The organism is Sporosarcina sp. GW1-11 (genome assembly GCF_033088395.1).
Classification (GTDB): domain Bacteria; phylum Bacillota; class Bacilli; order Bacillales_A; family Planococcaceae; genus Sporosarcina.
In genome coordinates this window covers 38,759-137,774 of record NZ_JAPMIW010000002.1, presented here as the reverse complement: position 1 = coordinate 137,774, position 99,016 = coordinate 38,759, and the positions used below count along the sequence as shown (strand labels likewise).

Annotated in this window: 95 protein-coding genes and 3 pseudogenes (1 of these 98 only partly in view); 68 read left to right on the top strand and 30 right to left on the bottom strand. The window is 40.2% G+C overall.

Translation table 11 applies throughout. From position 1 onward, the window contains the following. A partial coding sequence (locus tag ORD22_RS02720; RefSeq protein WP_317644334.1) for a methyl-accepting chemotaxis protein occupies positions 1-1,350 on the top strand: 1,350 nt, incomplete at its 5' end. Between the two features lie 180 nt (positions 1,351-1,530). Then, complete coding sequence (locus ORD22_RS02715) at positions 1,531-1,881, top strand: YolD-like family protein (RefSeq protein ID WP_317644333.1); 351 nt, start codon at positions 1,531-1,533, stop codon at positions 1,879-1,881. 36 nt (positions 1,882-1,917) lie between these two features. Here ORD22_RS02715 and ORD22_RS02710 read toward each other — a convergent pair whose 3' ends face one another. Beyond that, positions 1,918-2,295 carry a nucleotide excision repair endonuclease gene (locus ORD22_RS02710; protein ID WP_317644332.1) on the bottom strand — a complete coding sequence of 126 codons (378 nt, stop codon included), beginning with the start codon at positions 2,293-2,295 and terminating at the stop codon, positions 1,918-1,920. Positions 2,296-2,392: 97 nt separating this feature from the next. On the opposite strand from ORD22_RS02710, the gene ORD22_RS02705 reads away from it, so the two are divergent. From ORD22_RS02705 to ORD22_RS02665, 9 genes are all read left to right on the top strand, one after another. Beyond that, positions 2,393-3,031, top strand: coding sequence for a DUF3298 and DUF4163 domain-containing protein (locus ORD22_RS02705; RefSeq protein WP_317644331.1), 639 nt, complete (start codon positions 2,393-2,395; stop codon positions 3,029-3,031). Positions 3,032-3,111: 80 nt separating this feature from the next. Continuing rightward, positions 3,112-4,086, top strand: coding sequence for a proline dehydrogenase family protein (locus ORD22_RS02700; protein WP_317644330.1), 975 nt, complete (start codon positions 3,112-3,114; stop codon positions 4,084-4,086). Positions 4,087-4,288: 202 nt separating this feature from the next. Then, the gene (locus tag ORD22_RS02695) at positions 4,289-5,284 is read left to right on the top strand and encodes a LacI family DNA-binding transcriptional regulator (protein ID WP_317644329.1); all 996 of its coding nucleotides are present in this window, start codon (positions 4,289-4,291) and stop codon (positions 5,282-5,284) included. Between the two features lie 134 nt (positions 5,285-5,418). Beyond that, positions 5,419-6,696, top strand: coding sequence for a histidinol dehydrogenase (gene hisD / locus ORD22_RS02690; protein ID WP_317644328.1), 1,278 nt, complete (start codon positions 5,419-5,421; stop codon positions 6,694-6,696). Positions 6,697-6,737: 41 nt separating this feature from the next. Further along, on the top strand, positions 6,738-8,054 hold the full coding sequence (locus tag ORD22_RS02685) for a GntP family permease (protein ID WP_317644327.1): 1,317 nt from the start codon (positions 6,738-6,740) through the stop codon (positions 8,052-8,054). A 156-nt stretch (positions 8,055-8,210) separates the two neighbouring features. Further along, positions 8,211-8,681, top strand: coding sequence for a GNAT family N-acetyltransferase (locus ORD22_RS02680; protein ID WP_317644325.1), 471 nt, complete (start codon positions 8,211-8,213; stop codon positions 8,679-8,681). 42 nt (positions 8,682-8,723) lie between these two features. After that, positions 8,724-8,888 carry a hypothetical protein gene (locus ORD22_RS02675; protein ID WP_317644324.1) on the top strand — a complete coding sequence of 55 codons (165 nt, stop codon included), beginning with the start codon at positions 8,724-8,726 and terminating at the stop codon, positions 8,886-8,888. A gap of 187 nt (positions 8,889-9,075) precedes the next feature. Further along, the gene (locus ORD22_RS02670) at positions 9,076-9,504 is read left to right on the top strand and encodes a hypothetical protein (RefSeq protein ID WP_317644323.1); all 429 of its coding nucleotides are present in this window, start codon (positions 9,076-9,078) and stop codon (positions 9,502-9,504) included. Positions 9,505-9,800: 296 nt separating this feature from the next. Next, complete coding sequence (locus tag ORD22_RS02665) at positions 9,801-10,121, top strand: hypothetical protein (protein ID WP_317644322.1); 321 nt, start codon at positions 9,801-9,803, stop codon at positions 10,119-10,121. Positions 10,122-10,422: 301 nt separating this feature from the next. Here the strand turns inward: ORD22_RS02665 and ORD22_RS02660 are convergent, their stop codons facing one another. Then, complete coding sequence (locus ORD22_RS02660) at positions 10,423-11,121, bottom strand: pseudouridine synthase (protein WP_317644321.1); 699 nt, start codon at positions 11,119-11,121, stop codon at positions 10,423-10,425. Between the two features lie 153 nt (positions 11,122-11,274). Next, positions 11,275-12,291 carry a DUF1646 family protein gene (locus ORD22_RS02655; protein WP_317644320.1) on the bottom strand — a complete coding sequence of 339 codons (1,017 nt, stop codon included), beginning with the start codon at positions 12,289-12,291 and terminating at the stop codon, positions 11,275-11,277. A gap of 101 nt (positions 12,292-12,392) precedes the next feature. Between ORD22_RS02655 and ORD22_RS02650 the strand changes: the two genes are divergently transcribed. Continuing rightward, on the top strand, positions 12,393-12,656 hold the full coding sequence (locus ORD22_RS02650) for a hypothetical protein (protein WP_317644319.1): 264 nt from the start codon (positions 12,393-12,395) through the stop codon (positions 12,654-12,656). A gap of 25 nt (positions 12,657-12,681) precedes the next feature. On the opposite strand, the gene ORD22_RS02645 is transcribed toward ORD22_RS02650, so the two are convergent. Beyond that, positions 12,682-12,915 carry a hypothetical protein gene (locus ORD22_RS02645; protein ID WP_317644318.1) on the bottom strand — a complete coding sequence of 78 codons (234 nt, stop codon included), beginning with the start codon at positions 12,913-12,915 and terminating at the stop codon, positions 12,682-12,684. Positions 12,916-13,357: 442 nt separating this feature from the next. Between ORD22_RS02645 and ORD22_RS02640 the strand changes: the two genes are divergently transcribed. Continuing rightward, positions 13,358-14,575, top strand: coding sequence for a Fic family protein (locus tag ORD22_RS02640; protein WP_317644317.1), 1,218 nt, complete (start codon positions 13,358-13,360; stop codon positions 14,573-14,575). 777 nt (positions 14,576-15,352) lie between these two features. Here the strand turns inward: ORD22_RS02640 and ORD22_RS02635 are convergent. The 3 genes and pseudogenes from ORD22_RS02635 to ORD22_RS02625 all read right to left on the bottom strand — a co-directional run bounded on the left by ORD22_RS02635 (position 15,353) and on the right by ORD22_RS02625 (position 17,337). Beyond that, the gene (locus tag ORD22_RS02635; RefSeq protein ID WP_317644315.1) at positions 15,353-16,159 is read right to left on the bottom strand and encodes a metal-dependent hydrolase; all 807 of its coding nucleotides are present in this window, start codon (positions 16,157-16,159) and stop codon (positions 15,353-15,355) included. A 207-nt stretch (positions 16,160-16,366) separates the two neighbouring features. Continuing rightward, a pseudogene (locus ORD22_RS02630) lies at positions 16,367-16,746 on the bottom strand (aldo/keto reductase); the annotation flags it as partial. Positions 16,747-16,896: 150 nt separating this feature from the next. Next, a complete protein-coding gene (locus tag ORD22_RS02625; protein WP_317644313.1) occupies positions 16,897-17,337 on the bottom strand; it encodes a cell wall hydrolase in 441 nt (146 codons plus the stop codon). Positions 17,338-17,547: 210 nt separating this feature from the next. Here ORD22_RS02625 and ORD22_RS02620 point away from each other — a divergent pair, with 210 nt between their 5' ends. Continuing rightward, positions 17,548-17,973 (top strand): hypothetical protein, encoded by a 426-nt coding sequence (locus ORD22_RS02620; protein ID WP_317644312.1) that lies wholly within the window; start codon positions 17,548-17,550, stop codon positions 17,971-17,973. A 221-nt stretch (positions 17,974-18,194) separates the two neighbouring features. Here the strand turns inward: ORD22_RS02620 and ORD22_RS02615 are convergent, their stop codons facing one another. Beyond that, positions 18,195-18,932 (bottom strand): cyclase family protein, encoded by a 738-nt coding sequence (locus tag ORD22_RS02615; protein ID WP_317644311.1) that lies wholly within the window; start codon positions 18,930-18,932, stop codon positions 18,195-18,197. A gap of 209 nt (positions 18,933-19,141) precedes the next feature. Here ORD22_RS02615 and ORD22_RS02610 point away from each other — a divergent pair, with 209 nt between their 5' ends. From ORD22_RS02610 to ORD22_RS02600, 3 genes are all read left to right on the top strand, one after another. Then, on the top strand, positions 19,142-20,026 hold the full coding sequence (locus tag ORD22_RS02610) for a D-alanyl-D-alanine carboxypeptidase family protein (protein ID WP_317644310.1): 885 nt from the start codon (positions 19,142-19,144) through the stop codon (positions 20,024-20,026). A gap of 402 nt (positions 20,027-20,428) precedes the next feature. Further along, the gene (locus ORD22_RS02605) at positions 20,429-20,986 is read left to right on the top strand and encodes a M20/M25/M40 family metallo-hydrolase (protein WP_317644309.1); all 558 of its coding nucleotides are present in this window, start codon (positions 20,429-20,431) and stop codon (positions 20,984-20,986) included. Between the two features lie 281 nt (positions 20,987-21,267). Continuing rightward, positions 21,268-22,764: a carotenoid oxygenase family protein gene (locus tag ORD22_RS02600; RefSeq protein ID WP_317644308.1), complete on the top strand. Its 1,497-nt coding sequence runs from the start codon at positions 21,268-21,270 to the stop codon at positions 22,762-22,764. A gap of 878 nt (positions 22,765-23,642) precedes the next feature. On the opposite strand, the gene ORD22_RS02595 is transcribed toward ORD22_RS02600, so the two are convergent. Further along, positions 23,643-23,891 (bottom strand): hexameric tyrosine-coordinated heme protein, encoded by a 249-nt coding sequence (locus ORD22_RS02595; protein WP_317644307.1) that lies wholly within the window; start codon positions 23,889-23,891, stop codon positions 23,643-23,645. Between the two features lie 324 nt (positions 23,892-24,215). On the opposite strand from ORD22_RS02595, the gene ORD22_RS02590 reads away from it, so the two are divergent. The 10 genes from ORD22_RS02590 to ORD22_RS02545 all read left to right on the top strand — a co-directional run bounded on the left by ORD22_RS02590 (position 24,216) and on the right by ORD22_RS02545 (position 35,914). After that, on the top strand, positions 24,216-25,055 hold the full coding sequence (locus tag ORD22_RS02590) for a DUF5067 domain-containing protein (RefSeq protein ID WP_317644306.1): 840 nt from the start codon (positions 24,216-24,218) through the stop codon (positions 25,053-25,055). A 287-nt stretch (positions 25,056-25,342) separates the two neighbouring features. Then, positions 25,343-25,519, top strand: a complete 177-nt coding sequence (locus tag ORD22_RS02585) for a hypothetical protein (protein ID WP_317644305.1) — start codon at positions 25,343-25,345, stop codon at positions 25,517-25,519. 44 nt (positions 25,520-25,563) lie between these two features. Further along, a complete protein-coding gene (locus tag ORD22_RS02580; RefSeq protein WP_317644304.1) occupies positions 25,564-27,774 on the top strand; it encodes a hypothetical protein in 2,211 nt (736 codons plus the stop codon). A gap of 147 nt (positions 27,775-27,921) precedes the next feature. Then, the gene (locus ORD22_RS02575) at positions 27,922-28,221 is read left to right on the top strand and encodes a hypothetical protein (RefSeq protein WP_317644303.1); all 300 of its coding nucleotides are present in this window, start codon (positions 27,922-27,924) and stop codon (positions 28,219-28,221) included. Between the two features lie 99 nt (positions 28,222-28,320). Next, positions 28,321-28,473, top strand: a complete 153-nt coding sequence (locus ORD22_RS02570; protein WP_317644302.1) for a hypothetical protein — start codon at positions 28,321-28,323, stop codon at positions 28,471-28,473. 718 nt (positions 28,474-29,191) lie between these two features. Continuing rightward, positions 29,192-30,841, top strand: coding sequence for a site-specific DNA-methyltransferase (locus tag ORD22_RS02565; RefSeq protein WP_317644301.1), 1,650 nt, complete (start codon positions 29,192-29,194; stop codon positions 30,839-30,841). Positions 30,842-30,847: 6 nt separating this feature from the next. After that, complete coding sequence (locus tag ORD22_RS02560; RefSeq protein ID WP_317644300.1) at positions 30,848-33,376, top strand: DEAD/DEAH box helicase; 2,529 nt, start codon at positions 30,848-30,850, stop codon at positions 33,374-33,376. A gap of 97 nt (positions 33,377-33,473) precedes the next feature. Further along, complete coding sequence (locus ORD22_RS02555) at positions 33,474-33,905, top strand: hypothetical protein (RefSeq protein WP_317644299.1); 432 nt, start codon at positions 33,474-33,476, stop codon at positions 33,903-33,905. Between the two features lie 801 nt (positions 33,906-34,706). Next, positions 34,707-35,138 carry a BrxA/BrxB family bacilliredoxin gene (locus tag ORD22_RS02550; RefSeq protein WP_317644298.1) on the top strand — a complete coding sequence of 144 codons (432 nt, stop codon included), beginning with the start codon at positions 34,707-34,709 and terminating at the stop codon, positions 35,136-35,138. 2 nt (positions 35,139-35,140) lie between these two features. Further along, positions 35,141-35,914, top strand: coding sequence for a class I SAM-dependent methyltransferase (locus tag ORD22_RS02545; RefSeq protein ID WP_317644297.1), 774 nt, complete (start codon positions 35,141-35,143; stop codon positions 35,912-35,914). Between the two features lie 132 nt (positions 35,915-36,046). Here ORD22_RS02545 and ORD22_RS02540 read toward each other — a convergent pair whose 3' ends face one another. Beyond that, a complete protein-coding gene (locus ORD22_RS02540) occupies positions 36,047-36,595 on the bottom strand; it encodes an LPXTG cell wall anchor domain-containing protein (protein WP_317644296.1) in 549 nt (182 codons plus the stop codon). A gap of 291 nt (positions 36,596-36,886) precedes the next feature. On the opposite strand from ORD22_RS02540, the gene ORD22_RS02535 reads away from it, so the two are divergent. The 15 genes from ORD22_RS02535 (at position 36,887) to ORD22_RS02465 (ending at position 49,716) form a co-directional block, all read left to right on the top strand. Continuing rightward, the gene (locus tag ORD22_RS02535; protein ID WP_317644295.1) at positions 36,887-37,384 is read left to right on the top strand and encodes a hypothetical protein; all 498 of its coding nucleotides are present in this window, start codon (positions 36,887-36,889) and stop codon (positions 37,382-37,384) included. Between the two features lie 116 nt (positions 37,385-37,500). Next, positions 37,501-37,710: a hypothetical protein gene (locus ORD22_RS02530; protein WP_317644294.1), complete on the top strand. Its 210-nt coding sequence runs from the start codon at positions 37,501-37,503 to the stop codon at positions 37,708-37,710. 363 nt (positions 37,711-38,073) lie between these two features. Beyond that, on the top strand, positions 38,074-38,547 hold the full coding sequence (locus ORD22_RS02525) for an RNA polymerase sigma factor (protein ID WP_411567609.1): 474 nt from the start codon (positions 38,074-38,076) through the stop codon (positions 38,545-38,547). Beyond that, the gene (locus tag ORD22_RS02520) at positions 38,537-39,304 is read left to right on the top strand and encodes a hypothetical protein (RefSeq protein WP_317644293.1); all 768 of its coding nucleotides are present in this window, start codon (positions 38,537-38,539) and stop codon (positions 39,302-39,304) included. Before ORD22_RS02525 ends, ORD22_RS02520 begins: the two co-directional genes overlap by 11 nt. Positions 39,305-39,400: 96 nt before the next feature. Beyond that, positions 39,401-40,084 (top strand): hypothetical protein, encoded by a 684-nt coding sequence (locus ORD22_RS02515; protein ID WP_317644292.1) that lies wholly within the window; start codon positions 39,401-39,403, stop codon positions 40,082-40,084. Positions 40,085-40,796: 712 nt separating this feature from the next. Beyond that, positions 40,797-41,360 carry a YpjP family protein gene (locus ORD22_RS02510; protein ID WP_317644415.1) on the top strand — a complete coding sequence of 188 codons (564 nt, stop codon included), beginning with the start codon at positions 40,797-40,799 and terminating at the stop codon, positions 41,358-41,360. Positions 41,361-41,457: 97 nt separating this feature from the next. Beyond that, a complete protein-coding gene (locus ORD22_RS02505; protein WP_317644291.1) occupies positions 41,458-42,141 on the top strand; it encodes a response regulator transcription factor in 684 nt (227 codons plus the stop codon). 94 nt (positions 42,142-42,235) lie between these two features. Next, entirely contained in the window at positions 42,236-43,153 is a 918-nt protein-coding gene (locus ORD22_RS02500) for an ATP-binding cassette domain-containing protein (RefSeq protein WP_317644290.1), read from the top strand. Then, positions 43,146-43,895 (top strand): ABC transporter permease, encoded by a 750-nt coding sequence (locus ORD22_RS02495; RefSeq protein ID WP_317644289.1) that lies wholly within the window; start codon positions 43,146-43,148, stop codon positions 43,893-43,895. The genes ORD22_RS02500 and ORD22_RS02495 overlap by 8 nt, the downstream gene beginning before the upstream one ends. Positions 43,896-43,911: 16 nt before the next feature. After that, positions 43,912-44,820: a sensor histidine kinase gene (locus tag ORD22_RS02490; RefSeq protein WP_317644288.1), complete on the top strand. Its 909-nt coding sequence runs from the start codon at positions 43,912-43,914 to the stop codon at positions 44,818-44,820. A gap of 334 nt (positions 44,821-45,154) precedes the next feature. Next, positions 45,155-45,289 (top strand): hypothetical protein, encoded by a 135-nt coding sequence (locus tag ORD22_RS02485; protein ID WP_317644287.1) that lies wholly within the window; start codon positions 45,155-45,157, stop codon positions 45,287-45,289. Positions 45,290-45,458: 169 nt separating this feature from the next. After that, positions 45,459-45,863 (top strand): hypothetical protein, encoded by a 405-nt coding sequence (locus ORD22_RS02480; RefSeq protein ID WP_317644286.1) that lies wholly within the window; start codon positions 45,459-45,461, stop codon positions 45,861-45,863. A 179-nt stretch (positions 45,864-46,042) separates the two neighbouring features. Next, positions 46,043-48,154, top strand: a complete 2,112-nt coding sequence (locus ORD22_RS02475) for an SEC-C domain-containing protein (RefSeq protein WP_317644285.1) — start codon at positions 46,043-46,045, stop codon at positions 48,152-48,154. Positions 48,155-48,227: 73 nt separating this feature from the next. Further along, positions 48,228-49,208 (top strand): thymidylate synthase, encoded by a 981-nt coding sequence (locus ORD22_RS02470; protein ID WP_317644284.1) that lies wholly within the window; start codon positions 48,228-48,230, stop codon positions 49,206-49,208. A gap of 13 nt (positions 49,209-49,221) precedes the next feature. Then, positions 49,222-49,716, top strand: coding sequence for a dihydrofolate reductase (locus ORD22_RS02465; protein ID WP_317644283.1), 495 nt, complete (start codon positions 49,222-49,224; stop codon positions 49,714-49,716). Here ORD22_RS02465 and trhA read toward each other — a convergent pair. Next, a complete protein-coding gene (gene trhA, locus ORD22_RS02460; protein ID WP_317644282.1) occupies positions 49,713-50,348 on the bottom strand; it encodes a PAQR family membrane homeostasis protein TrhA in 636 nt (211 codons plus the stop codon). The two genes, ORD22_RS02465 and trhA, sit on opposite strands and share 4 nt — an antisense overlap. A 79-nt stretch (positions 50,349-50,427) precedes the next feature. Between trhA and ORD22_RS02455 the strand changes: the two genes are divergently transcribed. The 10 genes and pseudogenes from ORD22_RS02455 (at position 50,428) to ORD22_RS02410 (ending at position 58,061) form a co-directional block, all read left to right on the top strand. After that, positions 50,428-51,264 (top strand): DegV family protein, encoded by an 837-nt coding sequence (locus ORD22_RS02455; protein WP_317644281.1) that lies wholly within the window; start codon positions 50,428-50,430, stop codon positions 51,262-51,264. 31 nt (positions 51,265-51,295) lie between these two features. Beyond that, complete coding sequence (locus ORD22_RS02450; protein WP_317644280.1) at positions 51,296-52,105, top strand: SGNH/GDSL hydrolase family protein; 810 nt, start codon at positions 51,296-51,298, stop codon at positions 52,103-52,105. Between the two features lie 8 nt (positions 52,106-52,113). Continuing rightward, positions 52,114-52,686, top strand: a complete 573-nt coding sequence (locus ORD22_RS02445) for a YpmS family protein (protein WP_317644279.1) — start codon at positions 52,114-52,116, stop codon at positions 52,684-52,686. 11 nt (positions 52,687-52,697) lie between these two features. After that, a complete protein-coding gene (gene msrA, locus ORD22_RS02440) occupies positions 52,698-53,228 on the top strand; it encodes a peptide-methionine (S)-S-oxide reductase MsrA (RefSeq protein ID WP_317644278.1) in 531 nt (176 codons plus the stop codon). Next, positions 53,225-53,650 carry a peptide-methionine (R)-S-oxide reductase MsrB gene (gene msrB, locus ORD22_RS02435; RefSeq protein WP_317644277.1) on the top strand — a complete coding sequence of 142 codons (426 nt, stop codon included), beginning with the start codon at positions 53,225-53,227 and terminating at the stop codon, positions 53,648-53,650. The genes msrA and msrB overlap by 4 nt, the downstream gene beginning before the upstream one ends. Before the next feature lie 15 nt (positions 53,651-53,665). After that, complete coding sequence (locus ORD22_RS02430) at positions 53,666-53,890, top strand: YozE family protein (RefSeq protein WP_317644276.1); 225 nt, start codon at positions 53,666-53,668, stop codon at positions 53,888-53,890. 78 nt (positions 53,891-53,968) lie between these two features. Beyond that, positions 53,969-54,653, top strand: a pseudogene (gene deoD / locus ORD22_RS02425) (purine-nucleoside phosphorylase). 79 nt (positions 54,654-54,732) lie between these two features. After that, the gene (locus ORD22_RS02420) at positions 54,733-56,223 is read left to right on the top strand and encodes a lmo1851 family serine protease (protein ID WP_317644414.1); all 1,491 of its coding nucleotides are present in this window, start codon (positions 54,733-54,735) and stop codon (positions 56,221-56,223) included. A gap of 63 nt (positions 56,224-56,286) precedes the next feature. Continuing rightward, entirely contained in the window at positions 56,287-57,189 is a 903-nt protein-coding gene (locus ORD22_RS02415) for a CobW family GTP-binding protein (protein WP_317644275.1), read from the top strand. Between the two features lie 179 nt (positions 57,190-57,368). Next, positions 57,369-58,061 carry a CAP domain-containing protein gene (locus tag ORD22_RS02410; protein WP_317644274.1) on the top strand — a complete coding sequence of 231 codons (693 nt, stop codon included), beginning with the start codon at positions 57,369-57,371 and terminating at the stop codon, positions 58,059-58,061. 710 nt (positions 58,062-58,771) lie between these two features. On the opposite strand, the gene ORD22_RS02405 is transcribed toward ORD22_RS02410, so the two are convergent. After that, positions 58,772-60,130 carry an MATE family efflux transporter gene (locus ORD22_RS02405; protein ID WP_317644273.1) on the bottom strand — a complete coding sequence of 453 codons (1,359 nt, stop codon included), beginning with the start codon at positions 60,128-60,130 and terminating at the stop codon, positions 58,772-58,774. Between the two features lie 107 nt (positions 60,131-60,237). Between ORD22_RS02405 and ORD22_RS02400 the strand changes: the two genes are divergently transcribed. The 4 genes from ORD22_RS02400 to ORD22_RS02385 all read left to right on the top strand — a co-directional run bounded on the left by ORD22_RS02400 (position 60,238) and on the right by ORD22_RS02385 (position 65,880). Continuing rightward, positions 60,238-61,314 (top strand): undecaprenyldiphospho-muramoylpentapeptide beta-N-acetylglucosaminyltransferase, encoded by a 1,077-nt coding sequence (locus tag ORD22_RS02400; protein WP_317644272.1) that lies wholly within the window; start codon positions 60,238-60,240, stop codon positions 61,312-61,314. Between the two features lie 186 nt (positions 61,315-61,500). After that, on the top strand, positions 61,501-64,296 hold the full coding sequence (locus ORD22_RS02395; protein WP_317644271.1) for a 2-oxoglutarate dehydrogenase E1 component: 2,796 nt from the start codon (positions 61,501-61,503) through the stop codon (positions 64,294-64,296). Between the two features lie 95 nt (positions 64,297-64,391). Next, the gene (odhB, locus tag ORD22_RS02390; protein ID WP_317644270.1) at positions 64,392-65,612 is read left to right on the top strand and encodes a 2-oxoglutarate dehydrogenase complex dihydrolipoyllysine-residue succinyltransferase; all 1,221 of its coding nucleotides are present in this window, start codon (positions 64,392-64,394) and stop codon (positions 65,610-65,612) included. 70 nt (positions 65,613-65,682) lie between these two features. Continuing rightward, the gene (locus ORD22_RS02385) at positions 65,683-65,880 is read left to right on the top strand and encodes a DUF6501 family protein (protein ID WP_317644269.1); all 198 of its coding nucleotides are present in this window, start codon (positions 65,683-65,685) and stop codon (positions 65,878-65,880) included. A 560-nt stretch (positions 65,881-66,440) separates the two neighbouring features. On the opposite strand, the gene ORD22_RS02380 is transcribed toward ORD22_RS02385, so the two are convergent. Then, a complete protein-coding gene (locus ORD22_RS02380; RefSeq protein ID WP_317644268.1) occupies positions 66,441-67,619 on the bottom strand; it encodes a toxic anion resistance protein in 1,179 nt (392 codons plus the stop codon). Next, positions 67,609-68,268 (bottom strand): 5-bromo-4-chloroindolyl phosphate hydrolysis family protein, encoded by a 660-nt coding sequence (locus tag ORD22_RS02375; protein ID WP_317644267.1) that lies wholly within the window; start codon positions 68,266-68,268, stop codon positions 67,609-67,611. The genes ORD22_RS02380 and ORD22_RS02375 overlap by 11 nt, the downstream gene beginning before the upstream one ends. 250 nt (positions 68,269-68,518) lie before the next feature. Here ORD22_RS02375 and ORD22_RS02370 point away from each other — a divergent pair, with 250 nt between their 5' ends. Continuing rightward, on the top strand, positions 68,519-68,812 hold the full coding sequence (locus tag ORD22_RS02370) for a DUF1033 family protein (RefSeq protein WP_317644266.1): 294 nt from the start codon (positions 68,519-68,521) through the stop codon (positions 68,810-68,812). Between the two features lie 210 nt (positions 68,813-69,022). Continuing rightward, complete coding sequence (locus tag ORD22_RS02365; RefSeq protein WP_085130730.1) at positions 69,023-69,223, top strand: cold-shock protein; 201 nt, start codon at positions 69,023-69,025, stop codon at positions 69,221-69,223. A 52-nt stretch (positions 69,224-69,275) separates the two neighbouring features. Here the strand turns inward: ORD22_RS02365 and ORD22_RS02360 are convergent, their stop codons facing one another. Further along, entirely contained in the window at positions 69,276-69,986 is a 711-nt protein-coding gene (locus ORD22_RS02360; RefSeq protein ID WP_317644265.1) for a hypothetical protein, read from the bottom strand. Positions 69,987-70,507: 521 nt separating this feature from the next. Beyond that, positions 70,508-72,106, bottom strand: coding sequence for an ABC-F family ATP-binding cassette domain-containing protein (locus tag ORD22_RS02355; protein WP_317644264.1), 1,599 nt, complete (start codon positions 72,104-72,106; stop codon positions 70,508-70,510). A 148-nt stretch (positions 72,107-72,254) separates the two neighbouring features. Between ORD22_RS02355 and ORD22_RS02350 the strand changes: the two genes are divergently transcribed. The 3 genes from ORD22_RS02350 to ORD22_RS02340 all read left to right on the top strand — a co-directional run bounded on the left by ORD22_RS02350 (position 72,255) and on the right by ORD22_RS02340 (position 75,728). Then, positions 72,255-73,460 (top strand): MFS transporter, encoded by a 1,206-nt coding sequence (locus tag ORD22_RS02350; protein WP_317644263.1) that lies wholly within the window; start codon positions 72,255-72,257, stop codon positions 73,458-73,460. Between the two features lie 41 nt (positions 73,461-73,501). Then, entirely contained in the window at positions 73,502-74,458 is a 957-nt protein-coding gene (locus ORD22_RS02345) for an LCP family protein (protein ID WP_317644262.1), read from the top strand. A gap of 64 nt (positions 74,459-74,522) precedes the next feature. After that, positions 74,523-75,728, top strand: coding sequence for an AI-2E family transporter (locus ORD22_RS02340; protein WP_317644413.1), 1,206 nt, complete (start codon positions 74,523-74,525; stop codon positions 75,726-75,728). A 1,147-nt stretch (positions 75,729-76,875) separates the two neighbouring features. On the opposite strand, the gene ORD22_RS02335 is transcribed toward ORD22_RS02340, so the two are convergent. Beyond that, positions 76,876-77,823 carry a substrate-binding domain-containing protein gene (locus ORD22_RS02335; protein ID WP_317644261.1) on the bottom strand — a complete coding sequence of 316 codons (948 nt, stop codon included), beginning with the start codon at positions 77,821-77,823 and terminating at the stop codon, positions 76,876-76,878. 160 nt (positions 77,824-77,983) lie between these two features. Between ORD22_RS02335 and modA the strand changes: the two genes are divergently transcribed. The 6 genes from modA (at position 77,984) to ORD22_RS02305 (ending at position 82,293) form a co-directional block, all read left to right on the top strand. Then, entirely contained in the window at positions 77,984-78,757 is a 774-nt protein-coding gene (modA, locus tag ORD22_RS02330) for a molybdate ABC transporter substrate-binding protein (RefSeq protein ID WP_317644260.1), read from the top strand. Positions 78,758-78,782: 25 nt separating this feature from the next. Then, positions 78,783-79,457 carry a molybdate ABC transporter permease subunit gene (gene modB / locus ORD22_RS02325; protein WP_411567612.1) on the top strand — a complete coding sequence of 225 codons (675 nt, stop codon included), beginning with the start codon at positions 78,783-78,785 and terminating at the stop codon, positions 79,455-79,457. A gap of 19 nt (positions 79,458-79,476) precedes the next feature. Then, positions 79,477-80,145, top strand: coding sequence for an ATP-binding cassette domain-containing protein (locus ORD22_RS02320; RefSeq protein ID WP_317644257.1), 669 nt, complete (start codon positions 79,477-79,479; stop codon positions 80,143-80,145). Positions 80,146-80,258: 113 nt separating this feature from the next. Continuing rightward, a complete protein-coding gene (locus ORD22_RS02315) occupies positions 80,259-80,819 on the top strand; it encodes a hypothetical protein (protein WP_317644256.1) in 561 nt (186 codons plus the stop codon). A 24-nt stretch (positions 80,820-80,843) separates the two neighbouring features. After that, on the top strand, positions 80,844-81,875 hold the full coding sequence (gene fni / locus ORD22_RS02310; protein WP_317644255.1) for a type 2 isopentenyl-diphosphate Delta-isomerase: 1,032 nt from the start codon (positions 80,844-80,846) through the stop codon (positions 81,873-81,875). A gap of 43 nt (positions 81,876-81,918) precedes the next feature. Next, on the top strand, positions 81,919-82,293 hold the full coding sequence (locus ORD22_RS02305) for an rRNA methyltransferase (protein ID WP_317644254.1): 375 nt from the start codon (positions 81,919-81,921) through the stop codon (positions 82,291-82,293). 281 nt (positions 82,294-82,574) lie between these two features. On the opposite strand, the gene ORD22_RS02300 is transcribed toward ORD22_RS02305, so the two are convergent. From ORD22_RS02300 to ORD22_RS02245, 12 genes are all read right to left on the bottom strand, one after another. Next, the gene (locus ORD22_RS02300) at positions 82,575-84,575 is read right to left on the bottom strand and encodes a helix-turn-helix domain-containing protein (RefSeq protein ID WP_317644253.1); all 2,001 of its coding nucleotides are present in this window, start codon (positions 84,573-84,575) and stop codon (positions 82,575-82,577) included. Between the two features lie 196 nt (positions 84,576-84,771). Beyond that, a complete protein-coding gene (locus ORD22_RS02295) occupies positions 84,772-85,758 on the bottom strand; it encodes an electron transfer flavoprotein subunit alpha/FixB family protein (protein WP_317644252.1) in 987 nt (328 codons plus the stop codon). A gap of 29 nt (positions 85,759-85,787) precedes the next feature. After that, complete coding sequence (locus ORD22_RS02290; protein WP_317644251.1) at positions 85,788-86,561, bottom strand: electron transfer flavoprotein subunit beta/FixA family protein; 774 nt, start codon at positions 86,559-86,561, stop codon at positions 85,788-85,790. A 34-nt stretch (positions 86,562-86,595) separates the two neighbouring features. After that, entirely contained in the window at positions 86,596-88,035 is a 1,440-nt protein-coding gene (locus tag ORD22_RS02285; protein ID WP_317644250.1) for an MFS transporter, read from the bottom strand. Positions 88,036-88,159: 124 nt separating this feature from the next. Further along, a complete protein-coding gene (locus ORD22_RS02280; protein ID WP_317644249.1) occupies positions 88,160-89,641 on the bottom strand; it encodes an aldehyde dehydrogenase family protein in 1,482 nt (493 codons plus the stop codon). Positions 89,642-89,659: 18 nt separating this feature from the next. After that, positions 89,660-90,790: an acyl-CoA dehydrogenase family protein gene (locus ORD22_RS02275; RefSeq protein ID WP_317644248.1), complete on the bottom strand. Its 1,131-nt coding sequence runs from the start codon at positions 90,788-90,790 to the stop codon at positions 89,660-89,662. A gap of 21 nt (positions 90,791-90,811) precedes the next feature. After that, complete coding sequence (locus ORD22_RS02270; RefSeq protein ID WP_317644247.1) at positions 90,812-92,008, bottom strand: acyl-CoA dehydrogenase family protein; 1,197 nt, start codon at positions 92,006-92,008, stop codon at positions 90,812-90,814. 31 nt (positions 92,009-92,039) lie between these two features. After that, positions 92,040-92,477, bottom strand: coding sequence for a Zn-ribbon domain-containing OB-fold protein (locus ORD22_RS02265; RefSeq protein ID WP_317644246.1), 438 nt, complete (start codon positions 92,475-92,477; stop codon positions 92,040-92,042). A 10-nt stretch (positions 92,478-92,487) separates the two neighbouring features. Further along, positions 92,488-93,648, bottom strand: a complete 1,161-nt coding sequence (locus tag ORD22_RS02260) for a thiolase C-terminal domain-containing protein (RefSeq protein ID WP_317644245.1) — start codon at positions 93,646-93,648, stop codon at positions 92,488-92,490. A gap of 97 nt (positions 93,649-93,745) precedes the next feature. After that, positions 93,746-94,081 (bottom strand): MaoC/PaaZ C-terminal domain-containing protein, encoded by a 336-nt coding sequence (locus ORD22_RS02255; protein WP_317644244.1) that lies wholly within the window; start codon positions 94,079-94,081, stop codon positions 93,746-93,748. Positions 94,082-94,096: 15 nt separating this feature from the next. Beyond that, entirely contained in the window at positions 94,097-94,540 is a 444-nt protein-coding gene (locus ORD22_RS02250) for a MaoC family dehydratase N-terminal domain-containing protein (RefSeq protein ID WP_317644243.1), read from the bottom strand. Positions 94,541-94,552: 12 nt separating this feature from the next. Further along, positions 94,553-96,703, bottom strand: a complete 2,151-nt coding sequence (locus ORD22_RS02245) for an acetate--CoA ligase family protein (RefSeq protein WP_317644242.1) — start codon at positions 96,701-96,703, stop codon at positions 94,553-94,555. 274 nt (positions 96,704-96,977) lie between these two features. Between ORD22_RS02245 and ORD22_RS02240 the strand changes: the two genes are divergently transcribed. Next, positions 96,978-97,592: a hypothetical protein gene (locus ORD22_RS02240; protein ID WP_317644241.1), complete on the top strand. Its 615-nt coding sequence runs from the start codon at positions 96,978-96,980 to the stop codon at positions 97,590-97,592. 44 nt (positions 97,593-97,636) lie between these two features. Here the strand turns inward: ORD22_RS02240 and parC are convergent. Next, positions 97,637-99,016: pseudogene (gene parC / locus ORD22_RS02235) on the bottom strand (DNA topoisomerase IV subunit A) (it continues 1,015 nt past the right edge of the window).

Here is a 99,016-nt window from a genome sequence, read left to right as displayed (position 1 = left end):
CGAGAAGCGGTAGACGATTTATTGGCGCATAATCATCCGACCTACTCACAACCCTATGAATTCGGTGGCATGAAACGTTTATCCGGCTACGCACCTATTCACAAAGACCATGATACGAGTAAAGAAGTAGTCGCGATCAGCGTCATTGATTTTGATGCTTCTATCGTCAAAAACCGAACATGGGATGTTGTGCGTGATGGAATTTTGATCAGTATTATTCCAATGCTTCTTGCTTCTATCGGCACAGGCTTCCTGATTCGCCGTAAAACGAAGCCAATTTCTAGCTTGATTGAACAGGCGAAGAAAATTGCGGATGGTGATTTAGCCGTGAAAGCGACTGAAGTGACATCACAGGATGAAGTAGGCGACTTGGCTCGCACATTGAATCGTATGACGGTGAATTTGCAAGAAATGATTTCTACTATGAATACGACGTCGCATAATTTATCCGAAAATGCGGGGGAGACCTCTTCTTCTTTAGAGGAAATGCGTGAAGCCGTTTCTATGGTCGCAAATAGCATAGAAGAAGTCGCTACCGCTGTAACAGATGGCACAACAACTGCTGAAAGCGCATCGGGCATTCTGTCCACATTAGCCCATGATTTGCGCAATACAAAGCTGGATGCCGATGCAATGCTCATAAATTCTAATGAAACGATGAAGATTGCATTAGAAGGTGCGAATCGTGCGGATGAAATTAGTCACGATATGGAGTTAATCCAAAACGGTTCACAAGAAGTTAGCGATACGATACAAAATTTAGTCGAATCGATGACGAAGATTCAGAATATCACAGGCTCGATCGCAGGTATTGCTGCTCAGACGAATTTGCTGGCACTGAATGCATCCATCGAAGCCGCACGTGCAGGCGAACATGGGAAAGGATTTGCGGTCGTAGCCGAAGAAGTACGGAACTTGGCGGAGCAATCCAATCAAGAGGTATTGGAAGTAGAAAAGTTGGTGCAAGATATTTCTGAACGTATCCAGCAAGTGATTTCATCTACTTCAGAAAATACGAAATATATTACAAAAGGTACCGAAACTGTCCGACTTACTTCCCAGTCATTGAGTAATATTTCTACAGCTGTTGGAGAAACAGTGAAGGAAATTAAGAATATCTCGAATTTGATGACATCAGAGGCAGAAAAATCAACAGAAGTTGTAAAATTGATTGAGAACTTAACATATTCTGTACGAGAAATTGAAGATATGACAAATAATATTGCGGCAGCTGCTGAGCAAACAGCAGCGAGTATCGAAGAAATTTCTGAACGCTCGACGCAAACGAATTCTATGGCGCATGACCTTGAAGTGTTTGTAGGATCGTTCAAATTGCCGAAAGACGTGTAATTGTAAAGTGCTGAAAACTCAAATGAGTTCTCAGCACTTTTTGTGTTGTATGATCGCCTAACTATATCTTATGACTACGCTGGATGTATTTTCTCCGAGTGGTTCTTATTTACGTTGTAATTAGAATGTATGTTCTGTATACTAACGAACATACATACGTAAATTAGAGGAGAGGTTTTTATGGATAGAAATCGAGACCGTGGATCGATTAAATGGACTTCATTGATGTTGCCTGAGCACTTGGAGAGACTGCGTGAATGGCAGCAGGCGGATGACTACATTGAACGACCAGTATTAACGGATTGGGAACTTCAGGCGATGCAGGAGACGTTAGACGTAGCTTCTCGACGTCGCTGCGAAGTATATCTGAAAACATGGCATGACGGGGAAGTACGTTATCATCAAGGGGTCATTGAAGCACTGAATCTACAATCTGCTGTCATCATCCTACGTGATCCGTTTGGCACGGAAAAGATTCAAGTGGCTAATATCATTGACGTACAACTAGCTAAAAACGTCGACGGGACATAGAGGTAAAATAAAAAGCCGTCTGCGGGTGCAGACAGCTTAGTCTCTGTAAAAAGCTTTTTCGGTATTATACTTCGCAAATTGCGTATTAATAATATACGTCTCGTAGATTTCACGCTCCATTGCATCATCGACAAAAATAGCGGAAATCTTAGCTACTTCTTCACGGTGATTGCGCAGTGGAGACACTTGATCATCAAAATGCTTTTTCAAACGTGGGCGCAATTTTCTTGCTTTCCCTACAAATAAAAGCTCGTCACTTTGATTGAAGAACAACAAAAGGCCGCCCTTATCACGAGGGATCTCATGAAAGTCAATAAAACCGTAGATTGGCTTGATCGGTGTTACGTCCGGTCCTAATTCTTGCTTTCTGCGAACGATCGTTACATCTGGTTTTGGTATTTGAATAGTAATCATTTTGCTTCACATCCTCATTCTATTAAGAATTTATCCTACCATAGGACGACTAAAAAAGCGAGAAACTTTCCTTTCAGGAGTTGCATATAGTAGACAAATGTTTCGAAAGGATGAATCCATGAAATCGCCTGCCATGATCCAGACGCATCATGTATCAAACGCAAGACCGAAAGTGGATATTTATTATCCTATCATCACTCAGTTGGATGACTCCAACATGCAGCGACAACTTAATCAAATTCTTTTCAAAGAAATGAATAAATTACTCATTGATAATAGTTATTATGAACCGAGTCTTGTGGAATTATTGGCCACTTATGAAATCAAAAATAATCAGCGAGGGATTTTGAGTATAAACTTAATCGTCTATTCCTTTACAGGTGGAGCGCACGGCATGACCGTTGTGAAATCACTGACGCTCGACACGCGTACTGGAAGGATGTATAACTTGCCCGATCTATTCAAGCCGGGGAGTCCTTATGTGCAACATATTTCAGAATATGTTCGAAGGCATATTCAGCAATGGAAAACCCCTATACTTGAGCCATTTAAGCAAATTAGCCCAAATCAAGATTTCTACATCGCAGATACATCGCTCGTTGTCTATTTCCAGCTATACGAAATATCACCATACGCCGCAGGATTCCCTTATTTTCCAATCCCACTACTTGATTTGCAGGATTTTATTAAACTAGGAAGTCCAGCTGATCGCATGATGGCGTTTACTGGTAGTTAGAGATACAGCAAATGATAGGAATAGTGGGAAGAATCGTGATATAATTTCAGTATACGAATCATACAAATGAGGTGGAACTTATGCTGCGAGATTTCTTTATCGGTTTATCAGAAAATCAATTATTGAACAGTGCCGCCCAAAAATACGGCCTCCGTTTAGGAGCTCAACAAGTAGTGGCGGGAACTACTATCGAAGAAATGATAGAAAGCGTTAAAGAACTGAATCAAGCAGGTATTTCTTGTACGATTGATAACTTAGGTGAATTTGTTTTTGAAAAGAGCGAGGCCATCAAAGCAAAAGAGCAAATCCTAGCGGTCATAGACGCGATCCGTGAACAACAAGTGGACGCGCACATCTCTTTAAAACCTTCCCAGCTCGGTCTCGATATTGACTACGATTTCTGTAAACAACAAATTAAGGAAATCGTCGACAAAGCAAGAAAAGATGATATTTTCGTCAATATGGACATGGAAAACTATCCGCGACTCGAACCGACATTGCGTTTGCTAGATGAACTCAAAGAAGGCGGTTACACAAATGTTGGTACAGTACTCCAAGCGTACTTCCATCGTGCCTTAGATGATACGAAAAAATATCATGACGCACGAATCCGTCTAGTAAAAGGTGCATACAAAGAGTCTTCAGACGTCGCGTATCAGGACAAACAGGCAATTGATGCAAACTATATCCAAATTATCGAAGAACATTTACTTCACGGTACGTATACGTCGATTGCGACGCATGATGATAAAATTATCGATCACGTCAAACAGTTCGTGAAAACATATGATATTCCACTGGATCAGTTCGAGTTCCAGATGTTGTACGGCTTCCGTAAAGATTTACAACTGGCGTTAGCAAACGAAGGCTATCGTTTCTGTACATACGTACCGTTTGGTGAGGATTGGTACGGGTACTTCATGCGTAGATTAGCTGAACGCCCGCAAAATATTAATTTGATGCTTAAGCAAGTGTTCAATAAAAAGACCAATACGATGATTGGATTGGCAACTGGCGCATTTGTGCTGGGGCGTTTGACGAAGCGGAGAAAGTGAGTAAAAGCACTGCCACTGGCGGTGCTTTTATTTATTATCAGAATATGAAAATGTTACGGGTCGTTTAACAACAGTAGAGTTTTCAATTCGCAATTTGCTATACTTACAGTTATGGATTTATCATGGGATAGGCTGGAAGACTATATAGTAAGGACACATAGACAAAGAATTACTACTAGGAATCGAAAACGTTTGTAAAGGAATGGATGAAATGAAAGAAATGGTAACTGCGAAGGACGTTGCTAAGCTGGCGGGAGTTTCACAATCTTCAGTTTCAAGAGTGTACTTTCAAGGGGCTACCGTCTCTGAAAAAACGAAGAAACGGGTTCTTGAAGCAGCTGCAGAACTCGGTTATCGGCCGAACGTATACGCGAGAAGTCTCATAACAAACCAGTCGAAAATTATTGGATTGGTTATGAAAGGTGTACAAAATCCATTTTATGCACATGTATTGAAACGCTTCAGTTCGATTTTTAAAGAACAAGGATACAGTATCTTATTTGTTTATACAAATAATGATGAAATTCAAGATGAGGACATTGAAACATTACTTACCTATAATGTGGCGGGTGTTATTGTGACTGATGCTACTATGTCGCAAGAAGTGGGAGAGGAATTTAAAAAGAATCATATTCCACTCGTTTTCTTTAATAGAAAGCTACGAACTGGCACGTTTCATTCCGTATGTTGCAATAATTTAGAAGCTGGTCGCTCGATTGCACAGTTTTTACTATCTAAAGGGGCGACTGATTTAGTATTGGTAACAGGAGATGAAAAAACGTCTACAAGTATTGAGCGTAAAAAAGGTTTTTGTGAAGTTCTTGATCAACAAAAAGTGGCCTATCGTACATATAATTCGGACTACACCTATGAAGGTGGTTATGACATAGCGATGACTGTACTAAAAGAAAATCAATTACCTTCTGCATTTTTTGTCGCGAATGACATTATGGCACTTGGTTTAATGGATGGGCTACGTAAGTATAATATTTTGATTCCGGAACATACTAAAGTCGTTGGATTTGATAATATCGATCTCGCTTCTTGGCCGGCGTATGAACTGACTACATGGGAACAGCCAATTGAAGAAATGATTGAAGCGACCGTAACGTATTTGATGGAAGAAGTTACGTCTTACACAGGGGTTGTGCGTACAATCGAAGTCGATGGGAAATTAGTTGAAAGAAAAACTACGTAAAGGTATTGACTTCAACGGAAAATTAGAATAGTATTTTCCGTAGAGAAATTTGCATACGTATGCAAAAGAAGGTATGCTCTAAGTAAATAAGTTGTAAGTAGTTTAAAAAGCGGGACAAAATAGGAGGCGTAATGATGGTAAAAGTAATTAAAGCAGGTAAATCACAAGAAGAAGTGGTAGCTAACGACACAAAGGTTGCTGAAATTGTTTCGGGAGCGCTAAAAGATGTGGAAACTCGCGGAGACCAAGCGGTAAGAGAGCTCTCTGAGAAATTTGATAAGTGGTCGCCAGAATCATTTAAATTAAGTGAATCTGAAATTAAAGAAATAGTCGCACAAGTGCCTGACCATGTGATTGAAGACATTAAATTTGCACAAACGAATATTAAAGCATTCGCTGAAGCACAACTGGCTTCATTGCACGATGTGGAAGTTGAAAATATTCCTGGCGTTATTCTTGGACATAAAAATATTCCAGTAGATAGTGTAGGTTGTTATATCCCTGGTGGACGTTATCCAATGGTAGCTTCAGCACATATGAGTGTGTTGACTGCAAAGGTAGCAGGAGTGAAGCGAGTAATCGCGTGTACACCACCTATCAATGGTGAAATTCCGAAAGCGACAATTGCTGCAATGTATTTAGCAGGAGCAGACGAAATTTACTTATTAGGTGGCATTCAAGCAATGGGGGCAATGGCAATTGGGACAGAAACGATTGAATCTGTCGATATGATTGTCGGACCTGGTAATGCATTCGTCGCTGAAGCGAAGCGTCAATTGTATGGCCGCGTAGGTATTGATCTTTTTGCAGGACCTACAGAAACATTAGTCGTTGCAGATCATACAGCAGATGCGGAAATGATTGCTACGGATCTGTTGGGGCAAGGCGAACACGGCCCAACATCTCCAGGAGCATTAATCACGACTTCTGAAGAACTTGCACACGAAACGATTAAAGAAATCGCTCGTCAGTTGGAAACTCTTCCGACAGCAGACGTAGCAAGTGTTTCATGGGAAGACTACGGTCAAGTATTAGTTGTAGATTCTATTGAAGAAGCACGCGTAGAAGCGGATCGCATGGCATACGAACACGTAGAAATTTTGACGGAGAATCCTGACTATTTCCTTGAAAATATGACAAACTACGGTTGCTTATTCTTAGGACCAGAGACGAATGTTGCGTACGGAGATAAAGTAATTGGTACAAACCATACGCTACCGACTAAAGGAGCCGCTCGTTACACAGGTGGATTATGGGTTGGTAAATTTATCAAAACGGTTACATATCAAAAAGTAACGCCTGAAGCTACAGCGTACATCGGTGAGTATGCGGCACGCCTTTGTCGATTAGAAAACTTTGAAGGACATGCTAGACAAGCAGATCTTCGCGTTTCACGATACGGCAAAAACTAACTTAAGATTTCGGGGTGTTAAGGTATTTAGGAGGAATGATTATGTTAGGAATGATCGGCTTGTTTGCTGGACTAGCGATCTTAATCTATTTAACAATGAGGGGGATGAACCTTCTCATTGCGGCACCAATCACAGCACTGTTTATCGCAATTCTGAATGGCATTCCTCTTTTTCCACAATTAGTAGAAGAAGGCGCGGTTAACTTCTTAACGAACTATATGGGTGGATTTACTGGATTCATCGCCTCTTGGTATTTGATGTTTCTGACGGGTGCAATCTTCGGTAAAGTCATGGAAGATAGCGGTGGTGCCGATAGTATTTCACAATGGATCGTTAGTAAAATTGGTATGAAGCGGGCAGCATTGGCCGTTGTAATTGCCTGTGCCGTGTTAACGTATGGCGGTGTCAGTTTGTTTGTTGTTGCGTTCTCGGTGTACCCGATGGCGTTAAGTCTTTTTAAGCAAGCTGATCTTCCAAGAAGATTCATACCGGCTGCATTAGCGTTTGGTTCAACAACATTCACGATGACGTCTGCAGGATCTCCTGAAATTCAAAACTGGATTCCAATTGAGTTTTTAGGAACGACTCCATATGCAGGATGGCAAGTCAGCTTTTTCGTAGCCATCTTCATGTTCTTATTTGGATATTGGTGGTTGAAGCGCATGATTTCAAAAGCTGTTGCTAAAGGGGAAAAATTTGTTGCTAGAGATACGGATAAGGAAGTAGATATGGAAAGAGACCTTCCAAATCCATTACTTAGCATGATTCCTTTAGTAGTTGTTCTTGGCATTACATTAGTTTTCCACAACTCACTTGGAACATCTGCGCTAATTATCTCCCTAAGTGGCGGTATATTAGCCACATTTCTACTCAATAAAAAGTATTTCCAAAACTTTGGACATGCCGTTGGAGAAGGTGCAATGGGCGCTGTAATTGCAATCGCCAATACAGCAGCAGTCGTTGGTTTTGGTGGGGTAGTTAAAGCGACACCTGCTTTTGAATCAGCAGTAAACGTGATGACGGATATACCAGGTAGCCCACTAATTGGTGGAGCACTTGCAGTAGCAGTCATTGCCGGATTAACTGGATCATCTTCAGGTGGACAAGCAATTGCGCTACCATTACTAGCACCACATTATTTAGATTTAGGTGTAAATGCAGACGCATTACACCGTACAGTAGCTATATCTTCGGGGTCATTGGATTCACTGCCACAAGGTGGATATGTTGTAACGACTATCCGATCGATTGCCGGGGAAACGCATAAAGACGCGTATCCAGCGTTTGGCGCATTGTCTGTCGTTGTACCTTTACTAGGTGCTGCGCTTGCAGTCATCCTATTCTCACTAGGTCTATAAGAAGGAATACAAAAAAACATCGCCTGTACTGGTGATGTTTTTTTGTATCCAGTAATGGAGAGTTATTGTACTATGTTATAATTAAAGAAACATTCACTCTTTAAGTTACTGTAGAAAGTCTACTAAAAAAACAAACTAAACGAAATGAGGACTGTTATGAAAATTGTAGTAGCTGAAATTACAGATACACCTATCATCCACGACTTAATGATTCGAGCATTCCAGGAATATAAAAATGCAACACCGCCCACTAGCGCTCTGCAAGAAACCGTGCAAAGTATAACAGCAGCTATGAAAGATGGTGAAGAAGCGCTCATCGGCTATATGGACGATGAGCCAGTCGCAATGATTCGTTTTCGCCAGCAAGACCACGGTATATATTTTTCAAGGTTTTCTGTCATTCCTGAGAGACAAGGGCGAGGACTCGCGAAAAAGATCCTGCGATTTTTAGAGGACTATGCGAGACAACATAACAAGTCTACATTACTATGCAAAGTTCGTGCAGATGTAACGAAAAATATTATGTTGTATCAATCAATGGGCTATGCGATTTACGATGAAGAAATATTACATAGACCAGATGGTACAAGTCTGGCTGTTGTCTCTATGAAAAAATCACTCGACTAATTGTGTGCGTTTAATAAGTCGATAGGAAAGGAAGTAGTAACTATGAGTGGAGATATAATTTTTGCGCTTCTTCCGATTGCAGGTGTATTCATTTATTTGATCCCGATTGTGTTTATTGTCTGGTTTTTGATTAAATTCATTCGAATACAAGAGCGGAAAAATGAAATCCTTCAGTCGATAGCTGAGAAGATGAATAAAAACGATTGACGAGTAGAGAGGAATAACGGACGGAAAGTTATGTAAACGAAGATCTTCAAGGAATTAGTAAGTTGTTGACGAATTTCACTCCTGCATTAGCAATACGTGTCAAATTCAAAATAAGAACAGAAAAATCCAAGATTATTTTGAACTATCGAAGTAATGTTGGAAATCTATACGTCGAGGTGAATGTCTCATGTACAAGAAACTATTCTTATTTATGTTAGTAGCAGTTGTACTAGTAGGGTGTACCGCGAATAAAAATAGTACAGCCAACACACCGAAAGAAGCATTAGAACTGCTTCATTCAGAAGAAGGTTATGCGGAAGTTGTGAAAGTGTACAAAATACAAGAAGTTAGTAAAGATCGAGTGATTAGCGTCTACAAGGGGATCACGGATAATAAAGAAGAGTTCTTTGTAGCGAATATCGAAAACACCGATGATGCGTGGGTCGTTACGGATGCGATTGGACTTGGCATACCTTCAGAAGAAACCCTTGATCAACGTTCGGAAACGTCTACATTCGAAGCTGGTTTCGTACGGAAAAACCGGGCCCCGAATCCAAATACGAAAATCGTGGAAATAGACGACTCGAAATATAAAGTGTGGATTAAAGAGCGATAAGTAACAGAAGAAACTTAAGTAGGGACATTAATTGACATCTGAGTTTAGTAAACTTTTAGTAAATCTACCATATCATACATTTAACTTCTGTTAAGGGGAGTAGCTACTACAGTTAAGGTCATTAATACAGGATGGGGATCATCGACTTTATTGGTAACTAACGTTGTTTGCGACAGCCCCGTCTTTTGTTCTTTTTTGTATTTAGTACGAGTGAACTGAAGGGGTTACACTTACAATTTGTATTCAGGAGTGTATAAATGATATTATAATTCTACTATAATAAAGGAGTAATTCGTATGGCATTGGGAATTTTGATGATTGTATTTATCGTTTTACTCGTCACAGCTGTAATTATTCAAATCTTATTATATAGAAGTAAAAATGAGTCAAACAACTATGTATTTTTTATGAACATGTTATTTGGTGTGCTTTTGTCTTACATGGCCTTTTCAGCTTTACCTATGAACTTTACTGGACAAAGAGTATTAGCAATCGCTTGGGGTGTTGTAGCTGTATTGGCGGTGGTAGTGAAGTTAACAAGCGGAAAATTTATTATGATAAGTAAGATTATGCTTTCCGTAGCAATCATTGGCGGTTTGGTGCAATTATTTTTATGAATCAAGATGTCTCGATATTTATATCCAGTAGTATAAAGTAAGTTTCTAAACAATCAGGTGCGGATTCTAGAATGAAAAATTCACAGTAGAACATATTGTGTATATTTTTTATAGTGACAAAAAAGAGGTCGAAACCATTCCGGATTCGCCTCCTTTTTCATATACGTACTACCATTTTGTACTCCACAAAAGAACCCGTTAGCTATTGTGGCTACTCTTTATACATATCATTCAGTACTAACTAACAAAAGATGTTTACACTCAATCAACTAAATTTATTCACACTTTCAGAATGAAACGCCTACCTATTCAGCCCTGCTATTTCCTCTGTAGTCAAATAGCGCCATTGACCGCGGTCTAATGAGCCGAGCTGAATATGTTTAATTCGAACCCTTTGTAAGTGTGTAACGGTATATTGAAAACGTCTGCACATTCTGCGGATTTGTCGATTCAACCCTTGTGAAAGCGTCATGCGAAAAGAATATTCATCCAACTGAGTGACAGGGCAAGGATTTGTTCGTGTATAGCCCTTTTTTCTTGGATTATAAATATCTACACCGTTTGATAAACCGTCCAAAAATGTATCTGTGATTTTTTTATCGACGGTTACAATGTATTCTTTTTCATGGTTGTTTTCTTCTTTCATTAACTCATTTACAATGCTTCCGTCATTTGTTAATAAAATAAGACCTTCAGTTTCTTTATCTAGACGTCCCACTGGAAAAATACGTTCAGGATAGGATACAAAGTCAATAATATTATTAGCAATGGTAGGAGAGGCTGTACAAGTAATCCCACTTGGTTTATTAAGCATTATATAAACCTCTTGTGAAGTGTGCTTAATTTTATGACCATCTACTTCGACCTGATCATGATCTTCAACAAAATACACATGAGGCGCAATCTCGCCATTTACTAGAACTTTTTCCGCAGTAATATACCGCTCCGCTTGTCTTCTAGAACAGAATCCCGAAGAACTAATATATTGATTCAACCTCAAAGTTTCCGCTCCTGTTCTGTCTATTACTTTTCTAACTACTAGTATACCATGTGCCCTAGCGATAGTAGCAAAACCTTTCCATAAATGTTGTTGCAGTCATTTGCCCAAGTATCCGCTTCGTGGATCTGTTCTACCTGTTGTTACTATTCACTTTTATTGTCTCCCAAACAAAATCACAAAATACACAACCATCGCAAGCAATCCTAACGGCACACCTACTCGAGCCCATTCGCCACTGCGAATATTCAACTTACCTGCCGCAATAATATTCGGTATATTACCAGGAATCAGCATCCCACCACTAATTAGCAAACCGAGCAACAGCGCCTGAATTGTCGACTCATCCATCGCAGGACTAATCTCCGCCGCAGCGAGTGTCGCATTGTCGAGCACCGCAGAAATCATATTAATCCAGTACAGTGTTAGCGGATGAAGATCGAGCAAGTACAAACTAATTAGCGGCTCGAACCCCGCGCCAAGAAGCGTCAAGGCGAGAACGAAGACATATACCTTCAATCCACGTCCTAGAATACTTATGTACGATTCTGCCGTCTGTTTGGATGGACGCAACAACGAACGATTGCGTGGGCGGATTAACAAAATCGCCAGAACACCAAAGGCAAAAATACCCGCCACAATATCGGCTCCAAGCAAATTCATCAGATAATAGAAATCCTCATTCAATTTATTCGTCGCAATTGTAGAAAGTGGCTCTCCAATCGGCGTCAGCACCGCCCCCAAGCCAATCGAATAACACGCAAGAATTACAAAACAAATTTCCGATTGTCTGTCCATCTGTAATACCGAAGCAATCGCCACAAGCACTAATGCCGCAATGATGGCGGTAATCATACTTGATATCAATCCTAATGCCATAATCACGAGCGCAAGAAACAATCGGAACGGAATAATCCGACTACCCGATAGCACAGTCTTCTCAAACGGCTTGCGTAACCAGCGAAATAATATCCCCGCCACAATTACCGCTAACGTAATATGCAATGGATCACGCACGGCTTGCATCCATAACTCGGGATCCAGCACACCACTAACAAACGCTGCACCACAACCCATCACAAATAAAAACAGCTCCAAATTGCGTTCGATGGGTGAAACCGTAAAAGGCAAAAATAGCACCAATACTAAAATAATGAGCAATCCAACGACCATAATAATCTCCTTTCGCTAAAGTTTCTTCTACACTCTATGCAAAGCGCCGATTCATCTTGCATAGAGTGTGAATAGAATAGAAGAAAAGGGAGGGACACGCGTTGGAAATTACAGATATCGTACTTATCCCGGTCATTATTGGTTTGATCGAGGTCATGAAAGCCTATGGATTGCCGAAGAAACTCATGCCAGTCTTTGCACTTATTTTTGGTATTGGTGGCGGCATCTTCTATCTGTTTCCGCAAGATTGGAAGTCTGGCATACTAAGTGGAATTATTATGGGATTGTCTGCTAGTGGGTTGTATTCTGGTAGTAAGACGATTGTTCGAAAGCCACCGTGTGATGTGGACGAGGATACGAAATAGATTGTGAGGTTGAGTAAGCGAGTTTTTAGTGAACCCTTGTTTGTGCCGAATATTGGCATGGATGGGGGTTGTTTTTTGGATACTGCGAACTATTTGAAGATAGTATGCACGATACATCTTCTTGTTGCTGTGCGTTTAGTGGATCAGGATTTTCTAACTCTCTAAGCGCAATTGCCGCTCTGAACAATGTGATTTTCGCAGCATATAATTCAGGCGACATCGTTTGCTGCCTCGCTTGACTTGTATACCCAGACTCCATAATTTACACTTCCTTCAACGTACTATTGTCTCTCTAGTGTATGCGATTAGCAAAAAAATGTTATGAACATGTAGCTTTATGCAAACTGAATAAATCGACAGTCCACTATGGGGTATTGTATTTACCCAAGTTGGTAAGAACCATCAACTCATTATGGGTAAGCCTATTACTTAAGAACTTAAAAACATAAAGAATAAAGATAATGTCGAGATGAATCTCGACGTTGTGTATTTTTATAGATTTTACAAATTCACACTGTCCACTTTTTGCATGTTGCTGTCTATATAAGGAGCAAAAGGAGTGTGAATAATTGTCGAAATTACTCACAAAAAACGTATTCATGATGACAATGCGGTAAAATTCATTGATTTTACCATTAGGAATGGACTAGGAAGGCTTTATATGTGAAAATGATATAAAACGATTAAAGAGAGTGATACTAATGAAGCATCTATACAAAGTGTTTAATGAATCTTCTTCCAGCGATTTCTCTGAAGTCTACAAACAAAGGATACACAATGAAAATGTAGAAATTCTTCCCATGGCTGTGAAGCCGCTACACCATAACTTTGAGTACCCTATCTATTACTTGCCTACATCAAAGATTATTGATGAAATTAGTAATATCTATAAGTTGAATCAACAGATCATGAGAATATTTGGAGTCCTTCCGGGGATTGCTCAAAATAGTTACATTTTCGATTGTTTAGTTGCGGAAATGCAAAATACGAATGAAATCGAAGGGGTTAGAAGTTCTAGAGAAGAACTGGCTAGAAGTGTTAGGGAATTAAATAAAGGTTCTAAAAAAAAGTTGCGATTTTCTAGTATGGTAAACTCTTACACAAAATTACTCAGTAATGATCTCGATTTATTAGAATCCGCTGAGGATATTAGAAAAATATATGACTATGTAGTACTCGAAGAAATAAGTGCTGAAGATCGGCCAGATGGAAAGATTTTCAGAAAAGATGCAACATGTATATTGAAAAAGAGTGGAACAGGTAAGGAAATACACAGAGGCATCACACCTGAAAGTAAAATTATTGATCACATAACAACTATGATTAACTTTTTAAAATCAAATGATTATCATGAACTAATTAAAATTGCGATTGCACATTATTACTTTGGCTATATTCATCCGTTCTATGATGGCAATGGAAGGACTTCAAGATTTATCAGCAGTATGTATTTAAACGATTCACTATCTGAATTAGCAGCCATCTCCTTGTCAAGAGGTTGTAATAAATATAATAAAAAGTATCTAGAAGCATTTGAAAATACAAACAAAGTAGGAAATCGCGGTGAAATGAATAATTTTATCGACACCTTTTTAGAAATACTCTCCAATTCTTTACAAGATATGATTGCTGAATTAAAAGAAAAACTGGAACTCCTCAATAGTTTTAATGATAAAATCATTTCTGATTCTCGCTTAGATCAGTTAGATGAAAAATATAGAGATATGTTATTCATCTTGGCGCAAAACTTCTATTTTTCGGAAGACAAAGGGCTATCGATTTTAGAATTAAAAGATATTACGAATAAGTCAGAGAAAACAATACGAACGATTTTGAAGACATTAATAGAATTAGAAATTGTTGATTGTGGAGGAAATAGACCAAAAGTATATTCAGTTAGCGATCTATTTTTCGATTAGTTTCAAGGTCCTTGACGAATGGATGGATAACATTTGATGGCAACCATACGTTGCTTCATTTGCTGTCCACTTTTTATTTTATGAATTATTGACTGTATTATTCAAAAATCATTAAAACTCTCCACGAAAATCCCTGTTTGTAAACTAAATACTAGCGGAAAAACGGAGGTATACCATGTTAATATACAAATACATCTAATCGCAACTAGTCAAAACAAATTAGAAGAACGATGAAAAATATGCCCTTACGAGAATTTGATGCAGGCTATCATCAGCCAGAAGACTAAGCTACAGAGTTCGCATTAGGGAAATGATATTATTTCCATGGCGGGTCATAGGGGAAAAGAAATGATGCATCAATAGACTAAATGACAGTGAATGAGAAAAGGGATGAAGTCGCTCATTATATTAATAAAAAAGTAAAGAGTTTGGGAACTGCGTTTATTGCTTGGGAAATAGAAAGGGGTTTTTAACCAGAAATTACTAGTTAAAAGGGAAGCATTCAATTGAAAGACTATGTGGCGCTTAGACCTTGTGCAGATATGGAAAAAGCGATCAGGGATTTAAATGAGGTAGTACAAGACATCCATAGTACGACAATGTGATTAACTGGTTTCCGTAGTTAGTAAATGGGATAATACGATTTCTCCTGATGGAAAAACGATTCAAGAAAGAACTGTGATTTAGTTGAGGATTTCAGAGCTAGTGAAGACTTTTCCACCTGCTGCTACTGAAATAATAAAAACCTCCTTACAGTATCGTAGGGAGGTATCGATACTAATTAGGAGATGTAGAATCTTTGTTTGAACGGAATTCATATTGTTCCCCAAATCCCAACGCAATAACTTCTGTCCGGTCATAATCTTTTAGCAATTCTTCTAATTCATGATCTCGATCCACCATGAATTTTACAACTGGGAATGCACCGATTAATTGTTCATATATTTCGGTTGAGGTTGCTGTTTCTGCGGTAGGGAAAGTGTGGCTTGGAATGACAATATCAACGTCCAAGAAATTGCGAACTGCATAGGCTGCTTCTCTTGGTCCCATTGTAAATTGACCTGAAGAAGATAGAATAGCGATAGTTGGTTTATATAGCTCATTAATTAGTTGAATATCGTAGCTAAGTGCGGTATCTCCTGAATGATACAATGTGGGACCATCCGTGAATTCAAATACATAACCAGAAGCTTCGCCTGCATAGATAGGAGGACCTTCCGTTTCTCCGAATGAAGAACTATGTTTTGCAGGAACCATAGTTACATGCACATCTTCCAATTCAATCGAGCCACCTAAATTCAATGGGAAAACATGTTGGATGCCTTTTTGCAGAAGAATCATCGCAAGTTCATAAGGTGCAACAACTAAAAGTTGCGGCTGTACGTCTATCATTTTTTGAAGCCCGCTTGTATGATCAAAATGACCATGTGTTAGAAAAACGGCATCGACTGTGCTGAAAAATTCTTCAGTATTGTATTCTTGTGGACAACCAGGGTTTAAATCAAAGAACGGATCAATTAAATAGTTCTTACCCATTGGACTAGTTAGTAAGTACATTGCATGACCGAGTCTTGTAATTTTCACTTTTGTCACCTCTCTTGTTATCTGAATATACAGATAGTTTAATGTTTACTGTAATAGAAGTCAATAGTGAGATAGAGAGAAGCGTTCGTAACACGATAGTATTGGAGTTTAGAAATTTACTTTATAAAGCTAAGACTAAGGCTTCCACATATATATAGTAATTTTAATTCGAAATAAAGCCCTATAGAAAAATCAGGGCTTTTCTTATCAAAAATCAAAATTGTCAGGATCGGGTCCGACGCGTAGGTTTTTATTTAACGCATCGATTCGTTTCATATCCTCAGGAGCTAGTTCGAAGTTAAATATGTCTGCATTTTCAGCGATACGGTGAGGGGTCGTTGATTTCGGTATCGTAATTACACCGTTTTGTAAATCCCAGCGTAGAATCACTTGGGCGACTGATTTGTTATGACGGTCTGCTAGTTCTTGTAACTCCTTATTTTCTAGCAACGCACCTTGCATGAGTGGTGACCAAGGCCATGTTGTTGGCAAAATGCTTGTAGTTCTTTTTGTGATAAAAGGGGATGATCTTCTACTTGATTAACCATTGGTTTGATTTTTGCGTCTTTCATCAACTCTTCTAAGTGTGATTATTCGTCAAGAGGTTCGCTTAATCCTTCAAAGGAATTGTGGCGCTTGGCAGCTAGAGCGGCTTCAATTTATACGCGCATAATGCAACATAAAAAGCCATGCCCCCTAGATGATGAATCTAGAAGGTATGACTTTAGTAAAATTACTTATCCCATATAAACACTTTCACAAGTCCCCGCTATAGGTTCATAAAAACAATGGCTTTTATATTGACCGGTAAAAGGTTGGTTATACCATGTGGGTGGACATGGTGCATAGGGATTGAAGTACCACAGCGCGTAGTTTGCTGGATGCTGTCTCCAATATTTTAAATTCTGTTCGGCTAATCTCTTTTCTGAAGCGCGGGCTCGTTGATAAAACAAATTTCCTTTTTGAACCGCTTCGAACGAATAGTTTCCACCTTGAATCTGAAAAAGTACATCATTAATGGTTCGTACATCGTTAAAATCTAAACAATCTGCAACTGCGCGATTGACAATTACATTTCCAACATACAACATCCCCTGATTTCCTTCACCCTCAGCTTCCGCTCGCATCATCCGTGCCATTAAATCAACGTCGGTCTCTCGATATTTAATTCTTGGCATCTATTCACCTCATGTTAGTATATGTGAAACGCTCTAAATGATGTCATCCATTTGTGTAGATAGTCGTATGGGCAGAAAGTTTGGTCATCGTCCTGTTTGCCGGGTACAATTCTTAACCTTCAAGGAAATGAACACATTCAAATAGTATGAACGTAGGAATAGTTGAACAATGGTATGATGTACTTAATCTATAAAAAGTGGGGGGATTTTATGAAAGTAAAAGTGGGTCTCATTCTATTGGTCATACTGGTAATTCTATTTGGTAGTACTACATTTGTGTTTTATAATAAAATGTCCGTCTATGAAGAAGGAATGGAAAATGGCATACAAGATATGCTAAGAGATAGTGCACTCTTTTTTGAAAACGAGGAGTACAACACAGATTATGTAGAGCCATTATTTACACTGTATGGATATGCGGAAATGCAGTATAACTACATGCAAATGACGATAGATTCTGAGATTTACACTGTAGCACGCATTATGAAGAAATTCGTTGATCCTGATGTATATGCGCGATTAACAACTGAACAAAAGTCGAAAACCGCACACTATTTACGTCAATTGGCTAATGATGAATGGATCGATTTTGAAAAAGAATTATTACCGTTTTTGAACGAGTTGTTGGTGGAGTAGTTTACCCGAATGCAAAATAGTTGCTCTAGTGTGTAGTTTTACTCTACGAATTACTTAGTAGTTGGAAGTCAACTTTCGTGAAAATAAACGAAAAACACATTTTCTTTAGTAGCTATGAGAAAACATCATGAATGTTTCTTGTAGAGGTACTTTTATGATGAATATAAACAATACTTGCGCAAGAAACAAACATGAAATTTACTACTCAAGCATATTCAAACTTATGGCAACACCGCAAAACTTCTAACTGGGAAACCAGATGCTTTCTCTGGCTTCGGCATAATATTGAAAATCACCGCACCTTTTGCAGGCAACTGATCCAAGTTTGTCAGTAGTTCGACTTGGTATGTATCTTGCTCCAATACATAATATTCCCCGCGCAATGCTTGATGCTTTTGGAAATCAATCGCTGAATCTGTATCGAATGTTTCATGCCCAACTGCTTGAATATTGCGTTCAGTGAATAAAAACTCTAACGCCTCCAAGCCCCAGCCGGGTATTCGGTTATTTCCTTCCGCATCCTTATTACAGAAAGCTTCATTGTCGGGCCAGCGTTTACTCCAATCTGTCCGCAACGCAACAAATGTACCTGCCTCAATCTGTCCATGCTGTTCCTCAAATGATTTGATGTCCTCAATACTTACCGTGAAATCATGATCTTTTTGTGCTTCTTTGGAGAAGTCCATAACGACTAAAGGTAGTACCAATTCTTTCAAGTCGAGCTCGTCTAGAAACCGCGTATCACGCACAAAGTGAATCGGTGCGTCGATATGCGTTCCGTACTGGCCTGCCATTTTGAAACTTTGAGCGAAGAACCCGTCGTCATGTGTGAATAATGTCTCAAATTCAGCTGCATCAAATGCGGAAAAATGCGGCGAATCAGGTCCGAATGTATGCGTCAAATCCACCCACTTTTTACTTTTAAGAAGTTGAATTGCTTGTTGAAGTTCGTTTGTCATATATATGGCCTCCTAAATGCATTGTATTATTTAAATGTTATGATTATTTAGCCGGGAAGTCAATGTATGGCGATAGGGAAAGTGTGGTATGCGATCCATGCAGAGTTGATCCATACAAACGTATCCTATCCTTCATACATTCTTCAGAAACACCCACTACTATTCTTAATCCATCTCCCTCATAATGAATAATATAGGAAGGTGTATGAATGAAAAAGTTCGTGTTTATTTTACTTTTGTGCTTCGGAATTTATATTTGGGTTACAGAGTGGGACGACTTTAAAGTAAAGCAAGAAAACTGGAATGTATCAGCAAAGGCGATGATGCTGCTTAACGCGGAGACGGGGAAGGTTGTCTATGAAAAAAATAGCAAGAAGCCGTTACCGATTGCTAGTATGACGAAAATTATGACGCAATATATTGTCTTGAATGCGATTAAAAACGGTTCACTCACATGGGACACCGTCTATCATCCGAGTGCAACGGTAGTGAACCTAGCCCAGTTTGCGAGCGCATCGAAGCTCGGGATGCAAGCCAATCAAAGCTATACCGTACATGAACTATTCATCGCGATGACCGTCATCTCCGCGAACGATGCCGCCCTTGCTCTCGCTGAACTTGTAGCTGGCAGTGAAGAAGAATTTGTCTCGATTATGAATGAACAAGCGCGTGCGTTTAAGCTAAAGCATACAACGTTCTACAATCCGCACGGGTTAGATGGCAGTTATTTGGGGAGAGGAGAGAATAAAAACAATCTGGCATCTGCTTATGATGTCGCTATCATCGCGGATCGGCTAATTAAAAAACATCCCGACGTGCTGGAATTCACCAAGCTGCCTAGCTTTAAGTCAAGACAAGGAATGACGATGTGGAATACCAATTTACTTCTACCGGGTATGCGCATGCAGATGGCGGGTCTGGATGGATTAAAGACTGGATATACAGATGCGGCGGGACCTTGTTTTACAGGGACTGGAGTATTTAATGGGCAGCGGGTCATTTCTGTTTTAATCGGAGTAGAGGAAATAGATGGGAATCGATCGGAACCACGGTTTCATTTGACACGGGAATTGATTGAACGGTTTGCTAAGTAGGTACATTTATACAAGATAGTTTACTCCCTAACCAAATTTTGGTTAGGGAGTTTTTCGTATGAACGCATTGCTTCGACGAGATTCGTCCGATAAGTGTGCCAACTACGAATAATCTATAGTACTACGCAATAAGACTAGACTATCTGTGAAATTTTTCATGTAATCACTTTACAGTTTGTATAACAAGGATTGACAGAATTAGCTATACACTTACTAGTAGAATAGTAAAGAAATAGAGTAGAGGAGTGTTCAAATGAAAGCGTTGTCAAGAGCTATTCATGCAGTTAGGTTAAATAACAATCTACAAAACTTAGCACAGATAGGGAAAATCGGTTCTACAGGGTATCGAGACTAGCCCATTCATCTGAAGATAAGCAAGCTGTACTTCATGTTAAAAAATATATGGACACCATTGGTTTACAGACGAAAATTGACCATTTCGGTAACGTAATTGGAAGAATGGCCGGCGTAGAAAACGATGCACCAGCTTTAGTGATTGGCTCACATATTGATTCGCAGCCTTACGGTGGAAGATATGATGGGGCACTCGGTGTAATCGGAGCACTTGAAGTTCTAGAGTCTCTTTATGAACAAGGAATTACACCGAATATTCCTATTGTAGTTATAGCGTTTGCGGACGAAGAAGGTTCACGTTTCAATAAAGGTTTATTTGGTGTGAGAGGCATGTTAGATCTATTGGAAGAAGGTGAATTGGAACGCCAGGACAAGACAGGGATGACGAGACGCAAGGCGCTCATTGAATTTGGCTGTGATCCATCAAAGTTTGAAGAATGTTTGATTGACACTTCCAAGATAGCAGCATTTTTAGAACTTCATATTGAACAAGGACCTGTGCTCGAAGCGAAGGAAGAACCGATTGGTATAGTGACAGGTTTGTGGATGACAGTTGAAATGGAAGGACCTGGATCTGTTCCTATGGCTATGATTTTGTTTATTTAGCTTATTTTAATGGTCTACAAGTGGATTTGCGTTACACAACTAGTGGAAAAGGGAGGAGGACGTCAAGTTTCTAATTATTTAACCATCTAAGTCAGACTATTTTAAATAATTTGTTGACTTTGATAGTTAGGTAGGTTTACAATGTAAATAACACCAGAGAAACACGTTGCTATATACGCAAAGTATATGTAAGCGTTAACATCACGTAGATAAATTAATCTTAGCTATTTATTGAAAAAACGACGGATTGAAAAAATGTAAATGCAGAAAGGGAGTAAAACATGATTAAAATTGAGAACGAAGTTAAATTAACCATTGCGGAAGATGAAACAAGTCCATTTTTAACGGAACACTTTTCACCTATGAGTAAAGAGTACACAGCGACAACGGATAGTTTAGAAGTTATTGGGGAGATTCCAAAAGATTTGCATGGAATTTACGTTCGTAATGGTCATAACCAAGTTCATGCTCCTATGGGTGTTTATCACCCATTTGATGGAGACGGCATGCTTCACGCGGTTCATTTTGAAGATGGGAAAGCGACTTATCGCAACCGCTTCGTTCGTACTACTGGATTTTTAGCAGAAGAAGCTGCTGGGAAGTCACTCTGGTCTGGAATTTTAGAACCCCATTTGAACACGCGTCAAGGGTGGGGAAGCATGGGGACAATGAAAGACAACGCGGGTACAGATGTCATTGCGCATGCTGGTAGATTAATAGCGACGATGTCACAATGTAGTGAAGTCAATCGTTTGGATCCGATTACGCTAGAGATGCTTGAGCCGGATTCATGGAATACTACGGTTGCTCCGCAAGGTATTTGTTCACACTATAAAGTAGATAACGATACTGGAGAGTTGATGTTCTTTAACTTCAGCGAAACATACCCATATATGAATTATGGCGTTGTAGGCCCAGATAGCCAATTGAAACATTATGTTCCAATTGACTTGCCAGGTGTACGTTGGCCACATGATCTCGGTATAACGAAAAACTATTCGATTCTTCATGATTTGCCATTTATATTTGACCCTGAACTATTAGAAAAAGGGGAAAGGAAAGTAACATTTTTTGATAATATGCCTTCCCGATTTGGAATTATTCCACGTCACGGATCAAATGAAGACATTAAATGGTTTGAAGCAAAACCTTGTTTCATCTTACATCTATCAAACTGTTACGAAGATGGAGATAATGTCGTAATGGAAGGTTGCGTATCATTTAATCCAGGTAAACCTGAAGTAGGTAAACAAGCCGCTAATGCAAATGATAGAATTACGGAAGCATTTAATAAGACAGCAACTCAATATAAGATGTATCGTTGGACGTTTAATATGAAGACAGGTAAAACGACAGAAGGGTTCCTAGGTGATGAATATACGGAATACCCAGTTGTTAGTAATGATTATGTAGGTAAAAAATATCGTTACAGTTATAATTCGATATTTAGCCCAGATCCAAGTAAAGCTTGGTACTTAACTGGACTTATAAAATATGATTTAAAAGAAGGCACAACACAAACGTATGACTATGGTGAAGGGCGTATGGGAAGTGAACCACATATCGCACGACCTGCTAATGCAGTGGAAGAAGACGATGGCTACTTAATCACTCTAGTAACAGATATGAATGAAAAACGTTCAGAGTGTCTCATCATGGATGCAAGCGATCTCACACTAGGACCAATAGCAAGAATTATATTGCCGGATCAAATTGCGGTTGGTGCACACGCTGCCTGGGTTGAAGGAGCGCGAATTAAAGGAGAATTAGTTAAATAAAGCAGATCAACCCTCACTTTTTTAGAGAGTGGAAAAATAAGGGAAATGTTGGTGGATTACTAGGCGCAATGGTTAACGCAGAGTACTACGACGGCGAGTTCCTTTTTGAAGTGTATAAGATAAAGCAACAGCGATTTTTGCTTCATAGAATCCAGCAGCAATATAAAATAGTACCAAGTTCTTGAGCGATTTTGAATGTCTTGTGAACGGGTATCTTTAATGAAATTCAGAAAACAGCCTATCCCCTTGGTAGTAAAGGGGGGAGGCTGTTTTTTTAAATTCTTATTTTTTGGCAAACGGAATCTATGTCCACGTGATCTATCGTAGTTTTTACATTGCTATTTACAGTTTCTGCATAGCTAGTAATCTGTTGAATTTGAGAGATTCACTTGTTTAGTGTAGATGAACCATACAGTGGCACTACTAATTAATAATAAGAAAAATGCATGAATCAATAACAAAGAAAAACGATCACCTGATGTCCCGCATAGTAATTCAGGTAGTATAAAATATTCGGCCAAGTGTTGGGCGCTGTTTTGCGTGCTAACGATTTGGGGCCTTTTTTGTTACATTCTTCGATCTTAGGTTTAGCCGAAGTGATGAATTTCCCTTCAATTCTAGGTGCGGAATCAGATATGTTAGACAAACTTCTAATGGCGCAGGGAGGCTAACGTTAAAGTTGACGGCTACCGGTTTATTTGACGTTACTGAGTTCCGACATATTCCGATTCAGGCGAACTCTATAGATTGAAGGAGGTGCTAGGAGTGGTGTGAGAAAAGGTGCCAGGATCCGGAACGATTTAGAATTGTCTTGGGAACTTGGTATCTTTTACTAACATTGCATAGTTGCCTTAATTAAACTCAGATTTCTTACTATTTTACTGGAAATAACGCGGCCATGTACGCCAATAGTTATTTGCAGCAGCTATCGTTTGAAAATGAATTGAAATGACTTGAGAAGCTGCTATTAAACTATTCGCGTCTCTTGAGTAGATGGGACGCAGTACTTTTCTGATTTCTTCCGAAGGTTGTGTAATCCCTACACCTTTTTGAGCGAGTGTAACGGCTAATGCATAGCCTTCTTCTGGATTTTGAGTTAGAAGGGTTTGCAACGGCTGATTTGGCATGCAGTTCACTTCCTTTTATGAATTACTCTCTCTATACATATGCGGTTTTATTAAGTGTGTGCAAATAGTCCATGTGCACGCGATGCAGAAGTAGCGGAGTCATTTTGACTTAAAAAGGTACCAGGTCCCGAAACAATTATTGTCCTCGTGAAATATTTATTTAATGCCTGTGTATCCTATTGGTTCACATCAATTATGTAGTGAGAAATATGATTGATTAGTATAAAATCTCATTAAATACGAATCATAGTAAAAATATACTGTTTTTACTTGGGTAATATTGTATAATTATGTATGATTTTAACTTATTAGGGGGATGATTAAATGTTTTTAAATAAGTGGTTATCGGGGAGTGCTTTAATCGTTTTATTGTTAGCTGGTTGCGGTGATGATTCTAGTACCGACATCAAAGGAAAGTCAGTAGATGTTGAAGAAGTGGATTCAAAGGAAAAAGTTTTAGCGTCAGAAGATTTTGATAAAATGTACACAAATCCAAAGAAGTATAAAAAATATGAAGTAACTTACGTGGGTAAGGTTTTGCAATCTCCGGAAGTGGATGATGACGGGATTTATCTTCAGGTATATGCTAAACCAGAAAAGTATGAGCAAAATACCATTGTCTATTATCCCGATGCAACGTTTAAAGTTTCTGAAAGTAACTATGTTGAAATTGTTGGAATTGTAAAAGATGAATTTGTTGGTGAAAACATGATGGGTGCTGAATTAAAAATGCCTTTGATTGAGGCAAAGGAAATGAAAGTCATCAGTTATACAGATGCAGTTGCACCGACACTTCAAGCAATTGATGTTCAGGAAGCTAAAGATCAACACGGCTATCAGTTAACATTGGAGAAGGTAGAATTAGCTGATTCACAAACACGTGTATATTTCACAGTTACTAATAATTCAAAGCATAAAATCAATTTCTACGATTTTAATTCAAAGCTTATTGCTAATGGAAAACAACTTGAAAAAGAAGAAATCTATGAGTCAGATTTAAAAAGTGTTCAAAGTGATATACTTCCAGGAGCTAGTTCCTCTGGTGTAGTTATTTATCCAGCGTTGGAAGAGGGGACAACTAAAATTCAAGTTTATGCAGAAGGATCAAGTGACAATTATGAGTTATCTATAGAGCCATTCATGTTTGACGTAAAAATTGATTAATCGTTTTATGAAAATATAAATAAAAAGGTCCCCACTAGCGTTGGATTCAACGATTTATCTTAGGCAGCTCTCAATTATCATATTTAAACCTTTGCAACACATCTACTATGACAAACTTAGCTATGGAGCATCCAATCGGGTGCTTTTTTTATACATGAATAAAAGGATACGATTGGAAATTTTGTCGATTACTATACAAAAGAAATCTGGATGGAGGTATAATAGAACTATGAACGAATGACCTATTACAGTTTTAAAATGCATAGTTCTGTATAGGTGAAGGTTTTATGAGGCTATTAACTACGAATATTTTGTCTGATTTATTCCACTCAATAAATCAGTGTGAAGAAAAGCTTGTATTATCATTCGTTGCTTGCGGTACGATTCAATTAATTAAAGAAAATCTAGTACATGCCCATCTGCTATCGTCAGGCTATAATAATTCGCCTATTAATTACATATAGCGTTATTTCGTTGATTATTATTTTTTTGGAGGGAGAAATTTCAATTGGATAAGATAAAGGTTGAGATAAAAAATTGCTACGGTATAGACAGTTTAGAGAATGAATTTGACTTTACAAAAGGGAAATCAACTCAGGTCATTTATGCTCCAAATGGCGTAATGAAAACCTCTTTTGCAAATGTATTCGATGATTATAGTAAGGGTGTAGAATCACAAGATTTAATATTTCCTATGAAAGAATCAGTTAGAAATATTAAGGATAGCGTTGGTGATGATATTTCTCCAGAATCAATCTTTGTTATTAGACCATATGATAAATCTTTTCAGTCGGACAAAATGTCAACGCTACTGGTCAAGGATGACTTAAGAAAACGATACGAAAAAGTATATGAACAAATAGATATAACTAAAAATATATTGCTGGCTTCTTTAAAATCAGTTACGGGATTGCGACAAGGAATTTCTGAAACATTTTGCAAGTCTTTCGGCTTTAATTCAAATGATTTTTTTAAAGCGCTAGAAAGTATTTCCAATGAGGTTAACAATGGAAATGGACCAGAATATCCACAAGTTATGTATAATAAAATATTTGATGATAAGGTAGTGAGTTTTCTCGAAACAGGCGACTTTAGAGTACAGATTAAAGATTATATTGAAAAGTACGATGAATTGATAAGTAAATCTCAATTTCTAAAAAAAGAGTTTAACCATTATCATGCAACTACGGTTCATAAAAATTTGAACGAGAATGGATTTTTTAAAGCTGAGCACTCTATCAATTTAAATATTGATGGAGAAAAGCTAGAAGTATCGAACCAAAAAGACTTTTTGAAATTAATTAACTCTGAAAAAGAAGAAATCCTTAAGGATAGTGATTTACAAAGGATTTTTAATGAAATTGATAAAAAAATATCCAACGCCCAATTAAGGGAATTTAGGGAGTACTTATTTGAAAATCAGTATATTTTGATAGAGTTATCAGATTTAAGTGCCCTTAAGCGAAAGCTTTGGATTTCATACATGAAGCAGAATAGTGAGAATTACAATAACCTTTTAAGTGAATACAATATCGGACAAGAAGAATTAAAAGAAATTATGGGAAAAGCTAAAAGTGAACAAACAGATTGGGAGAATGTAATTGAAATCTTTAATGCGAGATTTTATGTTCCTTATAGATTATCAGTGAAAAACAAAGAAGATTCAGTATTAAAAGATACAGCACCTAGTATTAATTACTTTTATGAGGAACGAGAAGAACAGGTTGAAATGGATTTATTAATGCGAGTACTAAGCCAGGGGGAGAAAAGAACACTATATCTGCTAAATATAATATTTGAAATTGAATCACGAAAAAAGCAAGGTTTGAGGACCTTATTTATAGTAGACGATATAGCAGATTCATTTGATTATAAAAATAAATATGCAATTATTGAATACTTAAAAGAAATATCAGAATATGAAGGTTTTTCTTCAATAATATTAACTCATAACTTTGACTTTTTTAGAACGGTGCAAGAAAGGATAAGTGGAGATAGTAAATATAAAGGTTCATACATGGCAATCAAGGAAAATGATTGTATTTTACTAGAGGAACTCGGCTATAGATATATTAGTAACCCACTTAAAGCATGGAAGAAAGATTTGCATGATGGTGCTAATTTAATCGCATCTGTAACATTTGCAAGAAACATCGCTGAGTATATTGGAGATAAAGAAAGTTATAATAAATTGACTTCGGTTTTGCATTTAAAAGAAGAAACAAAAAAAATCACAGTAAAAGATTTATTGGCTATTTATAAAGGAATTTTTCGAGATTTGGATGAACTAGAATTAGAAAATAGCGAAAAAAAAATATATGAAATTATTTTTGAGGCAGCAGAAAGAATAGTACAATCTAATACGGAATCAGTAGCAAATCTTGAAAATAAAGTGGTTTTATCCATTGCAATTAGATTGAATGCTGAATCCTATATGATTAAAAGTATGAATTATACAGAGAAAATAAAGAATAATCAAACTGGTTATTTGTTCGGAAAATTCAAGGAAAGATTTCCAGGTGATGTAGATAGTATTAAGATTCTTGAAAAAGTTAATATAATGACCCCTGAAAATATTCATCTTAATTCGTTTATGTTTGAGCCTATATTAGATATATCCGACTATCATTTAAAGCAATTATATAATGAGGTATTGCAATTATCTGAAGAAAGCGTGCTAGGTGTAGCAGAAAAGCAAGTAACAGTCACAAATGAGTGATATGGTAATTTACTCAGAAATTGGTGAATGGTACCTGCGCGAAAAACAATCAGGTTCCGAAGTAATTAAATTATCAGAATTTTGAAGGATACTCTATAAATATGTCGAATAAAGTCTGTATCACATATTTAGAAGGAGAGCTAGCCATTGGATTTTAAGACACTGTTAGATTTAGAGGGTAGTGAGTTCTTAACACATTTTTACAATCAATCAGATCCATCATTCATGATAGTTGCTACAGGAGAAAACATGGACAGTTTGAAAGAAGGTCCAGCAGTAATTCATTTGTATATGTTTGTTGATGGCGAAGTCAATCACGGTATAGAATCATTTGTTTTCCCAAACCCGAAAAGAGCATGGGAGTTTTTAAACAAGTTACCTCAAATGTCAGCAATTGATTTTATGGTAGATTCTGTAGGTTTCCCACCTAAGATTCAACATAGGTAATAGCGATTCATCTGAAAGAAGTAAGGGCTGTCCTTGATAAGCCCTTTTTGTTTTAGGTCAGTGTCAAATAGTGAACCCATTGTATTTTATAAGTGAATTATGCCATTCCGAACTGCTATCCATCATTTAAGGGGGCTATATATACTGCAACTGACTGACGAGATATTGAAAGTTATAGAAGAGATCAGTCAAGAAGATGAAAAGTATAAAGATTTCAAGGTATTGGCAGAAGAGGAATTAACATATTATTAGTTTCTTTGATATAGGCAGTCAATTTCCGTACCACCTTTTTCCCTCAACGCAAAATAATACAAGACTTTTTAATAGAGTGAAGACGTTTTTTATTTTTGAGGCGCTAATCCATTTCGTTTCTGCAGGTACGTTTAAATGAAGTTCAAAAAATGAACTACTTATAAATTTTGCGTGAATTTTAAAAAATCTTTTGAAAACACAAAAAAGCACAACATTAGTTATCCTTTACTTCGTACTTACCCCAGTTTATAAGCAAGATATGCAAAAGTCGTCTTTAGTGCACTCAGTTTGACTGTAGCCAAAATTTTTCTTATTAGTACAATTAGTCCACCTAGTATAATTATAAGCTGTATGGAATCATATTCAGGTGTTTCTTCTGTTAAAGAATACTTACGAAATTTTACGAATTACTTTACTGTTTCGTCTACGGTAGTGTGTTCACTTAATTGCATTGTAGGGCGTTTATAGGAAAGGGGTGGTTAAGTTTTTTGCTATAACTGAATAGCCATTTCATATAAAAATATTTTAGGGGTGGCCACTGCATTGTCTGATGTGTGAAAATCTCTTGTGTCAGTTGATACTTTGGGCTTACGCAATAACAGAACAATAAATTTACAGGTTTTCGCAGATTCTCTATGGAAATATCGGATTTGATGTTTCCTTGCTCGATAAATGCTATAATAATAGAAGTTACTTTTAGTTAAGTGGAGGGAATAAGGTGGCAATAATTCAATTTAAAGGAAAGAGTCAAGTTAAAAACCATCATGTAACGGTTGAATATCATGACTTAATTCCTAATAAAGAGTTAAGCGTTACAGAAGATGTTACTTTAAATGACAATAATTTAATTATTCAAGGAGATAACTTAAAAGCGTTAAAAGCATTACTTCCAACATACGCAGGGAAAGTCGATTGTATCTATATTGATCCTCCATATAATACAGGAAACGAACGTTGGGTTTACAATGACAATGTAAACTCTCCTATGATTAATGATTGGCTTGGAAAAGTAGTGGATAAAGAAGATTTATGTAGACATGATAAATGGCTATGTATGATGATGCCTCGATTAAATTTGTTAAAGGATTTACTTCACGAAGATGGAGTTATTTTTATTAGTATAGATTACAACGAAGAACATCATTTGAGAAGCCTAATGAATGAGATTTTTGGAGAAGAAAATTATCGAGATTCAATTAGTATCAGAAGAGGGGTAAAGAACGTTCAAGCCCAATTTGAAACTATTGATTCTTTATCAAGTGGATATGAGTCAATTTTAGTTTACACAAAAAATCCTAACCGCAGATTCAATAAGGTTTATGAAGAATTAAATGATGTTAAGGACGGAACTTGGAATAACCATTGGAGAGGAACAGACCGCCCAACTATGCGTTATGAATTGTTTGGAATTAAACCTGAAACTGGACAATGGCGTTGGGGTGAACCAAGAAGTATTGAAGCTATGGAAAATTATGAGAATCTAGTGAAAGAATTTAATGAAAAAGGTCTTGAACTAACTCTGGAAAATATAGATATGTGGTACTTAAAATATTTAGAAGATACAGGAGAAGAAATTGACTTATTAAGATTATCTGCAAACGATAAACCTGAACACTACGTACCTCCTCAAGATAAAAAACTGTGTAGTAATCTTTGGTATGACTTAAAACCAAATGGTCAAAACCAGTTAAAGGCAATCTTTGGTGAAAAGGTTTTTGATACTCCGAAATCGACTGACTTAATAAAACGGTTGATTGAATTTGCAATAATGAAGGATGACGCTTTAATTCTCGATTCATTTGCGGGTTCGGGCACAACTGGACATGCTGTTTTAGAGTACAACAGAGAAGAAGGTACGAATCATAAGTTTATTTTGATTGAAATGGAAGGTTACGCAAATGAACTAACTGCAGAAAGAGTAAGGAGAGTAATAAACGGTGTTCCGAATGCAAGAAGCAGGGTACTTAAAGAAGGATTAGGTGGAAGCTTTTCTTATTTTGAATTAGGTGAGGCTATCGAGTTTGATAAGATTTTAAGTGGTGAAAATTTACCTTCATATGAAAGCTTGGCTAGATATTTGTTCTATATTGCTACAGGGGAAGAGTTCAAGCCAGAACTATTAAATTTAGAGAACAATTTTATTGGATCTACCAGTAAATACGATTTGTTTTTACTTTATCAGCCGGATTTAGAGTATTTGAAAACCACTGCACTCAATATGGATAAGGCTGAAGAGATAGTTTCGTATAGCCCAAATAAGAGTAGAATCGTGTTTGCACCTATGAAGTTCCTTGATGAAGAATATTTGGATAAATATCGAATTAGATTTGCCAAGTTACCTTATGAAATATACAGTATTAGGGATTGATAAGCTATGGAATTAAAGGAATATCAGTTAAATGCAATTAGGACAGTAAAAAACTATTTGAATATACTCAAAGCAGAAGTAGATGATTTTCTAGAACTAAAAGAAGTGAAACCGAAAATAGCTAGTAAAATAAACTTCGCAAATGAGGCATGGGACAGTCTAAAGTTAAAAAAATATAATAATAAACATAATGGATTAGGTGAAATTGTTCCTAGTTTTTGCCTGAAAGTACCTACTGGGGGGGGGAAAACTTTATTAGCTACCTATTCCATCGACTTAATAAACACTCATTATCTTAGGAAGCAAACAGGTTTTGTTTTATGGATAGTACCTACTAGTCAAATATATAATCAAACGATAGAATCACTAAAAAATCGGAATCATCCATATAGGCAAAAGTTAGATATGTCGAGTGGTGGCAGAACCCTGATAATAGAGAAAACAGATCGGTTTACACCTCAAGATATAAATGAAAATCTAGTGGTAATGGTTTTAATGTTACAATCGTCTAATCGAAGGACAAAAGAAGCACTAAAAATGTTTCAAGATTCGGGTGGCTATACAGAATTTTTCCCGCCAGAGGATAACATATACGAACACCAAAAGCTTATTGAAGATTGTCCAAACCTTGATTATTTTGATGAAATCCATTCTTTATTTCCATCAAGACAAGTTAAAACGTCTTTAGGAAATGTTTTAAGAGTGTTAAACCCAATCATTATCATAGATGAAGGGCATAAGGCGTATTCAACGGGTGCACAAAACACGATATTAGGTTTTAATCCGAAAATCATAGTAGAACTCTCAGCAACACCAAAAAAGGAAAGTAACATATTAGTTAACGTAAGTGGATTGGATTTAGATCGTGAAGAAATGATTAAACTTGATTTAAACATTATTAACAAATCAAGTGGTGATTGGAAAGACACAGTTCTAGCAACGGTTCAAAAGAGAGATGAATTAGAAGCACAAGCTAATAAATATCGCAAATCAACTGGTAAATATATTAGACCAATTTCACTTATACAGGTAGAACGTACAGGAAGCAATCAACGGGACGGAAATCATATTCATTCAGAAGACGTGAAAGAATTCTTATTAAAACAATGTAATATTTCACCTGATGAAATTGCTATAAAGTCGAGTGAAAAGGATGACATAGAAGGCATTGATCTTCTTTCGGAAGATTCATCAATTAGGTATATAATTACTAAACAGGCTTTACAAGAAGGCTGGGACTGCTCTTTTGCTTACACACTGACAATTCTAGCCAAATCAAGTTCTGAAACGGCTCTCACACAATTAGTAGGAAGAATTTTAAGACAACCTTATGCAAAGAAAACTGGCGTTCAAGATTTAGATGAAAGTTATGTATATTGTTATCAACAAGAGTCAGGGAAAGTTTTAGAAAGTATCCGTAATGGTTTGAAAATGGAAGGAATGGGTGATTTATCAAATCGTGTAACGGGCTTATCAGAGGGTAATGATGATGCAAATAATGAAGTACAGCAGAAAATAAAAATTCGAGATCAGTTTAAAGAAGAGAAAGGAAAAATATTCTTACCTAAGTTTTTCTATGAACAAGAAAATCGTGGGTGGCGTCCAGTGAATTATGAAATTGATATTTTAAGTCGAATTGATTGGGATGAAATTCGTCTTGATAAATTGAAGGAATTGAAACTGGCTATAAATGAAAAGATGAAAGATGAAGTTTTTAAGGTAGGAATCACTGATGAAAGTGACTTAGTCAATAGGTATGACTACCAAGAAGAAATAATAAATAATACTGAAATTGACTTATCCCTAATGAGCAGACAAATATCAGATATAGTTCCAAATCCTTGGATTGCGTTTGAGATAAGTAAGAATGTCACTAATATGCTTATAGAAATTTATGATAATAATGTTATAAATGCAAATATATCATACGTTCTTGAGGAACTTAAAAATCTTTTAGAAAAAGAAAAAAATCGTCTTGCTCAGATTATTTTTTACGAACTTATTGATAGCAACCGGATAAAATTTATTCTAGAGGAAAGAAAAGCTTCAATCCCTAACTTTAATCACAGGGTTGGTAAAAATGAAAAGCGTTTAGTCCGATCTAATGGAGAACCAATTGAAAAAAGTTTAGTCGAACCAGTAGTCGACAGTGAATTTAACACATTAGAAAAATCCTTTGCACTTTGTCTAGATACCCATGAAAAGTTACTGTGGTGGTATAGAAATATTGAACGTGTAGATTATTCAATACAAGGTTGGCGTAAGCAAAAGATATATCCAGACTTTATATTCACTGATATTAAGCCTAAAAAAGATATAGATTTTTCGACAGTTTACGTTATGGAAACCAAAGGTGATCATTTATTAGGGAATGAAGATACAATATACAAAGAAGATATTTTTAAGCTTTGTAATGAATTAGGTAAAAAGACTTCATGGAATGCCTTGGGATTAGAGTTTAAAGATAAAGAATTTGTATTCCATCTTGTTTCGCAGGAAGAATGGAAAAAAAGACTGCATAGTTTACTTAATTAGATTCTGCCTCCGATTTGGGGGCTTTTTTTATTCTCTCATTAGTCTGTAAACAATGGTATGATGGACATGTATGGAAAAAATACCAAGGGGGATTATTATGTCGAAAAGTAAAATACTTACACATGATGATAGTAGTGGGTTTGAATTTGCGAAAGAAATGTTAGCGGGGGAGGTTACAGCTGCAATCAACTTTGACAGGATTCAAAAGAACTCAGCAACAGGTGAATATATTATTTTTGAGTATCTGTTATGTGAAGAAGCACAAACTGTTAACCCGCACACTAGTCATCCAAATAGATATTGGCATAAAAACAAACGGAAGTTTCTAAGTCTTTGGGAAATTTCCTGTGACTTAGAAGCCACATTGTTTTTAGTTAATTACGCTAAAAAAGGAACAACACACGAAGAGAAGATATTAGTTATGAAAGTCTTAGCTGCTGATATCAATGGAATTGAGACGGAAAATTGGCAGACTAGTAGAGATCAGTTTAGTAAGTGGTTTAGAGAACAAAATGCAAAATGTTTATAATAAGGGTAAATTAAGTGTAGACGTGTACTAATTTATTTTCCCATTTGTTAGGTACCAGATCCTGATACAATTCAGAATAGTGTCGGGACCTAGTACCCTTATACGAAAGTTATAATAAGCGACATTATGCACGATTTGCTTTAGAGCAGTATTTCCGTAGTTTGCACCCTAATATTCAAGTTGAGATGTATGAAAAGTGGATTGAAATTGTATCGACAAGACTTAATGAGAAAGGCCTGATTGATGAAAGGTATGAGCCTATTAAGATAGCGGCCAATAAAGTGGTATTTGTAAGTAGGGAATTAAACTGTTAGGGTGGTCTTTGTAGTTTTTCACCGTTACAATGGAAAGAGAATCTTTTTTCAAGGAATCAATTAATAAATCATGTCTTCGTAAGCGATTATTATAAACATAGTCAAAGATTTTTTAAAGGGAAAAAAGCCCTTCAAAATCTTGATACGACAGCATTCCTAAAACATGTAGGTTAAAGTCCCGCCATCTCCATAGAAAGAACTACCATGAGTGCATTAGCATGGATAAAAAAGCACCTTAAAAACAGGTAATCATAATCTGTAACATTTGTTACTCAAAAAAATCATCAACATCCATTATCAATATCCATCAAACATTTAATAACTTTCTTAACATTTCTCCACTCTACAACCTAAGAACGTCCACCCCAGGACGTTCTTTTCCCTTTCCCCATCTCAATCACGTGAAATAATCCCCCCAATCCATTACTATTAAACATGAGCACCAATAACAAAACTAGTAACCCCATGAAAGGCGGAGAGTTTCAAAATGAACGCATACGATGAATACATGCGCGGGATCGTAACTCCCATGCGCGAAGAATTAACAAATGCAGGTTTCACCGAACTAACAACGGCTGAATCCGTAGAAGAAACACTTAAAGACTTAAAAGGCTCAGCACTTATCGTGATCAACTCAGTGTGTGGTTGTGCAGCAGGACTAGCACGCCCAGCCGTACGTGAAGCAGTGGAGCAAGTGAAGCCGGATCATTTATTAACGGTATTCGCTGGACAAGATAAGGAAGCGACGGAGGCGTTGCGTGCGCATTTCCCGGAGATTCCACCGAGTTCACCTTCAGTGGCGATTTGGAATGATGGGAAGTTAGTATACTTTGTTCCGCGTGAGCAGATCGAGAACTACCAAAAGGATCAAATTAAAGATCACCTCGTTGATGTATTGACGAATGTTGTAGGTCAGTGAAGGTGATTGTGACGACGGCAGGACGGCCTGATGCGCAGTCTGTGGCTTTGGTAGAAGAAGCTGCAGAGCGCTTGCAGGTGCCTGTTGTGGAACGAAAGAAGCGGTCTATTCCGAAGTTGCAGGACATCTATCAATCGGATGTCTTAGTGGCGGGGAAGGACCGCTATTCGTTTTATAAGAGAGGTAGCGAGGAGCCGTTCTTTTTTCATCCGAATTCTGCGACGTATCGATTGAAGCGGATTGTTAAAGGTGAAGTGGATCCTTTAGTGGCGGCAGCGGGTCTTGTGCCTGGTGATTCGTTTTTGGATTGTACGCTTGGTCTAGGTTCGGATGCGATTATTGCGGCGAGTTGTGTAGGTGCGGATGGTCGCGTAGAAGGAATCGAGGCGGATGCGGTAGTGGCGTTTTTGACGGAGACGGGTTTGCGTCGTTTTCCGATTGAGTTTCCACTATTGCAGGAAGCGATGGAGCGCATTGAGGTGATTCATTCGGAGGCTGTGGAGTTTTTGAAGAGTTGTCCGAGTGATTCGCGGGATGTGGTGTTTTTGGATCCGATGTTTACGACGCCGATTGAGGAGTCTTCAAATTTTGAGACGTTGCGTGAAATTGGCGCGTCTTACCGTTTGACGGATGAATGGGTGGCGGAGGCGTTGCGGGTGTGTAGGCGACGTGTGGTGTTGAAGGATCATTATGAGTCTCCGATGTTTGAACGTTTTGGTTTCGTTCAACAGATTCGTCCGTATACGAAGGTGCATTATGGTGTGTTGGAGAAGTAGAAAAAGTTCTTCAAAAGCTGAATTCATTCGAAAATTGATTATAGTCAATAAAACAAGATACATGTAATGCTCCAACAGACCGTTTTTGGCTTGTTGGAGCATTTTGTTTTAAAGGATATTCGATTTTCTCACTTAGCTTTTCTTAGAACGTTTCCATAGGAATAGTCCAATCGATCCTACAACAACCGCCAGTATTCCAGCGTATACGTAATACTGGTTAGTTGAATCGGTCGTTTGTTCCGTTTGGTCTGGGATTTGCCCTTCACCAATTAATGTAAGGTCATCAGCAGCATTCGCTAGCTCAGCCGTTCTGTCGCAAAGTGTAGTAGATAAGATGCTTTTTCCACTTGAATCCATTGTGTGAGCGTATACTAAATACTCTTTTCCAACTGTAAAATCAATACCACATGACGCTGAATCATTGCCCGTAAAAACTGAAACAGTTGCGCTGTCGATCCCTTTCCATATCTCGCGCACGTTGAAATGAATGGTTTTTCCGTTGTCCTTATTATTTTTTTCAACTTTCACAACTTCCCCACTAAAAACAGCAGTCGCTACGGATAGGGCTATATCTGCTGATGGGGGCATCATACATGAACAAGCCGCTGTAGGGATCGGTTTAAAATTCATGACTACAAGAACCATAAGCAAGAATGGAATGACACGTACTCTCTTTTTCATAAGAACTCCTCATTTCATTTGATTAATGATTCGTTCGTTTGGTGAGGGAAATAGTTTCGGTGTTTTAAAAATAAATACGATGGTTGTGCATCAATTTCCATTTCATACCTTTTGGATAATTAAAGACAGTCAATATACCTTTCTGAACTAGAAATGCTATAGTTGTTGTAAATAATCGGCTAGTTTGTCATGTAATCTTTATGCTGTAAACGGGCCATTTAGTGCAATAAAGAGATGATGGTTTATGGTAATATCAAGGAAATAATTGATTCTTTGATTGGGGGAATCTTCGTGTCAAATGAGATTATTGAAAAAGTGAAAAAAGGACTCGAGGGAATCGAAATCGGCTATTTCGATACAGGTCAAAGTTTTGAAAAAGAAGCATATTACAATTATTTTGGTGTTTCAGATAAGGAAACACGTCGCTATGCGATTGCTGTATTTACAGTGTATTTAGGAAATTGGTATAGCCTCTGTAGTTTTCCATTTTTAGATAGAGAATCTTATTTGGAAGAATTTATTAAGGCATTTATAGAGCATCACCAGCAAATTGAAAGTGATTTCCCTAGTATGTATGAATATATCATTTCATTTTTAATTCGGATTGAAGAGGAAAATAGTGAGAAATATGCTTACTCAACTTTTAAAATTGATAAGGAACTACACGAGCGTTTGAAAAGAGAAGTGTTAATTCCTAAACGAGAATACTTAAATAAACATACATCAATAAAATACTTTTTAAGGGAAATTAGAGTTAATCCTTTTTTTGAATCTGATTACTTCGAATAATAGCAACGACAGGGTAATCTTACAAAAAACAAACCTTTAGCTAACGGGGCGATTGTCGCACAAATTTTATGCTATTAACGGGCCATTATGCAGATCAAGAAAGGGGATTACTTGTTATGTTATCTAATAAAGAACATCCGTGGCGTTGGGCTATCGGAGGTTGGGGAGCGTTTATTGTGGGAGCTATTTTGTTCCTAATATTTGATTTTACTATTTTAAATATATATTGGGTACTTGGTTTATTAACAGCAGCTATAATTCTAACAATTGGAAACGCCGTTTATGTTATTTATATAAAGCGAAAATCCAAGGAAGATAAAAAGTGAAATCTTAGTTTTTAGTTAAAAATATATGGATTTGTTTGGAGTAATTCAAGATAGTACTTTTCGCAATCGGGGGCTATAAACGAATAAGATCAGTGCTGGAATTGGGCAAGGTAAGGGTGATATTGTGGATAGAATTAAGGTTGGTCGCTATTTAATTGAGGTAGATGTTAACCAAACAAAGAGTTTTTATAGTGTAATCGTCCTTAATTCGGACGATTATTTTTTTGAAAAAATATTCTTTTTGAAAAAGTTTAAGCCAAATTAAGCTTTCGTTTGTCTAATACATATAAGAAACAATAGAAAGGGTGAATTCACATTATAAGATTCGTAAAAAAAGCTCAAAAAGGAAATGACAAAGCCTTTTTGAAGCTTTTCCAGCAATATGAAGAAGATATTTATCGAATGGCATATGTCTATGTAAAAAACGAAGACGATGCTTTAGATATCGTTCAGGAAGTAGCCTATCAATCATTTAAAAACATAAATACATTGAAATCACCAGCGTATTTCAAAACATGGCTAATGAAAATCACGATGAACTGCGCAACGAATGTCATAAGAAAAAATCAAAAAGTGATTCATCTAAAACCACAATATGAGGAATTTATAGGAATGGAGAATGAAGACATTTCACTATCTATCTCTTTAAGAACGCTGATAGAAGAATTAGATGAGGATGAAAAGAGTATTGTTTTACTAAAGTTTTATCAAGAGTATACATTTAAAGAAATATCCGAAATACTAGAAATACCACTTGGAACGGCAAAATCCATTCTTTATCGTGCACTAAATAAACTTCGTAAACAATGTCAGGAGGTTGATATTTGTGGACAATAAAATTAAAAAAGAGTTACAAAAAATAGAAATACCACAAGCGTTACATGATAGGACTAAACTAGGTGTGAATAAAGCTAAAACTGAACAGCAAAAAAGAAGATTTGAAAATGCTACTCAATTAAATGATAAAAAGTGGATTTCAGTAGCAAGTGTCTTTGGAATACTAGTAGCAATTATGATCAGCGCTTCATTTTTTACAACTGACGGAAAGTTGCAAGGTGCAAATTTTGCGATCACAGCTTATGCATTGAGTGATGATGGACAAGAGTTTCATACAACTATTACATCAGAAAAAGCCACTATTGAATTAGCAACTGAAGATAGAATAGGTCTTTTAAGTATAAGTGGTAGTGGAGCTAATTTAATGTTTACAGATGTTAGACTCAATATAACTGGAGAACAGATCGACGCAATCACTTATACGTTAAGCGAAGGCATGTTTATTGAGGATGTAACATTTACATCTAAAGAGTATGTAGACAAAGAATGGTTAAGATCAGAAAAGATAAATTTCATTACGAGTGAGCCTGGTTCGGGTGTATATCAGGGCATAAAGGAAGTAGGGAATACGTACACAGTTAACTATACTGAACAGGAAAAACATAACTATACGCTTGCAATTCCCCATGACGGCAATGAAGTAATAGGTGATGACGTGATCATTAAAGTACATGTAAACTATACAGATGGAAGTTCTGAACAACAACATATCGTGGTAACTCAAGAATCAAATGCTATTTCATTAAAGCTTAAATAACATAATCAGGATGATGGTACGACAAGTTCTTAGTAGAAAAAAGCTACATGGTTTAGGAGATGAAGGTATAATAAAATGTTAAGAGGTGTTTAAAAATTGGCTAATGAAAAATTATTTAAAGCTATTTATATTCCAGAGACACCATTTGTCAATGGAGTATTAAAGCTTAGCAAGGCAAAGAAACATAACTTTGAATTACTCGATAGTGAAAAAATGGTAGATAATCTTTATCATTTTATTTATAAAAGAGATGAAAAACAAATTCACTGTTATTATTTCGAGGATTTAGAAGATGAGTTGGAAAGATATTTGTTTGTGGAAAACAATGATTTATATGATGACTTCGTTTCGCAGTTTTGGGGTGGAGGACAAAGGTATTGGGAATGTGGCATGGATGTTTATTTAGATGTAGATAGTCCTGGAGAGGTAATCGAATATGTAAACCATGTATATAACGATAGGTTTTATGATGAAGATGAACCTATGCCCACGTGCCATATTTTTGGGCAACAAATGTGGCATGGCAACGCTTATCTTATTGCCAATAGGACAGCTTTATTGGAACTGAAAGAGGCAATTGATGTTGCCTTGAAGCATGATGAAACAAGATTAGGTTTAATGCCTTCTGATGGCGAGGGATATGATTTATTCATCAAATGCGTTGACGATGATTTTGAATGGGAAGAGTTAGAAATGCCGTATCATGATAGAGAATGTTATATGCCTGATGAATCAGTAGGTCTTCCGCCAAATAAAACTTTTGAAAAATATAAACTGTAAAGAAAGGGTAGGAATGTTTAAGATCATAAGACTAATCCCTCGTTCAGTACGAATGGTTAGGCTCTTATCTTTAAAGTCCTTAACATGTTATATTTTCACCTAGTAGCAAGACATTTGATAAGCTTTTAGATAGTAAACGTCAAACAGCGCCCCCTAAAAGATAGGTGGGCGCTGTTTGACGTTTACTTTTTCGATTGCGACTAGCTGCAGACACCAGACTCTCGGGACGTTTCAGACTAGCAGTAAAGGCAAAGTGCGCCTTTATTGCTAGCCCTCCAGTGCCTGTCGAGTCTAAGCGGCGTCTTCCGCTTTTGGTTTCATCCAGCTGCAGACGCCAGACTCTCGGGACACTTCGGTCTTGCCGATAAGGTGCAAAGAACGCACCTTTTCGGCAAGCCCTCCAGTGCCTGTCGAGTCTAAGCGGCGTCTTTCGCTTTTGGTGTTAGCCGTTCGTGACACATAATGAGGCCAAGTATAAAGTTAGAACGAGCATAAAGATTCCTAGTAGGAAGTTAACATCCATTGTTGCGACCCCCTTTTATGTAGCGTGTTGATTACATTTGTTTAACTTGCAATCAAAGAACATTTTGTGAAAAGCATGATTGAAGTTTGATTATATTGTACAATGAATTATAGAAAGATGAAACCTTTTGTCGTGTTTTTCGTATGAGATAGTAGGATGTATGACGATTTATTGAAGGAAGTGATGAAGATGAAGCAGTGGTTGCAGCGATTGATGATTGCATCGGTGGCTGTGTTGACGCTTGGAGCGATTACGCCGAGTCATGAGATCTGGCATAGTTTTCAAGAGAAGGACGAGTCGAATGAGACGGATGCCAGAAGCGGTGATACGCAGTATTCGCTGACGTTAGATGAACCGACGTATTTGGAAGATCAGCAGTTAGTAGAGCATGCGAGATTGCTTGCGTATGAAAAGTTTGGCACACGCATTGGGCCGAAGATACAAGATGAATTTGATACAGAGATTTTCCCGAGAATTGAAGCGGTGATTCAGACGACTCTACATAATGCTGCAGACCGCCGTCTTGCGATCACGGAACAACCTTCAGGCGATTATGCAGAAAAGATTTTCCACGTCTATGATAAAACGGCTGAGCAAGACTTGATCCGTTTCCATGTGCGTACGGAAAAGCGCCCGATCGATGGCTATTTCTATAATTTCCATTACCATACCGCGGAAGATGGCTTTGTTGCGCATCATACGGTTGGGGATATTTATTGGTCTAAGAATACGCCACCGAAATGGCTTTCATAAAAGAATGGAAACACTCGTTGTGATGGCGAGTGTTTTTTCTTTTGCGCTGGATTGGGTATACTCAATAGAAACACTATACATATAAAGATAGGTGATCATGATGATTGAAGGCAAAAGAATTTTAATTATTGAAGACGATCAAGAAATTAGTAAGTTGCTACGTGTCATGTTAACAACAGCAGGTGCACATACGGTGTTAGCTTATTCGGGAACGGAAGGTTTGCTGCAGCTGCAAAACACTAGTTTCGACTTAATTTTATTAGACTTAATGTTGCCTGGAAAAAGTGGTGAAGAATTGATAGAAGAGATTCGAGAAGAAAGTTTCATTCCGATCATTGTTATTTCAGCTAAAGTGGATATCGAAAATAAAGTGAACGTATTGAAGATGGGCGCGGATGATTATATAACGAAGCCGTTTAATCCACAAGAGGTGTTAGCGAGAGTGGAAGTTCAATTGCGCAAGTCGAATCTTCATCCGCTGCCGACAACGAAGATCGTATGGCGACAGCTGACTATGCATACGGAAAAACTGTCCGTGTCATTAGATCAACAAGAACTGCAGTTGACCAATGCGGAATTCGATATTCTGTCTTTATTGATGCGGCATCCGGAGCGGGCGTTTTCTAAAAAGGAGATCTATGAAAGCATTTGGAAAGGAACGTATTTTGGGGATGACAATACGATAAGTGTTCATATTTCGAATCTCCGCAAGAAGATTGCTGAATGTACTTCGGACGAATATATTCAGACGATTTGGGGGATTGGATTCATGCTTGTGTAAATCCTTATGATTTCTTTATGGTTTGCTTACAGGATGTTAAAGAGATCTGCGCTAACATATAGGTATCAAGAAGTTTAGCAAAGGAGTCGCTACCATGGAGACTATTATTCAAACGTATCAATTAACGAAAACGTTTAAAGACACGACTATTATTCAGCCACTTGATTTTTCATTACGAAAAGGAGAAATTTGTGCCTTGATCGGCCCGAATGGATCAGGGAAATCGACGCTTTTTAAAATGCTGTCAGGACAATTACATCCGACTGCTGGTGACATTCACATGTTTGGAAAAACTGGAAGGGACTTAGCGCAAGCGAGGAGTAGGATGGGCTTCTTAGTCGAAACGCCTGTCTTCTACCCGGACTTTACTGCCACACAAAATCTCGAGTATTTCCGAATTCAGCGCGGTATCGTTGAAAAGAAGCGTGTAGATGAAGTCTTGGAGATTGTGAACCTTGCAAAAGAAAAGAGAAAACGGTTTAAAGACTATTCTATGGGAATGAAACAGCGATTAGGTATTGCCTTGTGCCTGCTAAGTAGTCCCGATTGTTTAGTGCTGGATGAGCCGATCAATGGATTGGATGCAGATGGGATTCGGGAGATACGTAATTTATTCGTGAGACTGAATCAAGAAAAACAGATCACGATATGTATTTCCAGTCATATATTAACTGAGTTACAATTGCTGGCGACACGTTTTGTGTTTATAAAGAACGGTGTCATTGTCGAGGATGTAAGTAAAGATACACTACAAAAGAAAAGCCAGAAACAACTTCAACTAACGGTCGATGATCCAGCCAAAACGGCACGATTATTGGAACAGACCTATGCAGATATCCAATTCAAAGTACTTCCTAATCAAGTAATCACGATCCACAATTATGTCGAGTGCAGCGGAGACATCAATCGTCTATTACTGGAGAATGGTGTATCCGTGAGTGAGTTCCGAATAGAGTCACGCAATCTAGAAGGATATTACTTGGAATTGGTTGGGGGGGATCGTCATGATTAATTATTTGAAAAGTGAGCGATACCGCTTACTGCGTAAAAAATCTCTGCATATAACGAGTCTCGTTTGTTTATTGTTGCTTGTAGCCGTAGCAACTGTGCTGTACTATTCTCAAAAAGTTGATCCGAATTTCCCTTATGGTACGAGTAGATTTTACTATTCGAATATTATCGGTGGCGGTGGCTTTATTATCATTGTAAGTTTTCTCTTTAATTTCAGCCTCACTGGCAAGGATACGGACGTGCTAAAAAATGTAGTTTCATTTGGGATATCGAGGAACACCATCTTTTGGTCCAAACTGATCCTGACGTTACGTTATTTCTTGCTACTTAGTGTCATTGGTATAGCTCTAATGATTGGGTTGGGAGAGACGCTGTTGACTAGTGATGGTCAGTCTGCCAAAGATTTTTTAATAGCACTGGTCAATATGTTACCGATTATACTCAGTGCATTTTTCACCATTCATTCGCTGAAACTGTTGAAGGTCGGTGATGTTTATATCTTTATTGTCATGCTGCTAGTCTTTGTATTTTCGGGCGACTTGCTGCGGATCTTATTCCGACAGGTTACAAGTTTAAATGAAGTATATAAATATACACCAGATGCCTTATTGCACGATAACTTACTACATTTCATGAATCATACCGTAACATTCGGTTACCAATACTGGATTACAGGCGTACTGTTATCTAGTATCGTTTTATTGATCGGGGTCACAAAGTTTGCGAAACAAACGATTGATTGAGAAAGGATGAATGAACGTGAACAGCTGGTTGATCATCATCGTACTGATTTCACTACTATTCGTTCTGGTTGGAATGTCTCTAGTACTTCATTCGGATATTAAACGGATGACGAAACAATTAGAGGAAATCATTGAGAACTTCGGGACAAATGAAGTCGTTCGCACCACTACCCATAATAAGAACCTGGCCCGATTTGCTGCGAAAATCAACCAGCTCATTCATTTATTTAAGCAAGATCAGCAGAGAAATCACACTAGAGAAATGAATTTAAAGCAAGAAATCACCAATATCTCACATGATTTGCGAACCCCTTTAACGTCTATTAAAGGGTTTTCGGAATTGTTATCTAATCCATCGTTAACTGAAGCGGAAAAGGGCGAGTATCTTGCGGTTGTTCAAAAGAAAATCGATAACCTGACCCATGTTGTGGATTTGTTCTATGAACTCTCCCAACTGGAATCTTTGGACAAAAAAATGGTCATGGAGAAGAACTATCTGGATCAACTAGTGGTAGAAGTGATGCTGACGTTTTATGGTGAGTTTGAGAAGAAGCAATTGCAAGTGCAAATCGATGAACTCGCAGTTTCACCTATTCTGGCAGATAAGAAAGCTACAGGTCGGATTGTAGCCAATATTATTCAAAATGCACTAGCCTACAGCAAAAGTTATGTAACGATTGATCTGATAGAGGACGAGGAGGATATCCGATTACAAGTTGCAAATGACGTGGAGACGTTTGATGCTGCGGAAGTTCAACGGATTTTTGATAGGACATTCAGGATGGACGCTAGTCGCACCGGAGAGCAAGTCGGATTAGGCTTACATATCGTTCAGCAGCTTGTCGAAAAACAAGGGGGACATGTAGTCGCTGATGTTGTGGGGGATGAATTTACTCTAGAAGTGTCGTTTAGGAAGTGGGCGTAGGGTCCTTCACGCGAAAGAATTAAGAGCTCTACAACTTACAGTGATGGAGGGGGAAGTTTTGCCTAGGTGACGTGGCGAAAATACACAGCTCGACCTGGCGAATCTGCATAGGCCAATAACCAAAGAGTGTAAGATTACTACAAAGAATAAAGAATGTGTCGAGAGGAATCTCAACGTTATTGAATCTATTTTTTGATACAATTGTAAGTAACAAACGTAAATATTTACACATTCATGAAAGGCGATTACTCAATTTAGAGTAATCGCTTTTTTTTCATACATCTTAATTTAGTTACCAGAAAAAGTTACATCTTCTGCGGTTACACCTTCTACATTGACATCCGAACCCATCTCTACGATTAAAGTCACGATCGCAGCGATTTCTGTTATTACATTTATTAAAGTCACGATCACAGCGATTTCTATTATCGCGATTATTAAAGTCGCGGTCGCTATTATCGCGATCTGATCTAACTTCTCGACATTTACAAACCAACTCTACTTGTTTTTCCCGTCTATTATTTTCAAAACACATAGCTTTTAACCTCCTTTCAACTTTTTATGCCGGCCGGCCTTATACTTATCATATGGAAACGTACGTGAGGCGATTGGACAAACATCTAGTTCTAATAAAAAGAGTGACCCTTTTACAAAATAACCTTGTAAAACGGGGTAATGGCGCGGTTGCAGGATGTAATGGCTCGGTTGTGGGATGTAATGGCTCGGTTACGGGATGCAATGGCGCGGTTGCAGGATGTAATGGCTCGGTTGTGGGATGTAATGGCTCGGTTGTGGGATGTAATGGCTCGGTTGTGGGATGTAATGGCTCGGTTGTGGGATGTAATGGCTCGGTTGCAGGATGCAATGGCTCGGTTGCAGGATGTAATGGCGCGGTTGCGTTTCTTGTGGCGGTGATTGGCGGTTTCGTCGGTGCATCATTCGCGAAAAAGAGAAAAGTGAAATCTTTGCGGTCTATTCATTTAGGCTTGTTATCGATAGCGATCATGATTTCTTCTGTTCATATTTTATTGGCATGGTTTTAGAATGATTTACAATGAAGCAAGCTTAGACTTTATATTTTAGATATATGACATTCCAAACACACTACCGTTATGGCTTTCATACGCAGCCGCTTCGGAGTGTGTTTTTTGCCGAAATCGCCAAACGTCTTTTGGTATACTAGCTATAGAAGAGTCCATTACGAGAGGAGATGAGAGGAACGATGACTACTGGAAGAAATGAACGTTGCCCGTGTGGTAGTGGGAAGAAGTACAAGAAATGTTGTGGAAATACCAAGGTGCTAAACGCTGAAGCATTTCGAGAGAAGTTTATACATCATTATTTTATCGTGTATGACAGTAAACAACCGAGAGAGGCTAGACCTACGATTCATCTCTCCAACCCGATGTTAGAAGATGTAGCCGATGCGTTATGGTATGGTTTGCATCTTCCTAGACATGCTTTTGACTTGATTCAGGCGCCAGATGCGTTGTTTTCAGTAGGTGACGGCATTCAACAGCATACTATATTTTTAATTTCCGATCAGTTGAATGAAGAAAACAGGAATCTAATCGAGCGGTATCCGCCAACTTTATACATAACTGAAAACTCTTGCTATGAGTCTGCGATTCATTTAGACGATGCGATGCCTTCTATGCTAGGGGTCGTGACCATTCAAGAGTTATCGTCCAGATCACTTTCTGCTCATTGGCACGCTATTCAGGAAGAAACGAGGAAGCTAGTAAAAACCTATGGAATCAATAGAGAATTTCTGAAAATCCATCCGATCTTACATCAAGGAAAGGCTCGCTCAGCGCTACCAAATATCTTCCTAGGCACGCAGTATGGTGATATAGATACTTTGCTATCTACACTGAAAGCAAGCGATTATTCACCGAGAATTAGGGCATTTACTCAAAAAGAAACTTTAATGGTCGCGGATATGTATCATCAGCTGGGTGATCAAGTGAATGAGCTGGATACTAAGGATTTACAGGAGATGATACGTAAAAACTACGGAGTTATGCCTTCTTCTCTTATTATAACGGTTCCAGGCGGTCCGAGATCTAGAAAGAGCTATCAAACGAAGTATAATGATTCAACAATTCGTCCTGAAGAAAAAGACTTAATTGAGTTTTTCGGCATACAGCGGGCGATCTCGCTTGGTGGTGTTTGGTTGGAAGGCGATGTGTTGTCTCCTGAAGTATTCCATGCGCTTGCCGAATTAGAACAGCATGTATACGCAAGGAAACCGAATAGTCGATACATAAACAGAATGCAAAGGAAGTTTGGGAAAGAACTGGCGGCATGTTTTGGTGAAGTAGACGTACGTGAATTTATTCGTGCGTCATCCAAGCTAATCGCGTTTACAGACTTCCCAGTAGGCTTGGCGATTCTCCCCGGATATACAGATCCGTTATGCCATATGATTCCTATCACGTACCGTCCGCTGACGCCAATAACGTCTACATTTAGGTATGGACTGCCTCAACGAGATGAATACTACATCGGACGCGGCAGAGGGTGTAAAGTATTGGTTATTGAATGCCTTGCGAAGACAGATAAAATCCGAGCGTTCTCGGATCTAGCTTGGACAGTTGTGAGAGAACAGCATAAGGATACTAAACACATTTCTATCTTTTATGAAGAGGCGGAGTCGATAGAGGATCTGGAAGCGTTCATTGCAAACCGAACGGACATAGATATGTTAGTCATTTCTGCGCACGGAACGTATAGTGAGGAAGGCGTTGCGGGATTGTCTGTAGGAGACAGCGTATGGATCCCAAACCGCGCGTTACGTCTACCGCCAATTGTGATTTTAAGTGCGTGCCATGTGGCGGCGAAAGGCAAAGGGGATTATACGATTAATGATGCATGTTTAGATGCAGGTGCGCTGGCAGTGTTAGGGACACTCATACCAGTAGACGTTAGGGAGAATGCGCTGTTGATTCAAAGGTTTCTTTACTATATATCTGAAGTAATTGACGGTAAGCATATGTGCTATGACGTAACCGATGCGTGGATGCGTGTAATCAATGCGAATATCGTCTCTGAAATTATGACTTCAACAAAGAAGTTAACGAAGTGGAGTGTAACGAAAAACCGTAACAATAAAACACCTTTTGAAGAGTATGCAGAAAAAGTGAAGAAACTACCGCCAGATGTTGGACATTTCCATAGACAAACGATAGATATAGTGTTGGAAATTGCACAACAAGACGGGTTGAAGGATCATGTACAAGCTGTTTTGCAAAGCAAAGGGTATGTATCGGAATCTGCTTTTTATATTTGGAGCGGCTATCCAGAAAAAATTCATTTGCAGGCAAAACGGTAGTTTGAATTCCTAGCGATTGTAAGGATTTTTCAGCTATACTGTATGAAGTGAACTACTTTGGAGGTAAAGTGATATGCGAAATGAATTAGAACAGACCTATCTAGATTTTTTACAACATATTTTAGATCATGGTGTGAAGAAAGAAGATCGAACAGGGACGGGTACGATTAGTGTATTCGGTTATCAAATGCGCTTTGATTTAGCGAAAGGTTTTCCGTTGTTTACGACGAAACGTACACCGTTCCGCTTAATCGCAAGTGAGTTATTATGGTTTATTAAAGGCGATACGAATATTCGTTATTTACTGCAACACAATAACCATATTTGGGATGAGTGGGCATTCAAACGGTGGGTCGAGTCCGACGAGTATACCGGTCCAGATATGACGGACTTTGGTAATCGCTGTTTAGTGGACGAAGCATTTAATGAACTGTATCAGGCAGAGTTGAACGCGTTTTGTGAGCGTGTCTTGGAAGATGATGCATTCGCGGAGAAGTACGGAGATCTTGGGAATGTTTACGGCAAGCAATGGCGTCACTGGACGGACTCCGAAGGCAATGAAATCGATCAGCTGCAAGATGCGATTGATATGATTAAAAACAATCCAGACTCTCGCCGAATCATTGTTAATGCATGGAATCCGGAAGATGTCGTCAATGCCGGTGCAAAAGGCAGTAAAGCTGCATTGCCACCGTGTCACACGATGTTCCAGCTTTATGTAGCGAACGGCAAGCTATCTTGTCAGCTATACCAGCGCAGTGGCGATTCATTTTTAGGTGTGAACTTCAATATTCCTTCCTACGCATTGCTAACTCATTTGATTGCGGCGGAATGTGGCTTAGAAGTAGGAGAGTTCATTCACACGATTGGTGACGCCCATATTTATCTAAATCATATTGATCAAGTAAAAGAGCAATTATCGCGTGAAGTACGTGACTTGCCTACATTACGCATTAATCCAGATAAACAGTCTATTTTCGAAATAGAAATGGAAGATTTGACAATCGAAGGCTATGACCCACACCCGGGTATTAAAGCGCCGATCGCAGTCTAAGGAGGAACTTGAATTGATTTCATTAGTAGTGGCACATGATCTAGACCGAGTGATCGGTGTAAAGAACGAAATGCCGTGGCATATCCCAGCAGAGCTTGCTTATTTCAAAAAGCTCACGATGGGAAAAGCGATCGTGATGGGACGCAAGACGTTTGAATCGATTGGCCGCCCATTACCTGGACGCTTGAATATTATCATTACACGTAACGCGGACTACGAAGCAGAAGGTGTTACGGTAGTGCATGATTTGGACGCTGCGGTGAAACTGGCGGAGACTTACGCTGATGAAGTGATGATTATCGGAGGCGCGCAAATTTTTGAAATGGCACTAGAAATGGCGGATCGATTGTATATTACAGTCATTGATAAACGTTATCCAGGCGATACATTCTTCCCAGCGTATGACACAGGGTGGGAATTGACGAGTGAGTCGGAGAAACAAGTTACAGAGGATCAGACAGCGTATACGTATCAAATTTGGGATAAAAAAGAAACACGTCCTTCTTAAACATATAGAAGGACGCTAAAATACATGGCTACGCTGCCGGCGATGACGAATAGATGCCAAATCGCGTGATTGTACGGTATGCGCCGCCACATGTAAAACACAGAGCCAACAGTATAGAACAATCCACCGGTGATGAGCAGCCATAGCCCGGCAGTTGGAAGTTGTTCGTATAGAGGCTTAATCGCAAAGACGATGAGCCAGCCCATGAAGATATAGAGGGCGAGTGACAATTTTTCAAAGCGATGAATGTAGAACACTTTAAACAGGATGCCGAACAAAGTCAGACCCCAGACGATACCGAATAACGTCCAGCCAAGCGCACCTTGTATCGTGACGAGTAGAAAGGGCGTATACGTTCCGGCAATGAGTACATAAATGGCCGAGTGATCGAGAATCGAGAAAAACGACTTCACTTTCTCGGGCATACTATGTAGTAGCGTGCTCATAAGAAATAGTAAGACCATGGATGCGCCAAAAATAGTGAAACTGACGACGTGGACGCTTGTGCCGCGCTCTACACCGGCTAAAATAAGAAATACTAGTGCAGGAATGCTTAGTAATAGACCGATCGCGTGCGTTATAGCATTCCAACGTTCTTCTGATCGGTTTTTATAGTCAAATGGTTCTTTCAACGGACAACACCTCATTCCTACTATAGCAAAAACTAAACAAAAAATCGCAAATTGCGGTGCACGAAGGAGAGCATGAACTATGAAGAAAATTCACATTGTCACGGATTCTACCGCGGCATTAACGGATGAACTCATTAAACAACACAACATACATGTCGTGCCGTTGACGTTACAAATTAACGGTAAGTCTTATACAGACGGCGTCGATTTGTCGCCAGTACAATTCCTCGATCTCATGCGGGAATCTAAAGAGCTACCGAAAAGTTCGCAGCCAGCAGTCGGTGTGTTCCAGACGTTGTATGATGAATTAGGCGCTGACGGTAATCCCATCCTTTCTATTCATATGACGGGTGGCATGAGCGGTACAGTGAAATCTGCTGAAGCAGCTGCACAAGCGTCTTCAGCGAACGTCACGGTCGTGGATTCAATGTATATTTCTCATGCGTTAACGTTCCAAGTGCTTGAAGCGTGTCGTCTAGCAGAAGAAGGAAAGACAGTAGAAGAGATTGTCAAAGAGCTAGATAGCGTACGCAAGCGTTCATCGCTTTTTGTCGTAGTTGACGTGCTTGATAACTTGGTGAAAGGTGGACGCATTGGTAAAGGCAAGGCTATGTTCGGATCACTTATGAATATTAAGCCGATTGCGACGCTAAAAGACGGGGTTTATACGCCGGTCGCGAAAGTGCGTAGCCATAAGCAAGTAGTGACGTACTTACTAGATGAGTTTAAAAAAGAGACAGCAGGGAAAGTCATTCGTAGTGTCGGAATTGCGCATGCAAATGGCCTTTCGATGGCTGAACCGTTAAAGAAGAAGATTGAAGAAATGGGTATTCCGGTGAAGCTATCCTTTACGACACCGATTATTAGTACCCATACAGGGGAAGGCGCTATTGGCTTAATGTATTATACGGAGTGAAGCAATCTACGATTAAAGGGGAGATAGACAGATGAGAAGCGTGATCGTGCTGTTGCTCGCCTTCTCAATGTTCCTGTCAGGGTGCCAAGCCCCATTTAGCCAGAAAGAATCGAAAACGACTTTGTCAGAACGTGAACCCGTTCTCTTCGAACCTTTTTCCATACCAGAAAACTTTATCCCGCAGCGCATAAATGTGCTCGGTTTAGGGGATTCATTGACACAGGGAGTCGGGGATGAACGAAAAGAAGGCGGTTATTTCGGACGCTTGACAACAGATATGGAACAATGGAAAGGCGTTCTGGAAGTAGAAGCTATTAATTTAGCAAAACGTGGACGCCGAAGCGATCAGTTATTACAACAACTAGAAGACCCGAACGTCCAGCAAGCGATTATACAGGCCGATTATATCGTCTTTACGATTGGCGGCAATGACTTGATGAAGGTTGTGAAAGGAAGCTTCATGAAAATGAAGCTTGCGGATTTTTATAAAGAACTCGGTAAATTTGAAGTTCGTATCGATGAATTATTTGAAATTTTACGACTCTATAATCCAAGTGCCCCAATTATCGTGGCCGGACTGTATAATCCTTTCTCTGTACTGACCGATGAAGTGCATGAATTTGACGAGATTATAGAAGATTGGAACCATTCGCTAGAAGAACGTGCGCAACGAGACGGGACGGCTTGTTTTGTGCGGGTAGAAGATTTATTTCATTCGAATACAAATTTGGTATATCATACAGACTTCTTTCATCCAAACAGTAAAGGCTATGATCAGATGGAGGAACGCTTTGTAGAAGAGATTAAAAGTTGTCCGGCGGTTACGTTGGAAGTGGAGTGATCGGAAATATGAAGTTTTGGAAAGTAGCATTCTTTAGTTTAGCGGGACTCGTTGCGGCAGCGCTCGTTGCACTCATTTTATTAGTTAGCGGCACAACTGCTTCTCCCGCTCTTCCTGAATCAAATGTGACGCAAGAGGAAGGCTATACATTAGCGCTCAATACAACGAAGGACAATTTTGAAGGTATCGCCAACACATATATTCGGAAAGCGGTAAAAGGGGCATTGCCTGTGGAGCTTTCCATGAGAGACGATGTGCTGTTGACGTCTGAACTGACGGTATTCTCTTACACATTGCCGCTTGCGATGCATTTCGATCCGATTGTGCAAGACGATGGAAACCTAATCTTAAAACAATCGTCTATGGAATTAGGGCATTTAACGATTCCTCCTTCCACGGTTTTAAAGTTACTAAAAAATTCGATGGAGTTACCTTCTTGGATGATCGTACGTCCGAAAGAAGAAGAGATATTCATCGATTTACGGGAATTACCGATCTCGGGTGACGTACAAGTGAAGGCAAAAGAAGTGAATTTAGCGAAAGATGAGATTATATTGGAAGTATTGATACCGAAAAACTAAGGAGGTCACACATGGCTACTCAATATGCAACGTTTGCGGGTGGTTGCTTCTGGTGCATGGTCAAGCCGTTCGATCAGTATGAAGGCGTACAGTCAGTAACTAGCGGCTATACTGGAGGACAGTCAGTCAATCCGACCTACGAAGAAGTGTGTACAAATACGACCGGACACCGTGAAGCAGTCCAAATCGAATTTGATGATGAAGTGATTTCGTATAAAGAGTTATTGAATATTTTCTGGCAAGTGATTGATCCTACAGACGCAGGAGGACAATTCCATGATCGTGGTGAATCGTATAAGACAGCAATCTATACGCATTCTCCGCAGCAGCATCTAGAGGCGGAACAATCGAAGAATGCGTTACAAGCAAGTGGCAAGTTTACTTCACCGATTGTGACAGATATTTTACCTGCGCATCCTTTTTATCCGGCAGAGGAGTATCACCAACAGTATTATCAAAAGAATCCTGGTCACTACGCACGCTATTCGGTCGGATCAGGCCGGGTTGGATTCATTGAAGAGCATTGGGGGGATCGTTCATGAAAGAAGAGTTGAAAAGTCGTTTGACGGAAATGCAGTATTATGTGACGCAAGAAAGCGGAACAGAGCCACCGTTTCTCAATGAGTTTGACGCGCATTTCGAAGAAGGTCTTTACGTGGATATCGTGTCAGGTAAACCGTTATTTAGTTCCCATGATAAGTTTGACGCGGGTTGCGGTTGGCCAAGCTTCTCTAAGCCGGTGGAATCTACAGAAATAACAGAGCATTTTGATACGAAATTCGGTATGCGCCGTACGGAAGTCCGCAGTAAGACGGCAGACTCCCATTTAGGACATGTTTTCCCGGACGGACCACAAGAAACGGGCGGTTTACGTTATTGCATTAACTCGGCTGCGTTGCGTTTTGTGCCGGTCGCGGATTTAGAAAAAGAAGGCTACGGTGAGTATGCCGGGTTATTTGAGTGAAGGAAGGTGACAGCGATGGATCGATCCTTTTACCATTTTGCGCTTCGGTATCGTGGCGGCGGTAGAGATGATGTGAAGGCTATATTTGCCGAGAAGATGTTTCGCGATGCTAGTTTCCCAAAGAATGAAGAGGATTTCGATTCGTTGTCACGCTACATAGAAGATCAGGCTGACGACGACTTGCGTTCTACAACCTTTGATGAACTGTACGCAATCTATGCGGATCTATGTAGTATGTAACGGGCGAGGTCTTCATTGCATCTCGCCATTATTCACGGTATGATGAAAACAAATTCACGAAATGAGGCTGACAAACACATGAGCATACATATTGATGCGAAAAAAGGTGAAATTGCAGACACGATTCTTCTACCAGGAGATCCACTACGTGCGAAGTATATTGCGGAGACATTTTTAGAAGATGTCATCCAGTATAATTCCGTACGAAATATGTTTGGCTATACAGGGACATACAAAGGTAAACGTATTTCAGTTCCCATCGATCTCGATCTACGTTACAGAATTGATGCAAGAATATGATGTTCAAAAACTAATTCGTGTCGGAACATGTGGTGCAATCCAGAAAGACGTGAAAGTACGTGACGTCATTTTGGCACAAGGCGCGACAACGAACTCTTGTTTGAACGATGTGAGCTTCGGACCGATTCGTTTCGCACCGCTTGCGAACTTTGATTTATTGTTAAAAGCGTATAACGCAGGGAAAGAAAAAGGCTTGAACTTACAAGTAGGGAATGTGTACACAGAAGATTTCTTTTATAATGAAAACGCACAGCATGAAAATCTTGCACGTCACGGTGTATTGGCAGTCGAAATGGAAGCAGCGGCACTGTACACGCTAGCAGCGAAATTCGGTCGTCAAGCTTTAGCGGTATTGACAGTGAGTGACCACATCCTTACAGGCGAGATTACAACTCCTGAAGAGCGTCAAACGACATTTAATGAAATGATTGAAGTCGCGCTAGAAGCAGCTATCGCTGAATAATCTAAGTAGATAAAGAACGCGTGAAAAGACCGCTCTTGGCAGCGGTCTTTTCATGGGAATTGAGAAAGTAGGGAAGACGATGAACGAAAACGAGTCAAACGGTGAGCTGAAGCCGGAAAAGAAACCGACTTCTCGATACATCCGCATCAAACCGTTTTCGTTGATCATGCTTATCTTTGCCCTTGTGCTGGCGACAGCAGCAGTTACATTCTTCGCACTGACGGTCGGTGATGAAAAAGTTGTAGAAGTCGTCAAACCCCAGCAAGTGGGAAATGATCGGAAAGAATTCACAAAACTTTTCGAGGCATATGATCAACTGAAACAAACGTATTTTGATGATGTCGATGATCAAGTCGTCCTAGACGGCGCAATCAACGGAATGGTTGACGCATTAGGCGACCCTTATTCCGATTATCTAAATGTAAAAGAAGCCAAACAGTTGAATGAAAGTATTTCTTCCAGCTTTGAAGGAATCGGTGCAGAGATTCAAGAGTCAAATGGCTATATTAGCATAGTCTCTCCTATCAAAAACTCACCTGCAGAAAAAGTGGGCTTGCTGCCGAATGATACGATTCTCTCTGTAGACGGTAAAAGCATACAAGGGATGTCTTCCTCTGAAGCTGTCCTATTAATTCGCGGGGAAAAAGGATCGACGGTTACGTTGTCTATCCGACGTGGTGATCGTCAAGAACCATTTGATGTGAAAATCAAACGTGACGTGATTCCGATTCATACGGTCTATGCAGAAATGTTAGAGGACGGTATCGCACATATTAACATTACATCTTTCTCAGAACAGACGTATGAAGAATTGCTTGAAGCGATAAACGAGATGGTCGACAAAGGAATGCAAGGCGTACTGATTGATGTGCGTCAAAATCCGGGCGGGATCTTAACAGGTGCAATCGATATTTCGAATCTGTTTGTTGAAGAAGGCAAGACGATATTGCAAACACAGGAAAAAGGCAAGTCGCCTGAGCTCTACCCAGCGTCTGGCGGTCAAAAAGTAACCGTTCCTGTAGCGTTGATTGTAGATGATGGCAGTGCGTCGGCTTCTGAGATTTTAGCCGGTGCATTAAAAGAGTCTGCAGGGATTCCGATTGTCGGCGTGAAGACGTTTGGTAAAGGGACGGTACAATCACCGACTCAATTACCGGACGGTTCGAACTTGAAGTTAACGACAGCGAAATGGTTAACACCAGATGGCAACTGGATCCACAAAAAAGGCATCGAGCCGGATGTCAACGTACCGTATCCATCGTATGCGTCTTTACCATTCCTTGATTCATCTGAAGAAATGGACAAAGGGCGCGTCTCACCTAGCGTACAAGCTGCTGAAGAGATGTTAGAAGCAGTCGGGTATGACCCAGGGGAAGTAGATGGCCTATATGATGACAGTACCGTAGAAGCCGTGAAAACTTTACAGAAAGACTTACAGATCGAGCAGACCGGTGTACTCACGGGGGATACGACAGTAGGTTTAATGCAAAAATTACGTGATAAGTTGAAAAACGATGATCCACAGCTCTTGAAAGCGAAAGAGGTTGTTTTGAAAGAAATACACTCATAAGACTAACGGCACGCGTCCTAGCACAAGCTCGGGCGCGTGTCTTTTATAGAAGGGATGATTCGTATGATCGATGTATATTTACTTAGTGGCTTTTTAGGAAGCGGTAAAACGTCAGCACTCGTGCAATTCATTGAACAAGTGAAGAAATCCGGGAGACTACCCGCTGTCTTAATGAATGAATTTGGTGAAATGAATATAGATAGTAAAATCGTAGAGGATGCAGGAGAAGTGCCGTTAAAGGAATTACTGAACGGTTGTATTTGCTGTACGGGTGCGGAATCTACAGAGGCGCAGCTACAAGGCTTGCTGGCGGATTACCCCGATGTAGATGTCCTATTTATTGAAACGACAGGTGCTGCTCATCCTGTAGAAGCGTTAGATGCAGTCTACTCGCCTTTATTCGCTTCGCAGTTAGATGTAAAGGGCATTGTCACCGTAGTCGATGCCAAGCGCTGGATGGACCGTGAGAAGCTTTCACCACGGATGCTGGCTTTGTTCCTAGAGCAAATTCGCCACGCGCATTTCATGGTGCTCAATAAAACGGATTTATTATCGGATCATGAGTTAGCGACTGTAACGATGCACGTGTCGCAGTTCAATAGCTATGCGCCAGTCGTTCAGACAGTACATGCGAAAGTGGACTTTGGCTATATAGAGAAGATGATCAACGCATCTTCCGCTCCGTCACATGCGGTCAGTACGGGTAGTGGGTTACCTATTGCGTCTAAGGTGCTAACGTTTAATCAGCCGATCAACCAAGAGCATTTTGAAGACTGGGTGCGTACTCTACCCGATACGATTTACCGGATGAAAGGTTATATTCAATTAGAAGGATCTCGTTACGCTCATTTATTCCAATATGCGTACGGGATGGTTCAATGGATTCCAGAATATATTCAAATTCCGTCTACGCTCGTCATCATTGGAGAGCAACTACAAGCAATCGACTATGTGCCTGAAAACTAGTTGTCAATAGCTATCTATTGGTAATAGTCCGCACGGGAGGACAACATTTCCATTTCAGGGGGAGCTGAGACACTCTTTTCATAGGATTCTAGTGTGGATTGGAAAGGTTGGTAAATTTCGTTAAGTTTTCTCCTACTCTCTGAAGGTATGATGGATTGCGTAGAGAAGGAGGGAACAAGATGAAAAAAACGTTATCACTCATCTTATTAAGTTCAGCACTATTTTTGCCTAACCATTCCGTGGAGGCAAGCACAATCAATCAAGCACAGCCGCAAAAGCAGACGTATACGTGGAATGTACAAAAACAAGACGTCCGTTCGTATTATTATGGCAGATACTACTTTGGATATCAGAAGCCCGTACGTCCAACGCAACCAGCACCACAACCAACTAAACCAACAACACCGGCTCCAACACCTGAACAACCTAGTAAGCCGGTAGAGAATCCTAGTACGCCAGAAAAGCCGACTACCGAAAAACAACAGACTTCAAATGTCTCAGCTATTGAACAAGCAGTACTAGACTTAACGAACGCAGAGCGCGCAAAAGCAGGACTCAAGCCACTACAAATTGATGCGGCGTTACAAAAGTCAGCGAAACAAAAATCAGCAGACATGGCGATGAATCGTTATTTCTCTCACACAAGCCCTACATACGGTTCACCATTTGATCAAATGAAGAGCAATGGGGTTACATACCGTCAAGCGGCTGAGAATATCGCGATGGGTCAGCGCAGCGCACAAGAAGTTGTCACTGCATGGATGAACTCTGCAGGCCATAGACAGAATATCTTAACACCTGGCTTTACACATATCGGTATTGGTTATGATGCAAACGGCCACTACTGGACACAACAATTTATTCAGAAGTAAGTAAAAAACGGTTGATGGAGAATATTCCATCAACCGTTTTTTACGTTGAGTCGTAGTAAAGGGAAAGTGAATTAATACCGTTGCGCTGCGTTCCAGGCGGACGCGTTCGGGAGGGCCCGCGGTTCGCTTTGCCTTAATTTCTGAGGTCTTTGCAGAAATTAAGGCAACTGTGCTCCTAACGCTTCGCTTTTACTCGCAAAAGCCGTACTTCGCAACGGCTTTCGCTCCCTTGGTTGTCTCACCTGTCGGGCTGATCCTCCCCGAGTCGCCGCCTTACACTACGCTTCACTATTTTTTGTTCTAGAGTTATTAGTGGAAAGGTTAGCTGGTTAATTTTAGAAGAGATAGAGGAAAACTTAAATTGTACAAGGATATACAAAGTAAGTGGAAAGGTGGAGTATACTCGGTAGATTGAATGACTACTCTTTATTTTTAAAAATTTACATGCACGCACTATGTATTTTATTAACTGTTCTACTCATTAACTTCAGGATACTATGCTAGTGAATCGGAGTGCAAGGCGGCGACTCCTGTGGGATCAGTCCGACAGGTGAGACGACTGTAAGGAGCGTAGCGACTAGTCGGCTCACCGCGGACCCCACGGAACGCGTCCGCCTGGAACGCAGAGTAACGGTATGCCTACCCCTTCTCTATGAACTTTGTTAATAAGCAAAAACGGTCGATGGAGTATATTCCATTGACCGTTTTTATTAAGCGTGTGGCAGTACCTGTTTGTTTTGAATGAAGCGTAGACGTAACGATAGAACGACCGCACCGACAGTTAACCCAACGATTAATCCGACCCAGTAACCGTACGCTGCTAACTCGGTAAAGCGGGCGAGTGCGAAGCCGACCGGTAGTCCGATAACCCAGAAGGATACTAGACCGACGAGGAATGTCGTCGTGACATCCTTATAGCCACGCAATGCGCCTTGAATCGGTGCTTGTACAGCGTCCGATAATTGGAACAGTGCCGCATAAATAAAGAAATGCATGGCAAGTGCAATAATGGCAGTGTCTGGCGTATACATAGAAGCAATGGCCTCACGAAACGTCAGCAAGATGAATATGGATAAGAAACTGAAGATAACAGCAAAGCCTATGCCGAGCTTCGTAAACTCTTTCGCATCTTTCGGACGACCGGCACCTATAGATTGCCCAACCAAAATGGTCGTACCCATCGAGACACTTAACGGCACCATATAAAGTAAAGACGTAAAGTTCAATGCGATTTGGTGTGCAGAAATGACTTGTGCGCTATAACTACTCATTAGCAACGTGACGACAGAGAAAATACTCGTCTCTACGAAAATCGATAGCCCGATTGGAATCCCGATTAAGAGAATCTCTTTCCATTTACTAAAGGACACACGTTGCCAGTCGCTAAACAACGCAAATTCCTTAAAGTGTCTAGAGAGCCAAGCAATACTCACTGCAATAATAAATACGAGCCAATACGTAAAACCTGACGCATACCCAGCACCGGCACCTCCCAATTCAGGAAAGCCGAAATTTCCGAAGATTAATAGATAGTTTAAGAAAACATTAATAGGCGCTGACAATAAAATGATAAACATGGAGACGCGCGTTGCCCCGAGCGCATCGAAAAAGGAACGTAACACGGTATAAGCCATTAACGGCACTAAACCGATGCTCATCCCTGTTAAATAGCTAGATGAGACGGTTACTACTTGATCATCTAACGGCATTTTCGTAATTGCTGGTAACACGACCCACTTAATCAGTATGAAAATGATTGCCGAAAGCGCTAGAGATACGTATAATGCTTGCTGGACAGTAGGTCGGACAGCGCTTTTATTCCTCGCGCCGATTTGCTGTGCGATAATAGGGGTGAGCCCCATCAGAATTCCGGAAAGCCCCGTATAGACAGGAATCCAAAATGAACTGCCAATGGTGACGCCCGCTAGATGGTAGGTGTCATAACGCCCGGTCATGAGGATATCGAAAAACGACATCAAGTAAAGGGCGACTTGCGTAATTAAGATAGGAATCATAATTTTAATGAATAACGAGCTTTTTCGCTGGACTGTGTTCGTTGCAGTTGTCATGGTTTTCATTTCCTCTTTCACAATAGCTTTTATTTTCTGTAGCTATTGTAACATGAAAAGGTTAGCGGGAAGCGTCTTACATAAGCCCTTAAGGAAGGATGGATAGTATGAAACAACCGGTAATCGTCTTAACAGGTGGCGGGACGGCAGGACACGTATCTGTCAATCAAGCGTTAATCCCTGTTTTTTTGGAAAGAGGCTATCGTGTGCATTATATTGGATCGAAAGAAGGGATTGAACGGGAGTTAATAGGAGACGGTCATCCGGAAGTCGTCTATCACGCAATACAAAGCGGAAAGTTGCGTCGCTATTTTTCCATGAAGAACTTTAGTGACCCGTTCCGCGTAGGTGCAGGTACGCTTCAAGCACTTTCGATTGTACGAAAGCTTAAACCGGAAATCGTCTTTTCTAAAGGGGGATTCGTTTCGGTTCCTGTCGTGATGGCGGCTAAACTTGCCAATGTGCCAGTAGTCGTACATGAGTCGGATGTCACACCTGGACTCGCTAATAAACTAGCATTGCCGTTTTCATCCCAGATTTTTACGGTGTTCGAACAGACGTTAGACTATGTTCCATCGGCTAAGTCTACGTGTACAGGTCCGATTATTCGTCCTGAACTGTTTACAGGGAGTAAAGAACGCGGGTTACAACTGACTGGATTAACGAACGGTAAGCCAATCTTTATCATCATGGGTGGTAGTCAAGGCTCAGCTGTATTAAACGATGCGGTACGTGGGACATTGTTTGATATACTTGAAGACTATCAAATCATTCATTTATGCGGTAAAGGGAATGTGGATGAGCGGTTGGATGGGGTAGACGGTTATGCACAGTTTGAATATGTGACGACTGAATTACCTGATTTGCTGGCGGCTTCTGATTACGCAATTTCTCGTGCAGGCTCTAATGCAATCTTTGAATTGCTAGCAATCCATAAGCCGATGTTACTCGTTCCGCTCGCTGCATCTAAAAGTCGTGGCGATCAAATTCTGAATGCTTCCTATTTCGCTTCTAAAGGGTTAGCCTTGCAAGTGGAAGAAGAAAAGTTAGCTGATGTATCGATGAAAGAACATTTTCATCATCTTGTGAAAGAAAAAAGTCGCTTGTTGTCAAATATTGAAAAGACGACAGCGCCGAAAACGCCTGAGAAAATGGCAGAATTGATTTTGTCGTTCCAGAAATAGGAGGAAATCATAGTGCGTAGTAGTCAAGGGTTTTTTCCGATTTTTGAGCTTTTTTTCATGAACTTTGCAGAAAAGTTCACAACTTCGAATTAATCCCTTTCAGTTCTAGGGTTTGCATGCTATTATTGTAAAGAAGTATATCAAATAAACACAACAAGCCAATTGGCAATGTGGAGGTCATATTACATGTCGAACAATGTGGATTCCCATCGTTCCCCGTATGCTAATTTTTCGGGTCCAAACCTTGGGTATGTAATGGAAATGTACGATCTGTTTAAAACAGACTCAAATGCAGTAGATCCTGATTTAGCTGAGCTATTCAGGAATTTTGGTGCGCCTCAGATTGATGAGTCGGGAGCAGAAGCAGTTATCGCGCAAGGTTCTCAAACCGATTTACGCAAAGTGCTTGCTGTCTATTCTTTATTAGAAGCGATTCGCTCGTACGGGCATCTAGCAGCAGACATTTATCCATTAAACGATCGACCAAAGGATACATCACGTCTGGAACTATCCTATCATGGACTGACAGAAAGCGATCTGGTCGGATTGCCAGCAACTTTGTTCTTGAAAAACGTTCCGGCAACAGTGGAAAATGGATTGGACGCTATGAACTACTTGAAATCTTTATACACAGGTTCAATCGCTTATGAATTTTCTCACTTGATTGACGAAACTGAACGTAACTGGATTCAATCTAAAATTGAAAATGGCGACGTACAGCCGAGCTTACAAGAAGATGATAAAAAACAACTTCTTGAGCGTTTAACAAAAATTGAAGGTTTTGAGAAATTTATTCACCGTACATTCGTTGGTGCAAAGCGTTTCTCTATTGAAGGCGTGGACACACTCGTCATCTTAATTGATGAATTGGTTCGCCGCTCTGAAGAAGCGAAAATGAAAAAAATGCTGATCGGCATGGCACACCGTGGACGTTTGAACGTGTTGACACATAACTTAAACAAACCATATGAAATGATGTTTGCTGAATTTGCGGGTGTACCTGCTTCACCGTTCTTACCTCAAGACGGTTCACTAGAAGTAACACGCGGTTGGTTCGGCGACGTGAAATACCATATGGGTGCTCTTTACAAGGGAGAATCTGGTCTAAATCGCTTCCTAGCGTATAACCCATCTCACTTAGAAGTAGTAAATCCTGTCATTACAGGGCAGACAAGAGCTGCTCAAGAAAACACGGATCATCCAGGTATTCCACAACAAGATACAAATGCTGCGTTTGCAGTACTTGTACACGGTGATGCGGCGTTCCCTGGACAAGGTATCGTACCAGAATCATTCAACTATAGTCGTGTTCGCGGATCGATCCACGTAATCGCTAATAATACGATTGGCTTTACAACGGAATACTATGATTCTCGCTCTACACACTATGCATCAGATCCTGCAAAAGGCTTTGAAGTGCCTGTATTCCACGTGAATGCAGATCACCCAGAAGAAGTACTAGCAGTTGCACAGTTGGCGTTTGAATACCGTCAGAAATTCGGTAAGGACGTATTGATCGACTTGATCGGTTACCGTCGTTACGGACATAACGAAATGGACGAGCCACTAGTGACGAATCCAATGATGTATCACAAAATCCATAAGCACAAAACGGTCCGTCAACTTTATGCACAACGTTTAGTTGAGCAACAGTTAATGACAGATGAAGAGGTAACGCAACTGGACAAATCGGTATTTGCAAAAATGCAAGCAGCGTATGATCGTGTGAAAGAAGAATCGGTCGATGCACCGGAATTGTCTAACGCAACACCAGAAGGCGTATTGGCTGGATTACCACGCGACCTAGAAACAGGTGTAGCAGAAGACCGTCTACGTAAGATGAATGAAGAATTGTTAACATACCCTTCTAATTTCAAGGTCTTCAGTAAATTGGAAAAAATCCTCAATAGACGTCAAGATCCATTCAATGGAAAAGGCAAAATCGACTGGGCTCACGCAGAGCAATTAGCATTCGGTTCTATTTTACAAGACGGTAAGCCGATCCGTATGTCTGGACAAGATATCCAACGCGGTACATTCGCGCATCGTCATTTAGTGCTACATGATGAAAAAACGGGTGAAGAATTTGTACCGTTGCATCATATCGGCGGCTCGAAAGCTTCATTCGTAGCGTATAACAGCCCATTAACTGAAGCGGGAATTGTTGGCTATGAATTCGGTTATAACTTAGAAGAAGATAAGACGATGTCCATCTGGGAAGCACAGTATGGAGACTTCTCAAACATGGCACAAGTTATGTTTGACCAGTTCGTATCATCAAGTTTCTCTAAGTGGGGTCAGCAATCAGGTTTAGTCTTACTCTTGCCACACGCATATGAAGGACAAGGACCAGAGCACTCAAGCTGTCGTATCGAACGTTACTTGCAACTATGTGGGGAGAACAACTGGACGGTTGCGAACATTTCTAGTGCAGCTAACTACTTCCACGTATTGCGTCGTCAAGCCAAGATTCTTGGAAGCGAAGCAGAACGTCCGTTAGTCATCGCAACACCTAAATCATTATTGCGTCACCCACTAGTTGGAGCAGACGTAGAAGATTTGACGGAAGGGCACTTCAAAACAGTTCTTGAGCAACCTGGAACTGGAACGAAGCCTGAAAAAGTGAAGAAAATCTTGTTCGCAAGTGGTAAGATGGCAATCGACTTAGCAGAACAGATCAAAGACGGTAAAGGATTCGACTATTTACACGTTATTCGTGTTGAGCAGCTATATCCATTCCCGACAGATAAGATCAAAGAGATTCTTGCACGCTTCCCGAAAGTAAAAGATTTAGTATGGGTTCAAGAAGAGCCGAAGAACATGGGTACATGGTCATTTGCTTATCCGTACCTAGAGCAAGTGGCAGAAGGTAAGGACATTTCATACGTAGGTCGTATTAAACGTTCAAGCCCATCTGAAGGCGACGGAGCTTCACATAAAAAAGAACAAAATCGAATCATTGAAGAAGCATTGAAAAAGTGATATAACAAGTAAGGACGCTTTACAATACAAAAAACTACTTAAACAAAAAGTAGCTAATCCGTGACAAACGGTATACCTACGAGGAGGAATTTATTGTGGCAGAGATCAGAGTACCTGAACTAGCAGAATCGATTACAGAAGGCACAATTGCAAAATGGTTGAAGCAACCCGGTGAAAACGTAGATAAAGGCGAATTCATCGTTGAATTGGAAACAGATAAAGTGAACGTCGAAGTCATTTCAGAAGAAGCAGGTGTTCTATCTGAGCTATTGGCAGCGGAAGGCGACACAGTTGAAGTTGGCCAAGTGATCGCGATTGTAGGCGAAGGTTCAGGTGCACCGGCACAACAAGCTCCACAAGCAGCACCGGCACAAGAGGCAGCTCCAGCAGCAGCACCAGCAGCGGCGGCAGTTGAAGAAACAACTACAGCTGATCGTACAATTGCAAGCCCAGCGGCACGCAAGTTAGCGCGCGAAAAAGGTATTAATCTTGCTGACGTATCACCTGTTGATCCAATGGGTCGCGTACGCGCACAAGACGTATCAGCTCATACAAACGCACCAAAAGCACAACAAGCAGCTCCAGCAGCAACAGCTCCGGTTGCAGCGAAAGAAGACGGACGTATCACTCGCGAGAAAATGACTCGTCGTCGTCAAACAATCGCGAAGCGTTTGCTTGAAGTTAAACAATCTACAGCTATGCTTACAACGTTCAACGAAATTGATATGACAAACGTTATGGCGCTTCGTGCACGCAAAAAAGACCAGTTCTTCGAGCAAAACGATGTACGTCTAGGTTTCATGTCATTCTTCACGAAAGCAGTCGTTGCTGCATTGAAGAAATATCCATACGTTAACGCTGAAATTGATGGCGATGAAATCTTGTTGAAAAACTACTTCGATATCGGAATTGCAGTTTCTACTGACGGTGGACTAGTTGTACCGAACGTAGTAGATGCAGACCGTAAAAACTTCGCTGAAATCGAAGCTTCAATCGGTGAGCTTGCTAAAAAAGCACGCGACAACAAGTTGACTATTGCTGATATGACAGGCGGTTCATTCACAATTACAAACGGTGGAGTATTCGGTTCACTATTGTCTACTCCAATCCTAAACGGTACACAAGTAGGTATTCTAGGTATGCATACAATTCAAAAACGTCCAGTAGCTGTTGGCGACAACATCGAAATCCGTCCGATGATGTATGTAGCACTTTCTTACGATCACCGTGTAATTGATGGAAAAGATTCTGTAGGATTCTTGAAGATGGTTAAAGAGTTGCTTGAAAACCCTGAGGACCTTCTACTAGGTTCTTAATGTATACAAAAGAAGCGACCCGCAGTTACGCGGGTCGCTTTGTTCTATCAAGTGAGAGGAGAGTGTATTTATGTCTTATTTAAATTGGTTGGATGCACCGACGTTGAAGACGGTAACTTGTACGCATGCAGATGCGAAGAAGTATGTAGTAAATCAGATGCTGACACCAGGGAAGTCGTATGATGTGAAGAATGAAACGGATGAGTTCATTTTCGTCGTGGACAATTCCGGTAAAGTCGGCGGGTATTACAAGACTTATTTTGAGTGATTTGCAGTTAGTGAATGAAGGGCGGGGAGTGGAGGTATACCGTTTCGCTGCGTTCCAGGCGGACGCGTTCAGGAGGGAGCGCGGTGAGCCAACTTCGAAAACCGATGCTCCTAACGCTTCGCTTTTACTCGCAAAAGCCGTACTTCGCAACGGCTTTCGCAAGCTCCCCTGGTTGTCTCTGCTGTCGGGCTGATCCTTCCCGAGTCGCCGCCTTGCACTACGCTTCACTGGTGTATGCTTCTTTAGTTAGTGAGAGGGATATTCAGCTTTGAACTTAGATTTATCATTTGAACTTAAAAAGCAGAGCACAGTAGATTAGTTACTTGATGACTACAATGAATTCTCAAGGTTCTTATAGTCTTAGTGTAGGATTGAAGCGAAAGAAGGGTCGACTCCGGGAGGATCAGCGTGCGCCTTATGACCCTGGACTGAGCGTAGCGAGGGAAGCGGCATAAGCCACGCCCTCCGGAAAGCGTACCCTTCTGTAGCGTAAATCCCGGACCACTATCTAAGTTAACTCTCTACTATCACTATAAAAAGTTCAAAAAAACCGTCCTTCGTTATGAAGGGCGGTTTTGTGTTTCTTCGTATACCGATAGAAGACGAGTTTTGAGGTCTTCTTCCATACGGGCGATTTCGATCTCGGCTGCTTTTCGTTTGGCGCGGCCTTCTGACTGAATCACAAGCGTTTCTTCGATTGTTTGGATCAAGTTCTCTTGCGTCTTCTTCAACGTATCGATCTCGATAATCCCTTTTTCATTCTCTTTAGCTGTCTCGATACTATTCACTTTCAACATCTCGGAATTACGTAACAGCAAGTCGTTTGTTGTCTTCGTTACGAGCTTCTGTGACTCGACTGCTTTTTGCTGACGATTTAACGTCAAAGCAATAGCGATTTGGTTTTTCCATAGGGGAATGGCTGTCATGATAGATGCTTGGATTTTTTCCGCTAAGGTTTGGTTCGTTTGTTGGATCATCCGAATTTGTGGAGCGCTTTGGATCGTAATTTGACGAGATAGTTGAAGGTCGTAAAGACGCTTTTCTAAACGATCGACGAATTGCGCCATATCATTTACTTCTTGTACCATCATTTGATCGTCTGCTTGCTGTGCTTTTTTATGAAGTTCTGGAATGATCGTTTGATTGATTTCCTCGATTTTTAGTTCGGCAGCTGCGATATAGACGTTTAGTGCTTGGAAATACGTTTTGTTTTGCTCGTATAATTGATCGAGCATACGGACGTCTTCCATTAAACCGCGTTTAGAATGTTCCAATTGTACGCCGATTTTATCGATTTGTGTGCCTAGTTTTTGATATTTCGTCATCATTTCAGCAACAGGACGAGTAGCCTTTGCGAATAGGCGACTAAGACCGGATTTTTTCTTATCGGAAAGATCATCTGGATCGATTTCGGAAAGTTTATTCATCAATTCATTTAATACATCACCTACAGGACCGATATCTTTACTTTGAACGTGGTCTAGCATTTTGTGAGAGAAGCGAGAGAGTTCGTTCTGTGCATTGGCACCGTAAGTAATAATCGCTTCGTAATTGCCTACAGGGATTTGTGAAGCGAGTTGCTTTGCATCGATCAATTTAGCCGGTTTTTTACTTTCAGCTAATGAATTTTCCATTTCTTTTGGTAATAAGCTTGCATCCATATCGAATGGATTGCCAAGCAAATCGTCCATTGTTGTTTCTTGCATGTCCAATGTTTCATTCAATGGTTTATCTGTCATTAGAATGTTCCCCTTTCGATTCAAGCAACGGTTTCTCTTTATTGATTGTTACATCAACAAAATCAATTTCCATACGTAGTTGTTCCAAGTCCGTAGCTACAGCGTTTCGTAAATCTCTTTCCATTTCTTGATTGAGATCAGCTAATGTTTCGCGCGTGTGTTGCAATGCGATTTTAATTTCAGCATCTTTTAACGGCTGATTCACAAGCAATCCATATTTTGAAGTGATTTCTACAGCAGAATCAAGATGTGCATAGAAAAATGTTTCCACCTGATAAAATTTACGTGGATTCGTCTGAACGATTTTAATAATTCTTCTAGCTTTAGCTGCCATATCATACACTTGTCTAAACGCTTGAATTGAGCGAACTTGTCCATACATATTCGTTAGCTGCTTTACTTTTTTCTTAGATTCAATGACTTGTTGTTCAATATGTTTATATTCAGATCGAGCCAACCCAAATTGTTTAAGGGTAGAGCGTAATTGAATTTCTTTAATCGCTGCATATCCTCCAGCATACAGTCCAACTCCTATTGCGGAACTGACAAAAAAATTTAGACCGGCACCACTCACGAGGAATATCCATGTGAACAAACTAGTCGGGGCCATGATTAGATGTCGGGTAAAGAAGTTTTTAATAAAATTCATGATAGTTCAGGCCACCTTCCATTTTCTCTATATAGTATTTACGGATTGCATAGCAAAAGGTTTCATCTTTTAAAGGTTTCATTTCTTTCGGTAGGTGACAACCATTTGAAAAGCTATCATCTTAATTATAGCTGAAATTAGATGAAAACTCATATATTACGTTGCGTAAATCTAATTATTTTGATATATGGGTTTGTTTTGCTAAGATTAATAACATTATGCATAAAATGAAGTAAAGGAGTGCATACTAATGTATGAAGTGGTTTATATGAAAGCTGATTTTGAACCGTGGTGGATGTTCGAAGAATGGCGTGATTTTTCGGTTACTGCAAAAACGTTTACCGATCAACAAGCGATGCAAGAACATGTCGATCATCTAGTTAGCGAAATGCAACAGCAATTCGATTATTATGAAATGAGAAAAGGTTGTTTTCATACATTTTGGTCCGATTCAGAGAAGCATTACTGCGAAGGATGCGAAGGGGATTCGCAAATTTATCACGGGATTATCGTGTTATTCAATGATCAACCAAATGTATTGTAGGAACATTCTGTAATCTATTAATGTTTTTTATTGACAATTAAAATGAATATGTTATGATGTTGTTAAGTAAATTAATCGAACGACCGTATGCTATGGGATTCACCTATTACAAAAGTGATCGGCGACGTCGGTATCTTTTGTAATGCGTGAATTTTTTTATGCGAAAGTTCATGTGTTAACAAGTACTTATATATTTTTGGAGGTAATCGAATGAAACAAGGTACAGTAAAATGGTTTAACTCAGAAAAGGGCTTCGGTTTTATCGAAGTTGACGGAGAAGAAGACATCTTTGTACACTTCTCAGCTATTCAAGGCGACGGATTCAAATCTCTTGACGAAGGTCAACAGGTTGAATTTGAAGTAGTAGAAGGCAACCGTGGTTTACAAGCAGCTAACGTTGTTAAAATCTAATCCACTAATTAAAAGGCGTCCCTAGGGGCGCCTTTTTGAATGTGAAAAATTATTATGGTTGTGTAACTGTTTCGAGTAAGGATTGAACGACAAAATCTGCTTCATTTTCAACGGCCATAATCGCTTCGCGTTTCACTTCACCAAAGTCCTTCACTAAGTACATTCGATTAACGAAATCCTCCGATGCTTGCTCTACGACAAACGCATCTTCAAATTGCTGATACGGTGTAGTGACTGCCACATCTGTCTCAACAATCTCCCAGTCATCAAATGTCGTACCTACGGCAATCGGTCCTTTAAGGTAAATACGTATTGGTTCCATTGCGTCCAGTTCAGCCGGGGTAGGCACTTCAGAAGCTATTTCGATATGTTCTTCCTGAAGAACTTGAATTTCATCGCCAACTAGTTTATACACTTTTTGAATGAATGAACCTCCGTTGTTTTCATGGATCACAACATAGTCTTCAGCGGGACGTGCTACTGTAATATCGAGCTCAGCATATTCATTTCCTTCGCCTTTATAATGCGCACTCGACCCGTCAGGTAAAAAGTAATCGAGCAGGGAAACATCCGTCAGGTTTGCATCGTCTTGTTTTGTTTGATCGCCATCTGTCTGTCCTGATTGCTCATCCTTCGTTGTTCCATCGTTCGTTGATTTGCCATCGGACCCAGCGTTGCCATCAAGCGATGTAGCAGGTTTACTTGAGCATCCAGCCAGTACGAGCAGAAGCGCAGCCACAAGTAAAAACATCGTCCGTCTCATGTGAAAACCTCCTTTATTTTCTGTTATTCCCTTTTTACAGTTAACTATTCATTTGAAAAAAAATAAAAGAATGGGGAAGTGTAAGGAATACCGTTACGCTTCGTTCCAGGCGGACGCGTTCCGGAGGGCCCGCGGTGAGCCAAGCGAACAGCGAAGGGTTCGCTTTGCCTTAATTTCTGCGGTCTTTGCAGAAATTAAGGCAACTGTGCTCCTAACGCTTCGCTTTTACTCGCAAAAGCCGTACTTCGCAACGGCTTTCGCTCCTTTAGTTGTCTCTCCTGTCGGGCTGATCCTCCCGGAGTCGCCGCCTTGCACTTCGCTTCACTGGTGTGTTTTCCCGAAGTTAGCAAGAATACGTTTCAGCTTTATAAATAGCTTTTTCATTTGAAATTAATTGGATTGGAGCAAAAGCGTAGCGTTAGGAGCATATCTTTGCCTAACTCCCAGCCTGCCATCTGATATTGTATTATATACAGTAAAAAGCCGCTAATCCATAAAAGGGATAGCGGCTGGTGCTGTACTTATGCTTTTTGACCTTTCCATTCCAAATACTCGTCATACGACATCATCTTATCAAAGATTGTTCCATCGTCTTTGATTTCGATAATGCGGTTAGCGATTGTCTGGATGAACTGATGGTCATGTGATGTGAAGATCATAGCGCCCTTGAACGCGATTAATCCGTTATTCAATGCTTGGATTGATTCCAAGTCCAAGTGGTTCGTTGGTTCATCCAATAAGATCACGTTCGCGCTCGTAAGCATCATTTTCGATAGCATACAACGAACTTTCTCTCCACCTGATAAAACGCTCGGCTTTTTCTTTACTTCTTCGCCTGAGAACAACATACGACCTAAGAATCCACGTAAGAATGTTTCTGTTTCGTCCTCTGGAGAGTATTGACGCAACCAATCAACGAGTGTAGGTTCTGAACCTTCGAAGAACTTGGAGTTATCGATAGGGAAGTAGGCACGAGTGGTCGTGACGCCCCACTTGATTTCTCCGGAATCGGGCTCAGTTTCCCCAGCAAGAAGGTCAAGAAAAGCAGATTTAGCTAGTGGATTACCAAGCAATACGACTTTGTCTTCTTTACCAAGTGTAAATGTAGCATCTTTAATATGCGTTTTACCATCTATCGTTTTTGTTACGTCTTTTATCGTCAAGACATCATTACCGATTTCACGGCCCATTGTGAAGTTGACGAACGGGTACCGGCGAGAAGATGGCTTAATATCGTCTAACTCGATTTTTTCAAGTGTCTTTTTACGTGAAGTTGCTTGTTTTGATTTCGATGCGTTGGCACTGAAACGGGCGATAAAGGCTTGTAGTTCTTTCACCTTTTCTTCTTTTTTCTTGTTTTGCTCTTGAGATAATTTCAATGCAAGTTGGCTAGACTCATACCAGAAATCATAGTTACCTGCGTAAATTTGAATTTTACCGAAATCTAAATCCGCGATATGTGTACATACTTTGTTTAAGAAGTGACGGTCATGGGAAACGACGATCACCGTGTTATCAAAATTGATCAAGAATTCTTCGAGCCACTGGATTGCTTTTAAGTCCAAGTGGTTTGTTGGCTCATCCAGTAATAGAACGTCTGGCTTACCGAATAGTGCTTGTGCAAGCAATACTTTTACTTTGTCAGACCCTTCGAGTTCCGACATTTTTACATGGTGTAGGCTTTCAGGAACGCCTAGACCTTGTAGGAGTACAGAAGCTTCTGATTCTGATTCCCAGCCGTTCATTTCAGCGAATTCACCTTCGAGTTCAGCTGCGCGCATGCCGTCTTCATCGGAGAAATCTTCTTTCATGTAGATTGCATCTTTTTCTTTCATCACTTCATAGAGACGTTTATGTCCCATAATGACCGTTTCCATAACTTCAAACTCTTCATATTCGAAGTGGTTCTGCTTCAATACAGCTAGGCGCTCATCTTTACCTAAGATGACGTTACCTGTCTGTGGTTCTAGTTCACCTGAAACGATTTTAATGAATGTTGATTTTCCCGCACCATTTGCACCAATTAATCCATAGCAATTGCCTGGATTGAATTGTATATTGACGTCTTCAAACAGCTTGCGGTCGCCAAAGCGAAGACTTACATTACTAACTGCTAACATATACTAAATCCTCCTAAATTCACAATGCTCCTATTATACATGAAATATTAGTGAAATGAAACGTTTGGACTGGTACTGTTTTCATTTTCGGTTTACGATAAGGGGAGAGGTAGACGATTTTTTCAACAAGAACAAAGGAGCTTTTTTATTGCGACAGAAAACAACACATATTCTTTTATTAGTGGCGATATTTATGGTTTCACTTAATTTGCGGCCAGCGATTACTTCAATCGGTCCGATGCTCGATAGTATCCGGGATGATTTAGCATTATCGAACACGCAAGTAAGCTTACTAACCGTGATACCTGTAATCTGTATGGGTGTTTTCGCAATGCTCGCACCTGTCTTGAATCAGTCGATTGGATTGAACAAAACGATGTATTTGATGTTGCTAATCTTGGCTGTTGCAACGGGCATTCGCTTAATCACCCATTCATTTAGCGTATTATTGCTCTCAGCACTTGCGGTCGGAATTGCGATAGCGGTTATGGGTCCGTTATTGTCAGCTTTGATCAAACAATATTTTCCGATGCATGTCGCAATCGTCGTAGGGATTTATTCATTCGGTATGGGAATGGGTGCGACACTTAGTACAGGATTGACGGCAGTATTTTACGAAGCATCCGATTCATCGTATGCATTCGCGTTAGCTGTTTGGTCGGTACTCGCGATTCTCGGAATTATCGCTTGGCGTATATCTGCAAAAAATCCATTGGAAGTGAAGCAACAAAAGGAAAGTGGAGCAAAAATAGGAGTCAATCCGTGGCGAAACCGAAAAGCTTGGAGTTTTCTCGTGTTCTTCGGCTTACAGTCAGCACTTTTCTTCGCTGTTCTTACGTGGCTTGTGCCTATCGCGGTAACGAACGGTATGACGTTATTGCAAGGTGGGACTTTGCTAAGTATGATGACGGTTATTCAAATTTTTATGAATATCGGCTTTCCTATTGCCTTACAACGTTTCAACTCACGAACACCGGCATTGGTTTTCATTCTTATTCTCGGTATTTTATCGGTTGCTCTTATGTGGTCTTCGCACCCTTGGATATTTTCAGCAGGCGTTGTACTGATGGGCATTCCGTTAGGTGGATTGTTTCCGATTTGCTTATTAATGCCAATGGATGCGACCAATACTGCGGAAGAAACGAATGCGTGGACGGCAATGATGCAGACAGGCGGTTTCATTATCGGTGGAATATTGCCGCTATTCATCGCGATGTTGTATGATTACACAGCAAATCACCACGTCACATTATTCGTATTGCTTCTATTATTTTTGGCCATGCTAGTACTAGCGTTACGAATTGGGAAAACAGCCGCTACAGACGATGCACTAGACGCAACCTCTGACAGATAGAAACGTCTGTACTACAGGGATAATGGAGGGATGAAAGCATAATGGACGAACAACTAGACGAAAAAATACCGCATCGTAGAAAAAAGCGACGTAAACTCCGCGTCGGCAGGGTTTTTATCGTATTTCTATTGCTTTTCACAACAACGATATCAGCGTATAGTTATATACAATTTAAAAAAGGTAAAGCGATGACTGCAGGAAATATAATTGACCCTGGAGAATTTCAAGGCGATTTACTAGATCCAAAAAACCTGACAACAGAAAACTATTTATTGCTAGGGATTGACAATGACGGGTCAGGTAAATATCGGACAGATACGATGATGGTCCTTTCTTGGGATCAAGCAAAAGGAACTGCGCATCTCATTTCATTTATGCGGGATATTTACGCACAGATTCCTGGCTACCAATCGTATAAATTAAATACTGCTTACTATTTAGGCGGTGTGCAAACCGCGAAAGAAACGATTTCGGGCATGTTTAATATCCCGATTCATCATTACGCTGTCGTAGATTTTGATAATTTCGAGTCTATTATGGATATTGCCTTTCCAAAAGGCTTAGAAATGAATGTGCAGAAGGAAATGTCCGAAAAAATCGGTGTGACACTGACACCTGGCGTAAAACGATTAAACGGGAAGGAATTATTAGGCTATGCGAGGTTCCGTGCGGATAATGAAGGGGACTTCGGGCGAGTGAACCGACAGCAAGAAGTCATTCAAGCAGTGAAGGACGAGCTGTTTAGTGTGCGGACGATTATGCAAGCACCGAAAGTCGCAGGCGCACTTGACAACTTTGTTCAAACGGATTTAACATCTAAAGATGAACTAACAAAAGTTTTGACCATTCTTGCGAAACGAAAATTAGATCTTCAAACGTTACGTATTCCTGTAGAGGACAGCTATTCGTTTACTTCCTATCCACATGCAGGTTCGGTCATTGAAATCAATCTAGATAAAAACAGAGAAGCGATCCGTTCGTTTTTAGCAACGCAATAAAGGATCGTTAAAAGGGGGAAATGGGATTTTGAGACAACCACCTAGGAAAAGTTCGTTACGGGATATTTGGTCTGCCCGCCCGACTTCACCAATCGTCGGATTTCTTGGTGGTCAATCTACGTTATTCGTGTTGCTTTGTTTATTGTTTATTGGATTGATCATCTTAATTTTCACTCAAGTGTCATTTATTTTTTATCCGATTCGAGTATTTTTCTCGACAGTCGTTTTGCCAGTCGTGTTGGCGACGATTTTGTACTATTTAATGCGACCGATTCTACGTTATTTGGAAGTGCATCTTAAAATTCCACGCGTGTACGGGATTTTAATCCTCTTCTTAGCAACTGCCGGATTATTGACATTGCTCGTTTTCTTAGTCCTGCCGTTTCTACGAGAACAATCCATCAATTTATTCGATGAATTTCCTTCGTATTTTAAACAACTAATTTTGGATACGGATCACTTTTTCCGAAACTCCATATTCGCTCCGGTTTACGAAGGCTTCAACTTTAACGTCAACACGTTCTTAGATTCAGGTTTTAATAGTATCGGTAAGTTTTTCACGGAAACAATTGGTGGTATCGCATCAGGCGTAACATCATTCGTTTCTGCACTTACTGGAATCATCTTAAGTTTATTTACGGTACCCCTTATTTTGTTTTATTTGCTGAAGGATGGAGAGAAGCTTCCACAGATGATTTTACGTGTGTTGCCACCTCGTTTGCGCGATGATGCGTTAATTATTTTCCGTGATGCAGATAAACAAATTAGTGCGTATATCCAAGGACAAATTTTAGTCGCCATTGCGATCGGTATTATGGTGTCGATTGGATTCCTTATTATTAAAATGAAGTATGCGTTATTGCTTGGGGTTCTGGCAATGTTTACGAGTATTGTGCCGTATCTTGGACCCGTTATCGCGATTACGCCAGCCGTCATTATCGCCATCGTTACCTCACCGTTCATGCTCGTTAAGCTAGCTGTCGTTTGGACGATTGTACAAGTCATAGAAGGAAAGTTCATTTCGCCGCAAATCATGGGAAAATCGCTCCATATTCACCCGATTACAATCATTTTCGTGTTGCTGACTGCAGGTTCGTTGTTCGGCGTCGCGGGCGTGATTCTCGGAATTCCTGCGTATGCGTTATTGAAGGTCGTAGCGAGTCACGCGTTCTACTTGTTCACGTTGCGTTATAACCGCTATGAAACGGAAGAAGAAATGTATTATGATATAGTTGTGGATTATAAGGATACAGAAAAAACCGCTGAGTAACACATAGGCGGTTTTTTCTATGTCTTAAAGGGTGAGAGAGTGTAAGGATACCGTTACACTGCGCTTCACTAGTGCATTCACCTAAAGCTCGTAAGTGGAAGGTTTAGCTAATTACTAGTACTTTCATCTGTATTTTTTTATAGTAATTCATGATATTCCATTGTAAGTAGCCTCCATATATACGCGAATGGAGTAGTTGGGAACAGTATAAATCAATAGATTGGTAAATACATGGTTTTAAACATAGGTAATTTATATTCCTTTTTTTATGAATATATCAACAAAAAATTGCTAATCAGTTTAGAATTCTTGAAATTAGTAAGAGAAAGCCTTGTTATAGAGTAGGTGATCCGTTAAATAATAGTAGAAAACCTATCATTTTCACACCCGCCGCCCGCGCCCCAAAAACCTCGGAATTGTCTAAGTTTGAGCCGCGGCAGCGGAAATTTTCGACGAAAAAAACGTCTTTTTCACTCGTAGTCAAAAGTTTTTATAGGGTATGGATTTATTGAGGTTTCTACTATAGTGAATGAGTATACTGGATAGGCTTTTGATTTAATCTGTAGGTTTTGAATGAATATATTAAGAGGGAATTAAGAAGGTGCCTTATATTACAGCCGTATAAAACATCTAATTTTTCTGGATCAAAAAGTGTTAGCAACTGTTCAAGGCTATCAAAGTTTCTATTTGTGGACATAAAAAGGCTCCTTCAAAAATGACGATATAGATAAATACCATCATTTTTGAAGGAGCACACTTTATTCTTAAGTTGAAAGCTTTGGGCACAAGCCACGCCCTTGGGAATGTCTTTCGTGAGGTCTATTTGTCATACCTTAAACCGGCAAAACGTAATTAGCTTATCAGTTTCATTTCTTTTTAAACGCTATGTAGGATTGAAGCGGAAGACAGGCGACTCCTGTGGGAGATAGCGGGATAGGCAAGACCCCGCAGTGTCGCGTTTTTTGCGACCGAGGAGGCTTCCTCCCGCCCCACGGAAAGCGCCTGTCTGGAGCGGAAATCTTAGCTGGACCTTGTTAACTTACTATTTTTCTGCATTCTATTAAATTAAAATGCTTGACTACAGGTAAGAAAGCGTCCACCTCTGAAGCACATCTTTGCTATACATCCCGGAACACTATATAACTATCTACAGTGTTTCGTAACGAATCATTCCCGCATCTGTTAGATCATAGTCACCGATTGCGGAAATTTTCGCTTGGAAGTCTGGATCGTTTAACGTCTTGACGATAAACTCGCGTAACGCTTCATTGTCCTTTGTTTTCAACAACACCAAATCATACTGTTCATCGATTAATGGGACGAAATCGACGCCTAGTAGCCGCGCGGTTTTTTCAATCCCGACACCGACATCTGCTTGTCCGGAAGCGATACGTGCAGCGACAGCCATATGGTTTGGCTCTTCGTCATCGTATCCAACGATAGAAGGAGCTACGATATTCGCTAGACGTAAATGTTCATCTACTAAAACCCTTGCCCCTGAGCCTTTTTCCCGATTAATCAAACGAATACCTGGCTGCGCGAGGTCCGACCAGTTCTGTAACTGTTTCGGATTGCCTTTTTGCACATACAGACCCGCTTTTCTACTAAGCAAGTGAATCACTAAATAAGAGTGACCCGTTAGCAAGCGCTTAATATAAGGCAGATTATATTGGCCTGTTTCACCGTCAAAGAGATGGGTGCTAACGATGTCTGCTTCTCCTTGATACATCTTCACCAAGCTATTGAGGCTGCCTGCAAACGAGCGCAAAGGACGATAGCCAACACTTGCTTCTTCTATATATCCTGCTAGAATATCAAGACTTATATCTTGTCCGCTAATAATAATGGACGGTGAACGAGTGGGCTCTTGTGACTGTTCCGCGTCCACACGTTGGATTTGTGGAAGATCGCCACCACTTTTTAAACGCTCTTTATACGCTGTTAAATCCACCGCATCGACCCGCATTTGACGCCCCACACGGTAGGCTCGGATTTCACCTTTTTTAATAATATCGTAAACTGTCAACTTCGATACCTTCAATATCTGCGCAATTTCTTCCGTTGTATAGGAAATGTCATGTTCTAAATTACTCATTTCTTCATCTCCTTATGCTCATTACAACCATCTTCCATTATTTCAATGAAAAATGCAAAATTGACAAGTGTTCGGAAGCCTATTATGATAATCCTATATATAACTAGTTATAACTAGTTATGTTTAGATATATATAACTAAAGGAAGTAGGGGATTCGTAGTGAAACGTTTTTTACTTTCAGCACTAGTCGTTATTCTTTCATCTCTATTCATTGGATGCTCAGCTACGGATAAGCAACCGGTTGAAGATGTAGAATTATTGATCTCCGCCGCAGCCAGTTTGACGGATGCATTAGAAGAGTTAAAAGGTACTTTTGAGGAAGAGCATGAAGGGGTTCGGTTGACGTATAACTTCGGTAGTTCTGGTAAACTAGCAACAAACATTGAGAATGGTGCACCATCCGACGTTTTCCTATCCGCGAGTACAAAAGATATGAATGCGTTGGAAGAAAAAGGTTTGATCATCAATGAATCCAGAAAAGACTTCACATCAAACGCACTCGTATTAATTGCACCTAAAGATTCTAGTATTGAAATTGCTTCATTTGAAGACATCGACCGAGAAGCACTCGATCATATTGCGGTAGGTGAACCTGAATCTGTTCCGGTTGGACGTTATACGAAAGAAACGTTCGAAACCTTAGATTTATGGGAGCCATTGCAAGAAAAGCTTGTTCTAGGCTCGGATGTTCGTCAAGTACTCACGCATGTAGAAATGGGTAATGCAGATGTAGGTGTTGTCTATTCAAGTGATGCGTTCATTTCGGATGATGTCATCGTATTGGCTGAATCGAATCCAGAGTGGCATGAACCGATTGTTTATCCGGGCGCGGTCGTGAAAGATTCGAAGCATCGGGAAGCTGCACAGCAGTTTTTAGATTATGTAACGAGTGATGCGGGCATTGAAACGTTGCAGAAATTCGGATTCAAGTAAAAGAGGAGGAGAGGGCTTGCTAGAAATGGATTATTCACCTTTGATTTTATCGTTAAAAGTGGCTGCCATCTCCACTTTTTTTGTATTTATAGTAGGCGTGATGATTGCGTATTACTTAGCAAAGCGTGATTTCTTCGGTAAAAGCATACTCGAAGCCTTGTTTTTACTCCCACTTGTCTTGCCGCCGACTGTTGTTGGCTTTGGTTTACTCGTGTTATTCGGCAAAAAAGGCTGGATTGGTAGTTGGTTACTTGAATGGTTCGACTTCCAAATTGTTTTTACGTGGATCGGTGCAGTCATTGCTTCCATTGTCGTGTCATTTCCGTTAATGTACCAAAGTGCTGCAGCTGCTTTTGAAAGTTTGGATGAACGCCTGTCTAACGCCGCGCGAACGATGGGTGCTTCAGAATGGCGTGTGTTCTTTACGATTGTCTTTCCGCTTGCGTGGCCAGGTTTATTAGCCGGTTTAGTGCTGTCATTCGCTAGAGGGCTTGGAGAATTCGGCGCAACATTAATGCTTGCTGGTTACATCCCCGGAAAGACCGATACGATACCGATGGCGATTTATTTTGCGGTAGAATCAGGACAGATGGGAAAAGCGACATTTTGGGTGCTGATCATCATAATATTTGGATTTAGTTTGATCTTATGGGTGAACTGGTGGAGTAAGCGTAATATTCGACGATTCACACGAATTTAAAGGACTAGGAGGAAATGATATGCTACACGTCAACATACATAAACAACTCGCGCATTATGAGATGGCTATTCAATTTGAGATGGGAGCAGAAATCCTCGTACTAGTCGGCCCGTCTGGATCAGGAAAGACTACGATTTTAAATAGCATCGCTGGACTCGTGCATCCTGATAGCGGATTGATCGTTTCGAACAAGCATACGTTTTTTGATACAGATCAAAAGCCGATGCCTGCAAGAGATCGTCAAATCGGCTATTTATTTCAAGATTATGCGTTATTCCCACATATGACAGTTGAAAAGAACATTTTGTATGGGGTCAAGAAGAACAATCGAAAAGATAGCGAGGAAATGATTGCCCAGTTGCTGCACGTGCTTGGCATCGAGCATTTACTACATAAATATCCTCATCAAGTGTCTGGTGGCGAAAAGCAACGCGTCGGCTTGGCGAGAGCACTCGCTACATGCCCGTCTGTTTTATTATTGGATGAACCTTTATCGGCTTTGGATAAAGAAACACGTAAACAATGCCAGGATGAACTGTTGCGATTACATGAAATATGGAAAATCCCATTCATCGTCGTCACACATGATTTGGACGAAGCTGAACGTCTAGGCAACCGAATCATCTATTTAGATAAAGGACAAATTATAGATGAACAAAAGAAACGCCAATTGATGACCGTTTATTAAGAACAATAGATGACAAGCAAAGCTCACATTTCCATAGCAGAGCTTTTTTGTTTTGTGAAATGTCAATGGAACCGCTATACTTTATTGTAAGACACAAAACGAGGTGCGTATAGATGAAATTAACTGTTACTGAACTTAAAAAACAATTGAATACACTCGATAAAAAACAACTAATTCAGCTTTTCGCAGATCTACACAAAGTTGATGTGAAAGCACAACAATTTCTCTACATGAAATTTCAAGGAGAAGAAGCAGCCGAACAACTATTGCAAAAATCGAAAGAAAAATTGGCAAAAGCTTTTGGAATTAATTCACGTGGCAGCTATAACTTACATCTACCCACATTGAAAAATGAAATAAAAGAATTCGAAAAATTAAGCGGAAATCTAGAGAAAACAACGGATTTACAATTATATTTCGTAGAGTTAGGAACTGATTTTACAGTAACATATGGAGATATTGATGAACGTTTCTATACCGATATGGAGAAAATGTTCACTACTGTCGTTAATACATGCAATAAACATGAAGCCCTATATAAGGTATTTGCAGAAAGATTAAATGCAGTCATGAAAAATAGCGAAGGTGTTGGTTGGGGATATAATGATCATATAGAAGAAGTGTACTATACTTTAAATTTTTTAGATGAAGAATTTGAAGATGATGATGAATAAGTAAATCAAAATGGAGTTGAAAACGTGGGTCAGCAGCTGAATGAACGAAAAGCACAACATATTCAAATCGTTTTGGAGGAACATGTGACAGGCAACAGCATCACCACTGGCTTGGAAAACTATCAATTTATACATAACGCTTTACCAGAGTTGGCATTTGAAGACATCCAATTAGAACAGAACTTTTTCAACAAACGATGCGATACACCGTTTTTAGTGAGTTCGATGACAGGTGGTGCAGATTTCGCTGAAACGATTAATCGTAACTTAGCTATCGCTGCGGAACAACGCGGTTGGGCTCTGGCGCTCGGATCGACGCGTGCGCTAATCGAAAGTGAAGCATTCCGTCCATCATTTGCTCTTAGAAAATATGCACCTACCGTTCCAATCATTGCGAATCTCGGTGCTGTTCAGCTGAATTATGGATTTTCCGCAATAGAATGTCGTCAAATTATCGACTATACAGACGCAAATGCGCTTGTTTTGCACTTAAATATTCTTCAAGAAGTTATTCAACCTGAAGGCAATACGGATTTCAGCGGATTGCTCTCTAAAATCGAGAAATTATGCGCAGAATTACCGATTCCAGTCGGTATTAAAGAAGTTGGATGGGGAATTGATGCTTCTACTGCACAAAAACTGCTTAATATCGGTGTATCCTTTATCGATGTAGCTGGAGCGGGGGGAACGTCGTGGAGTCAAGTAGAAAAATACCGTACAAATCCGATTAAACAGCAAGCGGCAGCTGCATTTAGTGAGTGGGGAATTCCAACAACGGATTCTTTACGTGCTGTTAAACCGCAATTAACAGATCAATTATTAATCGCAAGTGGTGGATTAGAAACAGGTGTCGACGCTGCTAAATGTATCGCATTAGGTGCGGATTTTGTCGGTTTTGGTCGGGCGGTTTTAGAAGAAGCAACCGAGTCAGTCGAAGCCGTTTTACAAACAATGGAAGTTAAAGAATTGGAATTACGAATGGCGATGTTCGCGGTCGGAGCTAAAAATATTACAGATTTGCAACAAACGAAGCGATTGCAGAAACTAAACTCGTGAATGATTGAAATCACGAGTTTATTCATAATTAGGAGGAATTATAATGTGGAAATTAGTGAACGGTAAAATGATTCAAACGACAGATGAAACACGCGTAAAATTCAGAACGAATATTAGTCAGAAGATTTTAGAGAAATTAGATGAATTAGCGGATGAACATGATACGTATAGTAATTATTTATTGGAGAACGGATTAGTAAATGTATTAGCGAACGGAACGATTCATTATGATAAAGAATTACGACCAACCGATCGAATCCAGTTTAAAACGTCGTATGATAAAGAATTACTGGAATCCGTCAAAGAACTGGCAAAAGAACATAAGTTGTTTATGAATGACGTGATTGAATACAGTGTAGATCATATAGATTTCACGGATATAAAGACGAAGGCTCATAAAAACCGCTTAGAAAGCTAGCGCGAGAGGCCAATAAGGAGAATAGAAAATGTATAGATCGCAGAACGCCCCGAACATAATATAAATTATAGGAAGTTGCGTATCACTACAAAGTATACTTGCGATAATGAGACGAAAGCGATTTTTTTTCGACAAATTATGCGCACGTCTCATTATAATTACTTCGCAAGTTTTCTTCAACTCTTTATATGATTTCTACATAAGTTCTGTTTACTGCTTATCAATACGTTCATTTTATGATTTATTACACCATGTGGATCGCTCAGCTGCTTTTAGACGAATCATCCCATGTTATCTAACCAATCTCGCATCCGTTTATATACGCTTGCTGATGGCTTTGCTACGCCTCTTTCTATATTGCTAATATAGGACGTCGAAATCTTTAATTCATTAGATACTTGTTGTAACGTCATGCCTAATTTCGTGCGTCTCTCTTTAAAATCGCTACCGATTTTATTATAGACCTCTTCCTTACCATGTAATAAAAAAGGGTTCGTTGGATTTTTAACGGTGTTCTTCCTTTCAATCGGCTGGTAATAGGTAATAATTTCGTCAGGTGGTGCTATACTAACGGTGGCTTCTTGCCATATTCTAAGCCACCCCTTTTTTTCTACGCAACTTTCATCCCAATTATTATATTGCCAAAACGAGATGACGCGTTCTTCTTCCAAAAGATCAAGCGCCTTTTCAAAGCGGTCCCGTATGCGTGATGGTGCTTGGGAATCTAGTTGAACGTCCAACTTTTCGAGTAATGTACTAATTTTATGCGGCTGAAGATAGCTCGCTTTACGCGCTTGTGTACGCCAGCGCCAACTTAAATAACGAATTAATTTTTTCTCCCATTTTCGTTGATACGGATTAAATTCAACCGCTTGATTTGGCTGCAACTTCACTTGCCTGCCTGATCCTTTTAAAAAATGCTCGAATGCCTCTCCAATAGTTACTAGAAATACGTCATTTTGTTGATCCATAGTGAATGAATATGGATGACCCTTTTCAGAAGTAAATAAAAACGCGCGTCCTTGTATCGGCTTCTTGACCGCTTTCCCTTGTTTGTACACTACAATAGTGTCCATCTCAATCCATAAACTCTGAATAATAGAAAGCGCTTTCAAAAATTGCGTGCGTTGTTGCTTTTCAAACCCACCTCTCCTACCTGTTCCGCCTAATTTTGTTTTCAATCCTCGACTGTGTAATAAGTCATCTAGACGGATTTTAACGTGATCTGAAGTGTCTGAAGATCGCGTTAAATAGAGATGGCACAATGTATCAAGAACATCTATATCTAACTCAGTTATATGATTGGCTAACTCTTGCATATCCTCTCCATTATCAGGTGCCTGTACATTGTCTAAAGGAACTAATTGGACAGAACCGCTAAGTGTATTATTTTGTATAGACGCCCTTGGCCACTCACCATACTCGTTTTGTATAAACTTTCTATTGGACAGAGCTTCGGTAATGAACTGGTAAATAGGATTACTCATCACGGTGAAGTTATTATTCTTTACCGTCGTTTCAATATGCTGGTGTTCTGCTACAGGATGACTAGCTTCTAACATAGTTGTAATCTGCTTCATAGGGTCTTTCTCCACTTCAAACTGAACAACTATTTCTGGAATCCATTTCTTCATATACATGTTGACAACATCGGTAAAGGTATCGATAAAATTATCATTGGTAGCAAAGTTACTATTCATTTTCTGGAAAAATAATCGATTGAGCTCTTCTTTATCCATTGAATGAAGGTGCTCATAGCCATAATTTTGAACCATTTCTTCTAATGCATGATTCAATAAATACGTTTTAAATAATTTTCTAAACCCTTCCCATGATTGTTCATCGTTTAGCCGCGTATTCAACTTCAACATTGCTTCGTATTTTTGGAAGAGTTTATTTAGAATTTCCCATTTTAGCGTTGGTTTATTTTCTAATAGAGGGATGAGGTGATGTTCATTTGTACTGTAAAATTTAGCTGTCAGGAACTCGGTGATTCTTACTAGCATTTCATCTCTTGCCTTTATTCTTAATTTGAAAAACAGATCAAAATTTTCTTCATACTTTTGCTGCCGTACAATAAACGTTTCTGATTTGCTTCTTGGAAAAATACAAGTACTCTCTATCTTGTACTTTAACTTTTCGGAAGGGAAATGTAGTAAATAATCATAATCAAATTGATTTGGCTGACGATCATATAAAATAATCACTTGAAAATCATCAATTTTGTTCGCTAGTTTTTCAAAATGATTCGTTTCATTCAAAGGTCTATCGGAACCTATCAAGACTATTACCCCCAATAACACCAAGTTTCGATTAGTTTATCACATTTTTACAGAATTTTCTATTCACTTTTCACGAATTCAGGGAATGTGAGGAAATTACGACTAAAAGCTAAATAAAAAACAGTCCAGTATGTTCGAAGGAAACGAACGTACTGGACTGCTCCTATTCAAGATAACACTTCAAGCCTTAGATCACTTACGATACTAACGCGCCTGCCAATTTAATTTCTTCAATGAACAAAGGAAGTACTTCAAATAAATCGCCTACAATTCCATAATCCGCTACATTGAAGATGCTCGCTTCCTCATCACTGTTAATTGCGACGATTACTTTTGAGTTAGACATTCCCGCCATATGCTGGATTGCACCTGAGATTCCAACCGCGATATAAAGATCAGGTGTAACGACTTTTCCAGTTTGTCCGATTTGTAAGGAGTAGTCACAGTAACCAGCATCACAAGCGCCACGAGAAGCACCTACAGCGCCGCCAAGCAGATCCGCTAGCTCATAGAGTGATTGAAAGCCTCCCGCGCTCTTAACGCCGCGCCCACCTGCAATTACGATTTTCGCTTCTGACAAGTCCACACCTGTCGTCTTCTTGCGAATCACTTCTTTGACAATTGTCCGTAAGTCTTTTACATCGACTGCTTTAGCTGTAATGACACCCGTTCGACTTTCGACTTTTTCAAGCGCGGCAATATTATTCGGACGGATAGTCGCAAAAACTAGTCCATCACCTTTTATTACTTTCTTTTCAAACGCTTTACCAGAATAAATCGGTCGTGTAAAGATGACTTGACTACCATCGTTTTCAATCGCCACAGCATCTGATACTAATCCTAGATCTAGGCGGCTTGCGATTTTAGGTGTGACATCTTTTCCAGCTGCAGTATGGCCCATAATGACGCCTGCTGGATTTTCTTCCTGCATCACTTCCATGATCACTTGTCCGAAGCCTTCTGACGTATAGTTCGCTAAGTTTGCATGGCAAACGGTAATGGCACGATCTGCACCATACTGAATCATTTCTTCCGCCGCTCGCTGTAACTCGCCATCTCCCATGACTAGCGCCACAACTTCGGCGTGAGCGTGTACTTGTTTTGCTGCTGCAATCGTTTCAAAACTGACTCTACGGAGAACACCTTGCTGTAATTCACCGATTACTAGTATTTTTTCACTCATTGTAAAACTCCTTCCTATCGTTAGATGGTTTAGATCACTTTTGCTTCATTCGATAATAGATCCACTAGTTCTTTTACTTGGCTTGCCATTTCTCCTTGTAGCATACGACCTGCCTGCTTTTTAGGAGGGAGGAAAATTGAAACTGTTGCTGTTTTCGATTCGACATCGTCCGAATCCAAGTCCAGATCGTCTAGTTCCAACTTCTCTAACAGCTTCTTTTTCGCTTTCATAATGCCTGGCAGTGAAGTGTATCTAGGTTCATTCAGTCCTTGTTGGCATGTTACGAGCAATGGCAGCGACACTTCGATTTTTTCCAGATCACCTTCAACGTCCTTTTCGATTTTTGCAGTGCCGTCTTCAATTTCTAGTTTTACGATCGTCGTAACGAATGGAATCGTTAAACGTTCTGCTAATCGAGGGCCGACTTGTCCGCTCGCTTCGTCAATGGCTACATTACCAGCAAGAATTAAATCTACCTCTTTATCTTCGAAGAATTTCTCTAAAATTTTGACTGTTGTATAGGAGTCTCCTTCTTCTAGGTCATCATCGGTGTCAATCAGTACCGCATGATCCGCCCCCATAGCTAAAGCAGTACGTAATTGCTTCTCTGAGTCCTCATTCCCGATCGTTACGACTGTTACCGTGCCACCGTGTTGATCGCGCTGTACAATCGCTTCCTCCACCGCGTATTCGTCATACGGGTTAATAATAAACTCTGCCCCACTCTCGTCAATTTGACCATTAGTGACCGTGATTGCTTCCTCTGTATCAAATGTTTTTTTCAATAAAACGTAAATATTCATGAAAAATCTCCTCTCTACACGCTATTTGCCATTCTTATTTTATTTCCTCAGGTTTTAACGGCTGAGGAACAATCGTTGTATCTACTAAATCTTCACTACTGTGAATTCCAGGGATAGCTCGTGGAATAAGTGGTAAAAACAATAAGGCGATTCCGATGAAAATCATGATGATCCATGAAGTATTGGATACCGCTGCCACCATATTGCCGTTTGCACTAAAAATCGAGAAGGCCACTAGCGCAAACGAAGCACCCATTCTTTGTGCAATGGTTTCAATTACTGAATTCGTAAATGTCACGACGTTCATCCGTTCTGTTGCAGCTTCCGATACAATGAGAGCTTTCACAGCCGGTGTTTGGAGGCCTACACCTATACCGATTAAACTCATAGTGATGAACAAATATATAAACGATGTTGTTAGTGTAACGAAGTTCAACATAACGATCCCAGAAGCGAATACGAGAATACCTGTACCGATAATCAATCGTGCAGAGAAGTTCTTTAGTATTTTACCTGTGAAATAAGCGGCTGTTGATGTGCCTAGGAATACGGCCATCTGTAGAAAGCCGACTGTTGTCGCATCTTTTCCTTGAACGCTTTGGACGAAAAATGTCATTAAGTACATGACGCCGGTATAACCTAAGAAAATAAACACGGCAATTGTTGTCGGTACCCAGAAATTGCGATTCGCTACGTAGTTAATATCTAGTAGAGGTGAATGTTGCTTTCTCTCCACGATGATTAACGCAGTCAATGCGATGAGGAATACTACGAATGAAGGGATCCACATACCAGATGAGATACCAAAGCTATTAATGAATGTAGGAATCGTCAACAGACCAAGTAATAGAACGATAACAAAAATCAATCCTAGTACATCCAACTTGTGTCGCTTAACTGTTTTCATTTTTGGTACGAAGCTAAATAATACAAGTGCGATCATACCGAGAACAGCCGTAAGCAAAAAGCTTGCTTGCCAGTTGACTATATCAACGATCATCCCACTAATAACCGGTCCAAATACGGAGCCGATAGTAATAAGCCCTAAAAATGTTCCGATTGCTTTACCACGGTTGGCTCCTTTCATAAGCCTTCCCGCGTAAGCAATGCCTGACGGTGCAATCGCTGCTCCTGATACTCCTTTAAAGAATAAACCGAGAACGAGCACCCAGAAAGAAAAGGAGAACGCGACGAGCAAGGATCCAAGGACCATGAAAATCCCACCGATTAAGATGACTACCTTTAATCCGTAAGAGTCGCCGATCCAACCGAGTAGAGGCTGGAATCCAGTCAGACCAACTGCTAATCCTAACTGCATCCATACTGCATAACCAGGCGTTAAGTTAAATTCCTGAATCATATGCGGATATGCAGGAAGATGCGTTGCTAAACTTAACATAATAAAGAACGCCCCAAAACTGATTAAATAGAGTCCTCTATTAATTGACTTGTCATTTGCCGCTGTTTCTCTCATAAAGTGACCTCCTCCTATATATTTCATGACAGTTATTTAGTAAAGCGACATTCAGTATGTTCAGTCTATTTGTCGTGCTAAAAATAAGGGATCTGCACAAATGCAGACCCTACTCTATTGCTACTTAACGAATGTTGATGACGCAAGCTTTTTCTTGTGTGTATTCAAGGATTGAGTCTGATCCGTAACCGCTTTCTTTGACACCGCTAAATGGTAAATCCACTCCGACTCTAGCATACGTATTCACCCATACATTACCTGCTTGGAGCTTATCAATTAGACGATGTGCTCTGCCTAGATCTTTTGTCCACACACCAGCCGCAAGACCGAAGCTTGTATCATTAGCAATTTGAATCGCTTCTTCTTCCGTATCAAACGGAATCGCCACCGCCACAGGACCGAAGATTTCTTCACGGCATAGCTTTTGATTATTGTCCGTCACCTTCACTAGTGTTGGGGCAACCCAGTAACCGTTCGCGTATTCAGGTTGACCTGGCAATACATGTTCCCCGCCATATTTTCCGCCAAATACGACTTCATACGCATCTTTCGCTGTTTCGTCTATATAAGAGCAAACTTTCTTATACTGCGCTTCGTTAGCGATTGGCCCCATCGTATTGTTTTTATCTAATGTATCCCCATGTTTTACAAATTCACTATCCGTCATCAATTCTTTCATATGAGCGATAACTTTATCGTAAATTGTGCGCTGGATCAGCATACGGGATCCCGAAACACAGAGCTGACCAGAGTTACGTGTGAAAATCCCGCTAATTAATCCGTGAGCTGCTTGTTCAATATCTGCATCTTCAAAGACGATATTTGGTGATTTCCCACCGAGTTCAAAGATTAACGACTTCGGTGATTTTGCCGTCGCTTTTGTAATCATTTCAGCTGTCCCGATTGAACCTGTTAAGCTCACTTTGTTTACTTCTTTATGAGCGACTAAGTAATCACCTATCACGCGTCCGGAACCTGAAATTACGTTGAGTACGCCTGGAGGCAAGATTTTTGAAATGAGTTCACCGTAGCGCAACGATCCGACCGCTGCACTTTCAGATGGTTTCATAACAACTGTATTTCCAGCAGCTAACGCGTAAGCCGCTTTTATCGTAAACGTGAATAACGGTGCGTTCCAAGGGAGGATTCCGACTACGACTCCGTAAGGCTTACGTAGCGTAAATCCAAAGTCACCTGTTCCCATTTGTACCGTACGTCCTTGTGAGCCTAGTAGCGCGGCTGAACCTGCTGCGTCATACCATACTTGCTTCAACACTTCTGCAAGATAGCCATACTCATCGAGGACCCAGCCGTTATTGCGCGTTTCGAGTTCAAGTAACTCTGTCGCGTGCTCCGAGATCATATCCCCAACTTTTCGTAAGTAGTCGCCGCGCGTACGAGCCGAAAGACTGGACCAATTTTCAAATGCGCCACGCGCTGCTTGGATCACTTGCTCGGCATCTTCAATAGAACTAGACGGGATGACTGCCCACGTTTCTCCTGTCGCCGGATCAATACTAGTTGTCGTAGCTCCGTCTTGTGCGGGTACCGACTCACCATTGATGACATTCCCGTATGCTTTTACTTGCTCTGTTACTTGTGTCATATAATTTCCTCCTTTTGATTACCAGCCTAATGAAGCAACTACTTTCTCTTGATAAAAAGGTGTGGAACCTAAATATTGATCATAATAACGCGCACGTTTTACATATAAATGGCAATCGATTTCTTCTGTAAATCCAATGCCTCCATGGAGCTGAATGTTCTGTGAAGCTGCTTCAATAAATTTCTCGGTTGCATACGTACGTGCGCTATATACTGCTGCTTCACGATCGATTTCCTCGGTATCTACTACCCAATTGGCGTAGTAGCTCAATGAACGAGCGATTTCTAAATGTACTTTCATATCCACGATGCTGTGCTTGACTGCTTGGAAGCGACCGATGGGTTGACCGAACTGCTCACGAATTTTCGCATATTCCGCAGCCATGTGGACCACATGTTCCATAGCCCCAACCATATATGAACTAAGTGCCGCATTGAAGTACAGTAGACCTTCTTGAAGTTGTTCCCACCCTTTATCGATTTCGCCTATGATTTGGTTTTCGGTAATTACCAGTTGATTGCATTCGATTTTCGCGACATGCTTCGCTTCGTCGAATGATAGTTGTCTTTCGATATTCAACTCATCTACTGCATCGATCAAGACAAGTGTCAAACCATCATCTTCGTCTACACTCGTACGAACGACTAGCAAAAATGCATCTGCTAATTCTGCTTCAGGTACAAGAATTTTTGTACCGTTCAATACGTACTGACCGTCTTTCTTTGCTAAAGAGCATTGAATGCCTTGTGGTGAAAAGTCATTGAATGGTTCCAGTGCTGCGAAAGACACTTGCTTTTCTCCAGCCGCAATAGCTGTTAGATAATGTTGCTTTTGCTCGTCCGTACCATATTTTTTAATAATCGGTACAACTAAAGCGTTCGTTTCCATAAATAATCCTGGGACTAGTGAACGGCCTAGTTCTTCAACTGTTGGGACTAGGTCTAGTGCTTCTAAATCTAAGCCATCGTATTCTTCCGGAATATTGATACCGCAGCATCCTAATTCTGCCAGCGTACGATATACGTTCTTTAAGTTATCGGGATTGTTTGCAATCATTTCCCGAGCGACTTGCGTACCGCCAGATTTATCTAGCATTTTACGAATATGTCCACGAAACATCTCTTGATCTTCTGTTAGTGAAAAGTCCATAGTTCATCCCTCCGCTATCTATTAACGTCCCATATCTTTCGGTAATCCTAATACTCTTTCACCAATTGTATTTCGCTGCACTTCGCTCGTACCGCCACCGATCGTTTGACCGAATGAAGCGAGGAATAAACGTTGCCATTTGGAATCTACAGCTGCGTCCTTATCCCATAACACACCTTGGTGACCTTGGATCTCTACCGCGAATGAAGACAACTCTTTATTCAACTCACTGACGACTAATTTATCAATCGAGCTTTCAGGTCCTGGTTGTCCGTTCTTTACGGTCATTGTTAGGTTTCTATAGTAATTTAATAGTGATCCACGCACGCGAGCATAGAAGCCTGCCATCTTCTGTCTAATTAATGGATTATGGATGAGTGGCTGTCCATTCACTTTATATTGTTGCGTTAATGTCACTGTATCCTCAAATTGCTTTTCCAATGTAAAGAGTTCAGCACCAATTCCTGTACGCTCATGCAGCATCAATGCAATTAATACATGCCAGCCTGAATCAACTGCTCCAACGATATCTGCATCTGTTGCGACCGCATCTGTTAAATAGACTTCGTTAAAGTCTTTATGACCGTCCATTTGAACGATTGGAAGTGTTTCTACACCCGGCTGGTCCATATCTATTAAGAACACGGTAATGCCTCGATGCTTTTTTTCTGGCACAGTGCTCGTTCGCGTAAGCAAGAAACATTTATCGGCTACGTGACCATAGCTCGTCCATACTTTCTGTCCGTTAATGAGCCAACGATCTCCGTCTTTAACAGCACGTGTTTTAAGTGCTGTTAAATCTGACCCTGCACTTGGCTCCGAATACCCTTGACACCAAATTTCTTCACCCGTTAAGATTTTCTTCAAGTATTTCTCCTTTTGCTCTTCAGTACCCATATCAATTAACGTAGGGCCTACCATATGTATCCCTATATAGTTAATGAGTGGCGGTGCTTTGACACGTACCATCTCTTGGTGATAAATAATTTCTTCCATGAGGCTAGCATCTCTACCGCCATACTCTTTCGGCCAAGCGATTGCTGCCCAACCACCATCATAGAGCTTTCTTTGCCAAGCTCGTAAATATGCTGAGTATTCATCGAGTTCCTCCGGTAAATCTCTTTTGCCTTCTAGCCATCCTTCCGGAAGATTCTCTTCAAGCCATGTGCGTAGTTCGGTTCTAAACCTTTCTTCCTTTTTAGTAAAAGAGAAATCCATAATCCCTCATCCTTTCTATCTCATCTATCGATCAGTTCGTCACTGGAACCCATTGCGGTAGCGCTCGGTCTTCCGTAATATCTACCCAAGTCATTTGGATAGGTAGTCCAATCTTCAACTCTTTTTCTTCGCAATGTAAAATGTTGCCCATGATTTTCACTTCCGGCACGTCGTCTAGCTGTGCTAATGCGATAATCGTCGGTAACTCATTTTGGAAGCCTGGCAAGAACGGCCGATACGAAACGACATATGAATAGACTGTCGCTTGAATATCATCTCCAAAGTTTTCCCAGCTAACATTTTCACTTCCACACTTTGCGCAACTAGGACCTGGAGGATGTGCATAGGCTTGGCAGTCATCACATTTTTGAAGCGCCAATTGATGCTTATCCGCTGCATCCCAGTATGGTTGATTATCTTGATCTTTCAATGGAATCGGTTTTTGGTATGCTGTCGTTACGTGTTTCATACTATTCCTCCTAGTTTCGTAAAATCATAGCACCGGCGATATCTGGTCCCGCCCAGCCGGTACAAATTCCGATCTTGCAGTCTTCTACTTGGCGATCGGTACCTTTATAGTCATGGCGTAATTGCCTAACAATTTCCAGCGCGTTGTTCATGCCGTGGGTATAGCCTTCAGACAACATTCCACCCGCCGTATTAGTTGGTAGTTTACCGCCAATTTTTAAGTTCCCTTGTGCGACAAACTCTCCTACTTCCCCGCGCTTAGCGAATCCGTACGCTTCTAGTTGACGCAATACGACCCAGCTAAAGCAGTCATAGATGGATGCGACATCAATGTCTTTGGGTGTCACACCTGCGTTCTCGTAAACTTCTTGCGCTACGTAATCAGAAGCTACTTGGTCAATGTCATTCCAGTAATGCGTATGTGGGTGACATTGTCTTGCGGACATCCCCATAATATAGACTGGTCTTGATGTGCAGTCTTTTGCTTTCTCCGCAGATGTAACAATAATGGCGTTCCCTTCATCAAGTTCCAAGCAAGAATCATGGATATTGAATGGGTAGCTAATATCTGGTGTCGCTAAATACTCTTCCATCGTTAATGGTTTACCGTGTAAGAAGGCATTCGGGTTACGCTGCGCATGCTCATAGAAACTCAAGCAGACATGCCCTAAATGTTCTTTTGTGATGCCCGTTTCATGCATATGACGTGTCGCATACATACCGAACCACTGGGATGGACTTGCCGAACCATAAGGAATAACAAAACTTCCACCAGATAAAGCACCTTGTAGCATATCCGGATCATAGCCACGGCCCACTCGTGTTCCTGAACTACCATTCATCGAGCGGTAGATCAATACTGTCGTTAACATGCCAGATTCAATAAGTGAAACGGCATCAGCAATCAACATTTCTGTACTCGCTCCGCCACCTTGAATATCTTTTACGTATTTAGGTCGAACACCTAAGTACGTGGCTAACTGGTGGGATGTACAGGAATCATTTTCGTTATAATTCATGAACCCATCGATGTCTGTTGCTTTTAAGCCAGCATCTTCTATGGCGGCTCTCGCTGCATCGAGTGCTAAGTGAAGAGGCGTTGTGCCCGACTTTCGTGAGCGTTTACTTTCTCCTACGCCGACAATGGCATAGCGATCTTTAATATTTCCCATCATTCATTCCTCCTATTTCACAATTCCTTAGTCATTCAGTTCTAGAATCGCCTTTCCAGATCCAACGACTTCACCCGATTTCTTTTCGGCTGTCAAGTCAAGAGCGATGCAGCGAATCGACACTCCCCGAACAGCGAATTTCATCGCCTGGAAACGTCATGTTCCCGAAACGCATGTTGAAATTGACGACTCTTGCTTGCTGCGCCGCGATTTTCATCACATACTCTCCTAGAAAGCCCATCACGAGCATGCCGTGTGCAATGACTCCATCCATTCCAATCTTTCTAGCAAACTCATCGTCAAGGTGCAGAGGATTAAAATCCCCTGAAGCACCTGCGTATTGAGCGAGTTGTACTTTTGTAATTGGCGGTTTCATCATCGGTTCTGTTTTTTGACCCACTACTAGTTCTTCCAACACCCAATCTTTAATCATTTGATAGCCTCCTCCTTATTTCGCCAGTGAACGATAGACGATATTCATGCGGCTAATACAAACTAATTCGCCTGTCTCATCTTTCATTTCTGTATCTAGCTTTAAAAACTGCATGTTCCCACTTTTACCTTCTTTATCGTATAAGTCACTAACTTTTAGCTGGCAATGTAGACGATCACCTACTCGAACCGGTTTATGGTAGATAAATTCTTGTTCTCCGTGAAGCATTCTACGATGATCCAAATCGATAGGTAACTCTACATCTCCATTATTCATAGCGATTGGGAAGGTCGGTGGAACGATCAAGCCTTCATATGCGGATTGTTTTGCATAACTCTCATCCGTATACAATGGATTGTTATCTCCAATCGCAGCAGCGAATTGGCCGACGTGGCGATTTTCTACTTCGAAAACATATTCTTTACTCGTTAATCCGATGATGCTTTTATCTAAATCCATTGTTCATCCACCTCACGTTGTAATAATCAATGCATCTGCCGCAACAATGCCATCTTCATAAACAATTAACGGATTAATATCAATCTCTTGAATTTCATCTGCGTAGTCTTGTATTAATGCAGATACTTTCAGTAGCACGTCGATGATCGCTTCCGTATCGACTGCATGTTTATTTCGAACACCTTGTAGTAATTGATTACCTTTTAACTCTTCCATCATGTCGATTGCATCTTGTCTCGTAATAGGAGCGACACGGAAAGAAACATCTTTGAATACTTCTACAAATACGCCACCGAGTCCGAACATGATGACAGGTCCGAATGTCGGATCATTTGTCACACCAACAATAACTTCTACGCCTTCTGACAACATTTGCTGAATAGAAATTCCGTGGATATTCGCTGTTGGGCAATGTTCTTTCGCGCTTTTGTAGATCTCTTGGAAAGCTCTTCGTACGTCTTCATCGTTCTGTACATTTAATCGAATCCCGTTTACTTCCGTTTTATGTGGAATATCAGGTGAATCGACTTTTAAAACGACCGGATAGCCAATTTCATTTGCGAAAATCACAGCTTGGTCTTCTGTAGTAGCCACCGCGCGTTTCGTCGTTGGAATTCCGTAAGCAGACAAGATTTCACTTGACTGGGATTCGCTAAGCGTTTGATTTTTAGGCAATAAATGGTGGATATTCTTCTTCGGTGTCTCGTTGCTAGGTGCATGTTTCTCTTGCACGTTCGCCTTTCTGTACGCTTCCCCGTAATCTACTAGCTTGGCCAGGGAACGGATAGGGTTCATATCCCCACGAACAAATGGGATTCCGTTATCCTCTAAATATTGTGTACTTTTCGGAGTAGACATCCCTTCAAGTGGGAATGTCGTAACAAGTATGAACTTATCCGTGTTCTTGCAAAGCTCGACGAACTCTTGCAGAATAGGCGTGTGCTCATCCCAGTGAAGCGGGAATTCTGAAAAAATAATAATGTCTGTCTCCGGATCATTGACCAGTACTTTTAGCGGTTCAATAAAGAGCTCTGGATGTGTAATCGATGCAGCAGCAGTTAAATCGATAGGATTGGAAGCGCTTGCAAAACTAGGGATATTTTTTTCGATTTGACTTTTAATCTTGTCGCTTAATGGATGAATCGTTAATCCGTGAGATTCGCATCGATCGGTTTCATTGATGCCTCTTCCCCCTGAACTCGTAACGATTACTGTATTTCGTCCAGTCGGTATTTTATTTGATAAAAATAATTTTGAGAAGGACACAATATCATCGTAATCATCTGCACGTACAATCCCAGCCTGTTTAAAGAAACCGTCATATATTTGGTCAGCACCTGCTAATGAGCCGGTATGTGATGCTGCTGCTCGGCTACCTGCACTACTGCGCCCCGATTTCATAATAACCATTGGTTTATTGATCTCTAGTGCATACTTTGCTAGCATCCGTAACTTCTCTGGGTTTTTCTCGCCTTCTAAATAGCCGCTTGCGACTTTTGTTTTCGGATCATGTAGCATATACTCGATGACATCGGAAAAACCTACATCGACTTCATTACCTACGCTCACAAAATAGTTAAACGTTAGACCGTGCTGTGCAGCGGCAATATATGTTAATACGCCAAACGCACCACTTTGTGTAACAAATCCAACTTCACGTCTTTTTCCAAGCGGTACAAGAGTTAGTCCAGGGGAGAACGTTCCCATTAATCCGTTCGTTGTATTAAGCAGTCCCACACAGTTAGGACCGATTAAGCGCATATTGTATTGAACCGCAATTTCTTTTAAGCGATTTTGTGCAACTATGCCTTCCTCGCCAATCTCTGAATAGCCAGACGCAAACACGATTGCAGCTTTAACACCACTTTCACCGCATTCTATTAAACAACTTTCTACTTGATTGAGCCCGACACATAGAATAGCTAGATCAACTTCATGTGGCGTATCCCCTACGCTTGAATAACAAGGTAAGTTTGCGATTTCTTTCGATTTCGGATGAATCGGATAAATGTCTCCTTCAAATCCTCCATCTATCAGTGCTTTCAATTGCAAGTAACCTATTTTGTTCGTATTCTCAGAGGCCCCCATAACCGCAATACTCCGTGGACTAAATAATGGATCCAATTCAATAGTTGATTGTAGTACTTCATTCACCATGCTCATCTACACCTCACCTCTCCGCTTCTGTTAGTACTTTTTATTTCATTCCTTGGATAGAATCATAACAAAGTGTTTTTTCCTCTATATTTTCTTTTATGGAGTAACTAATTAATCTTATTAGGACTATAAAAAGACTACATCGTGGCGGTGAACCATTGATAGGGAAGAGTTTTTCGAATTTTTTATTTTCTGATAAGTATACATAGTCCCGACTTTTATGAGAGATAGACACGACATTGGAGAAAGATAAGCGCTTAGTATGTGGAATGTTATAATTGTGATAGATTTGGATACAGTACGTGACCGCGCGAATGCTGCCTCGAACCGCGCCATTGCCACTCGCAACCGAGCCAAAGCTGCCTCGAACCGCGCCATTGCCACCTACAATCGAGCCAAAGCTGCCCAGAACCGCGCCATTGCCACCCGCAACCGAGCCAAAGCTGCCCAGAACCGCGCCATTGCCACCTACAACCGAGCCAAAGCTGCCTCGAACCGCACTATTGCCACCTACAACCGAGCCAAAGCTGCCCAGAACCGCGCCATTGCCACCTACAACCGAGCCAAAGCTGCCCAGAACCGCGCCATTGCCACCTATAACCGAGCCAAAGCTGCCCAGAACCGCGCCATTGCCACCTATAACCGAGCCAAAGCTGCCTCGAACCGCGCCATTGCCACTCGCAACCGAGCCAAAGCTGCCTCGAACCGCGCCATTGCCACCTACAACCGAGCCAAAGCTGCCTCGAACCGCGCCATTGCCACCTACAACCGAGCAAAAGCTGCCCCGAACCGCGCCATTGCCACCCGCAACCGAGCCAAAGTTGCCCCAAACGATGATTCACCACCAGACCTCGCAAAACTCCTTACATGTAGTAGCGCTATCCTGTATGAATAATAAAAAGGGTTAGAAATCGCGATGATTTCCAACCCTTTTGATATTTATTTACTTTCTTTTTTCACCGAAGACACTTGAACGATTTGTCCGTCCTTGGTTTCGTCTACGACCGCACTTCCGGTTGATTGCCGATTGGTGTTCTTTAACGCCATCGGATCGACTTCAACTTTTTGGTTTTTGGCTGTCAGTAGGACGAAATCTTCGTCGTCTTTTACGGCTTTCATATCCACAATACGATGCGGATTGGACTTTAATTCTTTTACAACGGTTACGCCTCTAAGGGCTCTTGAGCTAGTTTCGAACTCTGAAATGTTCATTCGCTTGACAGATCCGCGCTGCGTCGCGAGGAAAATATTCTTCGTTTGGTCTGTGATGACTTCAAATGCTACTAGTTCGTCTTCTGGCTTTAAATGAATACCTCTGACGCCGCCTGTACGGATGCCTGTAATCGCGAGCTCGTTTAACGCGAAACGTAATGAATAGGCTTGATTGCTGACGAGTAGAACATCTTCTGTTCCCGTCACAAGACGTGCGCCTACTAATCTTTCGCCTTTTTTGACGTTCATCCCTTTGAATGAGCGGTTATAACGTTGTACTTGGAAATCAGATAGTTTCGATAGTTTAACGTTGCCATTGGACGCGGCTGTTAAGACACATTGATTTTCATCAAAGCTTTCAATACCAATAACATCCACTAGTTCTTCGTTAGGTTCGAGCCCGACGATACTGGATAGATGCTGTCCTAAATCACGCCAACGGATATCTGGGAGCTCGTGGACTGGCTGATAGATATAATTACCGAGTGATGTGAACAACAATAGATGATGCTGCGTATTCATCGTCATTTCTAGTAGATTATAATCATCTTCCTTCATTTCTTGCCCTTTACCGCCCGACGCTGAATAAGAACGCATGCTTGTGCGCTTCACATAACCACTTTTCGTTACGGATACCATCACTTCTTCGCTCGGAATTAAAATATCCAAGTCCACTTTCAACTCCTCAATCTTCTCTTCAATGACAGAAAGACGAGGTTCCGCAAACTGCTTGCGGATCATTTTAATTTCTTTTACGAGAACAGAAATTAGCTTCGATTCACTTGCTAAGATGCCTTCGAGTACTTCAATTGACGCACGAAGTTCTTCTTCTTCCTTCTTCAATTCCGTAATATCCGTATTCGTCAGACGATATAACTGCAACGAAACAATCGCTTCTGCTTGAATTTCAGTAAATTCGTAAGCATCCACTAAGTTTTGTTTCGCATCTTTTTTATCTTTTGAGGCACGAATCGTCTGAATGACTTCATCTAAAATAGACAAAGCTTTCATTAAGCCATCGACGATATGTAGACGGTCTTTCGCCTTACGAATATCGAATGCAGAACGTCTCGTGATAACTTCTTTTTGGTGATCGATATATGCGTC

Coding starts and splice junctions, on each gene's coding strand:
- ORD22_RS02715 (WP_317644333.1), top strand. CDS start 1,531: ATGGATAGAAATCGAGACCGTGGATCGATTAAATGGACTTCATTGATG.
- ORD22_RS02710 (WP_317644332.1), bottom strand. CDS start 2,295: ATGATTACTATTCAAATACCAAAACCAGATGTAACGATCGTTCGCAGA.
- ORD22_RS02705 (WP_317644331.1), top strand. CDS start 2,393: ATGTTTCGAAAGGATGAATCCATGAAATCGCCTGCCATGATCCAGACG.
- ORD22_RS02700 (WP_317644330.1), top strand. CDS start 3,112: ATGCTGCGAGATTTCTTTATCGGTTTATCAGAAAATCAATTATTGAAC.
- ORD22_RS02695 (WP_317644329.1), top strand. CDS start 4,289: ATGGATGAAATGAAAGAAATGGTAACTGCGAAGGACGTTGCTAAGCTG.
- hisD (WP_317644328.1), top strand. CDS start 5,419: ATGGTAAAAGTAATTAAAGCAGGTAAATCACAAGAAGAAGTGGTAGCT.
- ORD22_RS02685 (WP_317644327.1), top strand. CDS start 6,738: ATGTTAGGAATGATCGGCTTGTTTGCTGGACTAGCGATCTTAATCTAT.
- ORD22_RS02680 (WP_317644325.1), top strand. CDS start 8,211: ATGAAAATTGTAGTAGCTGAAATTACAGATACACCTATCATCCACGAC.
- ORD22_RS02675 (WP_317644324.1), top strand. CDS start 8,724: ATGAGTGGAGATATAATTTTTGCGCTTCTTCCGATTGCAGGTGTATTC.
- ORD22_RS02670 (WP_317644323.1), top strand. CDS start 9,076: ATGTACAAGAAACTATTCTTATTTATGTTAGTAGCAGTTGTACTAGTA.
- ORD22_RS02665 (WP_317644322.1), top strand. CDS start 9,801: ATGGCATTGGGAATTTTGATGATTGTATTTATCGTTTTACTCGTCACA.
- ORD22_RS02655 (WP_317644320.1), bottom strand. CDS start 12,291: ATGGTCGTTGGATTGCTCATTATTTTAGTATTGGTGCTATTTTTGCCT.
- ORD22_RS02645 (WP_317644318.1), bottom strand. CDS start 12,915: ATGGAGTCTGGGTATACAAGTCAAGCGAGGCAGCAAACGATGTCGCCT.
- ORD22_RS02640 (WP_317644317.1), top strand. CDS start 13,358: ATGAAGCATCTATACAAAGTGTTTAATGAATCTTCTTCCAGCGATTTC.
- ORD22_RS02625 (WP_317644313.1), bottom strand. CDS start 17,337: ATGCCAAGAATTAAATATCGAGAGACCGACGTTGATTTAATGGCACGG.
- ORD22_RS02620 (WP_317644312.1), top strand. CDS start 17,548: ATGAAAGTAAAAGTGGGTCTCATTCTATTGGTCATACTGGTAATTCTA.
- ORD22_RS02615 (WP_317644311.1), bottom strand. CDS start 18,932: ATGACAAACGAACTTCAACAAGCAATTCAACTTCTTAAAAGTAAAAAG.
- ORD22_RS02610 (WP_317644310.1), top strand. CDS start 19,142: ATGAAAAAGTTCGTGTTTATTTTACTTTTGTGCTTCGGAATTTATATT.
- ORD22_RS02605 (WP_317644309.1), top strand. CDS start 20,429: ATGGACACCATTGGTTTACAGACGAAAATTGACCATTTCGGTAACGTA.
- ORD22_RS02600 (WP_317644308.1), top strand. CDS start 21,268: ATGATTAAAATTGAGAACGAAGTTAAATTAACCATTGCGGAAGATGAA.
- ORD22_RS02595 (WP_317644307.1), bottom strand. CDS start 23,891: ATGCCAAATCAGCCGTTGCAAACCCTTCTAACTCAAAATCCAGAAGAA.
- ORD22_RS02590 (WP_317644306.1), top strand. CDS start 24,216: ATGTTTTTAAATAAGTGGTTATCGGGGAGTGCTTTAATCGTTTTATTG.
- ORD22_RS02585 (WP_317644305.1), top strand. CDS start 25,343: ATGAGGCTATTAACTACGAATATTTTGTCTGATTTATTCCACTCAATA.
- ORD22_RS02570 (WP_317644302.1), top strand. CDS start 28,321: ATGCCATTCCGAACTGCTATCCATCATTTAAGGGGGCTATATATACTG.
- ORD22_RS02560 (WP_317644300.1), top strand. CDS start 30,848: ATGGAATTAAAGGAATATCAGTTAAATGCAATTAGGACAGTAAAAAAC.
- ORD22_RS02555 (WP_317644299.1), top strand. CDS start 33,474: ATGTCGAAAAGTAAAATACTTACACATGATGATAGTAGTGGGTTTGAA.
- ORD22_RS02550 (WP_317644298.1), top strand. CDS start 34,707: ATGAACGCATACGATGAATACATGCGCGGGATCGTAACTCCCATGCGC.
- ORD22_RS02540 (WP_317644296.1), bottom strand. CDS start 36,595: ATGAAAAAGAGAGTACGTGTCATTCCATTCTTGCTTATGGTTCTTGTA.
- ORD22_RS02530 (WP_317644294.1), top strand. CDS start 37,501: ATGTTATCTAATAAAGAACATCCGTGGCGTTGGGCTATCGGAGGTTGG.
- ORD22_RS02510 (WP_317644415.1), top strand. CDS start 40,797: ATGAAGCAGTGGTTGCAGCGATTGATGATTGCATCGGTGGCTGTGTTG.
- ORD22_RS02505 (WP_317644291.1), top strand. CDS start 41,458: ATGATGATTGAAGGCAAAAGAATTTTAATTATTGAAGACGATCAAGAA.
- ORD22_RS02500 (WP_317644290.1), top strand. CDS start 42,236: ATGGAGACTATTATTCAAACGTATCAATTAACGAAAACGTTTAAAGAC.
- ORD22_RS02495 (WP_317644289.1), top strand. CDS start 43,146: ATGATTAATTATTTGAAAAGTGAGCGATACCGCTTACTGCGTAAAAAA.
- ORD22_RS02475 (WP_317644285.1), top strand. CDS start 46,043: ATGACTACTGGAAGAAATGAACGTTGCCCGTGTGGTAGTGGGAAGAAG.
- ORD22_RS02470 (WP_317644284.1), top strand. CDS start 48,228: ATGCGAAATGAATTAGAACAGACCTATCTAGATTTTTTACAACATATT.
- ORD22_RS02455 (WP_317644281.1), top strand. CDS start 50,428: ATGAAGAAAATTCACATTGTCACGGATTCTACCGCGGCATTAACGGAT.
- ORD22_RS02450 (WP_317644280.1), top strand. CDS start 51,296: ATGAGAAGCGTGATCGTGCTGTTGCTCGCCTTCTCAATGTTCCTGTCA.
- ORD22_RS02445 (WP_317644279.1), top strand. CDS start 52,114: ATGAAGTTTTGGAAAGTAGCATTCTTTAGTTTAGCGGGACTCGTTGCG.
- msrA (WP_317644278.1), top strand. CDS start 52,698: ATGGCTACTCAATATGCAACGTTTGCGGGTGGTTGCTTCTGGTGCATG.
- msrB (WP_317644277.1), top strand. CDS start 53,225: ATGAAAGAAGAGTTGAAAAGTCGTTTGACGGAAATGCAGTATTATGTG.
- ORD22_RS02430 (WP_317644276.1), top strand. CDS start 53,666: ATGGATCGATCCTTTTACCATTTTGCGCTTCGGTATCGTGGCGGCGGT.
- ORD22_RS02420 (WP_317644414.1), top strand. CDS start 54,733: ATGAACGAAAACGAGTCAAACGGTGAGCTGAAGCCGGAAAAGAAACCG.
- ORD22_RS02415 (WP_317644275.1), top strand. CDS start 56,287: ATGATCGATGTATATTTACTTAGTGGCTTTTTAGGAAGCGGTAAAACG.
- ORD22_RS02410 (WP_317644274.1), top strand. CDS start 57,369: ATGAAAAAAACGTTATCACTCATCTTATTAAGTTCAGCACTATTTTTG.
- ORD22_RS02405 (WP_317644273.1), bottom strand. CDS start 60,130: ATGACAACTGCAACGAACACAGTCCAGCGAAAAAGCTCGTTATTCATT.
- ORD22_RS02400 (WP_317644272.1), top strand. CDS start 60,238: ATGAAACAACCGGTAATCGTCTTAACAGGTGGCGGGACGGCAGGACAC.
- ORD22_RS02395 (WP_317644271.1), top strand. CDS start 61,501: ATGTCGAACAATGTGGATTCCCATCGTTCCCCGTATGCTAATTTTTCG.
- ORD22_RS02385 (WP_317644269.1), top strand. CDS start 65,683: ATGTCTTATTTAAATTGGTTGGATGCACCGACGTTGAAGACGGTAACT.
- ORD22_RS02380 (WP_317644268.1), bottom strand. CDS start 67,619: ATGACAGATAAACCATTGAATGAAACATTGGACATGCAAGAAACAACA.
- ORD22_RS02375 (WP_317644267.1), bottom strand. CDS start 68,268: ATGAATTTTATTAAAAACTTCTTTACCCGACATCTAATCATGGCCCCG.
- ORD22_RS02370 (WP_317644266.1), top strand. CDS start 68,519: ATGTATGAAGTGGTTTATATGAAAGCTGATTTTGAACCGTGGTGGATG.
- ORD22_RS02365 (WP_085130730.1), top strand. CDS start 69,023: ATGAAACAAGGTACAGTAAAATGGTTTAACTCAGAAAAGGGCTTCGGT.
- ORD22_RS02360 (WP_317644265.1), bottom strand. CDS start 69,986: ATGAGACGGACGATGTTTTTACTTGTGGCTGCGCTTCTGCTCGTACTG.
- ORD22_RS02355 (WP_317644264.1), bottom strand. CDS start 72,106: ATGTTAGCAGTTAGTAATGTAAGTCTTCGCTTTGGCGACCGCAAGCTG.
- ORD22_RS02345 (WP_317644262.1), top strand. CDS start 73,502: ATGGACGAACAACTAGACGAAAAAATACCGCATCGTAGAAAAAAGCGA.
- ORD22_RS02335 (WP_317644261.1), bottom strand. CDS start 77,823: ATGAGTAATTTAGAACATGACATTTCCTATACAACGGAAGAAATTGCG.
- modB (WP_411567612.1), top strand. CDS start 78,783: ATGGATTATTCACCTTTGATTTTATCGTTAAAAGTGGCTGCCATCTCC.
- ORD22_RS02320 (WP_317644257.1), top strand. CDS start 79,477: ATGCTACACGTCAACATACATAAACAACTCGCGCATTATGAGATGGCT.
- ORD22_RS02315 (WP_317644256.1), top strand. CDS start 80,259: ATGAAATTAACTGTTACTGAACTTAAAAAACAATTGAATACACTCGAT.
- ORD22_RS02305 (WP_317644254.1), top strand. CDS start 81,919: ATGTGGAAATTAGTGAACGGTAAAATGATTCAAACGACAGATGAAACA.
- ORD22_RS02295 (WP_317644252.1), bottom strand. CDS start 85,758: ATGAGTGAAAAAATACTAGTAATCGGTGAATTACAGCAAGGTGTTCTC.
- ORD22_RS02290 (WP_317644251.1), bottom strand. CDS start 86,561: ATGAATATTTACGTTTTATTGAAAAAAACATTTGATACAGAGGAAGCA.
- ORD22_RS02285 (WP_317644250.1), bottom strand. CDS start 88,035: ATGAGAGAAACAGCGGCAAATGACAAGTCAATTAATAGAGGACTCTAT.
- ORD22_RS02280 (WP_317644249.1), bottom strand. CDS start 89,641: ATGACACAAGTAACAGAGCAAGTAAAAGCATACGGGAATGTCATCAAT.
- ORD22_RS02275 (WP_317644248.1), bottom strand. CDS start 90,790: ATGGACTTTTCACTAACAGAAGATCAAGAGATGTTTCGTGGACATATT.
- ORD22_RS02270 (WP_317644247.1), bottom strand. CDS start 92,008: ATGGATTTCTCTTTTACTAAAAAGGAAGAAAGGTTTAGAACCGAACTA.
- ORD22_RS02265 (WP_317644246.1), bottom strand. CDS start 92,477: ATGAAACACGTAACGACAGCATACCAAAAACCGATTCCATTGAAAGAT.
- ORD22_RS02260 (WP_317644245.1), bottom strand. CDS start 93,648: ATGGGAAATATTAAAGATCGCTATGCCATTGTCGGCGTAGGAGAAAGT.
- ORD22_RS02255 (WP_317644244.1), bottom strand. CDS start 94,081: ATGATTAAAGATTGGGTGTTGGAAGAACTAGTAGTGGGTCAAAAAACA.
- ORD22_RS02250 (WP_317644243.1), bottom strand. CDS start 94,540: ATGGATTTAGATAAAAGCATCATCGGATTAACGAGTAAAGAATATGTT.
- ORD22_RS02245 (WP_317644242.1), bottom strand. CDS start 96,703: ATGAGCATGGTGAATGAAGTACTACAATCAACTATTGAATTGGATCCA.